The organism is Arthrobacter yangruifuii, from assembly GCF_009192775.1.
Lineage (GTDB): Bacteria > Actinomycetota > Actinomycetes > Actinomycetales > Micrococcaceae > Arthrobacter_B > Arthrobacter_B yangruifuii.
Map to the genome: position 1 here is coordinate 1 of NZ_VTFX01000003.1, position 112,669 is coordinate 112,669.

Annotated in this window: 111 protein-coding genes and 4 tRNA genes (1 of these 115 cut by a window edge); 71 read left to right on the forward strand and 44 right to left on the reverse strand. The window is 65.9% G+C overall.

All coding sequences use genetic code 11. The features are described from left to right. The first annotated feature begins 121 nt into the window (after window positions 1–121). Together GD627_RS16775 and ettA are read left to right on the forward strand one after the other, a co-directional pair. Window positions 122–604, forward strand: a complete 483-nt coding sequence (locus tag GD627_RS16775) for a DUF6993 domain-containing protein (RefSeq protein ID WP_246165372.1) — start codon at window positions 122–124, stop codon at window positions 602–604. A 150-nt stretch (window positions 605–754) separates the two neighbouring features. Beyond that, window positions 755–2,437, forward strand: a complete 1,683-nt coding sequence (gene ettA, locus GD627_RS06660) for an energy-dependent translational throttle protein EttA (RefSeq protein ID WP_146364318.1) — start codon at window positions 755–757, stop codon at window positions 2,435–2,437. 97 nt (window positions 2,438–2,534) lie between these two features. Here ettA and GD627_RS06665 read toward each other — a convergent pair whose 3' ends face one another. Beyond that, window positions 2,535–3,419 carry an acyl-CoA thioesterase gene (locus tag GD627_RS06665; RefSeq protein ID WP_152271884.1) on the reverse strand — a complete coding sequence of 295 codons (885 nt, stop codon included), beginning with the start codon at window positions 3,417–3,419 and terminating at the stop codon, window positions 2,535–2,537. 149 nt (window positions 3,420–3,568) lie between these two features. Between GD627_RS06665 and GD627_RS06670 the strand changes: the two genes are divergently transcribed. Together GD627_RS06670 and GD627_RS06675 are read left to right on the forward strand one after the other, a co-directional pair. Further along, entirely contained in the window at window positions 3,569–4,048 is a 480-nt protein-coding gene (locus tag GD627_RS06670; protein WP_194265989.1) for an acyl-CoA thioesterase, read from the forward strand. Then, complete coding sequence (locus tag GD627_RS06675) at window positions 4,049–4,711, forward strand: DUF8185 domain-containing protein (RefSeq protein WP_152271886.1); 663 nt, start codon at window positions 4,049–4,051, stop codon at window positions 4,709–4,711. A gap of 18 nt (window positions 4,712–4,729) precedes the next feature. On the opposite strand, the gene GD627_RS06680 is transcribed toward GD627_RS06675, so the two are convergent. The 5 genes from GD627_RS06680 to GD627_RS06700 all read right to left on the reverse strand — a co-directional run bounded on the left by GD627_RS06680 (window position 4,730) and on the right by GD627_RS06700 (window position 12,488). Then, window positions 4,730–5,218 carry a globin gene (locus GD627_RS06680; protein ID WP_152271887.1) on the reverse strand — a complete coding sequence of 163 codons (489 nt, stop codon included), beginning with the start codon at window positions 5,216–5,218 and terminating at the stop codon, window positions 4,730–4,732. Further along, on the reverse strand, window positions 5,211–5,879 hold the full coding sequence (locus GD627_RS06685) for a mechanosensitive ion channel family protein (RefSeq protein ID WP_246165373.1): 669 nt from the start codon (window positions 5,877–5,879) through the stop codon (window positions 5,211–5,213). Before GD627_RS06685 ends, GD627_RS06680 begins: the two co-directional genes overlap by 8 nt. An 87-nt stretch (window positions 5,880–5,966) precedes the next feature. Beyond that, entirely contained in the window at window positions 5,967–6,449 is a 483-nt protein-coding gene (locus GD627_RS06690) for an OsmC family protein (protein ID WP_152271888.1), read from the reverse strand. Between the two features lie 58 nt (window positions 6,450–6,507). Beyond that, window positions 6,508–9,060, reverse strand: a complete 2,553-nt coding sequence (gene pepN, locus GD627_RS06695; RefSeq protein WP_146364307.1) for an aminopeptidase N — start codon at window positions 9,058–9,060, stop codon at window positions 6,508–6,510. Between the two features lie 194 nt (window positions 9,061–9,254). Next, complete coding sequence (locus GD627_RS06700; protein WP_152271889.1) at window positions 9,255–12,488, reverse strand: zinc-dependent metalloprotease family protein; 3,234 nt, start codon at window positions 12,486–12,488, stop codon at window positions 9,255–9,257. A 272-nt stretch (window positions 12,489–12,760) separates the two neighbouring features. Between GD627_RS06700 and GD627_RS06705 the strand changes: the two genes are divergently transcribed. Continuing rightward, entirely contained in the window at window positions 12,761–13,231 is a 471-nt protein-coding gene (locus tag GD627_RS06705) for a ribose-5-phosphate isomerase (protein ID WP_152271890.1), read from the forward strand. Beyond that, a complete protein-coding gene (locus GD627_RS06710) occupies window positions 13,231–14,127 on the forward strand; it encodes an Fpg/Nei family DNA glycosylase (protein WP_152271891.1) in 897 nt (298 codons plus the stop codon). The genes GD627_RS06705 and GD627_RS06710 overlap by 1 nt, the downstream gene beginning before the upstream one ends. 67 nt (window positions 14,128–14,194) lie before the next feature. On the opposite strand, the gene GD627_RS06715 is transcribed toward GD627_RS06710, so the two are convergent. After that, window positions 14,195–14,268: transfer RNA gene (locus GD627_RS06715), tRNA-Gly, on the reverse strand. 149 nt (window positions 14,269–14,417) lie between these two features. On the opposite strand from GD627_RS06715, the gene GD627_RS06720 reads away from it, so the two are divergent. From GD627_RS06720 to GD627_RS06745, 6 genes are all read left to right on the forward strand, one after another. After that, window positions 14,418–14,491 (forward strand) — tRNA-Pro (locus tag GD627_RS06720). A 53-nt stretch (window positions 14,492–14,544) separates the two neighbouring features. Next, complete coding sequence (gene tig, locus GD627_RS06725) at window positions 14,545–15,909, forward strand: trigger factor (RefSeq protein ID WP_146361735.1); 1,365 nt, start codon at window positions 14,545–14,547, stop codon at window positions 15,907–15,909. 288 nt (window positions 15,910–16,197) lie between these two features. After that, window positions 16,198–16,818 carry an ATP-dependent Clp protease proteolytic subunit gene (locus GD627_RS06730; protein ID WP_146361736.1) on the forward strand — a complete coding sequence of 207 codons (621 nt, stop codon included), beginning with the start codon at window positions 16,198–16,200 and terminating at the stop codon, window positions 16,816–16,818. 47 nt (window positions 16,819–16,865) lie between these two features. Beyond that, entirely contained in the window at window positions 16,866–17,540 is a 675-nt protein-coding gene (locus GD627_RS06735; RefSeq protein ID WP_146361737.1) for an ATP-dependent Clp protease proteolytic subunit, read from the forward strand. A gap of 168 nt (window positions 17,541–17,708) precedes the next feature. Next, window positions 17,709–19,001, forward strand: a complete 1,293-nt coding sequence (clpX, locus tag GD627_RS06740) for an ATP-dependent Clp protease ATP-binding subunit ClpX (protein ID WP_152271892.1) — start codon at window positions 17,709–17,711, stop codon at window positions 18,999–19,001. A 68-nt stretch (window positions 19,002–19,069) separates the two neighbouring features. After that, window positions 19,070–19,705 carry a mycothiol-dependent nitroreductase Rv2466c family protein gene (locus tag GD627_RS06745; RefSeq protein ID WP_152271893.1) on the forward strand — a complete coding sequence of 212 codons (636 nt, stop codon included), beginning with the start codon at window positions 19,070–19,072 and terminating at the stop codon, window positions 19,703–19,705. 73 nt (window positions 19,706–19,778) lie between these two features. Here GD627_RS06745 and valS read toward each other — a convergent pair whose 3' ends face one another. Further along, window positions 19,779–22,406, reverse strand: coding sequence for a valine--tRNA ligase (gene valS, locus GD627_RS06750; protein WP_152271894.1), 2,628 nt, complete (start codon window positions 22,404–22,406; stop codon window positions 19,779–19,781). 75 nt (window positions 22,407–22,481) lie between these two features. Here valS and GD627_RS06755 point away from each other — a divergent pair, with 75 nt between their 5' ends. From GD627_RS06755 to ndk, 7 genes are all read left to right on the forward strand, one after another. Beyond that, a complete protein-coding gene (locus tag GD627_RS06755; RefSeq protein ID WP_152271895.1) occupies window positions 22,482–22,862 on the forward strand; it encodes a DUF488 domain-containing protein in 381 nt (126 codons plus the stop codon). A 582-nt stretch (window positions 22,863–23,444) separates the two neighbouring features. Then, window positions 23,445–24,302: a hypothetical protein gene (locus tag GD627_RS06760; protein WP_152271896.1), complete on the forward strand. Its 858-nt coding sequence runs from the start codon at window positions 23,445–23,447 to the stop codon at window positions 24,300–24,302. Between the two features lie 73 nt (window positions 24,303–24,375). Beyond that, window positions 24,376–25,134 (forward strand): SDR family oxidoreductase, encoded by a 759-nt coding sequence (locus GD627_RS06765; RefSeq protein ID WP_152271897.1) that lies wholly within the window; start codon window positions 24,376–24,378, stop codon window positions 25,132–25,134. A 332-nt stretch (window positions 25,135–25,466) separates the two neighbouring features. Beyond that, window positions 25,467–28,769, forward strand: coding sequence for an isoleucine--tRNA ligase (gene ileS / locus GD627_RS06770; protein WP_152271898.1), 3,303 nt, complete (start codon window positions 25,467–25,469; stop codon window positions 28,767–28,769). After that, window positions 28,766–30,145 carry a bifunctional folylpolyglutamate synthase/dihydrofolate synthase gene (locus tag GD627_RS06775; protein WP_146361745.1) on the forward strand — a complete coding sequence of 460 codons (1,380 nt, stop codon included), beginning with the start codon at window positions 28,766–28,768 and terminating at the stop codon, window positions 30,143–30,145. Before ileS ends, GD627_RS06775 begins: the two co-directional genes overlap by 4 nt. Before the next feature lie 11 nt (window positions 30,146–30,156). Further along, on the forward strand, window positions 30,157–30,633 hold the full coding sequence (locus tag GD627_RS06780) for a DUF4233 domain-containing protein (protein WP_146361746.1): 477 nt from the start codon (window positions 30,157–30,159) through the stop codon (window positions 30,631–30,633). Between the two features lie 39 nt (window positions 30,634–30,672). Beyond that, window positions 30,673–31,089 (forward strand): nucleoside-diphosphate kinase, encoded by a 417-nt coding sequence (gene ndk, locus GD627_RS06785; protein WP_146361747.1) that lies wholly within the window; start codon window positions 30,673–30,675, stop codon window positions 31,087–31,089. A gap of 72 nt (window positions 31,090–31,161) precedes the next feature. Here ndk and GD627_RS06790 read toward each other — a convergent pair whose 3' ends face one another. Beyond that, the gene (locus GD627_RS06790) at window positions 31,162–32,262 is read right to left on the reverse strand and encodes an SDR family oxidoreductase (protein ID WP_194265990.1); all 1,101 of its coding nucleotides are present in this window, start codon (window positions 32,260–32,262) and stop codon (window positions 31,162–31,164) included. Window positions 32,263–32,389: 127 nt separating this feature from the next. Here GD627_RS06790 and GD627_RS06795 point away from each other — a divergent pair, with 127 nt between their 5' ends. Next, window positions 32,390–33,031 carry a CG0192-related protein gene (locus GD627_RS06795; RefSeq protein ID WP_152271900.1) on the forward strand — a complete coding sequence of 214 codons (642 nt, stop codon included), beginning with the start codon at window positions 32,390–32,392 and terminating at the stop codon, window positions 33,029–33,031. 15 nt (window positions 33,032–33,046) lie between these two features. Here GD627_RS06795 and GD627_RS06800 read toward each other — a convergent pair whose 3' ends face one another. Continuing rightward, the gene (locus GD627_RS06800) at window positions 33,047–33,700 is read right to left on the reverse strand and encodes a vitamin K epoxide reductase family protein (protein WP_152271901.1); all 654 of its coding nucleotides are present in this window, start codon (window positions 33,698–33,700) and stop codon (window positions 33,047–33,049) included. A 439-nt stretch (window positions 33,701–34,139) separates the two neighbouring features. Between GD627_RS06800 and GD627_RS06805 the strand changes: the two genes are divergently transcribed. The 16 genes from GD627_RS06805 (at window position 34,140) to GD627_RS06880 (ending at window position 48,866) form a co-directional block, all read left to right on the forward strand. Then, window positions 34,140–37,529: an Rne/Rng family ribonuclease gene (locus GD627_RS06805; RefSeq protein WP_152271902.1), complete on the forward strand. Its 3,390-nt coding sequence runs from the start codon at window positions 34,140–34,142 to the stop codon at window positions 37,527–37,529. A 345-nt stretch (window positions 37,530–37,874) separates the two neighbouring features. Beyond that, on the forward strand, window positions 37,875–38,186 hold the full coding sequence (rplU, locus tag GD627_RS06810) for a 50S ribosomal protein L21 (protein WP_146361875.1): 312 nt from the start codon (window positions 37,875–37,877) through the stop codon (window positions 38,184–38,186). 82 nt (window positions 38,187–38,268) lie between these two features. Then, the gene (gene rpmA, locus GD627_RS06815) at window positions 38,269–38,532 is read left to right on the forward strand and encodes a 50S ribosomal protein L27 (RefSeq protein ID WP_104053918.1); all 264 of its coding nucleotides are present in this window, start codon (window positions 38,269–38,271) and stop codon (window positions 38,530–38,532) included. A gap of 107 nt (window positions 38,533–38,639) precedes the next feature. After that, window positions 38,640–40,229, forward strand: coding sequence for a GTPase ObgE (gene obgE / locus GD627_RS06820; RefSeq protein WP_152271903.1), 1,590 nt, complete (start codon window positions 38,640–38,642; stop codon window positions 40,227–40,229). A gap of 52 nt (window positions 40,230–40,281) precedes the next feature. Beyond that, window positions 40,282–41,493, forward strand: a complete 1,212-nt coding sequence (proB, locus tag GD627_RS06825) for a glutamate 5-kinase (RefSeq protein WP_152271904.1) — start codon at window positions 40,282–40,284, stop codon at window positions 41,491–41,493. Then, window positions 41,490–42,821: a glutamate-5-semialdehyde dehydrogenase gene (locus GD627_RS06830; RefSeq protein WP_152271905.1), complete on the forward strand. Its 1,332-nt coding sequence runs from the start codon at window positions 41,490–41,492 to the stop codon at window positions 42,819–42,821. Before proB ends, GD627_RS06830 begins: the two co-directional genes overlap by 4 nt. A gap of 120 nt (window positions 42,822–42,941) precedes the next feature. Next, the gene (locus GD627_RS06835; RefSeq protein ID WP_146361755.1) at window positions 42,942–43,184 is read left to right on the forward strand and encodes a hypothetical protein; all 243 of its coding nucleotides are present in this window, start codon (window positions 42,942–42,944) and stop codon (window positions 43,182–43,184) included. A gap of 35 nt (window positions 43,185–43,219) precedes the next feature. Beyond that, complete coding sequence (nadD, locus tag GD627_RS06840) at window positions 43,220–43,885, forward strand: nicotinate-nucleotide adenylyltransferase (RefSeq protein WP_146361756.1); 666 nt, start codon at window positions 43,220–43,222, stop codon at window positions 43,883–43,885. Between the two features lie 25 nt (window positions 43,886–43,910). Next, on the forward strand, window positions 43,911–44,759 hold the full coding sequence (locus GD627_RS06845; RefSeq protein ID WP_152271906.1) for a hypothetical protein: 849 nt from the start codon (window positions 43,911–43,913) through the stop codon (window positions 44,757–44,759). A gap of 24 nt (window positions 44,760–44,783) precedes the next feature. After that, the gene (rsfS, locus tag GD627_RS06850) at window positions 44,784–45,170 is read left to right on the forward strand and encodes a ribosome silencing factor (protein ID WP_146361758.1); all 387 of its coding nucleotides are present in this window, start codon (window positions 44,784–44,786) and stop codon (window positions 45,168–45,170) included. A gap of 10 nt (window positions 45,171–45,180) precedes the next feature. Then, window positions 45,181–45,864 (forward strand): histidine phosphatase family protein, encoded by a 684-nt coding sequence (locus GD627_RS06855; RefSeq protein WP_246165374.1) that lies wholly within the window; start codon window positions 45,181–45,183, stop codon window positions 45,862–45,864. Between the two features lie 126 nt (window positions 45,865–45,990). Beyond that, a tRNA-Ala gene (locus GD627_RS06860) sits at window positions 45,991–46,066 on the forward strand. Between the two features lie 49 nt (window positions 46,067–46,115). After that, a tRNA-Ala gene (locus tag GD627_RS06865) sits at window positions 46,116–46,191 on the forward strand. Window positions 46,192–46,357: 166 nt separating this feature from the next. Continuing rightward, window positions 46,358–47,020, forward strand: coding sequence for a nicotinamide riboside transporter PnuC (pnuC, locus tag GD627_RS06870; RefSeq protein WP_152271907.1), 663 nt, complete (start codon window positions 46,358–46,360; stop codon window positions 47,018–47,020). After that, entirely contained in the window at window positions 47,017–48,123 is a 1,107-nt protein-coding gene (locus tag GD627_RS06875; RefSeq protein ID WP_246165375.1) for an AAA family ATPase, read from the forward strand. The genes pnuC and GD627_RS06875 overlap by 4 nt, the downstream gene beginning before the upstream one ends. Further along, window positions 48,123–48,866, forward strand: coding sequence for an NUDIX hydrolase (locus tag GD627_RS06880; RefSeq protein WP_152271908.1), 744 nt, complete (start codon window positions 48,123–48,125; stop codon window positions 48,864–48,866). The genes GD627_RS06875 and GD627_RS06880 overlap by 1 nt, the downstream gene beginning before the upstream one ends. A gap of 51 nt (window positions 48,867–48,917) precedes the next feature. Here GD627_RS06880 and GD627_RS06885 read toward each other — a convergent pair whose 3' ends face one another. Next, a complete protein-coding gene (locus GD627_RS06885) occupies window positions 48,918–49,622 on the reverse strand; it encodes a lysoplasmalogenase (RefSeq protein WP_246165376.1) in 705 nt (234 codons plus the stop codon). A 239-nt stretch (window positions 49,623–49,861) separates the two neighbouring features. Here GD627_RS06885 and GD627_RS06890 point away from each other — a divergent pair, with 239 nt between their 5' ends. Together GD627_RS06890 and GD627_RS06895 are read left to right on the forward strand one after the other, a co-directional pair. Next, entirely contained in the window at window positions 49,862–50,932 is a 1,071-nt protein-coding gene (locus GD627_RS06890) for a fatty acid desaturase family protein (RefSeq protein ID WP_146361762.1), read from the forward strand. Window positions 50,933–50,993: 61 nt separating this feature from the next. Further along, the gene (locus tag GD627_RS06895; protein ID WP_152271909.1) at window positions 50,994–52,067 is read left to right on the forward strand and encodes an App1 family protein phosphatidate phosphatase; all 1,074 of its coding nucleotides are present in this window, start codon (window positions 50,994–50,996) and stop codon (window positions 52,065–52,067) included. Between the two features lie 60 nt (window positions 52,068–52,127). On the opposite strand, the gene GD627_RS06900 is transcribed toward GD627_RS06895, so the two are convergent. Continuing rightward, window positions 52,128–53,228 carry an FUSC family protein gene (locus tag GD627_RS06900; protein ID WP_152271910.1) on the reverse strand — a complete coding sequence of 367 codons (1,101 nt, stop codon included), beginning with the start codon at window positions 53,226–53,228 and terminating at the stop codon, window positions 52,128–52,130. A 40-nt stretch (window positions 53,229–53,268) separates the two neighbouring features. Further along, window positions 53,269–54,207 carry a LysR family transcriptional regulator gene (locus GD627_RS06905; RefSeq protein ID WP_146361765.1) on the reverse strand — a complete coding sequence of 313 codons (939 nt, stop codon included), beginning with the start codon at window positions 54,205–54,207 and terminating at the stop codon, window positions 53,269–53,271. 438 nt (window positions 54,208–54,645) lie between these two features. Here GD627_RS06905 and nrdH point away from each other — a divergent pair, with 438 nt between their 5' ends. From nrdH to nrdF, 4 genes are all read left to right on the forward strand, one after another. Further along, window positions 54,646–54,891 (forward strand): glutaredoxin-like protein NrdH, encoded by a 246-nt coding sequence (gene nrdH / locus GD627_RS06910; protein WP_146361766.1) that lies wholly within the window; start codon window positions 54,646–54,648, stop codon window positions 54,889–54,891. Between the two features lie 120 nt (window positions 54,892–55,011). Beyond that, a complete protein-coding gene (gene nrdI, locus GD627_RS06915; protein ID WP_152272059.1) occupies window positions 55,012–55,509 on the forward strand; it encodes a class Ib ribonucleoside-diphosphate reductase assembly flavoprotein NrdI in 498 nt (165 codons plus the stop codon). After that, entirely contained in the window at window positions 55,506–57,644 is a 2,139-nt protein-coding gene (nrdE, locus tag GD627_RS06920; RefSeq protein WP_152272058.1) for a class 1b ribonucleoside-diphosphate reductase subunit alpha, read from the forward strand. The genes nrdI and nrdE overlap by 4 nt, the downstream gene beginning before the upstream one ends. A gap of 55 nt (window positions 57,645–57,699) precedes the next feature. After that, window positions 57,700–58,674, forward strand: coding sequence for a class 1b ribonucleoside-diphosphate reductase subunit beta (gene nrdF, locus GD627_RS06925; protein ID WP_146361768.1), 975 nt, complete (start codon window positions 57,700–57,702; stop codon window positions 58,672–58,674). A gap of 108 nt (window positions 58,675–58,782) precedes the next feature. Here the strand turns inward: nrdF and GD627_RS06930 are convergent, their stop codons facing one another. The 6 genes from GD627_RS06930 to GD627_RS06955 all read right to left on the reverse strand — a co-directional run bounded on the left by GD627_RS06930 (window position 58,783) and on the right by GD627_RS06955 (window position 66,101). Then, entirely contained in the window at window positions 58,783–60,198 is a 1,416-nt protein-coding gene (locus GD627_RS06930; RefSeq protein WP_152271911.1) for an alpha/beta fold hydrolase, read from the reverse strand. Window positions 60,199–60,285: 87 nt separating this feature from the next. Beyond that, window positions 60,286–61,260, reverse strand: a complete 975-nt coding sequence (locus GD627_RS06935) for a PaaX family transcriptional regulator (protein WP_152271912.1) — start codon at window positions 61,258–61,260, stop codon at window positions 60,286–60,288. Between the two features lie 12 nt (window positions 61,261–61,272). Beyond that, window positions 61,273–62,466 carry a cytochrome P450 gene (locus tag GD627_RS06940; protein WP_194265991.1) on the reverse strand — a complete coding sequence of 398 codons (1,194 nt, stop codon included), beginning with the start codon at window positions 62,464–62,466 and terminating at the stop codon, window positions 61,273–61,275. A gap of 94 nt (window positions 62,467–62,560) precedes the next feature. After that, complete coding sequence (locus tag GD627_RS06945; RefSeq protein WP_152271914.1) at window positions 62,561–64,249, reverse strand: PhnE/PtxC family ABC transporter permease; 1,689 nt, start codon at window positions 64,247–64,249, stop codon at window positions 62,561–62,563. Further along, complete coding sequence (gene phnC, locus GD627_RS06950) at window positions 64,246–65,076, reverse strand: phosphonate ABC transporter ATP-binding protein (RefSeq protein WP_152271915.1); 831 nt, start codon at window positions 65,074–65,076, stop codon at window positions 64,246–64,248. The genes GD627_RS06945 and phnC overlap by 4 nt, the downstream gene beginning before the upstream one ends. Before the next feature lie 17 nt (window positions 65,077–65,093). Further along, window positions 65,094–66,101, reverse strand: a complete 1,008-nt coding sequence (locus tag GD627_RS06955; protein ID WP_152271916.1) for a phosphate/phosphite/phosphonate ABC transporter substrate-binding protein — start codon at window positions 66,099–66,101, stop codon at window positions 65,094–65,096. A gap of 251 nt (window positions 66,102–66,352) precedes the next feature. Here GD627_RS06955 and GD627_RS06960 point away from each other — a divergent pair, with 251 nt between their 5' ends. The 5 genes from GD627_RS06960 (at window position 66,353) to GD627_RS17025 (ending at window position 70,817) form a co-directional block, all read left to right on the forward strand. Then, a complete protein-coding gene (locus tag GD627_RS06960) occupies window positions 66,353–66,961 on the forward strand; it encodes a mycothiol transferase (protein ID WP_152271917.1) in 609 nt (202 codons plus the stop codon). Between the two features lie 185 nt (window positions 66,962–67,146). Then, window positions 67,147–67,962 carry a ribose-phosphate diphosphokinase gene (locus GD627_RS06965; RefSeq protein WP_152271918.1) on the forward strand — a complete coding sequence of 272 codons (816 nt, stop codon included), beginning with the start codon at window positions 67,147–67,149 and terminating at the stop codon, window positions 67,960–67,962. A 26-nt stretch (window positions 67,963–67,988) separates the two neighbouring features. Continuing rightward, window positions 67,989–69,536 carry a nicotinate phosphoribosyltransferase gene (locus GD627_RS06970; RefSeq protein ID WP_152271919.1) on the forward strand — a complete coding sequence of 516 codons (1,548 nt, stop codon included), beginning with the start codon at window positions 67,989–67,991 and terminating at the stop codon, window positions 69,534–69,536. Beyond that, window positions 69,533–70,210: an NUDIX domain-containing protein gene (locus tag GD627_RS06975; RefSeq protein WP_152271920.1), complete on the forward strand. Its 678-nt coding sequence runs from the start codon at window positions 69,533–69,535 to the stop codon at window positions 70,208–70,210. The genes GD627_RS06970 and GD627_RS06975 overlap by 4 nt, the downstream gene beginning before the upstream one ends. A 67-nt stretch (window positions 70,211–70,277) precedes the next feature. Then, complete coding sequence (locus GD627_RS17025) at window positions 70,278–70,817, forward strand: DivIVA domain-containing protein (protein WP_152271921.1); 540 nt, start codon at window positions 70,278–70,280, stop codon at window positions 70,815–70,817. 19 nt (window positions 70,818–70,836) lie between these two features. Here the strand turns inward: GD627_RS17025 and GD627_RS06985 are convergent, their stop codons facing one another. The 3 genes from GD627_RS06985 to GD627_RS06995 all read right to left on the reverse strand — a co-directional run bounded on the left by GD627_RS06985 (window position 70,837) and on the right by GD627_RS06995 (window position 73,103). Then, entirely contained in the window at window positions 70,837–71,409 is a 573-nt protein-coding gene (locus GD627_RS06985) for a DUF1697 domain-containing protein (RefSeq protein ID WP_152271922.1), read from the reverse strand. Then, complete coding sequence (locus tag GD627_RS06990) at window positions 71,406–72,188, reverse strand: alpha/beta fold hydrolase (RefSeq protein ID WP_152271923.1); 783 nt, start codon at window positions 72,186–72,188, stop codon at window positions 71,406–71,408. Before GD627_RS06990 ends, GD627_RS06985 begins: the two co-directional genes overlap by 4 nt. A gap of 84 nt (window positions 72,189–72,272) precedes the next feature. Further along, window positions 72,273–73,103: an SDR family oxidoreductase gene (locus GD627_RS06995; protein WP_152271924.1), complete on the reverse strand. Its 831-nt coding sequence runs from the start codon at window positions 73,101–73,103 to the stop codon at window positions 72,273–72,275. Window positions 73,104–73,262: 159 nt separating this feature from the next. On the opposite strand from GD627_RS06995, the gene GD627_RS07000 reads away from it, so the two are divergent. Next, window positions 73,263–74,711: a CoA transferase gene (locus tag GD627_RS07000; protein WP_152271925.1), complete on the forward strand. Its 1,449-nt coding sequence runs from the start codon at window positions 73,263–73,265 to the stop codon at window positions 74,709–74,711. A 59-nt stretch (window positions 74,712–74,770) separates the two neighbouring features. On the opposite strand, the gene GD627_RS07005 is transcribed toward GD627_RS07000, so the two are convergent. Then, the gene (locus GD627_RS07005) at window positions 74,771–75,337 is read right to left on the reverse strand and encodes an MOSC domain-containing protein (protein ID WP_152271926.1); all 567 of its coding nucleotides are present in this window, start codon (window positions 75,335–75,337) and stop codon (window positions 74,771–74,773) included. A 139-nt stretch (window positions 75,338–75,476) separates the two neighbouring features. Between GD627_RS07005 and GD627_RS07010 the strand changes: the two genes are divergently transcribed. Then, window positions 75,477–76,169, forward strand: a complete 693-nt coding sequence (locus GD627_RS07010; protein ID WP_246165377.1) for a M15 family metallopeptidase — start codon at window positions 75,477–75,479, stop codon at window positions 76,167–76,169. Window positions 76,170–76,192: 23 nt separating this feature from the next. Here the strand turns inward: GD627_RS07010 and arfB are convergent, their stop codons facing one another. From arfB to GD627_RS07035, 5 genes are all read right to left on the reverse strand, one after another. Further along, complete coding sequence (arfB, locus tag GD627_RS07015) at window positions 76,193–76,615, reverse strand: alternative ribosome rescue aminoacyl-tRNA hydrolase ArfB (RefSeq protein WP_146361781.1); 423 nt, start codon at window positions 76,613–76,615, stop codon at window positions 76,193–76,195. Window positions 76,616–76,685: 70 nt separating this feature from the next. Beyond that, a complete protein-coding gene (locus tag GD627_RS07020) occupies window positions 76,686–77,993 on the reverse strand; it encodes a Y-family DNA polymerase (RefSeq protein WP_152271927.1) in 1,308 nt (435 codons plus the stop codon). Next, a complete protein-coding gene (locus GD627_RS07025; RefSeq protein WP_152271928.1) occupies window positions 77,986–78,405 on the reverse strand; it encodes a LexA family protein in 420 nt (139 codons plus the stop codon). The genes GD627_RS07020 and GD627_RS07025 overlap by 8 nt, the downstream gene beginning before the upstream one ends. Window positions 78,406–78,503: 98 nt before the next feature. Beyond that, window positions 78,504–79,010 carry a TM2 domain-containing protein gene (locus GD627_RS07030; RefSeq protein WP_152271929.1) on the reverse strand — a complete coding sequence of 169 codons (507 nt, stop codon included), beginning with the start codon at window positions 79,008–79,010 and terminating at the stop codon, window positions 78,504–78,506. A 150-nt stretch (window positions 79,011–79,160) separates the two neighbouring features. Further along, window positions 79,161–80,162 carry an SDR family oxidoreductase gene (locus GD627_RS07035; protein WP_152271930.1) on the reverse strand — a complete coding sequence of 334 codons (1,002 nt, stop codon included), beginning with the start codon at window positions 80,160–80,162 and terminating at the stop codon, window positions 79,161–79,163. 111 nt (window positions 80,163–80,273) lie between these two features. Between GD627_RS07035 and GD627_RS07040 the strand changes: the two genes are divergently transcribed. Continuing rightward, window positions 80,274–81,119, forward strand: a complete 846-nt coding sequence (locus tag GD627_RS07040; RefSeq protein WP_152271931.1) for an aldo/keto reductase — start codon at window positions 80,274–80,276, stop codon at window positions 81,117–81,119. A 159-nt stretch (window positions 81,120–81,278) separates the two neighbouring features. Beyond that, a complete protein-coding gene (locus GD627_RS07045) occupies window positions 81,279–82,151 on the forward strand; it encodes an NmrA/HSCARG family protein (protein WP_152271932.1) in 873 nt (290 codons plus the stop codon). Between the two features lie 24 nt (window positions 82,152–82,175). On the opposite strand, the gene GD627_RS07050 is transcribed toward GD627_RS07045, so the two are convergent. Next, window positions 82,176–82,505: a hypothetical protein gene (locus GD627_RS07050; protein ID WP_152271933.1), complete on the reverse strand. Its 330-nt coding sequence runs from the start codon at window positions 82,503–82,505 to the stop codon at window positions 82,176–82,178. 91 nt (window positions 82,506–82,596) lie between these two features. On the opposite strand from GD627_RS07050, the gene GD627_RS07055 reads away from it, so the two are divergent. Next, a complete protein-coding gene (locus GD627_RS07055) occupies window positions 82,597–83,301 on the forward strand; it encodes an SOS response-associated peptidase (protein ID WP_152271934.1) in 705 nt (234 codons plus the stop codon). A gap of 31 nt (window positions 83,302–83,332) precedes the next feature. Here GD627_RS07055 and GD627_RS07060 read toward each other — a convergent pair whose 3' ends face one another. Next, entirely contained in the window at window positions 83,333–84,304 is a 972-nt protein-coding gene (locus tag GD627_RS07060) for an aldo/keto reductase (protein WP_152271935.1), read from the reverse strand. A 102-nt stretch (window positions 84,305–84,406) separates the two neighbouring features. Here GD627_RS07060 and GD627_RS07065 point away from each other — a divergent pair, with 102 nt between their 5' ends. From GD627_RS07065 to GD627_RS07075, 3 genes are all read left to right on the forward strand, one after another. Further along, window positions 84,407–85,192, forward strand: a complete 786-nt coding sequence (locus GD627_RS07065) for a thioesterase family protein (RefSeq protein WP_152271936.1) — start codon at window positions 84,407–84,409, stop codon at window positions 85,190–85,192. 3 nt (window positions 85,193–85,195) lie between these two features. After that, window positions 85,196–85,936: a lipoate--protein ligase family protein gene (locus GD627_RS07070; protein WP_152271937.1), complete on the forward strand. Its 741-nt coding sequence runs from the start codon at window positions 85,196–85,198 to the stop codon at window positions 85,934–85,936. A 99-nt stretch (window positions 85,937–86,035) separates the two neighbouring features. Next, a complete protein-coding gene (locus GD627_RS07075; protein WP_194265992.1) occupies window positions 86,036–86,809 on the forward strand; it encodes a pullulanase X25 domain-containing protein in 774 nt (257 codons plus the stop codon). Here GD627_RS07075 and GD627_RS07080 read toward each other — a convergent pair. The 5 genes from GD627_RS07080 to GD627_RS07100 all read right to left on the reverse strand — a co-directional run bounded on the left by GD627_RS07080 (window position 86,806) and on the right by GD627_RS07100 (window position 91,725). Further along, window positions 86,806–88,248: a lipase maturation factor family protein gene (locus GD627_RS07080; RefSeq protein WP_152271939.1), complete on the reverse strand. Its 1,443-nt coding sequence runs from the start codon at window positions 88,246–88,248 to the stop codon at window positions 86,806–86,808. The two genes, GD627_RS07075 and GD627_RS07080, sit on opposite strands and share 4 nt — an antisense overlap. Window positions 88,249–88,287: 39 nt before the next feature. After that, window positions 88,288–89,157, reverse strand: coding sequence for an SDR family NAD(P)-dependent oxidoreductase (locus GD627_RS07085; protein WP_194265993.1), 870 nt, complete (start codon window positions 89,155–89,157; stop codon window positions 88,288–88,290). Between the two features lie 28 nt (window positions 89,158–89,185). Beyond that, entirely contained in the window at window positions 89,186–89,554 is a 369-nt protein-coding gene (locus tag GD627_RS07090) for an FmdB family zinc ribbon protein (protein WP_152271941.1), read from the reverse strand. Between the two features lie 9 nt (window positions 89,555–89,563). After that, window positions 89,564–90,307 carry an N-acyl homoserine lactonase family protein gene (locus GD627_RS07095; protein WP_210250475.1) on the reverse strand — a complete coding sequence of 248 codons (744 nt, stop codon included), beginning with the start codon at window positions 90,305–90,307 and terminating at the stop codon, window positions 89,564–89,566. 182 nt (window positions 90,308–90,489) lie between these two features. After that, window positions 90,490–91,725 carry an NAD(P)/FAD-dependent oxidoreductase gene (locus GD627_RS07100; protein ID WP_152271942.1) on the reverse strand — a complete coding sequence of 412 codons (1,236 nt, stop codon included), beginning with the start codon at window positions 91,723–91,725 and terminating at the stop codon, window positions 90,490–90,492. A gap of 341 nt (window positions 91,726–92,066) precedes the next feature. On the opposite strand from GD627_RS07100, the gene GD627_RS07105 reads away from it, so the two are divergent. Then, complete coding sequence (locus tag GD627_RS07105) at window positions 92,067–92,780, forward strand: GntR family transcriptional regulator (protein WP_194265994.1); 714 nt, start codon at window positions 92,067–92,069, stop codon at window positions 92,778–92,780. Window positions 92,781–92,875: 95 nt separating this feature from the next. Here the strand turns inward: GD627_RS07105 and GD627_RS07110 are convergent, their stop codons facing one another. Continuing rightward, window positions 92,876–94,153 carry a CaiB/BaiF CoA transferase family protein gene (locus GD627_RS07110; protein WP_152271944.1) on the reverse strand — a complete coding sequence of 426 codons (1,278 nt, stop codon included), beginning with the start codon at window positions 94,151–94,153 and terminating at the stop codon, window positions 92,876–92,878. Between the two features lie 192 nt (window positions 94,154–94,345). Here GD627_RS07110 and GD627_RS07115 point away from each other — a divergent pair, with 192 nt between their 5' ends. The 12 genes from GD627_RS07115 to GD627_RS07165 all read left to right on the forward strand — a co-directional run bounded on the left by GD627_RS07115 (window position 94,346) and on the right by GD627_RS07165 (window position 104,043). Continuing rightward, entirely contained in the window at window positions 94,346–95,098 is a 753-nt protein-coding gene (locus tag GD627_RS07115; RefSeq protein ID WP_152271945.1) for an SDR family NAD(P)-dependent oxidoreductase, read from the forward strand. Continuing rightward, window positions 95,092–96,558: an aldehyde dehydrogenase family protein gene (locus GD627_RS07120; protein ID WP_210250476.1), complete on the forward strand. Its 1,467-nt coding sequence runs from the start codon at window positions 95,092–95,094 to the stop codon at window positions 96,556–96,558. Before GD627_RS07115 ends, GD627_RS07120 begins: the two co-directional genes overlap by 7 nt. Further along, on the forward strand, window positions 96,558–97,961 hold the full coding sequence (locus GD627_RS07125) for an MmgE/PrpD family protein (RefSeq protein WP_152271946.1): 1,404 nt from the start codon (window positions 96,558–96,560) through the stop codon (window positions 97,959–97,961). Before GD627_RS07120 ends, GD627_RS07125 begins: the two co-directional genes overlap by 1 nt. Before the next feature lies 1 nt (window position 97,962). Further along, window positions 97,963–98,850 carry an amidohydrolase family protein gene (locus GD627_RS07130; RefSeq protein WP_152271947.1) on the forward strand — a complete coding sequence of 296 codons (888 nt, stop codon included), beginning with the start codon at window positions 97,963–97,965 and terminating at the stop codon, window positions 98,848–98,850. A 30-nt stretch (window positions 98,851–98,880) separates the two neighbouring features. Beyond that, entirely contained in the window at window positions 98,881–99,174 is a 294-nt protein-coding gene (locus tag GD627_RS07135; RefSeq protein ID WP_152271948.1) for a 2Fe-2S iron-sulfur cluster-binding protein, read from the forward strand. 2 nt (window positions 99,175–99,176) lie between these two features. Continuing rightward, window positions 99,177–100,031 carry an SDR family NAD(P)-dependent oxidoreductase gene (locus GD627_RS07140; RefSeq protein WP_210250478.1) on the forward strand — a complete coding sequence of 285 codons (855 nt, stop codon included), beginning with the start codon at window positions 99,177–99,179 and terminating at the stop codon, window positions 100,029–100,031. Window positions 100,032–100,103: 72 nt separating this feature from the next. Continuing rightward, complete coding sequence (locus GD627_RS07145; protein WP_152271949.1) at window positions 100,104–101,318, forward strand: cytochrome P450; 1,215 nt, start codon at window positions 100,104–100,106, stop codon at window positions 101,316–101,318. Window positions 101,319–101,337: 19 nt separating this feature from the next. Beyond that, the gene (locus GD627_RS07150; RefSeq protein ID WP_152271950.1) at window positions 101,338–102,612 is read left to right on the forward strand and encodes an MFS transporter; all 1,275 of its coding nucleotides are present in this window, start codon (window positions 101,338–101,340) and stop codon (window positions 102,610–102,612) included. A 198-nt stretch (window positions 102,613–102,810) separates the two neighbouring features. Then, entirely contained in the window at window positions 102,811–102,981 is a 171-nt protein-coding gene (locus GD627_RS16455; RefSeq protein WP_153297120.1) for a hypothetical protein, read from the forward strand. 47 nt (window positions 102,982–103,028) lie between these two features. Further along, the gene (locus GD627_RS07155; protein ID WP_152271951.1) at window positions 103,029–103,307 is read left to right on the forward strand and encodes a hypothetical protein; all 279 of its coding nucleotides are present in this window, start codon (window positions 103,029–103,031) and stop codon (window positions 103,305–103,307) included. 38 nt (window positions 103,308–103,345) lie between these two features. Further along, window positions 103,346–103,546, forward strand: a complete 201-nt coding sequence (locus GD627_RS07160; protein WP_152271952.1) for a hypothetical protein — start codon at window positions 103,346–103,348, stop codon at window positions 103,544–103,546. A 14-nt stretch (window positions 103,547–103,560) separates the two neighbouring features. Next, the gene (locus GD627_RS07165) at window positions 103,561–104,043 is read left to right on the forward strand and encodes an MFS transporter (RefSeq protein WP_152271953.1); all 483 of its coding nucleotides are present in this window, start codon (window positions 103,561–103,563) and stop codon (window positions 104,041–104,043) included. 259 nt (window positions 104,044–104,302) lie between these two features. Here GD627_RS07165 and GD627_RS07170 read toward each other — a convergent pair whose 3' ends face one another. From GD627_RS07170 to GD627_RS07180, 3 genes are read right to left on the reverse strand one after another with little or no spacing between them, the layout of a single operon-like run. Then, entirely contained in the window at window positions 104,303–105,805 is a 1,503-nt protein-coding gene (locus GD627_RS07170) for a TRAP transporter large permease (protein ID WP_152271954.1), read from the reverse strand. Continuing rightward, window positions 105,786–106,346 carry a TRAP transporter small permease gene (locus GD627_RS07175; protein ID WP_152271955.1) on the reverse strand — a complete coding sequence of 187 codons (561 nt, stop codon included), beginning with the start codon at window positions 106,344–106,346 and terminating at the stop codon, window positions 105,786–105,788. Before GD627_RS07175 ends, GD627_RS07170 begins: the two co-directional genes overlap by 20 nt. A gap of 31 nt (window positions 106,347–106,377) precedes the next feature. Beyond that, a complete protein-coding gene (locus GD627_RS07180) occupies window positions 106,378–107,574 on the reverse strand; it encodes a type 2 periplasmic-binding domain-containing protein (RefSeq protein WP_194265995.1) in 1,197 nt (398 codons plus the stop codon). A gap of 425 nt (window positions 107,575–107,999) precedes the next feature. On the opposite strand from GD627_RS07180, the gene GD627_RS07185 reads away from it, so the two are divergent. Continuing rightward, a complete protein-coding gene (locus tag GD627_RS07185) occupies window positions 108,000–108,269 on the forward strand; it encodes a VOC family protein (protein ID WP_343032384.1) in 270 nt (89 codons plus the stop codon). Window positions 108,270–108,416: 147 nt separating this feature from the next. Here GD627_RS07185 and GD627_RS16460 read toward each other — a convergent pair whose 3' ends face one another. Next, on the reverse strand, window positions 108,417–108,581 hold the full coding sequence (locus GD627_RS16460; RefSeq protein ID WP_153297121.1) for a hypothetical protein: 165 nt from the start codon (window positions 108,579–108,581) through the stop codon (window positions 108,417–108,419). Between the two features lie 364 nt (window positions 108,582–108,945). On the opposite strand from GD627_RS16460, the gene GD627_RS07195 reads away from it, so the two are divergent. Then, window positions 108,946–109,752, forward strand: a complete 807-nt coding sequence (locus GD627_RS07195) for a PIG-L deacetylase family protein (protein ID WP_152271958.1) — start codon at window positions 108,946–108,948, stop codon at window positions 109,750–109,752. Window positions 109,753–109,830: 78 nt separating this feature from the next. Further along, window positions 109,831–110,220, forward strand: coding sequence for a VOC family protein (locus tag GD627_RS07200; protein ID WP_152271959.1), 390 nt, complete (start codon window positions 109,831–109,833; stop codon window positions 110,218–110,220). A 16-nt stretch (window positions 110,221–110,236) separates the two neighbouring features. On the opposite strand, the gene GD627_RS07205 is transcribed toward GD627_RS07200, so the two are convergent. The 4 genes from GD627_RS07205 to GD627_RS07220 all read right to left on the reverse strand — a co-directional run. After that, a complete protein-coding gene (locus GD627_RS07205; protein WP_152271960.1) occupies window positions 110,237–111,055 on the reverse strand; it encodes a DUF427 domain-containing protein in 819 nt (272 codons plus the stop codon). Window positions 111,056–111,176: 121 nt separating this feature from the next. Next, complete coding sequence (gene hxlA, locus GD627_RS07210; protein ID WP_146361798.1) at window positions 111,177–111,800, reverse strand: 3-hexulose-6-phosphate synthase; 624 nt, start codon at window positions 111,798–111,800, stop codon at window positions 111,177–111,179. Between the two features lie 47 nt (window positions 111,801–111,847). Beyond that, complete coding sequence (gene hxlB, locus GD627_RS07215; RefSeq protein WP_152271961.1) at window positions 111,848–112,444, reverse strand: 6-phospho-3-hexuloisomerase; 597 nt, start codon at window positions 112,442–112,444, stop codon at window positions 111,848–111,850. Next, window positions 112,444–112,669, reverse strand: partial view of an SDR family oxidoreductase gene (locus GD627_RS07220; protein WP_152271962.1) — the end only. It continues 602 nt past the right edge of the window; the window shows 226 of its 828 coding nt (coding positions 603–828); its start codon lies off the right edge, out of view; its stop codon occupies window positions 112,444–112,446. Before GD627_RS07220 ends, hxlB begins: the two co-directional genes overlap by 1 nt.

Here is a 112,669-nt window from a genome sequence, read left to right on the forward strand (position 1 = left end):
GCGCGCCCCCCCCCCCCCCCCCCCCCCCCCCCCCCCCCCCCCCCCCCCCCCCCCCCCCCCCCCCCCCCCCCCCCCCCCCCCCGCTTTGTCCCCGCCGCACGGCCCGTGGCACAATCGCCGGATGACGCCGCGCCGCAGAATCCGCCCAACCGCTCCCGCCGCTGCCGCTGCAGCAGGGCTCCTGGCGCTCGCCGTCGGGCTGTCCGGGTGCAGCTCCTCGGGAGATACGGGGGAGGACAATGCGGCTCCGGCGCCGGCACCGGCGTCGGCGTCCGCTGCACCGGAGTCCGCTCCGGCGGAGACCGCGGCCGGCGCACCCCATGCCGCGGTCACGGCAGCGCTGGAGTCCACGCTGGGGAAGCTGGCGGCCGCCAATCCCGCTCCGGGCCGGGATGCGGTGATGGAGGCCTTTACGTCCGCAGGCTTCCCCGCGGACGCGGTGGAGGTGTCCGCAGACCGCACGCCCACCGGCTTGGACGTTGACTCCATCCAGGCCGCGGCCGTGCATGACGGTGAGTGCATTTTCGGTGAAGTCCGGGACGGGGCCGCGACTGTGACCGTGCTTCCGCCGCTGTCCGACGGCTCGTGCTTCGTCGGCAACTGACGCCTGGACTCAACGCCGGGAACCCGTCCCGCCGGCCGGCCGCCGGGTCCTGACGCAAACCGTGCCGCGGCCCGCACCGGGCACCGTGCTGTCCGTGCGCGGAACCCGGAAAATGGGATATATCGCCGCTGACACATTAGCCTTGTAGATATGGCGGAATTTATCTACACGATGACCAAGGCCCGCAAGGCCGTTGGCGACAAAGTAATCCTCGACGACGTAAGCATGTCCTTCTACCCCGGCGCCAAGATCGGCGTGGTGGGCCCGAACGGTGCGGGTAAGTCCACCATCCTCAAGATCATGGCGGGACTGGACACCCCCTCCAACGGTGAGGCCCGGCTCAGTGCCGGCTACTCCGTGGGCATCCTGCTGCAGGAGCCCCCGCTGAATGAGGAGAAAACCGTCCTCGGCAACGTCCAGGAGGGCGTGGGCGAGATTTACGGCAAAATCCAGCGCTTCAATGAGATCTCCGAAGAAATGTCCCAGCCCGACGCGGACTTTGATTCCCTCCTTGACGAAATGGGCAAGCTGCAGGAAGCCATCGACGCCGCCGACGCATGGGACATCGACTCCCAGCTCGAACAGGCCATGGACGCCCTGCGCTGCCCGCCGCCGGACGCCGACGTGACGGTCCTCTCCGGTGGTGAGCGACGCCGCGTGGCCCTGTGCAAGCTCCTGCTGCAGAAGCCGGACCTGCTCCTCCTCGATGAGCCCACCAACCACCTCGACGCCGAGAGCGTGCTCTGGCTCGAACAGCACCTGTCCGCGTACCACGGCGCCGTCCTGGCCGTGACCCACGACCGGTATTTCCTGGACCACGTGGCCGAGTGGATCGCCGAAGTGGACCGCGGGCACCTGTACCCGTACGAAGGCAACTACTCCACCTACCTGGAGAAGAAGCGCGCACGCCTGGAAGTCCAGGGCAAGAAAGACCAGAAGCTGGCCAAGCGGCTCTCCGACGAACTGGACTGGGTCCGCTCCAACGCCAAGGGACGCCAGACCAAGTCCAAGGCCCGGCTGGCCCGCTATGAGGAAATGGCGGCGGAGGCCGAGCGCACCCGCAAGCTGGACTTCGAAGAGATCCAGATTCCGCCGGGACCGCGCCTGGGCTCCCTGGTGCTGGAAGCCAAGGACCTGCAGAAGGGCTACGGTGACCGCCAGCTGATCAACGGACTGTCCTTCTCCCTGCCGCGCAACGGCATTGTGGGCGTCATCGGCCCCAACGGCGTCGGTAAAACCACCCTCTTCAAGACCATTGTGGGCCTGGAACCGCTTGACGGCGGCGAGCTGAAGATCGGTGACTCGGTCCGCATCTCCTACGTCGACCAGTCCCGCGGCGGCATCGACCCGGAGAAGAGCCTCTGGGAAGTCGTCTCCGACGGTCTGGACTTCATCCAGGTGGGACAGGTGGAAATGCCCTCACGCGCCTACGTGTCGGCCTTCGGATTCAAGGGCCCGGACCAGCAGAAGAAAGCCGGGGTGCTTTCCGGCGGTGAGCGCAACCGCCTGAACCTGGCCATGACCCTGAAGCAGGGCGGCAATCTGCTGCTGCTCGATGAGCCCACCAACGACCTTGACGTGGAAACCCTCTCCAGCCTGGAGAACGCGCTGCTGGAATTCCCCGGCTGCGCCGTGGTGGTCTCGCACGACCGGTGGTTCCTTGACCGGGTGGCCACCCACATCCTCGCCTTCGAGGGAACCGAAGAGGACCCGGCGAACTGGTACTGGTTCGAGGGCAACTTCGAGTCCTACGAACAGAACAAGATCGAGCGCCTTGGCCCGGATGCTGCCAAGCCGCACCGGGTGACGCACCGCCGCCTGACGCGCGACTAGTCTCTGCACGCGGGCAGACAAAGGAGCTCCGCTTCCCTCGGGGGAAGCGGAGCTCCTTTGTGTTTTCCCGTGCCGGTGCCGCGGACACCGGGGCCGGTTACTGGGGGATGCGGACCATGCCCTCCTGGGCAACCGTGGCCACCAGCTCGCCGCGGCGGTTGAAGATCCGTCCCGTGGACAGTCCCCGGGCGGCGGATGCGCTGGGGGATTCCTGCACATAGAGCAGCCAGTCGTCGACCCGGACCGGCCGGTGCCACCACATGGCGTGGTCCAGGCTGGCGATGCTCATGCCCGGGGTGGTCCAGGAGAGCCCGTGACCGCGCAGCACCGGTTCCAGCAGGGTGTAATCGCTGGCATAGGCGAGGGCGGCGCGGTGCAGGTTCTCGCCGTCAGGCATCGGCTTGAAAGTCTTCATCCAGACGGCGTTGTGCGGTGTCTTTTCCCGTCCGGCACGGACGTAGACCGGATCCATGACGTGGCGGATATCCATTGGCCGGCGGTGTGACCAGGCCTCGGCCACGGGGTGGTCGAAGTCCTGAAGCAGTTCAGCCGTGGTCGGCAGGTCCTCCGGCTCCGGAATGCCTGCGGGCATCTCTTCCTGGTGGTCCAGCCCCGAATCGGGGATCTGGAAGGACGCGATCATGGACAGGATCGGCTTGCCGTTCTGGTAGGCGTGGCTGCGCCGTGCGGAGAAGGACCGGCCGTCCCGCAGCCGCTCCACGCCGAAGGTAATGGGCAGCTCGGTGTCACCGGGACGCAGGAAATACCCGTGCATGGAATGCATTACCCGGTCCTCGGGAACGGTCCGGGAAGCAGCTACAAGGGACTGGCCCAGCACCTGTCCGCCGAAGATCCTCTTCCGCGGTTCGGACTGGGACCCTCCGACGAAGATATCCTCGTACGTCTTCGCGCCGCCGGCGGAACTCAGGTCCAGCAGCTCCAGCAGGGACGCTGTCGGATCGAAGGATTCATCAATGGACATCAGGAACTATCTCCTAGCAGGAAGGGCGGTGCCGCCCGGTGGCAGGGACCGCGGAAGACTCTTGGGTTAAACGTACCGGTCAGTAACAACGCGGGCGTCCCGGCGGCGCCGTTTTAGGGCAAAGCTCACTCTCTGGGAGGATGGAGGGCATGTCTGTGCATCGTTTTCCCATCCAGCTGCGGTTCGGCGACCAAGATCCCAACGGCCACGTCAACAATGTCGCGTTTGTCCAGTTCCTCGAGGAAGCACGGGTCCAGCTGGGCCTGCTGCCGCTTCCGGAGGACGCCGGCGGGCCGGGCAGCTTCCGCGACCTGACCGGGGACCGCGCGGCAATCTATGTGGCCCGGCAGGAAATCGAGTACCGGGCGCCCCTGCTGCACCGGAGGGATCCGGTGTGGGTGGACGTCTGGGTCACCCGGCTCGGCTCCAGCAGCCTGTCCTATGGCTTCCGCCTGGCGGATGAAGATGCCTCCACCGTGTACGCCTACGCCGAAGCAGCAATGGTGCAGGTTGAAGCCGCCAGCGGCACGCCGACGCCGCTCACGAGCGAACAGCGGCAGGTGCTCCACGGATGGCTGGGGGACCCGGTGCCGTTCCGTGCTGCCGCGTCCGCCGGACAGGAGCGCTAGATGGACAGCGAACTCCGGCTGGCTGATCCACAGGTCACCGCGGATCTGCGCAGTTTTGTTGCCCGGGCCCGGACGGCGGACGACGGGGCGGTCCGCCTGCAGGCGGTGGGGCCCGTCCTCGCGGCCTACGTATGCATCCTGCGTCCGCGGATTCTCGGCGAGGACACCCCGACGGTGCTGGGCCTGCGGACCATGGCCCTGGCGGCTGAGGCCGACGTGGACACCACGGTCTCCCTGGCCGCGGTGGGGGACCGGCTCGCCCGGATGGGAACAGCAGACACGGTGCTTCCGGTGCCGCCGATGACCGTCCGCGAAACGTGGGCAGGCATCCTCGCCCCGCGGTCCGGCTGGCAGCCTGCCGGCCGGGTGCCGGTACAGCTGCTCGAGCAGACAGCGCACCGCGGGATCCGCGAGGTGGCAGCCATGCTCCCGCAGAGCCCGGGAGCCGCCGTCGTGCACAACGCCCGGGCCAGGGTCTGGGCACAGCCGATGGGCGGAACCGAGGTTCCGGTGCCGGCGGGAGCGGCCTTTGCCGCGCTGTCGCTCGGGTTCCTTCCGGTCAACGAACCGGAGGCCGACGCCGCACTGTTCAGCAACGGACGCTGGCTGCGGCTGAGCACCGCCCGCGGGCACGTCCTGATCCGGTTGCCGGCGGTCCTGTAACCGCTCCCGGCGCCCGGTTCAGGCCGAGTTGACCATGGAGTGGGCCGCGCGTTCCAGATAGTCCCAGAGGGTCCCCTCGTGCAGGGGGGAGAGGTTCAGTGAATCAACGGCGGCACGCATATGCCGCAGCCACGCATCACGGGCCGCGGGCGTGACGATGAAGGGCATATGCCGCATTCGGAGCCTCGGGTGCCCGCGCTGCTCGCCGTAGGTCTTCGGTCCGCCCCAGTACTGTTCGAGGAACAGCAGCAGGCGTTCCTTGGCCGGGCCGAGGTCTTCCTCCGGATACATCGGCCGCATCAGGGGATCATCCGCGACTCCTGCGTAAAACACGTCGACCAGCTGAACGAAGGTCGGATGCCCGCCCACGGCCTCGTAGAAGTTCTCCGTATACTGCGGCTGCGTGAAGGCCTGCGGCTGCGGCGTGGGCTGCCGGGCCGGGCTCAGCGGCAGGGACACTGCGCTGGGCGGTGCCTGGGGTGCCGGTTCCGGCGTCGGGTCAGTCATTGGCGGCCACACCGTCCTTGAGTGCGCTTTCCCCGGCCGGTTCCGGCGCGGTTTCTCCCACGTAGGTGCCCTGTGACCGGTTGCCGATCTTGGCGATCTCGCCGTTGCGGATGTACCAGATGACGCCGCGGTCATCGATGATCCGCGTGATCCGGATCCCGACGGACTGGACCGTGCCGGCGGTGTCTCCGACTTCAATGACGTCGCCGATGCCGTATTGGTCCTCAATGGTGATGAAGAAGCCGGCCAAGGCGTCGCGGATGAGCTCCCGGGCACCGAAACCGAGGGCGATGCCCACAATGCCTACGCTGGCCAGCAGCGGGGCAATGTTGATCCCCACGGCATCCAGGACCATGATGATCGCGACGGTCCAGATGGAGACGTTGACGGCACTGCGCAGCAGGGCACCGATGGTGTCGGCCCGCTGGGCGCGGCGCTTCTTATCCAGGTTGCGCATCACCGGCTGCGCCCACTTGAGCTTCGAGCCGTGGAAGAGGGAGTAGCCCTTCTGCGCGCGGGCCACCATCCGGCCGATCAGGAAACGTGCAGCAAACCAGACGCCGGTCGCGGCCAGGACAATCACGGCGGCCTCAATGAGGCCGGAAAAGTCAAAATCATTGACGGTCACTGAGGAGAGGTCAATTTCGGAAGCGGAAAGCACGGGGAGCTGTTCATCCTTTGGGTTGCGGGGCAGTGGTCTGCGGTTAAGGCTACCCGGGCGGGCAGCCTAAGGGACGGCATCCTGAGGTCAGGACACCGTCGCCGGCCGGTGCTCGACCGGAAAGTTCACGCTCCGCGCGATGAAGCACAGGCTGTTCGCTTCGGCGTGCATTGGTCCGGTGGCCAGCTCGACGGCGGCGGGCCCGCCGGCGCCGTCGATGGTGACCGAGGGGCGCAGCAGCACGGAGGTGAATTCCCCGCTGCCGTCCCGGTTGAGCCGCAGCGTGCCTTCGGGGGAATCCGTATAGCCCAGGACGCGGATGCCGTGCCGGACGGCCACATGCAGGTAGGAGAGCATGTGGCACTGTGACAGCGCGGCCAGCAGCAGCTGTTCGGGGTTCCAGCGGTCCCGGTCACCGTGGAACGTGGGGTCCGCGGTACCGGGCAGGTCCGGCAGTCCGGCCGCCCTGATGATGTGGTCGCGGCCGTAGCCGCGGTAGGACGCAGTGCCGCCGCCGCGGTTTCCCGTCCATTCCAGCTCGAGCGTGTAACGGTGTTCGGAGAGATTCACGCTCTCCAAGCTACCGTCTTTGCCCGCGGCGGAAGGGAAACCGCGGCGGCAGGGCCGTTTACCTGTCGGCGTCCTGGGCCTTCAGTGCGCGGACCACTCCGTCCCGGTTTTCCAGGATGAGCCGGCGCAGGGAGGGGGAGTCCGTGCCCAGCTCGGCCAGGAAGGCATCGGTGCGGTCCACCGTGTCCTGCCGGGTCAGCCGGGTGGGGTACAGTCCGACGGCGATCTGCTGGGCGATTTCGTGGGTACGGCTTCCCCAAACGTCCCGGATCGAGTCGAAGTACTTCTGTGCGTACGGTTCCAGCAGTGCGGTGTCATGGACCCGCATGAAGCCGGCGATGGCAGAACGCTGGGCGGCGTTGGGCATGTCCGAACGCTCCACAATGGCCTCCCAGGCGGCTGCCTTGGCTTCGGCCGTGGGCAGGGCGGCCCGTGCCATGGCGGCGGCCAGGGCACCCGTGGCGGTGGCATCGCGCTCGAGCTCGGCGTCGATGTCCTCGGCGCTCCTCCGGCCGCCGACGACCAGGCCCGTGAGCAGTTCCCAGCGCAGGTCCGAGTCGATGGACAACCCTTCAAGGGACCGGCTGCCGTCGAACAGCCCTGCCAGCGTGTCCAGCTGTTCCCCGGACACGGCGTGCGCGGCGAAGGCCTTGACGAACTGCAGCTGTGAATCCGAAGCCGGCTCCGCGGCGGATGCCAGGGCCCAGAGGCTGTCCGCAGCGGCCACGGTCATGGCTTCGCGGTCCGCGGGGCTGACGTAGAAGGCCAGCGTGGTGGCCAGCTGGCGCAGCAGCACCTGGACGACGGTGGAATCGGACTCCGAGGCGATGTTCTGGAGAACCAGTTCCACGTAGTTGCGTGCCGGGGTTTCCGCATCCCGGGCGGCATCCCAGGCAGCAGCCCAGACGAGCGTGCGGGGCAGGGAGTCGGCGATGCTGCGCAGGTTCCGGGTGGCGGTGTGCTGCGAGACCTCGTCGAGCCGGATCTTCGCGTAGGCCAGATCGTCGTCATTGAGCAGCAGCAGCTCCGGGCGCGGCTGGCCGACGAGCTCCGGTACCTCGGTGCGTGCGCCGTCGACGTCGAGCTCCACCCGGTGGGTGCGCTGCAGCCGGCCCTCACCGTCGGCGTTGTAGAAGCCGATGGCGAGGCGGTGCGGGCGCAGGGTGGGGTATTCCTCGATGGCGCTCTGCAGCACGGTGAAGGAGGTGATGGTGCCGTCCTGCGCGGTTTCGAGTTCGGGGCGCAGCGTGTTGACGCCGGCGGTTTCCAGCCACTGGGCGGACCATTCCTTGAGGTCCCGGCCGCTGGCTGTTTCCAGCTCGGAGAGCAGGTCATTGAGTTCCGTGTTGTGCCAGGCGTGCTTGCCGAAGTATTCACGCACCCCGGCCATGAACTTATCCTGGCCGACCCAGGCCACCAGTTGCTTCAGCACCGAAGCGCCCTTGGCGTAGGTGATGCCGTCGAAGTTGACCTGGACGTCTTCCAGATCACGGATTTCAGCGACGATGGGGTGCGTGGTGGGCAGCTGGTCCTGACGGTAGGCCCAGGCCTTTTCCAGCGACGCGAACGTGGTCCAGGCCTGCCGGAACTCGGTGGCCTCGGCCGCGGCCAGGGTGGACATGAACTCGGCAAAGGACTCGTTCAGCCACAGGTCGTTCCACCAGCGCATGGTGACCAGGTCCCCGAACCACATGTGGGCAAGTTCGTGCAGGATGGTCACGGCGCGGCGTTCAACTGTTGCGTCGGTGACCCGGGAACGGAAGACGTAGCTTTCCAGGAAGGTGACGGCACCGGCATTTTCCATGGCCCCGGCGTTGAACTCCGGAACAAAAAGCTGGTCGTATTTCTCGAACGGGTACGGGGTGCCGAACTGCTCTTCGTAGAAGGCAAAACCCTGGCGGGTCAGTTCGAAGATGTTTTCCGCGTCCATGTACTGCATCAGCGACCGGCGGGCGAAAACGCCCAGCGCAATGGTGCGCCCGTCCGAGCTGGTCAGTTCGCTGCGCACATTCTGGTACGGACCGGCGATCAGCGCGGTGATGTAGGAGGAAATCCGCGGCGTGGGTTCAAAGCTCCAGGTGGAGCTGGGGGTGGGATCGGCCAGGTCGCCGGCGGGGACGGGCTCCGGGGTGGGGGAGTTGGAAATGACGTCCCAGTATGACGGGGCGGTGACCGTGAAGCGGAACGTCGCCTTCAGGTCCGGCTGCTCGAACACTGCGAACATGCGGCGTGAATCCGGAACCTCGAACTGCGAGTAGAGGTACACCTCGTTGTCCACAGGGTCCACGAAGCGGTGCAGGCCCTCGCCGGTGTTCATGTAGCGGGCGTCGGCCTCCACCACCAGTTCGTTGGACGCAGCGAGGTTCGGCAGGGAGATACGTACGCCGTCGGACACTTCGGCGGGATCCAGCGGCACGCCGTTCAGCGTGATCCGGTGGACCGTGTCGGTCACCGCGTCGATGAAAGTTGAGGTTCCGGGGCGGGCCGAGAACCGAACGACGGTGGTGCTGCCGAACACCGTCTCTCCTCGGGTCAGGTCAAGATTGACGTCATAGGACTCGACGCTGAGCAATTCTGCGCGTTCACGGGCTTCGGAGCGCGTGAGATTCATACCGGGCAAGGCAGGGCCTTTCGAAGGGAAGGAAAAGGGGCCGGCGTTTTCGGGAAAATCCGTGAATTCACCGGACACTGTTGATCTTGTGCAACATTCTCTCACTGCTGGGGACCTGCCAAGCAAGAGAGGGGCGGATTGCCTTAGCAATCCGCCCCTCTCCTATGCCTGCCACCGGTGGATCCGGAATTCCCCTAGTTGAAGCGGGTGGTGGTCTTTCCGTTGGTTTCCAGCGTAATTTTGCCGCCCTGGAAATCCTGCACACGGGTTTTGCCCACGGCATATTCCCCGGACTTCGGGAAGCCGAGCCGGCCGGACTCGAAGCCTGACTTCTGGTACGCGGTGCGGATGGCGCCGTTGGGCGAGACCTGGGCTCCGGTGGCGGAGGACCAGAGGATCGCGCCCTTGGTGAAGTTCTGGTACTTGCCGCCCTTGATGGTCACTTCACCGCTGGTGGGAAAGCCAAGCGTTCCGCCCTGCTGTCCCGCCTTTTTGTAGGCATCCCGAATGGATCCGTTCGGGGAAACCTGGGCGCCGGTGGACGCCGTCCAGTAAATGGTGCCCTTGGCGAAGTTCTGGTATTTGCCGCCCGACGCGGAAACCTCGCCGCTGGTCGGGAAGCCCAGGGGGCCGCCTTCGAAGCCTGACTTCTGGTACGCGGTGCGGATGGCGCCGTTCAGCGAGACCTGGGCTCCGGTGGCGGAGGACCAGAGGATGGCGCCCTTGGTGAAGTTCTGGTACTTGCCGCCCTTGATGGTCACTTCACCGCTGGTGGGAAAGCCAAGCGTTCCGCCCTGCTGTCCCGCCTTTTTGTAGGCATCCCGAATGGATCCGTTCGGGGAAACCTGGGCGCCGGTGGACGCCGTCCAGTAAATGGTGCCCTTGGCGAAGTTCTGGTATTTGCCGCCCGACGCGGAAACCTCGCCGCTGGTCGGGAAGCCCAGGGGGCCGCCTTCGAAGCCTGACTTCTGGTACGCGGTGCGGATGGCGCCGTTCAGCGAGACCTGGGCTCCGGTGGCGGAGGACCAGAGGATGGCGCCCTTGGTGAAGTTCTGGTACACGCCGCCCTTGATGGTCACTTCACCGCTGGTGGGGAAGCCGAGCGGGCCGTTCTCGAAGCCGGATTTCTGGTAGGCGGTGCGGATGGCGCCGTTGGGTGAGACCTGGGCTCCGGTGGCGGAGGACCAGAGGATGGCTCCCTTGGCGAAGTTCTGGTACTTGCCGCCGGGAATGGTCACTTCACCGCTGGTGGGGAAGCCGAGCGGACCACCTTCGAAGCCTGATTTCTGGTACGCGGTGCGGATGGCGCCGTTCACCGAGATCTGCGCTCCGGTGGCGGAGGACCAGAGGATGGCGCCCTTGGTGAAGTTCTGGTATTTGCCGCCCTTGATGGTCACTTCACCGCTGGTGGGGAAGCCGAGCGCTCCGTTCTCGAAGCCGGATTTCTGGTAGGCGGTGCGGATGGCGCCGTTGGGTGAGACCTGGGCTCCGGCGGCGGAGGACCAGAGGATGGCTCCCTTGGCGAAGTTCTGGTACTTGCCGCCGGGAATGGTCACTTCACCGCTGGTGGGGAAGCCGAGCGGACCACCTTCGAAGCCTGACTTCTGGTACGCGGTGCGGATGGCGCCGTTCACTGAGATCTGCGCTCCGGTGGCGGAGGACCAGAGGATGGAGCCGTTGGTGAAGTCCTGGTATTTGCCGCCGGGAATCGTCATTTCGTCGCTTCGAGGGTAGCCGAGCGGGCCGTTCTCGAAGCCTGACTTCTGGTAGGCGGTGCGGATGGCGCCGTTCGGAGAAACCTTGGCTCCGGTGGCGGGGGACCAGAGGATGGCACCCTTGGCGAAGTTCTGGTACGCACCATCGTTAAGGCCGCCGTCGACTACGTCCGAAACCGCGGCACCAAGTTCCGGGTGGGCTGCGCGTGCTGCTGCGATGGGTCCTGCGGCACGCCCGGCGGCACCGTTCTTGATGGTGATTGACGCGGAGCCGGCAGTGACCGAGTTGATCCGCACGGTGGTTCCGGCATGGGTGGTGAAGGTCTGTCCGGCCTGCCAGGTGCTGTTGGCGTTTGTGTATCCGGCGAAGTCCCGGGTATTCGGCGCTACCACCAGGGAGTTGACCGCCCAGTTGTTGGCAAGGTCGGCCTTGACGATCTTGACGCCGCGGTTTCCGCCGACGGCGGTTCCGGCGTCATAGCCAACCGGTGTACGCAGCTCCAGGTAGTAGGTTTCCCCGGAGGTGTCCTTGAACTTCACCGCACGGTTGGCGGCGGTTCCGGCCCAGGGAAGCAACGTGTAGGTCGCTGAGGAACCGGGGGTGCCGACGTTGCGGATTTCGTTGCCGCGGCCGAACACTCCGGCATCCCAGAAGTAGGAGTTGATGACGGGAAGGCTGTACTGGGCGTAGCCCATGAGGTCGGACGTGTCCCCGTATTCACGGGACGTGCAGGAACCGTCGTTCCAGTTGCCGTTGCTGCCGACGCCGACGTCGGCCCGGCCGTTGTTGCACTTGAGGCTGTTGGCGTGCAGGAGCCCGAGGACGTGACCGAGCTCATGCGTCACCACGTTGTTGGTGAAACCGGACGGCTTGGGCATGAGCACGGAACCGCTCGTCGGTCCGCTGGTCCAGCCGCCGCCGAGAATGCCGCCGTAGCCGCCGCTGCGCAGATCCCCTGCCGGGACGAAAACCACCAGGGCTTCGTTGGGGTCTTCGTACCACTGGAGGTCCCGCCGAATGGTATTCATCATGGACGCGTAGTCCTGGCCGGAGTTCGCAGTGCTGTTGATGGACTTCGTGGCGACGATTTCCATGCCCAGCCGGCCGTTGGACATGGCGCGCCAGTAATCATTGGCCGCCGTGATGGATTTCTTCGCCGCCTGCTGGTCCACGCTATTCTTATTGTCTTTAAGCGTCGCGAACACCATGGTCACCTGGATGGTTCCGCTTCGGGACGCGGCACCCGCGGTGCTCGCACCGCCCGTCGTGCTGCTGAAGGACTGGACACCCTCGTCATGCATCGCGGAGATGTCAGTTTCGACGGCGGACCGGACTGTTCCGTCGGGGTCGGTCACCAGGGGGGTCGCGGGTCCCGGGACGGGAAAGCCGCCGCCGACCACCGGTTCGTAGCCCTTGTCTTTGTCGTCTTCCGACTCTTCAGCCTCAGCGCTGGGAGTCGCCGTGGTAGCGGCGGCCGGAGCCGGGGCGGGTGTGGCTGCAGGAGCCGTGGACCCGGGAAGCGTCAGCTTGAGATCGGGAGTGCCGGAAGGTGCCGGGGCGGGTACGGCGGTCTCCGTCGGATCGGACTGCCGGGCGGGAGCCTTTTCCAGATCCGTCGGTGCCGGCGCCTGGGACTGCACGGGCGCACCGGGGGAAACCAGTCCCTGTGCGGGAAGCCCCCCGGCCGTCAGAGAGGCAGCGAGCAGAGCCAAAACTGCGATTTTTGCACTTTTCAATGGATTAGTCCTTGTAGAGCGAGTCCTGGCGGGCACTCAGCGTCTAGTGACCGCAACGCCCGCGTCCGAGGTGGAGAACCAAGCCGCGCAAGAATAATCGGCGGGCGTGTCCACAGTGGTCTATCGGCACACGTCCGGGACATGTAAGCGGAAATGATCGTCGGCGCCGTGGAAAGTGGAGGCAGCCGCGGCGCGGAAGCTAGGCTGGAAGGGTCTTTTCCCTCCCCGAAGAAACGGACTTATCTCAAATGCGCGTCCACATTGCGACCGACCATGCAGGCATGGACCTGAGCTCCCACCTGATCACCCACCTCACGGGCAAGGGGTATGACGTGGTTGACCACGGTCCCCGCGAATACGATGCCGAAGACGATTACCCGGCCTTCTGCATTGACGCAGCCGAGGCCGTGGTCCGGGATCTGGAAGCCGGAACCGAAGCCCTGGGGATCGTGCTGGGCGGGTCCGGGAACGGCGAGCAGATAGCGGCCAATAAAGTGCGCGGCGTCCGGGCTGCGCTGGCCTGGAACCTGGACACCGCCAGGCTCGCCCGGCAGCACAATGACGCCAATGTCGTGGCCGTCGGCGGCCGCCAGCACAGCGTCGAGGAGGCCACGGAGATCATCGAGGCCTTCCTCGCCGAACCCTTCAGCAACGCGGAACGGCACGTACGCCGCATTGCGCAGATCGCACGGTACGAAACCACGGGCTCAACCCTCTAATGCCCGAGGGCCATTCGATCCACCGTCTGGCCCGGCAGTTCACCTCGGTCTTCGGAGGCGCGCGGCTGGCCGTGAGCAGCCCGCAGGGCCGCTTTGCCGCCGGCGCCGCCCTGCTGGATGGACACGTCCTGGAGGCGGCGGAAGCCCACGGCAAACAGCTGTTCCTGCACTTCAGCAACGACCTTTACCTGCGCATCCATCTGGGCCTGTACGGCGCCTTCGACTTCGGCGGGGATGAAACCTTCGCCGGTGCCTCCACCATCGGTGCCCCGCGGCGGGTGGGGGAGCGGGAGGTGGCCGGCGACGGCGGAGCGGGCTACGCCGGGCCGCCCGAGCCGAAGGGAGCGGTGCGGGTCCGGCTGGTCTCCGACCACGGCTGGGCGGATCTGCGCGGCCCCACCGCCTGCGAGGTGGTCACCGAAGCCGAGCGGGCCAAGGTGCTCGCCAGGCTCGGGCCGGACCCGCTCGCGGACGGGGCGGACGGCTCCGAGGGCGCCGCTGAATTCACGCGGCGCCTTCGCAGTAAGGGCTCGCCCATCGGCCTGCTCCTGATGAACCAGGAGGTGCTGGCCGGCGTGGGCAACGTCTACCGGGCGGAGGTGCTCTTCCGCGCCCGGATCTCACCCTGGCGGCTCGGCCGCAGCGTGGACGAGGCCGATGCCGCGGCGCTGTGGGATGACATTGTGCACCTGATGAACGACGGCGTGCGGCAGGGCAGGATTATCACCACCGAACCGCAGGACCGCGCGGACGCGGGCGAACCGGTCCCGCCGTCGGAAGCGCATTACGTCTACAAACGCACCGGGCTCCCGTGCCGGCGCTGTGGAACCGCGGTGGCGGGAACGGAGATGGGTGCCCGCAACCTGTTCTGGTGCCCGGCCTGCCAGGCTGACTAAGACGGGGCAGTGCCGGACCGTTAAAACCGGAAAGGGCCTTCCGCTGCAGCGGAAGGCCCTTCTAAAGTGGAGGGGATGACGGGAATCGAACCCGCGTAATCAGTTTGGAAGACTGAGGCTCTACCATTGAGCTACATCCCCGGCGCCGTAAGGCAGGTTTTACCTTAGCACGCGTTTACGGGCCATGAGTAATCGGCCTCCAACCGGTCCCCGGCCGGGGCGGATTTTCTCCTGAAGAAGGGAAATTCGTCATACCAGCTTCAAGGCAGGTAGGCTGTCAGGTGCACTGACGGGGTGTAGCTCAGCTTGGAAGAGCGCCTGCTTTGGGAGCAGGAAGTCGCAGGTTCAAATCCTGTCACCCCGACTCTGTATAACCATGGTGCAGACCAATCCCAGAACCTCAGGAGTACTTACGCTGTGAAGAGCGCCGTAGAAAACCTCACACCCACGCGGGTAAAGCTCAACGTCGAAGTTCCGTTCGAGGAACTGAAGCCGAGCATCGACGAGGCCTACAAGACCATCGCCACCCAGGTGCAGGTCCCGGGCTTCCGCAAGGGCAAGGTTCCCAACCGCCTCATCGATCAGCGCGTAGGCCGCGGCTACGTCCTCGAGACGGCTATCAACGACGGACTGAACGGCTTCTACGCAGAAGCCGTCCAGGAGACCGGCATCAGCCCGCTGAGCCGTCCCGAGGTTGAGATCACCGAAGTACCGGACCCCGCCACCGACGAAGGCCAGCTGGTCTTCACCGTTGAGCTGGACATCCGCCCCCAGATCGAGCTGCCGGACTACGCCGGCCTCGAGGTCACCGTCGAGCCCGCCGAGGCTTCCGACGCCGACGTCGACAAGGCCCTGGACGAACTGCGCAGCCGCTTCGGCACGCTGAAGTCCGTGGACCGCCCCGCGGCTGCCGACGACTTCCTGACCATGGACCTGGTTGCCAAGGTTGACGGTGAAGAGGTGGATTCCGCCGCTGACCTGTCCTACCAGGTGGGCGCCGGCACCATGCTCGAAGGTATGGACGAGGCCGTCACCGGCCTGAGCAGCGGCGAATCCGCCACGTTCAACACCAAGCTGGCCGGCGGTGAGCACGCCGGAGCCGACGCCGAGGTGACCGTCACGATCAAGGCCGTCAAGGAGCGCGAGCTCCCCGAAGCCAATGACGACTTTGCCCAGCTGGCCAGCGAATTCGACACCATCGGCGAACTGCGCGAGGACCTGGTCAAGCGCGCCGCTGAGTCCAAGCTCATGGAGCAGGGCGTTGAAGCCCGCGACAAGGTCCTGGAGAAGCTGCTCGAGCTCGTTGAGGTTCCGGTTCCGGAATCCGTCATCGAAGAGCAGATCGAACAGCACTTCAACTCCGAGAGCGCCCAGACCTCCGGTCCGGACCACGACACCGAGGAGCACCGCGCCGAGGTTCGTGCCAACACGGAAGCCGCCTTCAAGAACGAGATCATCCTCGACGCTGTAGCGGAGAAGGAAGAAGTAGGCGTCAACCAGAACGAGCTGATCGACTACATCGTTTCCTCCGCTTCCCAGTACGGCATGGATCCGAACCAGTTCGCCCAGCTGATCGACCAGAGCGGCCAGGTGCCGATGATGGTCGGCGAGGTCCGCCGCCGCAAGGCACTGGCCAAGGTCCTCGAGCTGGCCAAGGTCACCGACACCACGGGTGCCGAGATCGACCTGACCGACTTCGTCCGCCCCGCAGGCGACGAGGCCGAAATGGTGGAAGCTGAAGCAGTGGAAGCCGAAGAGCAGCAGAACGACGACAAGGCCTAGCCTGTCCCGGGTCTCCCTGGAGGAGGCCCGCCCGCAGTGCCGCCGGTTCGAAAGAACCGGCGGCACTGCCGTTTAAGCGGACCTTTGCCTGCCCGGGCTGCGCCACAGGCAGCTGTGACGCGCATCGTGCGCCGTCAGCGAACAGCCGGGCAAACCGAAGCGGTTCGCCGCCGCAACAGGCTAGTGTCCTAGAAGAGACAAACGGCAGGAGACGCTGGCACGGCCAGCATCCGTTCCTGCCAGAGCGAGAGGTCACTCAGTATGGCAACTGCACCGAACACACCCACTATGGCTACGGTGGACCCGGCCGGCCGGGACGACTACATCTACAACCGCCTGCTCAAAGAGCGGATCATCTGGTTGGGCTCGGAAGTCCGGGACGATAATGCCAACGCGATCTGCTCCCAGCTTCTGCTGCTTTCCGCGGAAGATCCTGAGAAGGACATCTTCCTCTACATCAACTCTCCCGGCGGTTCCGTGACCGCAGGCATGGCAATCTACGACACCATGCAGTTCATCCCGAACGACGTCGTCACGGTCGCCACCGGCCTGGCCGCCTCCATGGGGCAGTTCCTGCTCTCCTCCGGCACCAAGGGCAAGCGTTACGCAACGCCGCACGCCCGCATCCTGATGCACCAGCCCTCCGGCGGAATCGGCGGCACGGCCTCGGACATCAAGATCCAGGCCGAACTGATCCTGAACATGAAGCGCGTGATGGCGGAACTGACCGCCGAGCAGACGGGCCAGACCGTCGAAACCATCCTCAAGGACAATGACCGCGACAAGTGGTTCACCGCGCAGGAAGCCCTCGAATACGGCTTCTTCGACAAGATCTCCGCGCACGCAGGCGGAGTGACCGGCGGCGGCGGAACCAATCAGGACCAGGCAGAGGGCAAGGACGAGGACTAGGGTCCCCGGTCAGCCACCCCTCCATTTGCAGACTTCAGGAGTAATTCATGAACCATAATTTCGGCACCGCCGGCTCCGCCGCAGCACCGCAGATGCCCACCAGCCGCTACGTCCTGCCGCAGTTCGAAGAGCGTACGCCCTACGGCTTCAAGCGCCAGGACCCGTACACCAAGCTGTTCGAGGACCGCATCATCTTCCTCGGCGTCCAGGTTGACGACGCGTCCGCTGATGACATCATGGCCCAGCTGCTGGTCCTTGAGTCCACCGACCCGGACCGCGACATCACCCTGTACATCAACTCCCCGGGCGGTTCGTTCACGGCCATGACGGCCATCTACGACACCATGCAGTACATCCGCCCGGAGATCCAGACGGTCTGCCTCGGCCAGGCTGCCAGCGCCGCCGCTGTGCTGCTGGCCGCCGGCACCCCGGGCAAGCGCCTGGCACTGCCCAACGCCCGCGTACTGATTCACCAGCCCTCCCTCTCGGGCGGGCAGGGCGGCCAGGCTTCCGACCTGGAGATCCAGGCGGCGGAAGTCATGCGCATGCGCACCTGGCTCGAGGACACCCTCGCGCTGCACTCCAACCGCACCTCCGAGCAGGTGAACACGGACATCGAGCGGGACAAGATCCTGACCGCCGATTCCGCCCTGGAGTACGGCCTGATCGACCAGGTTCTTGATTCCCGCAAGATCAAGACCCCGGCCATCAACAAGATGTAACCTGCGCCGCTGCCAAGCGGCATGTTCCTGCGGCCCGTGGCGCGTAATATCGCACCACGGGCCGTTTGGTTGCTGAATAGCTCCTCCAAGTGTCCTAGAGTGGATCATGGTTGGCTCAGCCCATGCTGCGAAACCGATTTTGAATGGACCATCTAAGGGGACTGAACTATGGCTCGCATTGGTGAGAGCACGGATCTGCTCAAGTGCTCTTTCTGCGGAAAGAGCCAGAAGCAGGTACGCAAACTCATTGCCGGCCCCGGCGTGTACATCTGTGATGAGTGCATCGATCTCTGCAACGAAATCATCGAGGAAGAGCTCTCCGAGGTCGCTGACCTTGGTACCTTCGAGCTCCCCAAGCCCCGGGAAATCTTCGATTCGCTGCAGGAATACGTCATTGGCCAGGAACCCGCCAAGCGGTCGCTGGCCGTGGCGGTCTACAACCACTACAAGCGCATCCAGGCCGGGCACGCTCCGCGCGGCGCCGGCAACCTTTCCGATGCAGTGGCCGCCGACGACGTCGAAATCGGCAAGTCCAACATCCTCCTGATCGGCCCCACCGGCTGCGGCAAGACCTATCTGGCGCAGACCCTGGCCCGCCGGCTCAATGTCCCCTTCGCCGTAGCCGACGCCACCGCCCTCACCGAAGCCGGCTACGTGGGTGAAGACGTGGAGAACATCCTGCTCAAGCTGATCCAGGCCGCGGACTATGACGTCAAGAAGGCCGAGCAGGGCATCATCTACATTGACGAGATCGATAAGATCTCCCGCAAGAGCGAAAACCCGTCAATCACCCGGGACGTCTCCGGCGAGGGCGTGCAGCAGGCCCTGCTGAAGATTCTTGAGGGAACGGTGGCCTCCGTGCCGCCGCAGGGCGGACGCAAGCACCCGCATCAGGAATTCATCCAGATCGACACCACCAACGTCCTCTTCATCGTGGCCGGTGCCTTCGCCGGACTGGAGGAGATCATCGGATCGCGGTCCGGCCGCAAGGGCATCGGGTTCGGTGCCCCGCTGATTGAAACCACCAAGGGCACCGACTCCTACGCCGAGGTCATGCCGGAGGACCTGCTGAAATTTGGGCTGATTCCCGAGTTCATCGGCCGGCTTCCCGTCATCACCACCGTCTCCAACCTGGACCGCACCGCACTGATCCGCATCCTGACCGAACCCAAGAACGCGCTGGTCAAGCAGTACCAGAAGATGTTCCAGCTCGACGGCGTCGAACTCACCTTCGAGCAGGGCGCCCTGGACGCGATCGCGGACCAGGCACTGGACCGCGGCACCGGGGCCCGCGGCCTGCGGGCCATCCTGGAGGAAGTCCTGCTGCCGGTCATGTTCGACCTGCCCAGCCAGGAGGACGTAGCCACCGTGGTCATTACGGCGGATACGGTGCAGAAGAAGGCCGAGCCGACCCTCATCTCCCACGCCGTGGCTACGAAGCGCAGGAACAAATCCGCCTGAGCCGGGGTTGGCAGGAGTAAGTACGCAGGGGCGACCCTGCGCCGTTCACCGCTTCCAAAGGAGTTTCCATGACAGCCAACGGTTCAGCCACGCCTGCCGCTTCTGCATCAACCGCCGATTTCTGGTTTGATCCGATGTGCCCGTTTGCGTGGGTCACCTCCCGCTGGATGGGTGAAGTGGAACAGGTCCGCGACGTCAGCACCAACTGGCACGTCATGAGCCTGGCCGTCCTGAACGAGGGCCGTGACCTGCCCGAGGACTACCGCCGGCGGATGAACGCGGCCTGGGGCCCGGTGCGCGTCATCATTGCGGCCCAGGAACTGCACGGCGCCGAGTACGTGAAGAAGCTGTACGACGCCATGGGAACCCGCATCCACATCGGCGGAAGCGATGACTTCCCCGCGGTCATCCGGGAATCGCTGGCCGAGGTCGGCCTGCCGGCCGAGCTGGCCGGGTACGCGGAAACCGACGAGTATGACGCCCAGCTGCGGGCCTCGCACAAGGAAGGCATCGAAAAGGTGGGCGACGACGTCGGAACCCCCATCGTGGCCTTCAACGGGACCGCTTTCTTCGGTCCGGTGCTGACCCGTATCCCGCGCGGCGAAGAAGCCGGGGCCATGTTTGACGGCGCGGTCATGCTGGCCTCGAACCCCGCGTTCTTCGAACTCAAGCGCAGCCGTAGCGAGAGCCCTCGGTTCGACTAACCGCTTCCCTGCGTTAAACAGAACGCCCGGCCGGAAATATCCGGCCGGGCGTTCTGTTTGTGCGCTGCGGTGTTTACTCCGCCGGGGGTGCCAGCTCGACGTCGGAAACGGCCAGCTCGCCGTCGCCCACCGCCAGGTTCAGTTCCCGGACGTTGCCGGCGGCCTTGAGGTCGGCGGAGCCGGCACGAAGCCGCGCCACCGCACCCTCGGGAGCGGTGACCGTGGCTTTGAGGACCTCGGTGCGCTGCTTGACCTTGGCTTCGGACTTGGCTTTGCGGATGCCGCCCAGGGCAGCGGCCACCGTGCCGAGGATGCCGGCGTCGGCATCGGCCACGGCGGTGGAGAGCCCGTCCACGTTCGGCCACGGAGCCCGGTGCACCGAGCCGGCGCGCCACCAGCCCCAGACCTCTTCGGTGGCGAAGGGCAGGAACGGGGCGAACAGGCGCAGCAGGGAATCCAGCGTGGTGGCCAGGGTGGCCAGCACCGAAGCCTGCTCGGCCTCGCCGGCGGCGCCGTAGGCACGGTCCTTGATCAGCTCCACGTAGTCATCCGTGAAGGACCAGAAGAAGGACTCGGTCAGCTGCAGCGCCTTGGCATAGTCGTAGCGCTCGAAGGCGCTGCTGGACGCCTTGACGACGTCGGTCAGCTGCGCCAGCAGGGCCAGGTCCAGTGCGTTGCTGATCACCGAGGTGTCATCCAGTGCCACGTTCTTCTCCGTGGCGCCCAGGTTCAGGACGAACTTGGACGCGTTGAGCAGCTTGATGGCCAGGCGGCGGCCGATCTTCATCTGCGCAATCTCATACGCGGTGTCCGCGCCGAGCTTGGCGGAGGCAGCCCAGTAACGCACGGCGTCGGAACCGTATTCGTTGAGCACATCGGTGGGGACCACCACGTTGCCCTTGGACTTGGACATCTTCTTGCGGTCCGGGTCCAGGATCCAGCCGGAAATGGCCGCGTGCTTCCACGGCGCTGCGGCGTTCAGGGCGTCGGCACGCACCACGGAGGAGAACAGCCAGGTCCGGATGATGTCGTGGCCCTGCGGACGCAGGTCAAACGGGAAGACCTTCGCGAACAGGTCCTCGTCCACGCTCCAGCCTCCCACGATCTGCGGCGTCAGGGAGGAGGTGGCCCACGTGTCGAGCACGTCGGCGTCGCCGATGAAGCCGCCCGGTGCGTTGCGCTGGGACTCCTCGTAGCCCGGAGCCGGTTCAGCGGCCGGGTCCACGGGCAGGGACGCGGACTCGGGCAGGACGGGATTGTCATAGTCCGGGTTGCCCGAGGCATCCAGCGGGTACCAGACGGGCACGGGAACGCCGAAGAAGCGCTGGCGGGAAACCAGCCAGTCACCGTTCAGGCCTTCGATCCAGTTCTCGTAGCGGGAGCGCATGAACGCGGGGTGGAAGTCGATTTCCTTGCCGCGGTTAATCAGGCGTTCGCGGCGTTCCTCGTCGCGGCCGCCGTTGCGGATGTACCACTGGCGGCTGGTGACCACTTCGAGGGGCTTGTCGCCCTTTTCGAAGAAGTTTACGGGGTGGGTGATCTTCTTGGGTTCGCCGTCGAGGTCGCCGCTTTCGCGCAGCATCTCCACGACGGTTTCCTTGGCGCTGAAGACCGTCTTGGTGGCGAGGGCGGCGTAGTTTTCCTTCGCCGTGTCGGTGGCGATCCACTCCGGGGTGTCGGCGAGGATGCGGCCGTCGCGGCCGATGACGGCGCGGGTGGGCAGGTTCAGCTCACGCCACCAGGTGACGTCGGTGAGATCGCCGAAGGTGCAGATCATGGCGATGCCGGAACCCTTGTCGGGCTTGGCCAGCGGATGCGCCTTCACCTCCACCTCGACGTCGAACAGCGGGGACTTCACGGTGGTGCCGAACAGGCGCTGGTAGCGCTCGTCGTCGGGGTGCGCCACGAGGGCCACGCAGGCCGGAAGCAGTTCCGGGCGGGTGGTCTCGATGAAGATCTTCTCGCCGTCGGGGGCATGGAAGCTGATCCGGTGGTAGGCGCCGGGCTGCTCGCGGTCTTCAAGTTCGGCCTGGGCCACGGCGGTGCGGAAGGTGACGTCCCAGAGGGTCGGGGCCTCGGCCATGTAGGCGTCGCCGGCGCGCAGGTTGTCCAGGAACGCGCGCTGGCTGACGGCGCGGGAGTGGTCATCGATGGTGCGGTAGGTCCGGGTCCAGTCCACGGACAGTCCCAGGGTGGAGAAGAGGTCCTCGAAGACCTTCTCGTCCTCCACCGCCAGTTCCTCGCAGAGCTCGATGAAGTTGCGGCGGGAAATGACGTCGAAGTCGCGCTGGTTCTTGGCGGCCTTCGCCGGCGGGCGGTAGTCGGCGTCGTACGGCTTGGTCGGGTCGCAGCGTACGCCGTAGTAGTTCTGGACACGGCGCTCGGTGGGCAGGCCGTTGTCATCCCAGCCCATCGGGTAGAACACGTTCTTGCCGGTCATCCGCTGGTAGCGGGCCATCACGTCGGTCTGCGTGTAGGAGAACATGTGTCCCACGTGCAGCGAACCGGAGGCCGTGGGCGGGGGAGTGTCGATCGAGTAGACCTCGTCCCGGACGGTGTCCTCGTTAAAGGAGTATGTCCCTTCCTCGCGCCAGCGGCGGCTCAGTTTCTCCTCCAGGCCCTCAAGTGCGGGCTTGTCGGGGACGGTTACGGTGGTGGGTTCGTTGTCGGGCGTGTCTGTGCCCGGGATATGTTCAGCCATGGACTCCATTCTTCCATGCAGGCCTATGGTCTGAGGCACTGTGCCTGCGGCATTGCCCGGCAGTAGCATCCCGGTATGGCTGCCGAGAGGGAATCCCCGTCATGGAACGTGCGGGTGAAGCGGATCTATGAACCGCCCGACGGCGGCTTCCGGGTGCTGGTGGACCGGCTCTGGCCGCGCGGCGTGTCCAAGTCAAGGGCAGGGCTGGACGAATGGCGTAAGGACCTCGCCCCCAGCACCGAACTGCGCACATGGTTCGGGCACCGCGGAGACCGGTGGGAGGAATTTGTGCAGCGGTACCGGGCGGAGTTGGAGGGCAATCCCGGTGTTGCCGGCTTCGGGCGGGAATGCCGGTTCCGCCCGGACACCGTGCTGCTGTTCGGGGCGCGGAATGAGACGGAGAACGAGGCCGTGGTCCTGCGGGATTATCTGCTCTCGACGCCCGGTCCGGCCTGACCCCGGCTGCGGTGATTGCTCCGGAAGGGCGCCGGGCTCCGTCGTTCCCACGCTTTGGTGCTGGAGTGGTTTCTGTGACCCCAGGAGTAACAGGGGTATCAGAGTGTGGGAACTGCGGGGCCTCTGCCGGTGACCCTTCCTCGCGGGGAAGTGCCGGCCTGACAGCCCGGTCTGTGGTGAATGCTTCGGAAGGGGCGGGGTTCCGTCGTTCCCACGCTGTGGTGCTGGAGTGGTTTCTGTGACTCCAGGAGTAACAGGGGTATCAGAGTGTGGGACCTGCGGGGCAGGGGAAGGGTCGGCCTGGCATGCCGGTGACCCTTCCTCACGGGGAAGAGTCGGCCTGGCAGTCCGGTCTGTGGTGAATGCTCCGGAAGGGGGCGGTGTTCCGTCGTTCCCAAGCTTTGGTGCTGGAGTGGTTTCTGTGACCCCAGGAGTAACAGGGGTGTCAGAGTGTGGGAACTGCGGGTCCTCTACCTGTGACCCTTCCTCCCGGGGAAGCGATTCGGATCGGCGGGAGCCAGTCCGTCCACCGGAACAGAGGCAGGGGATGAGGTATGCCGGCAAAATTCCGAAGATAAGGAAATGCAGCAGCTAGAGGTTTTCCTTCAATCCCGGTACGGCGTGGCCTGGCGCAGCACCCTGACCGTCAACGGGTTTTCCGGAGCGCAGGTAGATGCCGCCCTTCGTTCCGGGCTGCTGCAGAGGGTTGGCCGAGGGGTCCTCGCGCTGGCCTCCGCGGATCCCGGACTGGTTAAGGCAGCCCGCAGCGGTGCCTCACTTTCCTGCACGTCAGCTGCCAGCCTGCTTGGCTGGTGGACCCTGGTGCCGGCGCCGTCTGCACACCTGCGCTGCGACAGGGTGCTTACCCTCCCCGACGCGGTGGTCCACCGGGGCAGACGGTCCGTCCATCGGCTGATAGCACCACCCCGGGACATCCTTCGGGATGCCTTTCGCTGCCGTCCCCGTGTGGACGCACTGGTCATGGCTGAATCTGCAGTAGTTTCCAACGCCGTGGGGCTGGCAGCACTCAGGGAAGAATTCTCGGGACCCAGGGACTGGCCTATCCGTAAACTGCTGGATACCGTCCGCCGCACCACCGCTTCCCCGCTGGAGGTCTGTGCACGGTTTCACCTCCTTGCCGCCGGGATCCAATTCAAGGAGGAAGTGCTGCTGCCGGGTGTGGGCAGGGTGGACTTCCTCATCGACGGATGGCTGATCGTGGAGATTGACGGGTACGCGTTCCACAGCGGGCGGGTGGAATACCGAAAGGACAGACAGCGCTGGAACGGATCATCCTCCGGTGGGTGGATCACCCTGCGTATCACCGCTGAGATGATCCTGCACGAGCCGGACGAATTTGTCGGTTTGGTGATGCGGACACGGGACACCTGGGTTCGGCAGCGGGGCACGACAGCAAGCCACAGCCGGCGGTACCGCTGAACGGGCCGTAACAGGGCCGCCGCTACGTCCCGGAGACACGGGGAAGGAGTAAACACTGGCTAAAGTAGCTTCCATGACTGAGATCACACCGAAGCGGGCCGTAGTTACCGGAGCAAGTTCAGGAATCGGAGCCGCCGCCGTGCGTGCGCTGCGCGCCTCGGGCTGGGACGTCGTCGCCGTCGCCCGCCGGGAGGAAAAGCTGCAGGCGCTCGCCGAAGAGACCGGAGCCGTGGCCATCGCCGCGGATGTCACGGACGACGCGTCCGTGACGAGGCTTGCCGAGCAGGTCCTGGCCGGCGGGGGAGTAGACGCCCTGATCAACAACGCCGGCGGCGCCTTCGGTCTCGATCCCGTGGCGAACGGAAGCATCGGCGACTGGCAGCGCATGTATGACGTCAACGTCCTGGGCGCACTGCGGATGACCCAGGCCTTCCTTCCCGCCCTGCGCTCCAGCGGTCGGGGCTCTGTACTGCTGGTGACGTCGACGGCGGCGTTCACCGCCTACGAGGGCGGAGCCGGCTACAGTGCGGCGAAGTCCGGAGAGGAACTGCTTGCCCGGACCCTGCGCCTGGAGGAAGCCGAACACAATGTCCGTGTCATCGAAATTGCACCGGGCATGGTCAAGACGGAGGAATTCTCCCTGAACCGGGTGGGGGACAAGGAGGCTGCAGCGAAGGTGTACGCCGGGGTCGACAAGCCGCTGACGGCGGAAGACGTGGCCGAGGTCATGGCGTTCGCCTTGAACGTTCCGCACCACGTCAACCTGGACCAGGTGGTCCTGCGGCCGGTGGCGCAGGCGGCCCAGCACAAGGTCATCCGCACCGGGCAGTGACCCGGTTCCGGAGGTGCGGGCGCGCCCGGCCGGGACAGGTGCTTCGACAACCGGCGCGGGCGTGGCCTAAACTTGACCGGAGCAGCACTGACCCGGCCATCACCGGTGAGCTTCCGGAAGAACGGCCACCTCTTTAATGAGGTGCAGCCCAGTAGACCCGGACGGGTAAGCCCGTCACAGCAGTCAATGAGCGGCAGCCGCGCGCACTCCAGCACCACCGGAGGGCATGCGGCGGCAAGCGAGGTGGTACCGCGGTTACCGCCGGCCTTCCGGGCCGGCAGACGCCGCCCTCGCATCCTGTTCCACAGCCAGATTCACTTGCCGCTATCAGGATGACGAATATGCCCTCTGTATACCCCAAAGCCAGCACCGGCGACGCCGCATCTGCTGCCGTTCCCTCCTCTCCCCGGTTTCCGGAACTCGAAGAACGCGTTCTGAAGTACTGGGACCAGGACGGCACCTTCCAGGCTTCCATCGACGCCCGCCCTGCCGGAAAAGACGGCGAAAACGAGTTTGTCTTCTATGACGGCCCGCCCTTCGCCAACGGCCTGCCGCACTACGGCCACCTGCTGACCGGCTACGTCAAGGACCTGGTGGCCCGCTACCAGACCCAGCGCGGGCGCCGCGTGGAACGCCGGTTCGGCTGGGACACCCACGGCCTGCCCGCCGAACTGGAAGCCATGAAGCAGCTCGGCATGAGCGACAAGGTCCAGATCGAGAAGATGGGCATCGACAAGTTCAACGATGCCTGCCGCGCCTCGGTCATGAAGTACGCCGGCGAGTGGCAGGACTACGTCACCCGCCAGGCCCGCTGGGTGGACTTCGAGAACGACTACAAGACGCTCAACGTCGAGTACATGGAATCGGTCATCTGGGCGTTCAAGACCCTGCACGAAAAGGGCCTGACCTACAGCGGCTTCCGGGTGCTCCCGTACTGCTGGAAGGACGAGACGCCGCTGTCCAACCATGAACTGCGCATGGATGACGACGTTTACAAGATGCGCCAGGACCAGACGGTCACGGTCACCTTCCCGCTGATCGCCGGCGACAACCCGCTCTCCTCCGAGCTCGAGGGCGTCAAGGCCATCGCCTGGACCACCACGCCGTGGACCCTGCCCACCAACATGGCCCTCGCCGTCGGACCCGGAGTCCGCTACGCCGTCGTGCCCGCCGGACCGAACGGCACCCAGGCCGGAGAAGGACGCTTCCTCCTGGCGGAGGACCTCGTCGGTTCCTACGCCAAGGACCTGGGGTACGACGACGCCGACGCCGCCCGCGCCGCCGTCGCCTCCGTCCACCTCGGCAGCGACCTGGCCGGGCTGCGCTACGCACCCCTGTGGAACTACTACACCGACACGGAAAAGTGGGGCACCGCCAACGCCTGGCAGATTGTCACCGCCGACTACGTCACCACCACCGACGGCACCGGCATTGTCCACCAGGCACCCGCCTACGGTGAAGACGACCAGAAGGTCTGCGAGCAGTACGGCATCCCCGTGATCCTCTCCGTGGACGAGGGCGGGAAGTTCCTGCCCATGTTCGGCACCGGGGAACTCTCCGACATCGCCGGCCTGCAGGTCTTCGACGCGAACAAGCTGATCACCCGTGTCCTGAAGGCGGACGGCCGCCTGCTGCGCCAGGCCAGCTACGAGCACAGCTACCCGCACTGCTGGCGCTGCCGGAACCCGCTGATCTACAAGGCGGTCTCCTCTTGGTTTGTGGAGGTCACCAAGATCAAGGACCGGATGGTCGAGCTGAACCAGCAGATCAACTGGATCCCGGAGAACGTCAAGGACGGCCAGTTCGGCAAGTGGCTGGAAAATGCCCGCGACTGGTCCATCAGCCGCAACCGCTACTGGGGCAGCCCCATCCCGGTCTGGGTTTCGGATGATCCCAACTACCCGCGCACCGACGTCTATGGTTCGCTGGCGGAATTGGAAGCCGACTTCGGCCGGCTGCCGCTGAACAAGGAGGGCCAGCCGGATCTGCACCGCCCGTTCATCGACGAGCTGACCCGGCCCAACCCGGACGACCCCACGGGCCAGTCCACCATGCGCCGCGTCGAAGACGTGCTGGATGTGTGGTTCGACTCCGGGTCCATGCCGTACGCCCAGGTGCACTACCCGCACGAGAACGCCGACTGGTTCGAGAGCCACAACCCGGGCGACTTCATCGTGGAGTACATCGGCCAGACCCGCGGCTGGTTCTACACCCTGCACGTGCTCGCCACCGCACTGTTTGACCGGCCCGCGTTCCGCAACGTCATCAGCCACGGCATTGTCCTGGGCTCGGACGGGCAGAAAATGTCCAAGTCGCTGCGCAACTACCCGGACGTCTCCGAGGTCCTGGACCGTGACGGCTCCGACGCCATGCGCTGGTTCCTGATGGCCTCCCCGATCCTGCGCGGCGGCAACCTGATTGTCACCGAACAGGGGATCCGCGACGGCGTCCGCCAGGCCATCCTGCCGCTGTGGAACGTTTGGCACTTCTTCAGCCTCTACACCAACGCCGCGAACAACGGCAACGGCTACGAGGCCAAGGCCTGCTACGACTCCGCCGAACCCCTGGACCGCTACCTGCTCGCCGCCACCGGCGACCTGGTCCGTGACATGGGCACCGCACTGGACAGTTACGACGTGTCCGTCGCCTGCGAGATCCTGCGCGCCTACATGGACACGCTGACCAACTGGTACATCCGCCGCAGCCGCACGCGCTTCTTCGAAGAAGACACGCAGGCGTTCGACGTGCTCTACACCTGCCTGGAGACCGTGTGCCGGGTGGCAGCCCCGCTGCTGCCGCTCATCGGCGAGGAAATCTGGCGCGGACTGACCGGCGGGCGCTCCGTGCACCTGACCGACTGGCCGGACGCGGACCTCTTCCCGAGCGACCCCGCCCTGGTGGAACGCATGGAAGCCACCCGCAGGATCGCTTCCGTCGGCTCCTCGCTGCGCAAGGGTGCGAACCTCCGGGTCCGCCTGCCGCTGTCCGAGCTGACCGTCGTCGCCCCGGAGGCGCAGACCCTGGCCGGACAGTTCGCCGCGATCATCGCCGACGAGCTGAACCTGAAGAACGTCCGCCTCGTGGACGCCTCCGACGCCGACCCGGCCGAATTCGGCATCAGCCGGAAACTCGTGGTCAACGCCCGTGCCGCCGGTCCCCGCCTGGGCAAAAACGTCCAGACGGCCATCAAGGCCGCCAAGTCCGGGGACTGGTCCGTGGACGAGGCCGGCACGGTCACCGCCGCCGGCCTGGCCCTGGAACCGCAGGAATACACGCTGGAAACCGTCGTCGAATCGGGCGAAGGGGAATCGGCCAAGGCCGTTGCCGTGCTGCCCGGCGGCGGCTTCCTGGTCCTGAACACGGAGGTCACCCCCGAGCTGGCCGCCGAAGGCACCGCCCGCGACGCCATCCGCGCCATCCAGCAGGCCCGCCGCGATGCGGACCTGCACATCAGCGACCGGATCCGCACCCGCATCAGCACGGGTGAGGCCGAAGCAGCCGCCCTTGAAGCCAACGTCAGCCTGGTACAGGCCGAGACGCTCACCGACGATCTGGTGGTCGTGGGCGACCTGGTCACCGACGACGCTGCAGCCGACGCCGACAAGTTCATCGTTACAGTGGAGAAGATTTCATGAGTTCAGCAGACCGTCCGTCCGGATCCATTGACGGCTTCTCCGTGGAAAGCGTGTACGCCGAACTGCTCAGCCGTGCCCCGGAAAACAAGATGGAGCCGCGGATGGCTCCGATGTTCCGGGCCATGGAGGTGCTGGGGGAGCCGAACAAGGCCTTCCCGATCATCCACATCACCGGCACCAACGGCAAGACGTCCACGGCCCGCATGATCGAAGCGGGGCTGCGGGCCTACGGGCTGCGCACCGGACGGTACACCAGCCCGCACCTGACCAGCGTCACCGAGCGGATCAGCATTGACGGCGAGCCCGTCAGCGATGAAACATTCGTCCGGATCTGGGACGAGATCCACCCTTACCTGCAGATTGTCGACGCCGAGCTCGAGGCGGCGGGGGAGCCCCGGCTGACGTACTTCGAAGCCGTGACAGTCCTGGCGTTCGCGGTCTTCGCAGACGAGCCCGTGGATGTGGCGGTCATCGAAGTGGGCCTGGGCGGCATCACCGATGCCACCAACGTCGGAGACGGCACCGTCTCCGTGGTGACCCCGATTTCCCTGGACCACACCGAGCTGCTGGGCGACGACGTGGCCGATATTGCCCGGGAAAAGTCCGGCATCATCAAGGAGGACGGGTTCCTCATCAGCGCCGCCCAGCCCATGGAAGCCGCGCAGGTTCTCCTGGAAAAGGCGCATGAAGCAGGCGTTCCGTTCCGGTTCGAGGGCGTTGAATTCGGCGTGGAGTCCCGCGTCATGGCGGTAGGCGGTCAGGTAGTCACCGTCAACGGCCTCGCCGGCCGCTACGAGGACCTGCAGGTTCCCCTGCACGGTGCCCACCAGGCCGAAAACGCGGCCGTGGCCGTGGCGGCGCTGGAAGCCTTCATCGGCGGCGGCACCAAGGAACTCGACGTCGAACTGCTGCGGACCGGGTTCCTCAGCGTCACCTCCCCGGGCCGCCTCGAGGTGGTACGGACCGCTCCCACCATCGTCGTCGACGCCGCCCACAACCCCGCCGGCGCCAAGGCGACCGCCGAGGCACTGCGGGAAGCCTTCAACTTCACCACGCTGGTGCTGGTGGTCGGCATCCTGGCGGAGAAGGACGCCGTCGGCATCCTCAGCGAACTCCGCGAGCAGCTGGGTGACCTGGTCAGCGGAATCGTCCTGACCCAGTCCGGTTCGCCCCGGGCCATCCCGGCCGAGGAACTGGTGCAGGACGCCGTGGATGCCGGCTTCGCGGATGAGGACATCCAGGTTGAACCCGGCCTGGACAACGCCCTCGAGTGGGCCGTGGCCAAAGCCGAGGAGAACAATGATCTCTCCGGCGGCGTGCTTGTGGTCGGTTCCATCACCCTGGTCGCCGAAGCGCGCACCCTCCTCGGAAAGTAGGCACCGCAGCTATGGCAAGACTGACCAAGGCGCAGCGCGAATGGCGTCCGGGCATGCCCAAGAAACGCCGCTCCATCAAGGTAATGTTCGCCTCCACGGTGCTGACGCTGGAGGCGTTCGTGGTGCTGTTCGGGACGCTGGCCGTTTTCGGACTGCACCGTGACACCGTCTCCCCGCCGCTGCTGCTGGGCGGGGGCGTGCTGCTCGCCGCGGCCATGATCGGCACGTGTGCGCTGCTCTCCAAACCGGCGGGGCCGCTGATCGGATGGATCCTGCAGCTGGTGCTCATCGCCACCGGATTCCTGGACTGGATGATGTTCCTCGTCGGCGGACTCTTCGCCGTGACCTGGTGGTACGGCCTGCGGGCCGGGATGCGGCTGGACCGGGAGAACCGCGAACGGGACCGGATGCAGGCCGAATGGGAAAAGGCCCATCCGGAAGACGGGACCACGCCCGCCGGACCCGGAACCGCAGCCGGCACCGACTAGGCTTAGAACCGATATCCGATCGTTCCAAGGAGATACACCGTGAGCACCGAGCGCACACTTGTCCTGATTAAGCCCGACGGCGTCGAGCGCCGGCTCACCGGCGCCATCCTGGCGCGGATCGAAGCCAAGGGTTACACCGTGGCGGAGCTGAAGAAGACCGAGGCCACCCGTGCCATCCTCGAAGAGCACTACGAGGAACACCAGGGCAAGCCGTTCTACGAGCCGCTGGTCGAGTTCATGCTCAGCGGCCCGGTTGTCGCCGCGGTCCTCGAAGGGAACCGCGTCATCGAAGGCTTCCGCTCCCTGGCCGGCACCACTGACCCGACGACGGCGGCTCCGGGCACCATCCGCGGCGACTTCGGCCGCGACTGGGGCACTGCGGTACAGCAGAACCTCGTCCACGGCTCCGATTCGCCTGAATCGGCAGCACGGGAAATCGGTATCTGGTTCAGCTAGTACCGCTTCGCGTACGGAACCACGAAGGGCCGGCACCAGTGATGGTGCCGGCCCTTCGTCTGTAACGGGAGGTTACGGAATCAGCTTTTCGTCCCGCAGGCGTGCAAAGAGTGCCTTGAAGGCGTCCTCCGTGCGGCGGTACCCGGTAAAGCCGGCCAGCCGGCTCTTGCTCATGTCCGTGAGCACTTCCACCTTCCGGCCCAGGTCCGCGTCAGTGTGCCACCAGGACGCCAGCCGTTCCAGCTGCGGTTCGGCCAGGCCGTGACGGTCCGCGATCTTGGTCCAGGCGTCGGCCATCCCGGCCATCTGCTCTTCCAGCGGACGCGGAACGGAATCGAAGCCTTCCGGCTCCACACCGAACTCTGCGGCGAGCCGCGGCCAGAGCGAACGCCAGCGGAACACGTCGCCGTTGACCACGTTGAAGGCCTCGTTGGCAGTGTTCGCATCCGTGGCCGCCCACAGCATGTGCTCGGCGAGCAGTCCGGCGTCGGTCATGTCGGTGACTGAATTCCACTGGGTTTCGGAACCGGGGAAGACAAACGGCATCCCGAGCTCACGGCAGAGCGTGGCCTGGACGGCCAGGGTCTGGCCCATGTTCATCGCATTGCCCACGGCGAAGCCGATCACCGTGTGCGCGCGGTGGACGGACCAGGCGAAGCCCTGCCGCTCGGCGGCTTCCATCAGTTCGTCTTCCTGCGCGTAGTAGAAGTTCTCCACCGGCAGCCGCGGCTCGTCTTCGGAGAACGGGGTGTCCGGCATGGGGCCTTCACCGTAGGCCTCGAACGGTCCCATGTAGTGCTTGAGCCCGGTCATCAGGGCCACGTGTTCCAGGGGAGCGTGTTCGAGCGCTGCCAGCAGGTTGCGGACCATCGCGGAGTTGACGGCAATGTTCTCCTTCTCCGTTTCCTGCCGGGACCAGGAGGTGAAGAACACGTGTGTGGGGCGGGTTCCTTCCAGCGCCTGCGCCAGGCTAACGGGTGAGCCCAGGTCCGCTGCCACGGGAACGACGGCGGGACGTGCCGGATCAGGGGCGCCCGCCTTCCGGGACAGGGCCAGGACGGTCCAGCCCCGGCTCTCCAGCAGGTCCACCAGGGCCGCCCCGGCAATGCCGGTGGCTCCCGCGACGAGGGCCGTCCGCGGAGCTTCGGGGTGGCTGGGGGTGGTTCTGAGCATGGTTCTCCTCATGGATCGAAAGGTGGCGCTTTCCGGCGGGATCCGCCGGGCGCCTTCCTTTGCGGCAACGGGGAATCGCCTGCGGAAATTCCTGACCGGGGCGCCAAAAGACGCCTAGGCTGTGCGCATGGCACTTATTTACGACGCCGAGCTGCGTCCGGACAAAATGGAACTGATCGCCGGCTGGCTGCCGGGAACCTGGTGGTTTCCTTCCACGGACCCGGTGGCGGTCCGGAAGGTGGCTTCCTTCCGGTTCGATGATCCGGAGGGTGAGGTGGGAATCGAAACCCTTATCGTCGAAGCCGGCCCGGCACTGGTGCAGGTGCCCCTGACTTACCGGGGCGCGCCGCTGGCAGGTGCCGAGGAGTTCCTGATCAACGAAATGGAACACTCGGTCCTCGGACGCCGCTGGGTCTACGATGCCCTGGGTGATCCGGTCTACGCCCGGGCGCTGGAAGCGGCCCTCCTGTCCCGGCAGCCCCAGGCCACCCAGTACCTGGACAACGACGGCGGCGCCCGCGAACTGCTGCCCGAATCCATGCAGGTCAGCAGTACGGGAATGCCCAGCGGCGCCGAGCTGGTGGATGCTCCCGCTGCCGAGCCGGAGGGCTGGGCCGCATCCGTGGTAGCGGGGGGCGGCTGGGAGTTCTCCGTAGTGCGGCTGCTGGACCTGGACGGCCGCACGGCGCCGGATCCTTCCCTGACGGCCACCTGGGAGGGTCAGGATATCCCCGTGGTGCTGGCCTGGGGAATGCCGCAGCCCGACTAGCTGAGGGGGCCGCCGCTAGCTGCCGAGGAAGGAATTCATGAAGCGGAAGAAGATGGACGCGGCGGTGGCCACCCAGAGCAGGACAACAATGGCCCAGGCCCATTCCGTGAGGAACCGCACCATCCCGGCCGGCGCCGGAATCACCCCGGCGGCCAGGTTGCGGATGGTGGTGAACACAAACAGGGGGATCATCGCCGCCCACACCGCGATGCAGTAGATGCACAGCACGTAGATATCGAACAGGGCCTGGCTCCACAGCCAGACGACGAACACCATACCCAGGGTGACGCCGGCCTGGAGTCCCAGCCAGTACCAGCGGGCAAACCGGGCCCGGGCCAACAGGCCCATGGCGGTGGTTATCACTACTGCGAAGGCCACAATGCCGATCAGCGGGTTGGGGAAGCCGAAGATCGCGGCCTGCCAGGTCTTGAAGACGGTGCCGCAGGACACCCAGGGGCTGATATCGCAGCTGGTGATGTACCCGGCATCGGCATACACATGCAGCCGCTCAATCACCAGGATGCCCGAGGCAATCCAGCCGACGACCGAGCTGATGAGCAGTGTCCAAATGAATGACGTTCGTTCCCGCGGCGCCTCCGTGGAACCCGGCCGGACGGCGGAGTCGGCCGGCTGGACGCCGGAAGATGGACGGGCTGCGCTGGAAGGCACGGAAAGCTCCTGACGGAGTAGGCGGCAGAGGTAACTATCTGCGTCGAGTCTATGCGCAGTGACGGGCCAAAAAGGCGGCCGTATGCGATAATGAAGCTTGGCTGATGGCGGAACCACATTCCGCCGCCGGTCCAGCGACAGGCTTCCGGTTCTGCCGGTGACGCTTCCCGTGTAGTTGACCCATCAATCCGGATGGGAACCAGGGAATCCGCCGGCCAGACCTACCCGCAGCCGTAGAGAACATTTTCCGTTCCGCGGGGGTAGCAGGAAAAGCGCCGTTGGTCTTCGAGTGATACCGCGCCCCACAGCTGGCACGACCTCGCAAGACATCCAGACGACTTCCGGCTGGCGGGTTGGCTGCGATGCCACCGTACAGCCGACACATTGCCTTGGGGCATTGGAATGTGGCCAGTGCCGCAGGGCCGGAGCATAGGCCTAGATGACTAATCAGAATGATGGAACCAATGAACTGCCTGTAGAAAACGGTACGGCGGGGGATCTGCAGCCGGACACGCAGCCGGCGCCGGCCAAAAAGGCCACCCGCAGCCGCCGCAAGTCCGTTCCGGTGTCCTCACCGGCGGAGTCTTCACCCGCGGCGTCTTCACCCGCGGAGCAGCCGACGGCGGAAGCCCCGGCAGCGGCAGCCGAGACCCAAGCGGAAGCCCCCGCTGAGAAGCCCAAGCGGACACGCGCACCCCGCAAGAAGGCCGTACCGGCACGCGAAGAAGCCGCCGCGGCCCAGGAGGCACCGGAAGCCGCGGAGGCTCCTGCCGCCGTCGAGGCTTCGGCTGATGCAGCGGCTGTCGACGCCGCTCCGGCGAAGACGGTCCGCCGCCGCCGCAGCCCGGCCAGGAAACCCGCCGCCGAGGCCGCGCCGGAGAGTGCCGCCGTCGAGAGCCCTGCCGATGAGGTGACGCTGGCAGCCGGCCCCGAGTCCACCAACACTGCCGGCCCCGCAGCTGAGGCACCTGCGGTAGCCGCACCGGCCCCGAAGACGCGTGCCCGCCGCCGCGCCAGCACCCCCACCGGTCCGGCGCGTTCGGCTGAGTCGGCAGCCGTGCCCGCCGCTGCAGACCCTGCCGCAGCCCCCGCGGAACCGGTGCTTCCCGCTGCCGCCGAAGCGGCCGCAGCAACGGAAACGCCGGCCAAGGCCCCCGCGCCGGCCGAGTCCCGGGACTCCGCACCGGCCAAGACCGAAGCCGCCGGGCCCATCTCCGCACTGGACCCGTTCTCTGTGCCGGAATCGCCCACGTCGGTGCTGTTCCACGCCCCCGATCTGGCAGCCGTCCGGTCCCTGCCGGTGGCCAGGCCCGCTGAGGTCGAAGAAATGGAACAGGAAGAGGCGGATTCGGGCCGTTCCCGCCGCCGCTCCCGCCGCGGCCGCAGCCGCCAGGGCTCGGACACCGCAGCCGGCCAGGATGCCCCTGCCGCAGAGGAATCCTCGACGGGCCCCGACAGTGAGTCCGACGGCGTGACCTCCCGCCGCCGCCGTCGCCGCCGCCGCGGGGACGCCGATCTGGAACTGACCGGGGGAGCGGACGACGATCCGCCCAACACGGTCACCCGGGTCCGTGCCCCCCGTGCGCACGCCGACGCCCCGGTTTCGGACCGCGTCACCAGTGTGAAGGGTTCCACCCGCCTGGAAGCCAAGAAGCAGCGCCGCCGCGAGTCCCGCGAATCGGGACGCCGCCGCCACGTCATCACCGAGGCCGAGTTCCTCGCCCGCCGCGAGTCCGTGGACCGGCAGATGATTGTCCGGCAGCGTGACGAGCGGATCCAGATCGGCGTGCTGGAGGACGGCATCCTCGCTGAGCACTTTGTCTCCAACACCCAGCAGGACTCGCTGATCGGCAACGTCTACGTCGGCAAGGTCCAGAATGTGCTGCCCAGCATGGAAGCGGCGTTCGTGGACATCGGACGCGGCCGCAACGCCGTGCTGTACGCCGGTGAGGTGAACTGGGACGCCGCCGGCCTGGACGGCCAGCCGCGCCGCATTGAACTGGCCCTGAAGTCCGGCGACTCCGTCCTGGTGCAGGTCACCAAGGATCCGGTGGGCCACAAGGGTGCACGCCTGACCAGCCAGATCTCCCTGCCTGGCCGCTACCTTGTGTACGTTCCGGGCGGGTCGATGACCGGCATCTCACGGAAGCTGCCCGACGTCGAGCGCAACCGGCTGAAGAAGATCCTCAAGGACCACCTGCCGGAAAACGCGGGCGTCATTGTGCGCACCGCCGCGGAAGGCGCCAGCGAGGAAGAGTTGATGAATGACATCAACCGTCTCCGCGCCCAGTGGGAGACCATCGAGGCGAAGTCCAAGTCCACCAAGACGCTGCCGCCGGAGCTTTTGTACGGCGAGCCGGACCTGACCATCAAGGTGGTCCGTGATGTCTTCAACGAGGACTTCTCCAAGCTCGTGGTCTCCGGCGAGGAAGCCTGGGACACCATCGAGGCCTATGTCACGTACGTGGCACCGGACCTGGTTGGACGGCTCGAGAAGTGGACGAAGGACGAGGACATCTTCGCCGCGCACCGCATCGACGAGCAGATTGCCAAGGCACTGGACCGCAAGGTCTTCCTGCCCTCCGGCGGATCCCTGGTGATTGACCGGACCGAAGCCATGACCGTGGTGGACGTAAACACCGGCAAGTTCACCGGCAGCGGCGGCAACCTGGAAGAGACCGTCACCAAGAACAACCTGGAAGCGGCCGAGGAAGTGGTCCGCCAGCTGCGGCTGCGGGACATCGGCGGCATCATCGTCATCGACTTCATCGACATGGTCCTTGAAGCCAACCGCGATCTGGTGCTGCGCCGCCTCGTGGAGTGCCTGGGCCGGGACCGGACCAAGCACCAGGTGGCCGAGGTGACCTCGCTGGGGCTGGTCCAGATGACGCGCAAGCGGATGGGCACCGGCCTGCTGGAAGTCTTCGGCGAAGAGTGCGAGGCATGCGCCGGCCGCGGCGTCATCACCCACGACATTCCCGTGGAGCACCGCCGCAGCACCAGCCACACCCCGTCCGGCAACGGAAACAACAACGGCCACGGAAGCGGACACGCGGTCGCCGACGACAACCACCAGCAGCACCTCAAGCAGGAGAAGCAGTCCCGCGGGGACCGTAAGCGCAACCGCAGCCGCGGACAGAACGGCGCCGTCCAGGCGGAAGAGCAGCCCCGGGTGGATGAGCCGGTGCAGGAGGACGCAGAGCGGCAGGCGAAAGCCGAAGCCGCCCGCGCCGCGCTGGCCAGCATCGCGGCTGCCACTGCTGCCGCCCACGAGGTGGTGGACGCCGCTGCCAATGGCAACGGCACCCCTTCGACGCCGGCGGCGGAGGACACAGCGGCCGTTGAGTCCGATACCGAACCCGGAGCAGTGCTGAACCTCCAGGGCGAGACCGTGGTGGTTCCGCGCCGCCAGCGGCGGCGTGCGGTAAAGCAGGAACCTGCATTGACCCTGGAAAGCCTGACGGAGGCCTTCAACGAGGTCGCCTCGGCCGTGTCGCGGCCGGTGGAGCAGGAGCAGGCACCGGAGCAGGCACCGGAGCAGGCACCCGCCGTCCGGGAACAGGACTCCGGGCAGCACACCGCCCGTAAGGCTGAGGTGCCGGCCGCTGCTGCGGAGGTGCCCGCCCGCCCCGTGCGCCGGCGCAGGGCAGCAAGCAGCCCACAGGGCGCAGCGGAGGTCACGGCACCGGCCGCAGGGAAAGCGGCTCCCGCCTCCCCGGCGCGGCATACGGTGACGGCTTCGGCGAAGCCTTCGGTTGCCCCGGAGAAGAAGGCCGGTGCTGCGGCACCGGTGATCCTGGGCGTGGGCGTGCCGGCCTCGGAACTGTAACCGGTTCACCCCCCTGCTGCGGGCGGGCCTTCCCCTCGGGGAGGGCCCGCCCGCAGCCTTTAACGGGTACGCCGCTCCGGGACGGCCCCGATGTCCGCAACAGCGCCCACATGGGATAAAGTAGAACCCGAGCAGTGGCACCGGTTCGGTGGCGCGTGGGTCCACCCGGCGAATGCGCACAGCATTTGCGGGTTATGGGCCCGTTAGCGTAGCCTTGAACTTCGGTGCGAACGCCTTCCAACCGTTTATCGGTTCAGGCGGAACTGCATGGCGCAAGGCAGGCCCAATCTGGGCCCGGCTAAATGCGCATCCAAGTATTAAACGTCGAGAGAAGTGAGTTCCCAAGTGGTGTACGCGATTGTCCGCGCTGGCGGCCGCCAAGAAAAGGTTTCCGTCGGAGACCTCGTAACCCTGGACCGCGTCCCCGGTGGAGCCGGTAGCACCTTTGAGCTGCCTGCCCTGCTTTTGGTTGATGGCGACAAGGTCACCTCTGCTGCACAGGACCTGGCCAAGGTTACCGTGACTGCAGAAATCGTCGAGAACTTCCGGGGTCCGAAGATTGTTATCCAGAAGTTCAAGAACAAGACCGGCTACAAGAAGCGTCAGGGCTACCGCTCCTCGCTGACCAAGGTCAAGGTTACGTCCATCAACTCCTGATTCTCCTGCCGGCCCCAGGGCCGGGAACGCGGGTGATCCCGCCTGAGGGTTTCAATATCAGTTAGCAAAGGCAGGCAAAGAAATGGCACATAAGAAAGGTGCGAGTTCCACTCGCAACGGTCGCGACTCCAACGCCCAGTACCTCGGCGTAAAGCGTTTCGGCGGCCAGGTTGTCAAGGCAGGCGAAATCATCGTTCGCCAGCGTGGCACCCACTTCCACCCGGGTGAGGGCGTTGGCCGCGGAGGCGACGACACCCTGTTCGCCCTGGAAGCAGGCGCAGTTGAATTCGGCAGCCGTCGAGGCCGCCGCGTCGTGAACATCGTGGCTGCTGCAGCCGCCGAGTAATCACCGGCATTTAGCTTTTCCGACGGGGCGGGCCTTGATGGCCCGCCCCGTCGTTTTTTAAGCCAAGTAGAATTGGCATGATCAAGAAGTTCCTCTGAAGGAGAACCATGGCCAGCTTTGTAGACCGCGTAGTGCTGCATGTTTCGGGCGGTACAGGCGGCCATGGTTGCGTGTCCGTCAAGCGTGAAAAGTTCAAGCCCCTGGGCGGGCCCGACGGCGGCAACGGCGGCGACGGCGGCGACGTCATCCTGCGCGTCGACTCGAATACCACCACCCTGCTGGACTACCACCACGCCCCGCACCGCCACGCCACCAACGGCGGCAACGGCATGGGTGACTGGCGCGCGGGCAAGACCGGCGAGACGCTGATCCTTCCCGTGCCGGACGGCACCGTCGTCAAGAACAAGGCCGGCGACGTCCTCGCGGACCTGGTCGGGGAAGGCTCCGAGTACATCGCTGCCGCCGGCGGCCAGGGTGGCCTCGGCAACTCCTCGCTTTCCTCGCAGAAACGCAAGGCTCCCGGATTCGCGCTGCTGGGCATCCCCGGCGAAGAATCCGACATTGTCCTGGAGCTCAAGTCCATTGCCGATATTGCACTGGTTGGCTTCCCGTCCGCCGGCAAGTCCTCGCTGATCGCCGCGATCTCCGCTGCCCGGCCGAAGATTGCCGACTACCCCTTCACCACGCTGATCCCGAACCTCGGTGTGGTGCAGTCCGGTGACGTGCGCTTTACCGTCGCCGATGTTCCCGGCCTGATCGAAGGCGCCTCCGAAGGCAAGGGCCTGGGCCACAACTTCCTGCGCCATGTGGAACGCTGCGCCGCCCTGGTGCACGTGCTGGACTGCGCCGCGCTGGAAACGGACCGCGACCCCATCGGGGACCTGGAAGTCATCGAGCGCGAGCTCGAGAAGTACGAAGTGGACATGAGCTACGCCGGCACAGACGGCGACGTCGTGCCGCTGAACCGCCGTCCCCGCCTGATCGCACTGAACAAGGTGGACGTTCCCGACGGCCGCGACATGGCCGAGTTCGTCCGGCCGGAACTGGAGAAGCGCGGCTACCGCGTGTTCGAGGTTTCCGCGTCCAGCCATGAAGGCCTGCGTGAACTCGGGTTCGCCATGGCTGCCATTGTCAAGGAGGCCCGCGACACCGTGGAGAAGGCTCCGCCGCGCATCCAGCCGCCGGTCCTGAAGCCGCGCGGAGTCAACTACAAGGGTGGATTCATGATCCGCCGCGAGGAGCGCAACCTCGAGCCGCTCTTCCGTGTCCTGGGCGAAAAGCCGGTGCGCTGGGTCCAGCAGACCGACTTCACCAATGACGAAGCCGTGGGCTACCTTGCCGACCGCCTCGCCAAGCTGGGCGTGGAGGAGAAGCTGTTCAAGGAAGGCGCAAAGCCCGGCGACGCCGTAGTCATCGGCGAGGGCGACGGCGTCGTCTTCGACTGGGAGCCGACCATGATTGGCGGTGCCGAGCTGCTGGCTGCGTCGCCGCGCGGCAGCGACATCCGGATCGAGGAATTCTCCCGGCCCACCCGCGAAGAAAAGCGCGAGGATCACCAGAAGCGCCGGGACGCCCGTGCCGCCGCCCGTGAGGAACTCGAGACCGAGCGCCGCGCCGGTATCTGGACCGAGTCGGTGAACTACAAGCACTCCTCCCGCCCCGCAGAGGAGCCGTCAGCGGGTAACGAAGGGGAGTAACTCCTTCACACACCGGCGGCGGACAGGGAACAGCGCATAGGCTGGGCAGGTTATGAGTGAACAGAGCGAATTCGCCCCACCTGCCCGCCGTGCGCTGACCTCCCGCTCCGGATTGGCCCGTGCCCGCCGCGTGGTGGTCAAAGTGGGCTCCTCGTCCCTGACCTCCGTGGCAGGCGGCATCTCCGATGCGGCGCTGCACTCCCTGGCGGACGTCCTGTCCGCCCGGCACGCGCAGGGCACGGAGATCATCCTGGTGTCCTCCGGCGCCATCAGCGCCGGGCTGGCACCGCTGGGCCTCACCAAGCGTCCGGCCCAGCTTTCCTCCCAGCAGGCTGCCGCCAGTGTGGGCCAGGGCCTGCTGATGGCCCGCTATACCGCCGCCTTCGGCGCCCACGGCGTCACCGTGAGCCAGGTGCTGCTCACCATCGAGGACCTGATGCGCCGTGCCCATCACGCGAACGCACACCGGGCCATGGAACGGCTGCTTAACTTCGGCGTCCTGCCGATCGTCAATGAGAACGACGCCGTTGCCAGCCACGAAATCCGCTTCGGGGACAATGACCGCCTGGCCGCCCTCGTGGCGCACCTGGTCAAAGCCGACGCCCTGATTCTGCTCTCCGACGTCGACGCCCTCTACGACGGCCCGCCGTCCGAGGGTGCCCGCCGCATTCCCGAAGTCACCGGCCCCAAGGACCTGGCGGACGTACGGATCGGAAAGGTCGGCAGAGCCGGCGTGGGCACGGGCGGCATGGCCACGAAGGTCGAGGCCGCCACCATTGCCGCCGAGTCCGGCATCCCGGCCCTCGTGACCTCCACCGCCAACGCTGCCGCCGCACTGGCGGGAGAAGACGTGGGCACCTGGTTCACCACCCGCGGCCGGCGCCAGTCCATCCGCCTGCTCTGGCTCGCCCACCTGGCCCGCATCCAGGGCACCCTGGTGCTCGACGACGGCGCCGCGGGTGCGGTGGGCAACCGGCACCGTTCCCTGCTGCCGGCAGGGATCACCGCCGTGAAGGGACAGTTTGAACCCGGGGACGCCGTCGCGCTGTCCGACACGGCCGGCCGGGTCATTGCCCACGGCCTGACCAACTACGGTTCAGACGAGCTGCCCTCCATGCTTGGACGGTCCACCCGGGAACTGTCCCGCGAACTCGGCCGGGGCTACGAACGTGCGGTGGTGCACGTCAATGACCTTGTTCTGCTGCATCCCGACTCCGGCCCGGCGCCCGCACCCGAGGCCGCCGGACCTACACTGGGGACATGACTTCCGTGAACACCTCCGAGGCACTGCCCGCCGCGCCGGAATCCGCCGGCACCGATCCCCAGGCGGACGCCGGCGTCGAAGCCCGGGTCCATGCCCTCGCCGACCGTTCCCGTACCGCCGCCCGGCGGCTGGCCCGCGCCAACCGTGCGTGGAAGGACCGCGCCCTGCTGCGCATTGCAGAGAATGTCAACGCGAAACAGGAAGCCATCCTGGCGGCCAATGCCAGGGATGTGGCCGCCGGACGGGAGAACGGCACCTCGGCGTCCATGCTGGACCGGCTGTCCCTGACGCCCGCGCGGATCACTGCCCTGGCAGCGGCGTTGGAGAACCTGGCTGGGCTTCCGGATCCCGTGGGATCCGTTGCCCGCGGCCAGACGCTGCCCAACGGCCTGCGGCTGCGCCAGGTGCACGTGCCGATGGGCGTGGTGGCCGCGATCTACGAGGCCCGCCCCAACGTCACGCTGGATATTGCAGGCCTGGCGCTGAAAAGCGGAAACGCGGTGCTCCTGCGCGGCGGCAGCGCCGCAGCGGCCACGAACGAGGTCCTGGTGGAGATCATCCGCGACTCCCTCGAGGACGTGGGCCTGCCCGCCGACGCGGTGCAGAGCGTGGACCAGTACGGGCGCGAGGGCGCCAACGTGCTCATGAAGGCACGCGGCCGGGTGGATGTCCTGATTCCCCGCGGCGGCCGGTCCCTGATCCAGTCCGTGGTTACCAACGCCACCGTCCCCGTGATTGAAACGGGGGAGGGCAACGTGCATATCTTCCTGGACCACAGCGCTCCGGTGGAAATGGCCGTCGATATTCTCCTTAATGCCAAAACGCAGCGTCCCAGCGTCTGCAATACCGTGGAAACCCTGCTCATCCATGACGGCGCCGCGGCGGCTCCGGATGTCCTGGCGGCCCTGGCGGCGGCCGGGGTCCGCCTGCATGCGGACCCCCGGGCCATGGAGCTGCTGCCGGCGGGCGTGGCCGCCGAACCGGCCGACGACGGCGACTGGGGGCGTGAGTACATGGACCTGGACCTGGCCGTGGCGGTGGTGGACAGCCTCGATGACGCGCTCGAACACATCCGGCGCTGGACCACCGGGCACACTGAGGCGATTATCACCAATGACCTGGCCAATGCCGAGCGGTTCACTGCCGAAATTGATTCGGCCGCAGTGATCGTGAATGCCTCCACCAGGTTCACGGACGGGGGAGAGCTGGGGCTTGGCGCCGAAGTGGGGATTTCCACGCAGAAGATGCATGCCCGCGGCCCCATGGGTCTGAAGGAACTCACCACTACCAAGTGGATCATCCAGGGCGACGGACAAATCCGCGACTAGCTTCGCCCGGGGGACTGCCGCCGGCACCGGCTGCGATGTGCACTCCGTTACGCGTACCATTGACACAGAAACCATTCCGCCGGCTGCCCGGCGGAAGTTACCACTCTCTAGGGGAGATACATGCTGATTCAGCTTACGGGCGCCGTGCTTACTGCTGCGGAAATGGCCGAAGAACACCACGTTGAACTGCCGGCGTCGCCGTACGTCTACGGCGGGGCCATCATGGCGGCGCTGCTGTTGCTGATGCTCATCACCGTGTCCTTCAGCAACGTGGGCAACCGGCACACGGCCGAGCCGGAGCACATTGATCCCCAGCGCCAGTTCCCCGACAAGCATGATCACGGCCAGGCGATCCGGGACTGACCTGATACGTGAATCCGGCGGAAGCGTTCCTGCCCATGAGTGAACCGCAGCGGACAGACGGCAACGGGAAGCGCAGGTTCCGGCTGGGAGTCATGGGCGGAACGTTCGACCCGATTCACCATGGCCACCTGGTGGCCGCCAGCGAAGTGGCGTCCACGTTTGACCTGGACGAGGTGGTCTTTGTGCCCACCGGAGACCCCTGGCACAAACCGGCCGCCCAGCAGGTGAGCCCGGCCGAACACCGGTACCTCATGACGGTCATCGCCACTGCATCCAATCCGCGCTTTACCGTGAGCCGGGTGGATATCGACCGGCCCGGGCCCACCTACACCATTGATACGCTGCGGGATCTGAAGGCGGCGCGCCCCGATGCTGAGCTGTTCTTCATCACCGGCGCGGACGCGATGGCGCAGATCCTGTCCTGGAAGGACATCCAGGAACTGTGGTCCCTGGCCCATTTTGTGGGCGTGACCCGGCCCGGGCATGTGCTGGAAAACGTGGGCCGCGACGATGTCTCGCTGATGGAGGTGCCGGCCATGGCCATCTCCTCCACGGACTGCCGGCGGCGGGTGGCCGGAGGGAAACCCGTGTGGTACCTGGTCCCGGACGGCGTGGTGCAGTACATCGCGAAACACCGGCTGTATGCCGCCGGGCAGCAGGCCCGGAGCTCCACGGAAACCGAAACAGAACCAGTAGCGTAAAAAACAGATACCGGATGGGTGGGAAATGACGAACGGTCCAGAGTCCGCGCCGCGGCGCAGCCGCAGGGCGGCCGATGTACCCGTGGATTCCCCGGCCGGTCCGAGGGAACGCGAATCCCTGCAGCGTGCCCGTGACAGGGAGGCGCTGCGTGCCGCCAGGGCCCTGGCCGAGGCGCGGGAAGGCCGGGACCCCGAGCCTGCCTTTCCCACCCGCCGGCAGCTGAGGCAACAGCAGCAGCGCGCCGCAGCAGGTGCCGGGGAGACCCCCGCCGCCGCCGGCACGGGTCCCAACGCCGACGTCGAGGGCATGAGCGTGGAGCAGGCCCTTTCCGCCCGCCAGGCACTTGAGGGGCAGGCCCGCAACCAGGTTGCCTCCATGGAGGCGCTGCAGGCAGCGGATCCATACGCAGTGGACCTCGACCTCCTGGCGCAGCAGAAGGCCCTGGCGGAACGCGCCCAGATCCTGAACCGCCGCACCGAGGCCATCCGGAAGCTGGCGGAAGAGAACGGGCACCGCCCGCCGGTGTCCGCCGAGCCCAGCGCGGCGGACAATCTGGCCATGGTGACTCCGCTCGAGTTTGTTTCAGTTCCCGGGATGGAACATCCCGTCATGAAGGCACCGCCCACTTCCCACATACCCATCGTTACTGCGGCAACGCAGCAGACGCCGGCACCTTCCGGTGTGCCGGATACAGCCGAAGACGCTGCCCCCATCGGGGCCCGCAGCGCCTTCGGGCTTAACCCCCTAGATGTCATGACGGCCGGACTCGGCCGTACCCGGAGGCTGCGTTTTGCGGTCGCCGGTGTTGCAGGTCTGGGCGTACTCGCCCTGATCGTCGGAATACTAATGATCGTCGGCGGCCTTGGCGGCTGACCGATTACCCCAAGGAGACACACTTTGAGCGCCACCGAATCTTCCATCGACATTGCACGGGCGGCGGCCAAAGCGGCGTCGGCCAAGATTGCGGACGATATTGTCGCAATTGACGTAAGCGAGCGGCTCGCCATCACGGACGTCTTCCTCATCGCCTCGGCGTCGAACGAACGCCAGGTCAACGCCATTGTTGACGGCATCGAAGAGGAACTGTCCAAGATGAACCTCAAGCCTGTCCGTCGCGAAGGACGGAGCGAAGGCCGCTGGGTGCTGCTCGACTACGCCAACGTTGTGGTGCATGTCCAGCATGAGGAGGACCGGGTGTTCTACGCACTGGAACGGCTCTGGAAGGACTGCCCCGAGGTTGACCTCCAGCTCGAGGACGCCCCCGCCGCCGCCGAGTCCGAATAAAGCAGGAGCTGTGAGCGCCCCCGCCCCCTGGGATCCTGATACGGCGTCGCGCCGGGTTGTTTTCTGGCGCCACGGGCGCACTGAATGGAACCGGGTGGGGCGCTTCCAGGGGCAGCAGGACATTGCCCTTGACGACGGCGGCCTCCGCCAGGCTGCCGAGGCGGCCGCGGTCCTGCGCTTCCTGGAGCCGGACGTTATTGTCTCCTCTGACCTCAGCCGTGCCCTGGACACGGGCAGGGCCCTCGCGGCGGAGACCGGTCTGGAGGTGTCCCGGGACCAGCGTCTGCGGGAGACTTTCGCCGGCACGTGGGAGGGACGTTCCTTCGCGCAGATCGCCGAACAGGACGCCCCCTTGCTGGCCGCCTGGTCCGCCGGCGTCGGCAGCGCCCGTGCGGGCGGCGGGGAGACGCGTGTTGACGTCGGACGGCGGGTGGCCGATGCCGTGACGGAGGCGGTGCGGGAGGTGCCTGCCGGGGGCACCCTGGTGGCGGTAAGCCACGGGGGAGCCATCCGTGCCGGGATCTGCGCCCTGCTGGGGCTCCCCACGGAGTCCTGGGCAGTCATCTCGGGAGTGTCCAACTGCCACTGGTCCGTCCTGCAGGAAATCCCGGACCGGCATGGCCGGTCCGCCTGGCACCTCACCCAGCACAACGTTGGACTGGACTCGCTGCCAAGCGGTCCGGTGGAGGGCTGACGGGCCGTCCTGTCTGCCCGCCGGGGGCGGCCGGAACGGATTTTGCGCTCTTCTCGATTTGTACTAAGGTAGAGGAGTTGCTTCGCCCCGGTGAACGGAAAAGTGAGGCAGACAACCTAGAGTTTTGGGGCTGTGGCGCAGCTGGTAGCGCACCTGCATGGCATGCAGGGGGTCAGGGGTTCGAGTCCCCTCAGCTCCACCAAAACCTTCGGGAAACCGGAGGATTTGCGGTGGATGACCACTGAAAGTTTGGGGCTGTGGCGCAGCTGGTAGCGCACCTGCATGGCATGCAGGGGGTCAGGGGTTCGAGTCCCCTCAGCTCCACCAAACAACCGCTGGATCACGGAAACGTGGCCGGCGGTTTTTTGTTGCCCGTAACCGCCGCCCGGAGTGTGACCTACATCTCAGTACCCGGTATCCAGGTCCCTTCCGTAATCTCCGCCACAGCCCTAGGCTGCTAATTGTCAGATTGACAATAAATCAGGAGAGCGACATGGACGCAATACTGGACTGGATGAACTCCCCGGCGGCAACCCTGCTCGGAGCACCGGTCAGCTGGATCGAAGTCATCGGTTTCATCACCGGCGCTGCCTGCGTTTACGGCGTGGCACGGCAGCAGGCCTGGAACTGGCCCGTCGGCATCATCAACAACGTCGCGTTCATGGTCCTCTTCTTCGGCGCCGGACTGTACGGGGAGACCGTCCTGCAGGCGGTGTTCGCCGCCGTCTCGGTCTACGGCTGGTACAACTGGGTCCGCGGCGCCAGGGCCACCACCGAGAAAGGCGATCTGCCCATCCGCGATGCCTCCCGCAAGGAGGCAGCCGCCGGGATCGGCGCAGTGGTCCTGGCCACCGCCGGGATTGCCATGATCCTCACGCACGGAACCGACTCGCAGGTTCCCTGGCCCGACGCCTTTGTCCTGGCCGCGTCGCTCCTGGCCACGTACGCACAGGCACGGAAGATTTTCCAGCACTGGTACGTCTGGATCGTCATTGATCTTGTCAGTATTCCCCTTTATTTCTCCCGCGGCCTCAACCTCACCGCCATCCTGTACATCGGCTTCACCGCACTCTGCGTCTACGGCCTGGTCGGCTGGAAGCGCACGCGCTCCGCAGCCGCCCGGCCCGAAGCCGCCGCCGGAAAGGTTCCGGTGTGAGCCGCTTCGGACTGGGCGTGGTTATTGGCAAGTTCTATCCTCCGCATGCCGGCCACCGGCACCTCATCACCGCGGCGTCGGAACAGTCCGCCAGAGTCGCCGTCGTGGTTTTCGGCAGCCGGTTTGAGAACATCGCCCTGGCTGACCGCGTGAAGTGGCTGGCCGCAGAATTTGAGGACACCAACGTCACAGTCATCGGAATGCCCGATGACTGCCCGGTGGACTATGACTCCCGGCCCATCTGGAAGGCGCACAACGAGGTACTGCGGCTCGCACTGCGGAACAGGGGCATCACGGAGGTCGACGCCGTCTTCAGCTCCGAGGAATACGGTGCAACCCTGGCCGCGGATTTCGGCGCTGAACACGTCATGGTGGACCGGGCCAGGAGCGCCTACCGGGTCAGCGGCACTCTGTGCCGCGATGACCTGGGCGCGGCATGGCGGAACATCCTCAAGCCCGCCCGGCAGGACATGGCCGTGCGGATCATCGTCGTCGGCGCCGAGTCCACCGGCACCACCACCCTCGCCGAGGCATTGATCCGGCATTACCGGCACCGCTATCCCGAGCTGGTGGACGTTCCCGAATTCGGCCGGCAGTTCACCTACGACAAGTTCGCGGCACTGCAGGCGGAGAAACCCGGCGCCGTGATCACCGACATGGTCTGGACGGCCGAGGATTTCGCGCTGATCGGGGAACGCCAGAACCAGATGGAAAACGAGGCAGCGGCGCGGTGCCCCCTGGTGATCGCCGATACCGACGCGATCACCACCAAACTGTTCGAACGCGTTTACCTGGGGGAGCGAAGCCACGGTTCCCGCCGGGCCGTTGAGCGGCTGCCGCGCCGTGACCTCTATCTTGTGACGGACCACGCCGGTGTAGCCTTCGAGGACGACGGATGGCGTGAGGCCGAGCACCCCCGGGCGGAGATGACCGAATGGTTTAAAGAGGAGCTTACGGCTGCCGGCTCCTCCTGGATCCTCGTATCCGGCAGCCCGGAGGAGCGCCTGTCCACGGCAACCGGAATAATTGATCCCCTCATCGCCCAGCGCAACCGCTTCACGTCCCCGCCCTGGGCAACACGGACGGTACTGGCAGGAGCCTGATGGCCACAGACGAAGAACAGTTCCTTCAGGACTACACGCCCGGGGAATACCCCCCGGTTGCGCTGGCAGTGGACCTGGTGGTCTTCGCCGTCACCGAAAGTACCCTGTATGCAGCCTTCGTCCGGCGCGGCGGGCACCCGTTCAAGGGTGCACTGGCACTGCCGGGCGGCTTCGTCGGAGCGGATGAGGATGCCCTGGCGGCGGCACGGCGCGAGTTGGAGGAGGAGACCGGGCTGGAGCTCGGAGGGCACCGCGCCCACATCGAGCAGCTCGCTACGTACAGCTCGCCCCAACGCGACCCGCGCATGCGCGTGGTTTCGGTTGCCCACCTGGCGCTGCTCCCCACCGACGGCCGGGCCCTGCCGGTTCTCAATCCCGGCACCGACAGTGCAGCAGCCCACTGGCTTCCCGTCTACGAGGTCCTTGCCGGTGAGACACTGGCTTTCGACCACGGGGAAATCCTCACCGCCGCACTGGAGCGCCTTGCGGGCAAGATCGAATACACCCTCACGGCGGCCAGGCTGCTGCCCGGGGAATTCACCCTTTACCAATTACGCCGGGTTTATCAGGCCGTGTGGAATACCGGCAGGCTTGACGCCGGCAATTTCACCCGGAAAATGACCGGTGCGCTTCAGGACACCGGGCGGAAAGCCATCGGAGATAAGGGTGCTCCCGCGGCATTATTTACCGTGCGGGAGGAATACCTGAGTCCGCCAATGATCCGCCCGGCAGCGAATAGCTGACCAACGCCCCGCGGACGCAGCCACGCGGACCGGGGTCTGGACCCGGGCCGGTCAGGAAGCGCTCCGCCAGGTCCGCAGGACCCCGGCAACAATGAGGCCCTGCCCGGCGCAGTACGTGAGCATGACGAGGGCACTGGTCCAGCCAGGCATGTGCTCGGGCAGGAAGATCCGGCAGGCCAGAATGGTGTCAGAGGCCAGGAACAGCAGACCGCCGGCCGCCACCATGGGCCGGCACCGGGCCGCCGTCGCCGCCGTGCCGGCCAGGACAATCCCGTAGGCGGCCACCGCGAAGGCGAGGCCGCCCAGGGAAGGCCAGAGGACCACGAGCATGAGTACCCACCACAGCGGGAAAACCAGCGCCCACCGGGGGAACCGGCCGGCAGCGCCGTCGCGCGACAGCAGCCAGATGTAACAGACATGGGCGAGCCCGAAGAAACCCAGCATGACGGGCAGTTCGGGGACCGACGGGAAGAACGCGCCCGCGCCGTCGCCGATCCAGGAGAAGAGCAGTGCTGCCAACAGCAGCACAGCCGGCCGCTTCCGGCCCGCCGGCCCGCCGGGGAGACCCCGCATGCCCCAGAGGGCAGCGGCCGCAAGCAGTGGCATCAACGTGAGCTTGGTCGGCTCCGCGACGGCCGTGGCATCCACGGCCCGGGCCGCGATGTGAACCGCCGAGGCGGCCGCAAAAGGCAGGAATCCCCACCACCACGAGCGGGGCAGGACAGCGGTTTCGTTTCGGACGGGCGCGGCAGTCACGGCACTCCTTTGGGGTCGGCTGCAGCCAATCGTACTGTGCCTTCGAAAAAGGGAGCTGCACCGTAATGCCTGTGCAGGATGCAGACAAGCATAGACGCACGTTAACCCCGCCCGTCACAGACAAACACCAGACTTTCGGGTTAGGCTAAATATATCTGGAGCGAAAACGCTCGCACCGCCGGCTGGGAAGTCGACCACCACCAGAAGGCAGAATGAGCGTACCTGCATCCTCCACTGCAATGACTGAAGAAAACGCGAGTGTAAAGAAACCGCGCCGGAATAACGTGACCAGCACCTACTCCGGACTGCTTAAAGCGGTCCGCGACGAAGGCCTGCTGAAGCGCCGGCGCTCTTTTTACATCACCACGTTCGTGTTCCTTTGTCTTGGCCTTGTTGCCGCTGCCACCGGGTTTTTCCTCATCGGGGAAAGCTGGTTCCAGCTGCTCATAGCGGCCGCGCTGGGTATCCTCCTGACGCAGCTTGCCTTTATTGCCCACGAGGCGTCGCACCGCCAGGTGTTCGAATCCGGTCCGGCGAATGACCGCGCCGGTAAGTTCGTGGCGAACGCCGTCGTCGGCATCAGTTACCAGTGGTGGATGAACAAGCACAGCAGGCACCATGCCAACCCGAACACGGTGGGCAAGGATCCGGACATTGACATGGACACCATCTCCTTCCTGCCGGAGCAGGCAGCCCGGCAGAAGGGGTTCATGGCGTGGTTTGCGCGCCGCCAGGGCTGGCTGTTCTTCCCGCTGCTGATGCTTGAGGGCATCAACCTGCACGCGACCTCCATTAAGCACCTCTTTGCCAACAAGCAGGTCAAGGGACGCGTATCCGAACTGGTCATGGTGTTCACCCGTCTGGGCCTGTACGTGGCTGCCGTGTTCTTCTTCCTGCCGGTGGGGATGGCCTTCGCCTTCCTTGGCGTCCAGCTTGCAGTGTTCGGCGTTTACATGGGCGCATCCTTTGCGCCGAACCATAAGGGCATGCCGATCCTCCCGAGGGACTCCAAGGTGGACTTCCTCGGCCGCCAGGTGCTGACGTCCCGCAATATCGTGGGACGCGGCATGAGCACGCTGATGGGTGGACTGAACTACCAGGTGGAGCACCACCTGTTCCCGAGCATGCCCCGGCCGCACCTGGCCCGGGCCAGCGAACTGGTGAAGGAACACTGCGCCAAGCACTCGATTCCCTACACCGAGACCACCCTGGTCCAGTCCTACGCGATTGTGGTCCGCTACCTCAATGAAGTGGGCCTGTCCGCCCGCGACCCGTTCGACTGCCCTGTCCGGTCCAAGTACCGCATCTAAGGCCAGCGCCTGACTGACGGCGAAGGTCCATAGCCTTCGACGCATCTGACAGAGTAGGAACATGACTAAAGACCCCGCAGCCCGCCCGACGGACAAGACGCCCGTGGCCCACCTCGGTATGCGGCTGGAGGACTCCCTCCACGCGTGGCGGGATGAACGTGCCCGCAACCGGGGCGATGTGCAGACCGTCCTCCCGTTCACCGGATACGGCTCCACCGAATGGGTGCGGGTACTCGGCCGGGTCATCCTGGCCAAGCCCGGCTACTTCGACGGTGCCGAGAAATCGATGGCGTCCAAAGCGATCGCCGACGGTATCCGCGGCTGGCGCAACTTCATGAGCCCGCCGGTGAACAAGGCCACGGTCACTGTCATTGTCGGCGATCAGAAGCATGTGGTGACCGCGGACCGCGGGGGAGTGGTGGACGCTGTGCTTCCCGCCGATCTCCAGCCTGGTTGGACCACCATCCTCTTCCGCTCCGAGGATGGTGAAGAAACCACGGCACCGATTTACGTGGTGGACCCGGCCGCTGAGGTGGGGGTCGTGTCCGACATTGATGACACCATCATGGTTACCGCCCTGCCGCGTCCGATGCTGGCAGCGTGGAACACTTTCGTCCTGGATGAGCATGCCCGGACGCCCACGCCCGGCATGGCGGTGATGATGGACCGCCTGGCCCGGGAAAACCCGGTGGGCCCCGTGCTCTATCTGTCAACCGGCGCCTGGAACGTGGCCGCCACCCTGACCCGGTTCATTACCCGCAACCTGTATCCGGCCGGTCCGCTGCTGCTGACCGACTGGGGTCCCACCACGGACCGCTGGTTCCGCAGCGGGCAGGCGCACAAGCGCACCCAGCTGGAACGGCTCGCCCAGGAATTCCCGGATATCAAATGGCTGCTGATCGGCGACGACGGCCAGCATGACGAAGAGATCTATGCCGACTTCGCCCAGCGGCACCCGGAGAATGTCCGGGCGATCGCCATCCGCCAGCTCTCGGCCGGTGAAGCGGTGCTGGCCGGCGGCCGGACGGGGAGGCCCGGACAGACCCCCGTGCAGGTGCCGTGGATCTACGCGCCCGACGGAGCCGGGATGGCCCGTCAGCTGGCCGAACTCGGACTGCTCACCGACGAAGGCTAGTTTTCCCCGGGCAGGGTGGGAACGGCAACGGAAACGGCGGCCGCTCCTGCCGTGCCGGCCCTACGCTGCGTCGCCGCTCTCCGCAGTAATGGTCCGCAGGATGCGGCGCATGTCCATGGCCAGGGCGGCCGTCGCATCCACCGGGCTTTCGGCCGAGGCCGAAGTGTTGATCAGGCCCACCAGCTTCACCAGTGCCTCCGTTGCTGCCGAGTGCTCCTCGCTCTCCGGATCCCACTTCTCGACCGCCTCGCCGCAGGCATTCACGGCGTCGGCCACCGGATTGATCAGGGCCGCCGGGACGGCGACGTGCTCCGGATTGCGCCAGATGGCGTCGGCGAGGACTTCGGTCATGTCCTTGACATGCCGGGTGGCACGTTCCATGGACCGCAGCGCGCGGTAGTCGGCGCTGATATCCCGGCGGTACTTGCGGCGGCGGATGTTCCCGTGCCGGCTGTTGTCGGCCAGCTCCACGGCTTCGCGGACCTCCTTGGTCAAGGCGTCCAGCTCGCTTTCCCGCTGGGACCAGTCCTCATGTTCGGGCGGCCAGGTTTCCCCCAGCGCCGTGCCCATGTCCCGCAGCTGCCGCGCCAGCGACCTCCGCAGGGTCACCAGCCCGTTGACTGCGCCGTTCAGGTGCAGCGGCGGGAAAACGAGGGCGTTGACGGATAAGCCGACGGCCACGCCCACCAGCATCTGCACGCCGTACCCGAAGGAGTACCCGTCCGGATCGTCACCGCCCAGGACCAGGACAAACAGCGCAGCCATGGGCACGTATTCCCGCCCGGACGCGCCCAGGAAGGACAATCCGCCGAGCAGTACGCCGATGCCCACAATCACGGAGATGGTCCAGACATTCGGGGCGCCGATCAGCAGCGCCCCCAGTGCCAGGAGCATTCCGGTCACGAGGCCCGCCAGGGTTTCCATACCGGTACGGAATGAACCGGACACCGTGGGGTACATGCTGACGATGGCGCCCAGCGGCGCATAGTACGGGTACTGCGAGGCGACCCCCGGTACGTGGGGGGCAAGGGTCCAGGCAATACCGACGGCAAGGGCCGCCTTGAAGGCGAGCTGGAAGCGGGTGTAGCGCAGGACTCCGGTCACCCGGTTGGTAACGGCACTCAGTGACCGTTTGGAGACGGTTCTTTCACCAATGGTCATGCTTCGAGTATTACCCGTGCCCTGGACGGGGCACGACTTTTCAGCCCTGCCCGGGGCCGGATGTGGGCAGCGGCACAATGCTCCGCCGGCCCAGGACTTCAGCCAGGCGGTCCAGGAAAAGCCGGACCTGGACGTTCTGTTCATGGATCAGCAGGGCGAAGATACTGCGTGCCAGCCGGATCTCCGGGACATCCAGCACCACCGTGCCGGCCGGGCGGTTCAGCATCGCCAGCTCCGGCACCAGCGCCGCCCCCAGACCCGCGGAAGCCATGGCCAGACTGGCGTTGAAGTCATCGCAGTACGCTGCCACCTGCGGGTGCAGGCTGCAGCTGGCGAAAAGCCGCTCAATCACCAGCGCATCCGGCGTACCCGGGTGGTGCATGATCCAGGGCATTCCCGCCAGCTGTTCAGCCGTCACTTCGGCACCGCTGCGGATGCCCCAGGATTCGGGCAGCACCACCCGGAAGTTGTCGTCTCCCAGCCACCGGCGGCTGATCGAGGAGGGCCAGGCCAGCCCGCCCTGGCCCACCTGGTACACCAGGGCGACGTCGAGGTTTCCGCCGGTGCGCAGGCCCTGGATGGTCTGCGCGGGTTCAGCCACGGAAAGATGCAGATCAATTCCCAGGTCCCGCCACTGGGGCGAGGCCAGCAGTTCCGGCAGGGCAAAGGTTGCGAGGCTGGGAAAGATGCCAAGCCGCAGTTCGTGTCCGGTGCCCGGTCCGGGCCGCGCCGCAGCGGCCAGAAGGGCATCCATGTCAGTGAGTACCTTGACGGCATGCCTGGCCATAACGACGGCGGCGTCCGTGGGGGAGGCAGTGCGGGCGGAACGCTCGAACAGGCGCGCTCCCGTGTCCTTCTCCAGAGCGGTCATCTGCTGGGATACGGCCGAGGCCGTGTAGCCCAGCCGCAGGGCCGCGGCCGCAAACGATCCCGTGCGGATAACCTCCAGCAGCGTCTTCAAGTGCACGGGGTTGACCATTCTGTGCCTCCTTTCCCGCCCGGCGGCGTCGACCACAATATCTAGTGTTGGCCGGTACTAGTCCCGACACGCCCACGGTACGCGACACGCAGGAATCTTGCCTGTCTCATCACATGTGCATCAAGTTCTGCACAGCCTGTGGAGAACCCCCGCCTGCCCTGCGGAAATCCGCCGAAAAACAGGCCCCCGCCTGTGCACAAACTGTGGACGGGCACCCTGTCTAATGACATACTTGTAATACATCATGTAGGGGTTCCACCTTGGGGGGCGCACTAGATGTAGTGTCTGGGCAGGGAACTGGATGTAGTATCTAGGGACAGACTTCGAGAGCTTCACGAAGCTCCACAAGCAGTTTTTCAGCACTCCGAACGTCCAGCATCACCAGCTCTTTGCAGCACCACAGAACAGACTTCACGCTTCACTAGGGGAGACCACGCCATGACCGTTACGGTTTACACCAAGCCCGCCTGCGTACAGTGCAACGCCACTTACCGCGCCCTCGACAAGAAGGGCATTGTGTACCAGAGCGTGGATATGTCGCAGGACCCCGAGGCCCTCGAGCGCGTCCGTGCCATGGGGTACATGCAGGCACCCGTTGTCGTCACCGAGCAGGACTCCTGGTCCGGCTTCCGTCCCGACAAGATCGAAGAGCTGGCCCAGGCGCAGGTTTCCTCCGTAGCCTAGGGCTCCGCCCCGCGGCGGTCCGGGACATCCCGGTTCCGCAGCACCTCGCATCATCCGCATTCCACAGCGGCTCGCACCATTGCACCACCCGTCAGGAGCGCAGCAACCATGACACTGGGGATGGCAGACCAGGCCGGCCTCGGGCCGGCATCGGCATCCGCAGGGGAGAGGCAGCCGGCAACGGATGCGTCCCTGATCTACTTCTCTTCAGCCTCCGGGTACACCCGCCGCTTCGTGGAGAAGCTCGGGATTCCCGCGGCCCAGCTTCCGCTCCACACCTCCCAGCCCACCCTGCTTGCCCGCCGTCCGTATGTGCTGCTGCTTCCCACCTACGGCGGGACGGCGGCCCAGCCCGGAGCGGCGGCCCGGGGGGCCGTTCCCAAACAGGTCATCAAGTTCCTGAACACCGAGCACAACCGTTCCTTGATCCGGGGAGTGATAGGCGCGGGCAACACAAACTTCGGGGATTCCTATTGCCTCGCGGCAGACATCATTGCCGTGAAATGCCAGGTCCCCGTGCTGTATCGATTTGAACTCATGGGCACGTCCGAGGACGTTGCCAAGGTTAACGAAGGATTGGAAAAGTTTTGGACACATCAGTCGCAGAAGCCGGCATGACAGGCTCCAAGGAGCTCCCCGAGGCTTACAAGGGCCTGGGCTATCACGAGCTCAACGCCATGCTGAACCTGTACGGCAAGAACGGCGAGATCCAGTTCGACGCCGACCGCGCTGCTGCGCGCCAGTACTTCCTCCAGCACGTCAACAACAACACCGTCTTCTTCCATGACCTGGAAGAGAAGCTGGAATACCTGGTCAAGAACGAGTACTACGAGCCGGAAACGCTCGAGCAGTACTCCATGACCTTCATCAAGGACCTGTACAACCGCGCCTACAAGAAGAAGTTCCGCTTTGAGACCTTCCTCGGCGCCTTCAAGTTCTACACCTCCTACACGCTGAAGACCTTCGACGGCAAGCGTTACCTGGAACGCTACGAAGACCGCGTCTGCATGGTTGCCCTGCACCTGGCCCGCGGCGACGAGCAGCTCGCCAAGCAGATGGTGGATGAAATCATCGAGGGCCGTTTCCAGCCCGCCACCCCCACGTTCCTGAATGCCGGAAAGGCCCAGCGCGGCGAGCTGGTCTCCTGCTTCCTGCTGCGCATCGAGGACAACATGGAGTCCATCGGCCGCTCCATCAACTCCGCACTGCAGCTGTCCAAGCGCGGCGGCGGCGTGGCCTTCGCCCTGACCAACATCCGCGAGGTGGGCGCCCCGATCAAGCAGATCGAGAACCAGTCCTCCGGCGTCATCCCCGTAATGAAGCTCCTCGAAGACAGCTTCTCCTACGCCAACCAGCTCGGTGCCCGCCAGGGTGCCGGCGCCGTGTACCTGCACGCCCACCACCCGGACATCAACCGGTTCCTGGACACCAAGCGCGAGAACGCGGACGAGAAGATCCGCATCAAGACCCTCTCGCTCGGCGTCGTCGTCCCGGACATCACCTTCGAGCTGGCCAAGCGCGACGAGGACATGTACCTGTTCTCGCCGTACGACGTCGAGAAGGTCTACGGCATGCCGTTCTCCGACATCTCGGTCACCGAGAAGTACTACGAGATGGTGGACGACGCCCGGATCAAGAAGACCAAGATCCGTGCCCGCGACTTCTTCCAGACCCTCGCGGAGATCCAGTTCGAGTCCGGCTACCCGTACATCATGTTCGAGGACACGGTGAACCGGGAGAACCCGATCGAGGGCAAGATCATCATGTCCAACCTGTGCTCGGAAATCCTCCAGGTTTCCCAGCCCACCACGTACAACGATGACCTGTCCTACAACGAGACCGGCAAGGACATCTCCTGCAACCTCGGCTCGCTGAACATTGCCAAGACCATGGACTCCCCGGACTTCGGCCGGACCATTGAGACGGCCATCCGCGCGCTGACCGCCGTGTCGGACATGAGCCACATCGGCTCGGTGCCCTCCATTGCCAAGGGCAACGACATGTCCCACGCCATCGGCCTGGGCCAGATGAACCTGCACGGCTACCTGGCGCGCGAGCGGGTCTACTACGGCTCCGAAGAGGGCATCGACTTCACCAACATGTACTTCTACACGGTGGTCTACCACGCCGTGCGGGCGTCCAACCTGCTTGCCATCGAAACCGGCCGGAAGTTCGCCGGCTTCGAGCGTTCCAAGTACGCCACCGGCGAGTACTTCGACAAGTACACCAACCGGGAATGGGCTCCGCAGACCCAGCGCGTGCGTGAACTGTTCGACGGCGTGCACATCCCCACCCAGGCGGACTGGGAGGCACTGAAGGCTTCGGTCATGGAGCACGGCATCTACAACCAGAACCTGCAGGCCGTGCCGCCCACCGGCTCGATTTCCTACATCAACAACTCCACCTCTTCCATTCACCCGGTGGCGTCGAAGATCGAGATCCGCAAGGAAGGCAAGCTGGGACGCGTGTACTACCCGGCTCCGTACCTGACCAACGACAACCTGGAGTACTACCAGGATGCCTACGAAATCGGCTACGAGAAGATCATCGACACCTACGCCGCTGCCACGCAGCACGTGGACCAGGGCCTGTCCCTGACGCTGTTCTTCAAGGACACCGCAACCACCCGCGACATCAACAAGGCGCAGATCTACGCCTGGCGCAAGGGCATCAAGACCATTTACTACATCCGCCTGCGCCAGCTCGCGCTGGAAGGCACCGAGGTTGAGGGCTGCGTTTCCTGCATGCTGTAAGGCTGCACCCGATCCGCACCCCTTTTCCCGAACCTTTGAAGACAAGGAATTACTCATGACCGAGAAGCTGAAGCTGATCGACGGCGTCGAGGCGATCAACTGGAACCGCATCCAGGATGAGAAGGACGTTGAGGTCTGGAACCGTCTGGTCAACAACTTCTGGCTGCCGGAGAAGGTGCCGCTGTCCAATGACGTCCAGTCCTGGGCCACACTGACCCCGGAGGAGCAGCAGCTCACCATGCGCGTGTTCACCGGCCTGACGTTGCTGGACACGATGCAGGCGACCGTCGGTGCCGTCTCGCTGATCCCCGATGCGCTGACCCCGCACGAGGAAGCGGTCTACACGAACATTGCGTTCATGGAGTCCGTGCACGCCAAGAGCTACTCCTCCATTTTCTCCACCCTGGCTTCCACCAAGGAGATTGACGAGGCGTTCCGCTGGTCCACGGAGAACCCGAATCTGCAGAAGAAGGCGCAGATCATCACCGATTACTACCGCGGCGATGACCCCCTGAAGCGCAAGGTGGCCTCCACCCTGCTGGAGTCCTTCCTCTTCTACTCGGGCTTCTACCTGCCGATGTACTGGTCCTCGCGGGCCAAGCTGACAAACACGGCCGACCTGATCCGCCTCATCATCCGTGACGAGGCCGTGCACGGCTACTACATCGGCTACAAGTACCAGCGCGGTCTGGAAACGGTTCCCGAGGAACGCCGTCAGGAACTGAAGGACTACACGTACGAGCTGCTGTTCGAGCTGTACGAAAACGAAGTCCAGTACACGCATGACCTGTACGACGGCGTCGGCCTGGCCGAGGACGTCAAGAAGTTCCTGCATTACAACGCCAACAAGGCGCTGATGAACCTGGGCTACGAAGCCATGTTCCCGTCCACCCTCACGGACGTGAACCCGGCCATCCTCTCCGCCCTGTCCCCGAACGCGGACGAGAACCACGACTTCTTCTCCGGGTCCGGTTCCTCCTACGTGATCGGCAAGGCCGTGAACACGGAAGACGACGACTGGGACTTCTAATTCCTTAGCCGGCTCTCTCTGAGCCACCGAACAATGCCCGCCCTCTGTCTGAGCAATGCCCGGACAGAGGGCGGGCATTCGGCATCCTGGGCGCTGGTCCTCCCGGTCTTAGTTTCCCCTCTCGCCCCGGAGCATCTCTGACGGCTTGTAGGAGACGAAACTCCCGCCGCGCCCAAGCCCGGACTCTTCCGCTATGGTGTCTGCCAGCCGGTTGAGTGCCGCCGGATGTGCCAGGTTCGCCCACCTTCCGGTCTCGAGCCGGCGCTGGAGACTAGTGACGGCGGCGGCAACCTCCGAGTCAGCGTAAACGCAGTGCCCCGGCCGGTCGACGAAAGCCTGTCGGAGCAGCCGATTATCGCCATTGGCCCTGACGCGGGACGCATATGTTCCTGCCTGCGTCACGGTGGGTGCCGTATCTCCGATCTCATGGAGGGTAAGCACCGGTCCGGAAAGCTCCCCCCTGGGCGTGGCGTTGGCCTGCATGTAGGCCAATGCGCCGGGATCGGCGGTGATCCTGTCACTGGCCGCCAAGGTCTTGAGGTCCTCTTTCAGTGAGATGCCGGCCTGGGAATAGAGGTCGCGGACCAACTTCGAGTTCCCCGAACGGCTCAGTGACCCGGCATAATCGACCCCGGTGTTCCAGGAGAAGTTTCCGCCCGCCCGTTCTTCAAGCGGCTGCCGGGGAGAGACGACGCCGAACATAAAGGCTGAGTACATCTGCTGCTGTTGAGCGGCATAGTCCTTTGGTGACGGCCGCGGATCCTGCGGCTGGGTCCACCCTGGAATCTGTGCGACGGCAGCCGCCAACGCGATTCTGGCCCGGCCGGCCGGTGTTGCCTGCGCTTCGTCCAGCACTTGGCGGAAGGCTGCCTGCCGTGCTTGTTCATTAGTGACATTCACGAGTTCCAGGCGTGGATCGTCGGGGGCGAGGAGCATCTTCAGGATGAAGGCGCCGTCGAGGCTGCCGTTGAGCATCGGCACTGCGCCGGCAACGGATCCGCACAGCGGCAGTGCTGCATCAACCTCTGCGGGATAGGCCTCCATGCTGGCCACGGAGGTCAGTCCGCCCATGGAGGCGCCCCAGGCGATGACGGATTCGGGTTCGCCCAGATTCTCCTCTATTACGGCAGCGACTGCGGGTTGGTTGGCGATCAACTCCTCTACTGCCCATCCGCCCGTCGCCGCGGTGGTCCCGGCGACGGCATACCCCTGATCCAGCAGCCAACGCCGAAGCCCGTCAGATGGAGCGGCTGCGGGTTCAGTGCCGGCACCGCCACCGTAGCCGGGGTTCCAAATTAGGGCCGTGCCGTTCCAGCGGGATGGTGCATACAGGACGTAGCGGCCACCCTGGGGCAGGTCGCCGCGGAATTCGGCGGTCGCTACGGCGGCCCCCGGAGATATCGGTGGGTTCGGCGCGGCGGTGGCCGTCGACGCCGGGATAAGGCAGAGGGCGCAAGCGATGCCGGCAGCTATGACAGCGCCGGGGCGTCGGGTGGAACGGGAGGTTGGGGTGCGGTATGACATGTTCGTCCTTCCGGCAGCACGTCTGTTCAGCGCACTGCAGTGGAGATGCATGACGGGAGGACGGCACCGTAGGGCATACGCCGGGAATCAGTCCTCCGAGAGAAGGGAAGCCGAGGCAGCGAACGTGTGGTGCGTGATGCGCTCAGCCAACTGCTCGTCGTGTACACGTAGTATCCGGCGAACACCTGCCTCGGCCGCTGGACCAAGGCTGTCATAGAGGGCGGCGCAGGCAGCAACGGCCCGGTACAGGGGAAAACCGGCCCCCAGCAGTTCATGAGGCAGGCGGGGATCCTGCCGGCGGAGGGTGCGCCAATCCGCCATCAAGGAGGTCCGCAACCGGAGGGCCTCGTCCCCTGACCGTTCCGATGAACCCGGCGACAACCCCAGCACTGCTTCCGGTCCCTGCTCGAGCTTCCGGGCGAAAGGCTCCCACCGATTGATGAAAGCGGCGTAGTCCGCGGCCAACTCCGGGAGGCCGAAGGCAGCATGTATCGCGTCCAGTCCCGTGCCCTCGGGTAGCCTCGCATCGGTAAAGACAGTCAGGTGGTCCTGGTTCAGCTGCGCTCCCAGGTTCGCCTGCAGTTCGACGACGGATTCGAGCTGGTTGCCGGGCCGGATCCAAAGTGCGTCGTAGAGATTTCCAAAGTGAAGTTGGCGTAACTGGTCGCGCAGCAACCGCCGCGTACCCCTGGCATCCTCCGGAAGCGAGTAGCCCACCAGCGTCCAGGTGCCGTCCCACGGCTGGGAGATGTGGCCCATGAAGAGGGCACGGACATGATAGTTGATGCGTTCGCGGCTCATGGGTGACACCGCATATGCCGTCAGGCGCCCTGCCTTGGTGCCGATCAGGAACCCTCTTTGGGCCAGGCGTTGAATCGCCGCACGTCCGCCTGTTGCCGTAATCCCGAAGACCTGGAGCAACTCGACAAGCGCAGCCGAGGGGATGGGCTCTTTGCGTGCGTGCCAGTAATCTCCCAACAGGACCGTCAGGAGCTGCTGCGAACGGGCGCCGTTCTGGAAGCGCGGAAGAATCGGCACGGATGCGGTTGCGGACGTGGACATGGGACGATTCTGTCATTCGCCCGGTCCGCTGGAAGCGGCGGCGCTGCCCGTGTCCGGTGTGACCCGCAGCCGGAGCGGGGCGGCTCGGGGTCCGTACTCCAGCCAGTTCATCATCACGACCTCACCCGCCAGCTCAAAGGCCTCCGTGTGTTCAAGAAGCACCTCCAATGCGATGAGAAGTTCCAGCCGCCCCATGGTTGCCGCGGGACACTTGTGCGCACCGCGACCGAAGGCCAAATGGGAGTTGTTCGGTCTGCGCAGCACAAAATCGTCCGGGTCCGGAAAGACCTCTTCATCCCTGTTCCCGGACGGGAATATGAGGGCGATGGGTTCGCCTTCGCGAACCCGCCGCCCGTGGACTTCCGTATCCCTGCTGGCTGTCCTGGCGAAGACCCGGTACGGGGCGTGGAGCCGGAGGAACTCTTCGATAGCGGCAGGAAGGTCTTCGGGGTGCTCCCGCAGATGCTGCTGGAGAATCTGGTCCTGTGCAAGATGCACCAGACAGCTGCCCAGAACGGCCTGTGGTGCGCCCATGCCTGCTACGATCATTTGCCGGATCGTGGCTATCGCCGTCCGCTCGCTGATATGGTTCTCCGGATTCAGGGCAGCCTGGTGAAGACTGGAAACGAGGTCCCGTTCTGCTTCGGCGCCGGCCTCCACCCTGTCGCGGTACACCTGCTCCGCTATTGCGTAGAGTTCGGTGCTGCACTGCCCGATGACGTCGTCATCCATGTCCTGGATGGCGAAGGAGTACCGGACCCCGATGTCCCGGATGCGTCGGGCGAGGGAGGCCGGAACAGCCAGAAAGGCTGCGAAGCAGTCCATGACATAGGGGGCTGCGAAATCGCGGACGCCGTCGGCGTCGTCCCTGAGGAAGAGCGACTGCACCAGCTCCCGTGCACTTGCTCGAAAGGCTTCTTCGTGTGCCCGGACCACTGAGCGGCGCAGGACGGGATCAATTGCTTCACGGTAAGCGGTGTGTTCCGGCGGATCGAAATGCAGGGGAGGCCTGCGTGAGGATCTGGGGACATGAGGCACTACGTTCTGCACCGAGGTGATGAAAAGTTCATCGTCCTGCGTAATGCGGAGAATATCCTCGTAGGTTGTTGCTGACCAGAAGCCGCCGAAGTCATCGCTCCACGGGAAGGGGTTGCTTCGGCGCAGTTCTGCGTAATCCTGATGCGCACTGCCGAACGTCTCGTCCATAGCGGGAGACCACTCCGCGCCGCGTCCTCCGGCTGCGGGGGCGCCGGCCGAGGCCGGCGAATCTGAAGCGTTGCCATAAGGGCACGGGGACATATTAGATAACCTTTCTGCGGGCCCAGCGGGCCACCGATTCAAGCGCGACGACCACAACAATGAGGCCGATGAGGATGCCTGCCGTCTGCTGGTAGTGCAGGGTGGCCACGGATTCGTCCAACAGGAAACCCACGCCGCCGGCACCAACAATTCCCAGCACAGCTGACTCGCGCAGGGCCAGGTCCGAGGTAAAGAGGCTGTTGCCAATGAAGCTCGGTACAAACTGCGGCCAGACCCCGCTGACGAATATCTGGACCCGGTTCGCTCCCGTCGCTTCAAGGGCCCTTATCGGTGCAGGGTCAACGTTTTGCAGGGAATCCGTGAAGAACTTGGATGCCAAAGCCGTGCAGGAGATTGTCAGAGCCAGGAAACCGGCGAACGGTCCAAGCCCCAAAGCGGCAACGAAAATCAGGGCGTAGACAATGTCGGGGATGCCCCGGACGAAAACCACCAGGCCACGCAACGTAAATGCCAGCGGGGCGAAGGTCACCAAATGCCGGGTGGACAGCACAGCGATGACCAGGCCGATCAGCACTCCGAAGAACGTGGCAGTGAACGCCATGATGACGCTTTCGAAGATCCCGAGGAGGATGTCCTGGGTGAATACCGGCGGGACAAAGCCGGCGAGCAGGGCGGTGGCGTTACCCCAGGCCTGTCCCAACCGGGCGGAATTTACGGAAAGCTGGCCCAGCGAGAATAGGAAGAGGCACGCGGCCGCCGCGCCTGCTCCCGTGCGCATCAGCCGTGACCGGTTCCATCCCGGCGTGGACGCCTCTTTGCCGGGGGCAAAGAGCCGGGATTCGGTGTGTTCATCCGCGTGCTCGGCCACCGCACGCTGAACGAGGTAGGCAATCAGTTCAAGGATCAGGAGGAGGACGACGATCGCCAGGATGATGCCCGCTGCTCTGCGGTAATTCAGGGATCCGATGGCAGTCTGCAGTGCAACACCAATACCTCCGGCCCCGACCAGCCCGAGTACGGCAGAGGCACGGACATTGATGTCCAGGCGGTAGATCACCAGCGACGCAGCGGCCGGCAGGGCCCGCGTCAGCGTAGTGGAAACAAAGTTCTGCATACGGTTCGCGCCGACGGCGGCAATTGCTTCATGCGGAGCCGGGACTTGTTCTTCAAAGACATCCGACATCATCTTTCCGATCATGCCGACGGAATGGAACGCAATGGCCAGTGCGCCGGCGAGCGGACCCAGACCGAAAATACGAACGAAGAGGATGGCAAAGATCAGTGACGGGACGGCTCTGGTGACGATAATGATGCCTTGGGCAAGCCAGCGGACTGCCCGAGGACCGGTGAAGTGCCGCGATGCCGCCGCTGCCAGGAAAACCGACGCGATTGCCGCCAGTCCCGTTCCTGCCAGAGCGATCCAGAGTGTTTCAAGTGTCAGGGTCAGGAGGGCCGGTACAGGGCCGGTGGTGGGAGGAACCATCCGTTGAAGCAGCCGGCCGATGTCGCCGAGTCCGGCGGCCACCGCAGCAGGGCGGATGTCGATCCACCAGATGCCGAAGACCGTCACAGCGAGGTAAGCCAGCGGAATGCCGAGCGTCGCAGCGCTTACGCGCGGCGGCCCGCCGGCGGCTGGCTTCGGTTCGCCGTTCCTCCCGCCGTCGAACTGCCGTTCCACCCCCGGCACTGCCCGACCGGCTTCATCGATACTGTCCGTGGAGGCACTCATGCAGTGCGGCCTTTCGCCTTTTCGTAAATGGCGCGGACAGCAGCCTCCGAGGTATCCGGGGTGGGGGTGTCGAGGATGAGCGAGCCGTCACGCACCGCCACCACCCGGTCTGAAACCTGCAGGGCGAGGTCAACCTGATGCAGGGAACAAATAACCGTAAACCCGTCCTCTGCACTGACTTTCTTCAGGGTGTTCAGGACCGAGAGACTGGCACTGGGGTCCAGCGACGCCACCGGCTCGTCGGCGAGGACAATGCGTGCATCCTGCATCAGTGTCCGCGCTATGGCTACCCGCTGCTGCTGTCCGCCCGAAAGCGTGTCACAGCGTTGGAACCTCTGATCGGCCAAGCCCACCCGTTCCAGGTTCGCTACTGCTTTCTCCCGCAGCGGCCGGGGATAGGTGGAAATCCCGTAGCGAGGCATCTTGAGTGATCCCAAAGTGCCCATCAGCACGTTCTCCATTGCGCTGAGGCGGCCCACCAGGCCAAATTGTTGAAAGACAAAGCCGACGCGGGTCCGCAGCTTCCGCAGGTTCTTCCGTCCGCACGTAGCGGGGTTCACCCCCAGAACGGTCACACTGCCGCCGGTTGGGCTGTGGCTGCCGTTGATCAGCCGGAGAAGCGTGGACTTGCCGGCGCCGGAGGGTCCGACGAGGGCAACGAACTGCCCCGGGCGCACATCCAGGTTTACTTCCCGGAGGACGGTCTTGGCCCCGAAGCTCATGCTTAGGTTCTCGAGAAGCAGACTGGGAGCGGTGTTGGTGTGGTTCGGGGACTGGGGAGCCACGGTGTGACGTCCTGACTCAGGCGTGGGCAGGGGCGCGGTCATTGTTTCTTCCTTACCGGCTATTCGTTTCGGCAGACTTCTGCCTGGGTGGTGTCGCAGATTTCACGGATGGTCGCGAAGTCATCATCCGTGGCAGGTTCAAAGGCGAAGGCGCCGGTTCCGCCCCACTCACACGCCATCTTGCCTGCATACTCCTCACCCCACGACGGCTGAGCCTCGCGTTGATCGTCCGGGCACAGACCCGCTTCGGCAGCGGTCACGGCATTGTATTTAAGTACCGCACTGGTGATCTTGGTGCGCAGGTCTTCGGGCAGCCAGTCGCCGATCACCATGGGAGTTCCCGGAATATCCGGAGAGGTCCACAGGGTCTCTACTTCACCGTCTTTAATGATTCCCCGGGCCGGAAGAATGTCAGTGATAAAGGTGCCGGCAACAAAGGCGACATCGCAGTCTCCGGCAAGCATCTGCGTCACGGCAACGTCATGAGAGCCAGCAAAAATCGGATTTATGTCGCTTTTCGGATCCAAGCCGATGCCGATCAATCCGGCCGCTGCCGCCAGGTAGCCGGTACTGGACGCGGGATCGGTAAAGCAGACGTTCCTGCCTTTGACGTCCTCGAGCGTCTTGATGTCAGAGCCGGCAGCAACGACGCCGAGCGATTGGACCGCGCCGGATCCGGCTGCCGGAGTCCGCTGGTCCATGGCCACCGGCGTGACGTCCGCGACATTCTGGGCAAGGTAGTAGGAGAAGGCTCCATAGGTGGCCACGTCCACGCGTTTGGCTGCCTGCGCTTCGATAACCCCGGCATTGCTGCTCACTGCCTCGATGCTGGTGGGGAGTCCGGTTTCCTTTTCGATCGCTGCAACGATGGGTTTGAAGCTGTTCTCAAGTTCCTTGCTGTCATCCGTAGGTACAACCGCGAAAACGAGGGACTGCGGTGCGTCGCCTGATGCACCATCGGAGTTGTTGCTGTTGTCGGCGGGCCTGGCATTCGGGCTGGTTCCGCAGGCACTGAGTAGGAGGCTGGCGGCGGCTAGGGCTGCGAAGGCCTTGGTTTTCTGGTTCATAGTCGGCTCTGACTCCTCTGATTGCGTGTGGATGTTCCGCCCGTGCCTGGCCGACGTTGCCCAAAGACAGGGGGAGTAAGCAACACTTAATTGATCGAACGCTTACAAATGTGTGGCCTATGGATCTGCGACTCTTCGAAACAGGGAATAGTGGTGTGCGTCACAGTCGACCAAGCATTGTTGACTTTGTCAATGGATGGGCGCCGGATTACCGTGGACGGCCAGGCCCGTCAGGCCTAGCCTTCCCGGCTATGACTGAACATGAGATGACCCGGAAGATCGAGCCTCCGCTGGCGGGCAGCGAAATAGAAACCCTGCTGGGATCCCTGGACCGGCAGCGCGCCACCTTTGCCTGGAAAACGGGCGGCCTTGACGCCGAAGCCCTCACCGCCACCGTCGGCGCCTCAGCCATTACCCTCGGCGGCCTGCTCAAACATCTGGCGGGTGTGGAAGATACCTACTTCGCCTGGCGGCTGAGGAGCCAGGACCCGGGCGAGCCGTGGAACGCCGTGGACTGGGCCAATGATCCGGACTGGGACTGGCGCACCGCGGCAGATGACCATCCGGAGGACCTCTATGCCCTGTGGGGTGACGCCGTCGGACGCTCCCGGAAACGTCTTGCCGCTGCGCTTGACGACGGCGGACTCGACCAGCTGCTGCCGGCCGTCGACGGCCAGGTGGGCAGCCTGCGCCGCATGCTGGCTGACCTGATCGAGGAATACGCCCGGCATACCGGACATGCCGATCTGATCCGTGAATCCGTGGACGGGCTGGTGGGGGAGGATCCTCCGGCGGACGTCTCCTGGCCCGCTCCGGCGGCCGGCGCCGCCGCCTATCCGGCACCCGCGGCAGGCGCGTAGCCTGGCCCGACGGGTTCCGGCTCAGCCTCCACCATCTCAACGCGCTGGCTATCGCTCACTGCCGACAGCTGGGCGGCCGTTACATCAGCGTGTCGGACTGGCCTGCCACTGCGACATTATTCGTAAAATGAAGTTTATTCGGTAAATAAACTTCCAATGACGAAAAACATGTGTAGGCTGGCAGCATGTTCACCGCATACGCCACCGTCCCGCAGGGATACACCGTCCATTCGGCCGCTACGCCGATGTCCTTCCCTGCCGGGGAGGCCCACCTCCAGGTCGCAGGCAGTCCGCAGGAAATCCCGCTCTACCTCTACCTCACCGGTGCTGATGCCAACGAGTACATGAGCGCCGCCATGTGGATCGACTACGCCCACCAGGGCGGCCACAAGGTCCGGGCCCTCATCCCGTACCTGCCCGGAGCCCGCCAGGACCGCGGCGTCCCCTTCGGTGCCAAGGTCTACGCCAACCTCATCAACGCCATGAACGCCGACGAGGTGGTCTGCTTCGACCCGCACTCGCCCGTCATGCCGGCCCTGGTGCGCAACCTGCGCATCGTGGATTCCTCCGCCGTGATCGCCCAGGTCCTGCGGAACAAGGCGGGGGCGTATGCAGGTGTCATCTGCCCGGATGCCGGGGCGAAGGAACGCACCGCCCGAACCGCCGCAGCCCTGGGACTGCCGCTCTACTCCGCCGAGAAGCACCGCGACTTCGCCACCGGCAGGCTCTCCGGTTTCACCTGCGAGGAGCTGCCCGCCGAAGGCCGCTTCCTGGTGGTTGACGACATCTGCGACGGCGGCGGAACCTTCATGGGCCTGGCCGCCGCCACCGGACTCGGGCCGGACCGCCTGGACCTGTGGGTCAGCCACGGCGTCTTCTCCGGCAAGGCATCCCAGCTGAGGCAGGCGTACGGCTCCATCTACACCACCGATTCACATCCCGGCGCCGCCAACCCGGACGTCGCCGCTTCCATCACGCCCCTGATTTCCCACCTCATCTGATTCCGTCTCAAGCCAAGGACGCCGCCATGACCACCACAGCACCCGCCGCCGCACTGACCACTGCCAGCATCACCGCCGCCCTCTTCCAGACGGACGCGTACAAGCTTGGCCACATCCACATGTACCCGCAGGGCACCACGAAGGTCCTCTCCAACTTCACCAACCGCGGCTCCCGCATCGAGGGCGTGGACCACGTGGTGCACTTCGGGCTGCAGGCCTTCCTGCAGAAATTCTGCATCGAGGCGTTCGCTCCGTTCTTCGCCGCCGACGAAGACGACGCCGTCGCCGAATACCAGGCCGGCCTCAATGACATCCTCGGTCCGAATACCGTGGGCACCGGCCACATCCGGGCCCTGCACCGCCGCGGCTACCTGCCGCTGATCTTCCGCGCCGTTCCCGAAGGAACCCGGGTACCCCTGCAGGTCCCGTCCGTCACCGTCGAGTCCACCGAACCGGAGTTCTTCTGGCTGGTCAACTACATCGAGACGGCGTTGAGTGCATCCATCTGGCAGCCCTCCACCGCAGCGACGATTGCCGACAAGTACCGGGGCATTCTCGATGCTGCAGCCGAAAAGACCGGCACGGACGCCGCGTTCGTGGACTGGCAGCTCCACGACTTCTCCTTCCGCGGCATGCCCGGCGTCGAGGCTGCTGCCGCCTCCGGCGCCGGCCACCTGCTCTCCTTCAAGGGGTCGGACTCCCTCGCCTCGGCAGACTTCATCCGCCGCTACTACAACTCCTCCTTCGGCGTCGACAACGGCCAGATCCTCGGCTCCATCCCCGCCAGCGAGCATGCGGTCATGTGTGCCGGCGGCCAGGACGGAGAAGCCGGGACCTTCCGCCACATTCTGGAGGTCAATCCCAGCGGCAACATCTCGCTGGTTTCCGACGGCTACGATCTGTGGCACGTGCTGCAGAACATCCTGCCCGGCCTCAAGGACATCATCACGTGCCGTGACGGCAACGTCGTCATCCGTCCCGACTCCGGGGATCCGGCCGACATTGTCTGCGGAACCTCCACCCGGCCCGGCGCCGCCGTCCCTGACGCGGTGCCGGCCATGACCAGCGACCCTGCCTTCTTCGGCGTGGTCGCCATCCTCGACGCAGAGTTCGGTTCCGCCCGCAACCAGGCCGGCTATAAGGTCCTGAACAACGTGCGCGTGATGTACGGGGACTCAATCACTCCGGAACGCGCCGCCGACATCACCGCCCGGTTGGAGACGGCGGGCTATGCAGCCGAGAACGTAGTGCTGGGTGCCGGGTCATTCACCTACCAGTACGTCACCAGGGACACGTTCTCCTCCGCCGTCAAGGTCACCTACATCGAGGTCAACGGCGAAGGACGCAACGTCTTCAAGGATCCGATCACGGCCAAGGGCTTCGGTTCCAAGCGTTCAGCCACCGGCCGGCTGGCGGTCACACGGAACGACGACGGCGGGCTGGCACTCATCGAGAAGGCCACCCCCGAGCAGGAAGAAGCATCCCTGCTGCAGCCGGTCTGGGCCAACGGCGGCTTCCTCCGCAGGCAGTCCTTCGCTGACGTCCGTGCGGTGCTCGGTAACATCGCTTCATGAGCACAGAACACCAACAGCCCCTCGTCTCCATTGATACCGTCCCCTTCATGGTGAGGGACGGGCGGCTGTACCTGGTCACCGCGGAACGGGCCAACGAGCCCTTTGCCGGCGCGCAGGCGCTCCCCGGTGTCCTGCTGCTGCCCTCCGAACGGCTGGCCGAGGCTGCATTGCGGGCATTGACGGTCAAAACCGGGGTGGGGCGGGAGCAGGTGGAACACATCGGCACGGCGGGCGTCTACGACAATCCGGACCGGGATCCGCGCGGGCCCACCATCTCGATTGTCCACACCGCCGTTCTGCATCCGGACGCCGGGCTGGATGAGGCAACGGTCCAAGTTGTTCCGGCGGAGCAGGTCTCCGGACTGCCGTTTGACCATGACACCATTCTCCGCCGCACCGCCGGCACCGCGCTGGACGCCCTCTGGGTGGACCAGCCATTGACCCGGGCGCTGCTGGGACAGCGCTTCACCACCGCCCAGGCTGCCCGCCTCATCCGGAGCCTGGCGGCCGCGGCAGGCCGCAGCGAACCGGACTCGTCCAATCTGGGACGGATGCTGGCGCGCAGCCCGGCTCTGACAAAGTCAGGCGAGGCAGTGGCTGCGGGGCGAGGCCGTCCCGCAGCGGGATGGTCCTGGAATCAGCAGTCCCGGCGTGATCTTTATTCCTTGCCGTAATTGCGGTTAGGATGCTTTCGCAATCATTTTCCGCAGCGGGCAACTCCAATGAAGGCCGGGTCTGAGCATGTTTTTGGGACAAATTCCAACGAGATATCTGGGCTTCGACGGAGGCGAGGTCAACTGGATAATCCTCTTGGTGATGATTGTGGTGATCGTGTTTATTTCCGTCGTGGCAAAGAGACCGAAGACAAAGGCGGTATCCGCCAAGCAAAGCGGATTACCGCTCACCGCCGAGGACGTCACCGCTAAACTGTTTCAGCCCACCAGCTTCCGGGAGGGTTATGACCAGAGGCAGGTGGATGAACTCCTTGAGCAGACGGTCCGGGAATTCCAGCGGCTCGACAGTGAACGCCTGGAGCTTCAGCAGGCCATTCCCCTGGGCAGGCTCGTTTCCCATACCGCTCCGGTTCTCACACCGGAGCAGGTGCTGAATTCGAGTTTCAGCCCAACGAAATTCCGCAACGGCTATTCGCAGGACGAGGTGGACGACTTCCTGACCGAGGTTGCCGCAGGTCTCCGTCAGCGGATGGACGAAAACGAGCGGCTTCGGCTGCAGGCGTCCGGAGGGACAACGCAGTACGGCACCGGGGCAACATCGAATTAGCGCAGATGCAGCCGGTAGCCTAAGGCGCCGACAGCATTTCCCACAGCTTCAGGGTGGTCTTCCAGCTGCGGATCGTCATGGACTTGTACAGCGGCGAGGCGGTAATGGCACTCAGCCGGCTCCTGGTGCGTTCGGCGCTGAGCCGCTGCGAGTAGATCACGCCGTCTCCCGCCCAGATCCGGTCCACCCCTTCCCTCGGCCGGAAGACCTGCAGGGCAGTTTCAGCCTCAATGCCCATGAGGAAGATGGCGTCACAGTGGTACAGCTCCGGCTGCTCACCGAAATCTGCGGGCCGGTGCGCGACGACGGATTCCAGCTGCGCCCGGCCGAGCACCAGGACTTTGACGAGTTCGTCATCAAGGTCGAAATGCCGGCTCAGGGCAGCTTCGATGGAACTGCCGATCGTGGCGGCATCAGCATCGGATGCCAGGAAGACATTGCCGCTGGCGATATAGGTGGAGACCTGCTGATATCCCAGGTCCTCCAGATGTCCCCTCAACGCCTGCATGGGGACCTTGTTCCGCCCGCCGACGTTGATGCCGCGGAGGAGGGCGAGGCGAAGCCCGGCATCCCCGTCCGGACTGCCCGTCACTGCACCGTCATGCGGCGGCAGATTTCCCGGACGGTGCCTGCCGGATCAACGTTGTGGTCATGGGACTCCGGCACCGTCACCAGGACCGCGTGCGGCATAAGCCGGGCCAGCTTCTCGGTGGCGTTCATAATCACCGGGTAGGTGGTGGCCCCCCGCAGGATGGTGACGGGCACCGGAACCTCCGCCATAGCCGGCGTCGGAGTCGACACGGCCTGTGACAGCAGGGCGTCGTAGACGGTGGACTGGGCCAGCGGGAGGAGGGACGCGAAAGAGGCACTGGTTCGGATCTGGTCGATCATCGGTTCGGGCAGGCCGACGGCTTCGCGCTGGAAGGTGGTGACGGCCTCGTCCGGGTGTTCGGCGTCGACGAGGGACTGGAGCCGGTCCGGAAGATCCGCTGACGGTTCCCCCTCCCCGAACAGGAAAGGAGGTTCGGAAAGGAACAGGTGGTTGATCGGTGCCCCTTCTGCTGCGGCCAGCAGGGCGAGCATGGCACCGGAAGAGTGCCCGATGACCGCCGCGTCGCCGCCCACGGCATGGATAACCGCCGTGAGGTCCTCCACCTCCCGCTGCGGGGAGTAGGGCGAGGTGTCCATGCTTTCCCCGCGGGCACGGCGGTCCACGGTCACCGCCTGGAAGCCGGCGGCCCCCAGTGCCTCCGCCAGGGGCGCGCCGTCGTCGGCGGTTGAAAAAGCGCCGCCGACGACGATCACCGGAATGCCGTGGCCCGTCTGGTCGAACGCGATACGGGTGCCGTCTGCCGAGGATGCGTACAACATGTCCCAGATTCGATCACACCGCCGGCGCCCCGACAATCGGTTGATCCGCCTCAGCTCCTTCGGCGCGGAACTTTTCCCCGCCCGCTACGCCGTGCGGCTGCGCTGGCCGGTATCGACGGCGGCCACGGCACCACCGTCAACCAGCAGGTCCGCGCCGGTGACGAAGCTGGCATCCTGGCTAAGCAGGAAGGCCGTGGCATTGGCGATATCGAAGGCGGTGCCGAGGCGCTTGGTGCCGGACGCCTCGATCATGGCCCGCATTTGCGAGCCGGATTCGCCGGCGAGTTCCTGCTGGCCCATCGGGGTGGAAATGACGCCGGGGCTGATGCTGTTCACGCGTGCCCCGCGGGCACCCCAACGCAGGCTGGCGGTCTGGACGCGGACCTGGTTGGCGCGCTTGGCCACGCTGTAGGCGTGTCCGGGGTGGTCGATGCCGGCAACAAACGGGATCAGCAGCAGATCGTCCGCGGGAACGGTGGCCAGGCTCGCCAGCACGTCGGCGGGCATCTGGCCGCCGGCCATGTAGGCGGACATGCTGGAAATGACGACGCCGGCACCGCCCGGGGCGATGACCTTCTCGAACTCCTCCAGCACCACGGCCACGCCGAAGAGGTCCACCTTCCAGATGGCCTCCACCGGTGCCTGGACAGGGGAGAGCCCCGCGGTATGTACGACGCCGGTGACGGCCCCCAGCTCACGGGCGGTTGCGGCCAGAGCGGCCACCGACTGCCGCGAGGAGACGTCCACCTGCTGGGAGACGACGTCGAATCCCTCGCCCAGTGCGGCGGCGACCGTACTCTCCAGGAGGGCTTCGTTGAAATCGGCCACCAGGACCTTGCGTCCCGCGCCGGACCGGCGCAGAACGGCCTGCCCCATGCCGCCCATGCCGATGATTACCAGAACTTCAGAGGACATAACGCTCCCATGTCAGAAGTGTCCGGCGGGGTATCCGCCGGACGTATGTTCCCGAGACTAGCGGGTTCGAAGGCCCTGGGGCGGCAGGCGCCGAACCGATTTCAGGGCCCGGAGCATTACGGCTATGCGCGGGATGCGTTCACGGTGTATTGAATACCCATGGAGAGAAACCGCCGTTCACACCGGCATCATCCCGCCGTCGACGCCGCCGTCGGTTCCGCCGTCGACGCCGTCGACGCCGCCGGCCGGATACCCCCACTGTGGGCGGACCTTGCCCCGTTGCTGGCGCCGGGCACCGCGCCGGTGCCGCGGACCGGACCCCGCTGGTGGTGGGCGGGTGCCCTGGACGTGGAGGCGTTGGCCCTCGGCTCCCTGCAGGCCCTCGCCGGCGCGCTCGCGGCCGCTACCGCCGGTGCGGGCAAACGCCGGGACATCACCCTGGCGTCGCCCGGCGCGGCAGCGTCCTTTGCCTCCTATGCGCATCTGCGGGTGAACGGGAAGGCCGTCGGTGGATTCGCCCCGCTCTCGGGGTTCCGCCGGACCGGCGACGGGTGGGTCAGGCTGCACGCCAACTACCCGCACCACGAACGTGCGCTGCTTTCGGCGCTGGAGGTTGCGTCACCGGACGGGGTTGAGGCCGCGCTGCAGCGGCTGTCCTCGCGGGAAGCGGAGGGACGGATCACGGCGGCCGGGGGAGTGGCCGCCGCCGTCCGGACTCCGGAGGAATGGGCTGAGTCCCCGGCGGGACGGGCGCTGCAGGGGGAACCGTGGATCCGGGTGGACAGCGCAGCGGCAGCGGATCCGCAGCGAACGGTTGCGGCGTCCCTGTACGGCGGAAACGGCGCGGTGCTGGACGGCCTGCGTGTCCTGGACCTGACCCGGGTGATCGCCGGTCCGTCCGGCAGCCGGATCCTGGGTGCGCTGGGGGCCGATGTGCTGCGGATTGACCCGCCGGGCATGCCGGAGCTGGAGGAACAGTATCTGGACACCGGCTTCTCCAAGCGCAGCGCCGAGGCCGACTTCACCGATCCCGCCACCTACCGGCGGGTCCGCGGGCTCCTTGCCGCGGCCGACGTCGTGCTGCTGGGGTACCGGGGCGGCTCCCTGGCCCGGTGGGGATTGGATCCGGACGCACTGCGGGCGGATTACCCGGACGTGGGCGTCGTCAGCTTCGATGCCTGGGGTGATGCCGGGCCGTGGGCCGGACGGCGGGGTTTCGACAGCATTGTCCAGGCAGCCAGCGGCATCGCATACACGTACGGCAGCGGAGACTCAGAGTCGTGGCGCCCCGGTGCCCTGCCGGTCCAGGCACTGGACTATGCCACGGGCATCGGTGTGGCGGCCGCAGCTATGGCGCTTCTGGCTGCCCGGAACCGGGGAATCAGCGGATGGGCGCACCTGTCCCTGGCCCGCACCGCGCTGGAGCTGATGCGGTGTCCGGTGCCGCCTCCCTACGCGGAGCGGACCGAGCTGGTCCCGGAACTGCGGGCCTGCTCCAGTGCCTACGGGGAGCTGACGTACGTGCCGCCGCCGCTGCTCGTGGACGGTGAGCAGCTGGATTACGGCTGGCCGCCGCCGCGCTACTGCAGCTCGCTGCTCGAATGGTGACGTTGGTGCCGGCGTTGCCCTGAGGATCAGGCGGCAGGAAAACAGAGCCCGGGCCTCCGTCAGGGAAGCCTGCCGGGCCGCAGCAGTGAGGGGACGGCCGCCCGGGACGGATCCAGCGGCACGGGGCTGATGAGCACCGCCGGTCCGCGGTGAAGCGTCCCGCTGCTCAACGGCCGGCAGCGCAGCCCGCCGCGGCCCCGCATCGCCTGGTGCGCCCCGGGTGCCAGGACCGTATCCATCCAGGCGCAGGGATGGGCCTGCCTGCCGCCGTGGAACTCCACCCGGGCGTCCGCGGATTCGAGCACGAAATCCCGGCCCAGCAGCGGTGGGAGTTCCGCCCCGCGCAGGATCACGTTGCGGCGGGTCAGCAGCGGATCAAACCTGCCCGTCCCGAGCTCCGCGGCGATGGCCTCCAGGGACTCGACGGCGAACAGTGTGACGGCAGCGTCCATGTGGGCCGCCTTGCCGAAAAACCGGTCCCCGGAAATGCCCTTGCCGGCCACTACCTGCGCCTGATCGGCATCGGTGGTGGCGACGTCGGCCGGCCCGTCCTTGGCGCGGCCGAAGTAAGCGTGCGCCGGTGACACGAGCAGGTGGAGGATCTCGACGTCGTACGCATAAGCCATGCCTCCACGCTATCGGCTTCCTTTCCGGCTCGGGCGCGTGGCCGGGCGTGCCGGTGCCGGCCGCAGCGTGCCGCACATGCGAGGATGGCGCCAACCACGGCGCGGACCGGTGCCGCGGAACGGGCTGGCAGGGGGAACCATGCGGTACCTGTACCTGAAAACGTGTGCGGGCATGGCCGCCCTGCTCTGCGCCTGCCTGGTGGTGTCGCTGGCCGTTTTGGCGCACCTGTCCGCTGAGCCGCAGGCAGCCGACGCGGCAGTTGCCGCAGTCTCTGAGCCGCCGGACAGTCTTACCCACGTGGTCAATAAGACCCGTCCCCTCGCCGCGGACTATGTGCCGCAGGACCTGGTGGATGCGGGCGGGCTGCTGCTGCGGTCCGAGGCGGCTGAGGCCTATGTCCGGATGGTGGCTGACGCCGCGGCCGAGGACGTTCGCATAGCCCCGGTCAGCGGCTACCGGTCACGGGAGGAACAGGCCCGGCTGCACGCCTCCTACACCGAGCAGTACGGGCAGGAGGGAGCCGATTCGCTCTCCGCGCGGCCCGGGTACAGCGAGCATGAAACCGGGCTGGCCGTGGACATTGGAAATCCGGACGGAGCGTGTGCGTTGGAAACCTGCTTTGACGGAACCGCCGCCGGTATCTGGGCGGCGGCAAACGCCCACCGCTACGGTTACCTCATCCGCTATCCGGCCGGAGCCGAACACCTCACCGGGTACGCCTACGAGCCCTGGCACCTGCGTTATGTGGGGCCCGGGACCGCCGCTGAAATCGTCACTTCCGGAGTAACGCTGGAGGAGTTTCTCGGTCTTCCCGCAGCTCCCGGTTATTGAGCCGGAGGGGGGCGGCTGCGGTGCTAGTCCCGCGGCGGCTTCTGCCGCTGCTGTTTTGTTGCCGAGCGCTGTTTCTTGGCATCAAGGCGCCGGTAGGTTGAGCCCCGCGTGGGTTTGGTCCTGCGGCGCCGGGCCGGGCCGGGGGCGAGTCCCTCGGACACGAGGGCGGCGAGTTTGGCCAGGGCAATCTCGCGGTTGCGCAGCTGGGAGCGCTGCTCGGACGCGGTCACGGTGAGGACTCCGGCGATCAGCCGGTGTTTGAGGCGATGCAGCAGCATCAGGCGCTGCTGTTCCGAAAGCACCGACGACCCGGCGACATTCCAGGACACGGCCGCACGGCTGTCCGAGGTGTTGACATGCTGGCCGCCCGGACCGGAGGACCGGGAGAACCGCCACTCAAGCTCCGCGGCGGGAATCGTCAGTGCAGGTGATACCACTAGATCCATAGGTCCAGCCTCCCATGAACGCGGCAGGACGGGCCCGCCCCGGGATTGCCCTGGAAGAGTTCCGGCGGGGTCAGCGCGCCTTCACCACCGGCAGCTCGCTCCACTCGGTGGTGTACCGCGGCGAGGCATACTTCCGTGACATGGTCCATTCCGGCGTGGCCGTCGACATGCCGGCCAGCCCCAGACCGATGCTGGCCGCCCCGTATTTGTCCGTGACCTTCCCCAGCAGCTCGCCCAGGTTCCGCCGCTCCTGCGCGGAGACGAATTCCTCGAACAACGGCTGGGCATCGGCGGACTCCAGCCCGCTAAGCATCACCCCGGCCTTGGTGTACGGCACGCCCTCGATCACCTGGGACTCCATGGCGCCGACGGCGGCCCGGCTCAGGACCACGGGATCCGACGTCGGGGCGGCCAGCCGGACGGTGGCCGAGGGGAACGACGTCGCGCGCCCGCTGAAGTGCGACGTTCCCGCATAGGCGGTGAGGATGCTGGCCTGCTGTCCCTCGCGCTCCAGCCGGGCCGCGGCCTGCTGGGCGTAGATGCTCATCACCTGGCGCATCTCGGCACCGGTGGTGACCGGCGTCGAGAAACTCCGGGAGAAGATCAGCTGCTTGCGGTCCGCCCGCTCGTCCTCGTGCGGGATGCAGGCGGTGCCGTTCAATTCCAGGACGGTGCGCTGCAGCGTGACCGAGAATTTCCGCCGGATCACGGCCGGATCAGCGGCACGCAGGTCCGCGACAGTGGAGATTCCCATCGCCTCCAGCCTGGTTCCCAGCCGGGACCCCACGCCCCACAGCCCGGTGACCGGGACCCGGGACATAATCGCCTCCACGGCGGCCGGGCCCATGGTCTCCAGGTTGCAGACGCCCTGCAGGTGCCGGTTCTGCTTGGCGATCCGGTTGGCGAACTTTGCCAGGGTTTTGGTGGTGCCGATGCCCACGCAGACCGGAAGGCCGGTGTGCCGGGCGACGGCGGTGCGGATGGTGGAGCCTTGCGCCTCCAGTTCCCGCGGCGTGCCGGCGAGGCCCAGGAAGGACTCGTCGATGGAGTAGACCTCCTGCCACAGCGCATAGCGGCCCAGCAGTTCCATCACGCGGGAGCTGAGATCCCCGTAGAGCTCGTAGTTGCTCGAGCGCTGGATCAGGCCCACGCGCGGCGCGGATTCGGCGAGCTTGAACCAGGGCGTACCGGTCTTGATGCCCAGCGCCTTCGCCTCGTCCGAGCGGGCCACCACGCAGCCGTCGTTGTTGGACAACACCACCACCGGAACGCCGGCCAGTTTCGGATCGAAGGCGCGCTCGCAGGACACATAGAAGCTGTTCACGTCCACCAGCGCAATCCGCTGGGCGGCGTTCGGTGACGCAGCCGGCTCAGACATGGTGCAGGCAGCGGGTCACAACGCCCCACACGGACAGCTCCGACGGTTCCGCCACGCGGATGTCCGGATAGCCCGGGCTTTCCGCCCGCAGCACAACCCGCTGTCCGTCCAGCAGCAGCCGGCGGACTGTGAGTTCCCCGTCCACCACGGCGACGACGACGCCGCCGTCCTGAGGGGTGAGCGACCGGTCCACAATCAGCTCGTCACCGTTGCAGATGCCGGTGCCGGCCATGGAATCGCCCTCCACCCGCACCACGTAGGTGGAGGTGGGGTCCCGGATCAGGTGCCGGTTGAGGTCGATCCGGCCGTCAAAATAGTCCCGGGCCGGGCTGGGGAAGCCGGCGGCAGTTGCGGCATCGGTCTCCGCCGGCGGCGCGGGGCGGCGCGAACGGTCCGCTGAGAACACCGCCATCCAAGGCCTCCCTGGGGGATATGACTAGAACATACTTTCGAATCATAGCCTAGCACCGGGAAGCGGCCCAGGAGGGCGGCGCGGCAGGAAACGTGCGGCTACTTGAGCGGAACCCCGTAGGCGTCCGTACGGAAGGTCCGGGCGTTGGCGAGGATCATCACGCCTTCCACGAACCCCCAGACGGCACCCATGCCGGTGAAGCAGGTGAGGACAACCTGGGCAATCCCGATGCCGGTGTGGCCCAGATAGAACCGGTGGACGCCAAAGCCGCCGAGGAAGATCCCCAGCAGTCCGGCGACAACGCGCGACTTCTGCTCCGGCCGCCGCTGGCCGTAGGCCCCGAACTGCTGGTGTGCATAGCCGGGCGCCTGCGGCGCGCCTGTCGGATACCCCTGGACCGGCTGGTTCGGGTACCCCTGGCCGGGATCCGGGTAGCCCTGTCCCGGGGAGGGGCGGCCCTGGTATCCGGGCGTAGGAGCCTGCTGGGCTGCCGGCGGGGCTGGTTCCGGTTTCTTCGGATAGGCGTATTGCCCGTCCCAGTCCTCGTGCTTCTCTGGCCGCCTGTTATCGCGGCTGTCTCCGGGGAAAGGCCCGTTTCCTGACATGGTTCCTCCAATGTGTCTCTCCGGTGCTCAACCGGTGCCGCGGTGCGGCGCGCCCGCCCGGCGGTGCCGGACGGCAAGCGAATCCGGAGAGACCTGCTGCCTGCACTCTAACAGCGGCGTGCCGCCCGGAAGCGCAGGTCCCCCCGAGAGTCAGGCCCCCGCCCGGACCCACGCGGCCAGCCGGTCACTGAGATCCATCCAGGCAGTGTCCAGATCCTGCGGATGTCCGTCATGCCAGCGGACAATTTCCCGGGCGCCTTGGGAAAACGGGATCACCGCCTGGTACTCCGGCACGAGGGATTTGATCTTGCTGTTGTCGAAGATGACCGAATGGCTCTTGTCGCCCAGCAGTCCCGGCCCGCGGCCCGGATCGTGGGCGGCAATGGTTTCGGACGCCACATGCACCAGCTGCGGTTCCGGAACGCCTGCCGCAGCCGCGAGGGAACGGTAGATGGCATCCCACGGGAGGAACTCATCCGACGTGATGGTGTAACTCTCTCCAAGAGCTGCGGGCCGGCCCAGCAGGCCCACGAAGGCCTTGGCGAAATCCCGGCTGTGCGTGAGTGTCCACAGGGACGTGCCGTCGCCGGGCACCACCACCGGCAGTCCCGCGCGCATCCGGTGGATGTCCGTCCAGTGTCCGGACAGCGGCACCATGGTCGCGTCGTAGGTGTGGGAGGGCCGCACGATGGTGCCCGGGAAGCCCTCCCGGCGGTAGGCCTGCACCAGGATGTCCTCCCCGGCGATCTTGTCCCGGGAGTACTGCCAGAACGGGTTGCGCAGCGGGGTGGACTCCAGCACGGGAAGCCGTGCCGGCGGCTTCTGATAGGCCGAGGCCGAACTGATGAAGACATACTGCCCGGTCCGGCCGCGGTACAGCTCCACCGCCGCTGCCACATGCTCGGCTGTGAAGGAGAGAAAATCCGCCACGGCGTCGAAGGTCCGGCCGCCCAGGGCCGCCCGCACGGCACCGGTATCCCGGACATCCGCGGAGAGGACTTCGACGCCGGCCGGCACCGGACGCAGGGCGGACACCCCGCGGTTCAGCACCGTCACCCGGTGCCCGAGGCTGCAGGCGCGGGCGACGGCGGCGGCACTGATCACGCCGGTGCCGCCGATGAAAAGCAGATCAAGTGCCGCGGGAGGCGTCATGGCGGGTTTCCTTCGGGGTTTCCTTGACTGGAACAAGTGCGGGGGCTTAGGTGGAGGTGCCCGGCTCGCTGCACCCAGCCTAGATGACGTCACCGCAGGAAAGGCACCGCCATGACAGGAAGTCCCCGCACCGTTGTTCCGGACCTGACGCTTGGCAACTCCGTGCGGATTCCGCAGCTGGGATTCGGCGTCTTCCAGGTTCCGGCCGGCCGGACGCAGGAAGTGGTGGAGGATGCCCTGGCCGCCGGATACCGGCACATCGATACCGCCGCCGCGTACGGCAACGAGGCCGGAGTGGGAGCGGCCATCGCGGCATCGGGCATCCCCCGGTCGGAGATCTTCGTGACCACCAAGCTGCGCAACGGCGACCAGGGGAGGGCGCGGGCCGCGTTCCTGGACAGTCGGCGAGCGCTGAACCTCGACGTCGTCGACCTGTACCTGATCCACTGGCCCGTGCCCTCCCAGGGAATGTTCGTGCAGGCCTGGAAGGAACTCGAGGCCCTGTACCGGGACGGCTACATGCGCGCCATCGGGGTCTCCAACTTCCTCCCCGATCATCTGGATGCCCTCTACGAGCAGAGCCAGGTGCTGCCTGCCGTGAACCAGATCGAGCTGCATCCCGGCTTCCAGCAGGCGGACCTAGCAGCCGACACCGTGTCCCGCGGCATTGCCGTGGAGGCATACAGCCCGCTGGGGCAGGGCAGGGAGCTGGCCGGGTCGCAGGTGGCCGCGCTCGCAGAGAAGTACGGGGCGACGGCCGCGCAGATTGTCCTGGCCTGGCACCTGGCGTCGGGACGGATCGTCATTCCCAAATCGGCCGACTCGGCACGGATGCGGGAGAACCTGGCGTCGGCCGGCCTCGACCTCGCGCAGGAGGAACTGGATCTGCTGGACGGGTTGGAGGGCGGCCGCCGGATCGGTGCCGATCCGGCCACTGCGGACTTCAGCCAGCTCTGACCGGGCAGAGAGTGCAGGGAGGAAAATGCGGCCGTCTCCGCAGGCTTCGGATCTCCTGCGCACCGTCGCTGCCGAGCCGCAGGACTCCCGTCCGCTGACCGTGGGCAGTTGGCACCCCAATCAGTTGTCACCCAGGTACACCTTCGACAGGAGAACGCCGTGACTGAGTCATCCCCCCTGATTGCCGTTGTGGGCGCCACCGGGCAGCAGGGCGGCGCCGTGTCTGCCGCCCTGCTTGACCGCGGCGCACGGGTCCGTGCCCTGGTCCGGGACCCCCGCTCCGGCCGGGCCTCAGCGCTCGCGGACCGCGGCGTCGAGCTGGTTCCCGGGGACCTGACGGATGCCGCCAGCCTGGACCGGTTCCTCAAGGGTGCCGACGCCGCCTATGCGATGACGACCATGACCGGGCCGGACGGCACGGAAGGGGAGACCGCCGCCGGTATCGCCGTAGCGGACGCCGCCCGGCGGGCGGACCTCCGGCATCTGGTCTACAGCTCCGTCGGCGGCGCGGAGCGGCATACGGGAATACCGCACTTTGAGAGCAAGCGGCGGGTGGAGGAACATATCCGGGACCTGGGTATCCACGCAACCTTCCTGCGGCCGGTGTTCCTGATGGAGAACTTTCTGCATTACGGCGTGGGCGTCGGGGAAGACGGCCTGGTGGTGCGGCTGCCGCTCCCGGATGCTGTCCCCTTGGAAATGATCGCGGTGCGCGACGTCGGCGGGGCCGCTGCCTCCATCCTGCTCGGCGGCACCGGGGTGGAAGGGTCCGCCATCGAGATTGCGGGCGACCGCCGCACCGGCTCACAGATCGCTGCGGCCTTCGGCGAAACAGCGAACCTTCCCGCCCGCTATGACGCCCTGCCGCTGGATACCGTTATTCCCGACATGGCCGCCATGTTCCGCTGGTTCGCCGAAACCCCCGCGTACCAGGGCGACTTCGACGCCACCCGCGCCCTGGTGGACGGCATCGGCGGCCCGCTTGACCTCCCGGCGTGGATCCGGGCGTCGGGCTGGAAGGCGGGCCGGTAGCGGCCGGGCCGGGCCCGCCCCGGGTCACCCGCTGCCGCGGGCCGTCCGGTCACCCAGCGCCTCCCTGCGGCTGTTGTTGGTCCGGCGGGTCACCGCCGACGCCCACACCCAGGTGGCGCGCCGGATCCCGGCATCCTCCCACAGCACCTGCACCGCCCGGGATGACCAGCTGCAGGCCTCGCCCTTCACCCGTTCCGCCGCACCGGGGAACCGGATCCACGCCCAGACCGGCACCCCGGGCACAGAGGTGGTGACCGGATGGTTCTCGAAGTCCAGCTCTTCCGGCGTCAGGCTGATGGGCTCGGCACGCCGCGCATAACGGGCCGCCAGCCGCTCAACGGCGTCCTGGTTCATACTCTTAAAAATAGAACATATGTTCGAGTATCGGTAACCGGTTCCCGCCGGAAACCGGACGGCGGCCGGTCCATGGTGCACAATGGGTGCCATGTGCGGACGCTATGTCATGGCAAGGGCGACGTCGGATCTGGTTTCGGCGTTCGCGGTCGAACAGACGGTGGGGCCGGACGTGCTGCCGTCCTGGAACGTCGCGCCCACCGATGACGTGCGGATTGTCACCGAGCGCTACCACGACGACGCGCCGGTCCGGCGGCTGGCGACGGCGAAATGGGGCCTGGTGCCGGTCTGGGCCAAGGACCCGAAGATCGGCGCTCGGATGATCAACGCCCGCCGCGAGACTCTCCTGGAGAAACCCGCGTTCCGCAAGGCGGCCGTGAAACGCCGGGCCCTGGTGCCGGCGGACGGCTACTACGAATGGGAAAAGTCCCCGGACGGAAAAATCCCCACCTATCTGTACTCCGGGACGCAGGATCCGCTGGCCTTCGCCGGCCTGTACGAATTCTGGCCGGACCCGGCCCTGCCGGAGGACCACGAACACAAATGGCTGCTGAGCGTCACCATCATCACCACGAAGGCCACTGACGCACTCGGGCACATCCATGACCGCACCCCGCTGATCATTCCGCCGGATCTCTACGCGGACTGGCTGGACCCGCAGCTGACCGACGGAAGCGACGTCGCCCAACTGCTGGACGCCGTCCCCGAACCCACGCTCACCCCGCGGGTGGTTTCCCCCGAGGTGAATTCGGTACGCAATGACGGGCCGCAGCTGATCGAGCCTGCGAGCGCCTGATCTGCGCAACCTCTGCCCGCGGGTGCAGCCGTTACCAGGCGTAGTCCTCCGGCGCGGTGCGGTGGCCCGGGAAGATTTCGTCCAGCCGGTCCAGGGTCTTTTGATCCAGGGTGACGTCCAGGGCCAGGAGTGCTTCATCCAGCTGTTCCTGCGTGCGCGGACCCACCAGCGGCGCGGTGACGGCCGGCTGATGCAGCAGCCAGGCCAGGGCGAGGACCCCCGGCAGGACGTCGAGTTCGGCCGCCAGGTCCTCGTACTGCCGGATCCGGTCCCGATGCTTCTCCAGCAGATCCCGTACCCTGCCGTCGGCACGCCGCCCGCCGGCGTCTGCTTCCTTCTGCAGGATTCCGCCCAGCAGTCCGCCCTGCAGCGGTGACCACGGGAGCAGGCCCAGCCCGTACTGCTGTGCGGCGGGGATCACTTCCAGTTCCACTGACCGGTTGATCAGGTTATAGATGGACTGCTCGCTGACCAGACCGGTGAAGTGGCGGCGGCCGGCATTTTCCTGGGCCCGGGCAATGTGCCAGCCGGCGAAGTTGCTGCTGCCGTTGTAAATGATCTTTCCCTGCGCCACGGCCACTTCCATGGCCTGCCAGATCTCGTCCCAGGGCGTGTTCCGGTCAATGTGGTGGAACTGGTAGAGGTCCACGTAATCGGTCTGCAGCCGTTTCAGGCTCGCATCCAGGGCGCGGCGGATGTTCAGGGCGGAGAGGAAGGTGTCATTGGGCCGCTCGCTCATGGAACCGTAGAGCTTGGTGGCAAGCACCGTGTCCTCGCGCCGTCCGCCGCCCTTGGCGAACCAGCGTCCGATGATCTCCTCCGTCCAGCCCTTGCGGTCCCAGCCGTAGACATTCGCGGTGTCGAAGAAGTTGATGCCGGAATCGCGGGCGGAGTCCATGATGGCGTGCGCGTCCGCTTCCTCCGTTTTCGGGCCGAAGTTCATGGTGCCCAGGCACAGCCGGGACACGGACAGGCCGGAACGGCCGAGATGGGTATATTCCATTCGACCAGTGTGCCCTGCGTTACGTTTCGGGACCAGCGGTCCGGTGTCGCTGGGGTAGCCTGAGAGCTTCAATTTCCGGCAAGGCAGGGAGAAGCTAAGCACGTGGCTGAATCGTATTACCGCTCACTGGGCAACGGCGCCTATGAGGCAACTATTCACACCCAGGGGGCCTGGAATCCGCAGGAACAGCACATGGCACCCATCTCCGGCCTGCTGGCCCACTGCCTCGAGGAGTTCCAGCCGCGCCCCGAACTGCGCATGGCCCGGATCAGCTACGACATCTTCGGGCTGATCCCCCGCACCGCCTTTGAAGTGAAGACCTCCGTCCTGCGTCCCGGGCGCACCATCGAACTGGTGCAGGCCGAGATGGTGGCAGGAGGCCGCACCGCCGTGCGGGCCACCGCCTGGCGCCTTGCCCGCGGCTCCACGGCGGAGGTCTCGGCGGTGGAAGAGGACCCGATGCCCGGCCCGGCAGAGGCAGGCACCCACGAGGGCATGACGGCCTGGCCCGGAGCCTTTATCGAATCCCTGGAGAAGCGGGCACTGCCCGGGCTGCGTCCGGGCCGCGGCCGGGCCTGGCTGCGCACCCCGCACGAAATGGTGGAAGGGATGCCGACGTCGGACCTGGTCCGCCTGGTGGGTATGGTCGACACTGCCAACGGCATTTCCACCCGCGTTCCGCCGGGCGGGGACAGCTACATCTTCCCCAACGTGGACCTGCAGCTGCATCTGCACCGGGATCCCCGCGGGGAGTGGCTGGGACTGGATACCCGGGTCACATTCGGAACGGACGGCATCGGCCTGACCTCCGCCGTCCTGCATGACATCCACGGACCGTTCGGGCGCAGCGAGCAGATCCTCACCGTCCGCCCGATCGGCGGAGCGTAGCCGGTGCCCGCTGCCCTGGAGGTGTTCCGGCAGGACGAGTCCCTCGGAGCCGCCGCGGACCTGGACTTCGCGCTCGCCATGCTCGACGCCGTCCGCCGCGGCGAACTCGGCCCCTCCCTGCGGATTTACCGGCCCCGCCCCACGGTGGCGCTGGGACAGCGCGACGCGAAGCTGCCCGGGTTCGCCGCAGCGCAGCAGGCCTGCCGGCGTCACGGATTTGAGCCCCTGGTCCGCAGGGCCGGCGGGCGGGCCGCCGCCTACCACGACGGCTGCCTGATCCTTGACCATGTGGAGCCCGACGCCGGCGCCCTGGCCGGCTCCCGCCGCCGGTTCGCCGAGTTCGGCGAGGTGCTGGCCGCGGCCTTCCGCAAAACCGGCCTGACCGCCGGCGTCGGCGAGATCCCGGGGGAGTACTGCCCCGGGGAGTTCACCGTTTACGGTGAGGCGCCCGGCGGGGACCGGATCAAACTGGTGGGCACCGCCCAGCGGGTGGTGGCCGGCGGATGGCTGTTTTCCTCCGTGCTGGTGGTGGACAACGCCGTACCGCTGCGCGGGGTCCTCACCGACTGCTATGCCGAACTCGGGCTGGACTGGAATCCGGGCACGGCCGGCGCTGCCCGGGACCTCGTTCCGGGGCTGGACCTGGCGCAGGTGCAGGACGCCGTCCTGGCGGCCTATTCCGGGTATGCGCCGCTTGTCGCCGGGTCTTTTTCCCGCCTGCGGGCGAGAGTTTTGCAACACTAGGGCCGCGGTGCTTCGTCCCGGGGATTCCCGAGGATAGTCTGGAGGACGGTCAGCGGGCTTATTCGAAGCCGCTTTTTCATTCGTAACAAAGGAATTCCATTGGGCTCAGACACCGTTGAAAACACTGCACTGCGGCTGCGTTCGGTCCTTGAGATCCTCGCTGCAGAGGACCCATCGGCTACCGGCAAGGTCAGCCGGGCGAAGGTACTCGGCACCGTCCTGGAGCGTGTACCGCTTGCGGGACGCGAGGCGGAAACCCTGGCCAGCGGCACCACCCGCGGCGAGCGCGCCCTGGTAAATGCCACCACCAAGCTCGTCAAGGCCGGCTGGATCCTCAAGGAAGCCCGCTCCGGCTGGAGCATCACCCCCGCCGGCCGCCAGGCACTGAAGGACTTCCCGGAGCCGGCACATCTGTCCGCTGCCCTGAACGGCAAGCCGGTCCCTGAAGCGGAATCCCCGGCGGAGGAAGTAGTGGAAGAGGCGCTGCGCGACGCCGTCGCCGTCCCTGCAGCGCCCGCCGAGCAGCACGGTGCACACCCGGAGACCGATATCCCCGAACCCTCCTTCCCGCAGCCGGCCTCCGTGGCCCTTGCCGGTGATTTCGGCGCAGCGCTCGGCACCGAGGACTGGGACCCGGCCGGGGCGCAGTTCGCCTTCGACCGCCATGACGAGCTGTGGAAGCTCACCGTGGACCTGTCCGAGGGAACGTACCGCTACAAGGTGGCGCTGAACGGTTCCTGGGATGAGAACTACGGGTTCGATGCGCACCGCGACGGCGGCAACATCGAGATCCGGCATGCCGGCGGTCCGCTGACCTTCCTGTATGACCACGCCACGCATCATGTGGTCACCAAGCCCGAGGTAAACGCCTAGGACGGGATCCGCCCGGGACCCGGTCCCTCGACCGGGTCCACCAGGATTCCCCGCGGTTCGCGCACCCACCAGACGCGTTCGCGGCGCAGTTCAGCGGGTGTGGAATAGCGGTACCGGTACACCCGGGCGCGGATCCAACGGGGCGGCCTCCCGCCGAACGGATCCCTGCGCAGCAGGCGCAGGGTCCGGCGGTCGGCGGCGAGCAGCTTCTGCAGCAGCACCGGAAACCAGGCACCGTAGGAGCCCAGGGCCAGGAACCACATCATCCAGTCCAGCCGCAGGTGATAGGGCGCGAACTGGCGCGGCATCCGGTGCGGGTTGCCGGGCTTGCCCCGGAATTCGTACTCCTGCCAGCGGGCCTGCGGGCCCGGCGGGTCATTGGTGCCCTCAATCACCACCTCGTCCCGGTGCCGGGTAATGCTCCCGAACGCACCGTAGGCGTTGGACAGGTGCCAGCGGTTGAAACTCGCATTCATCAGCTGGTCGCGGCGGACCAGATTCTTCAGCGGCGCCCAGGCCCAGTACAGCAGCGCCAGGGTAACCCCACCGACAACGACGGCGAACGCGGCCGGCGTGCCTCCCGCGTCCGGTGCGGCGAACTGTATCTCCGGCAGCACGGCCTGCACGGCCGCATCGCTCACCGCCGCGCACGCCAGCAGGATGGTCAGCACGTTCAGCCAGGCGAAGTTCCCGGACAGCACCAGCCAGAGCTGGGTCACAATCACCACCGCCGCGGCAATCGAGGCCACCGGCTGCGGGAAGAACAGGAAGAACGGCACCACCAGCTGGGCAAAGTGGTTGCCCAGCACCTCCACCCGGTGCAGCGGTTTCGGCAGGTGGTGGAAGAACCAGCTGGCCGGGTTCGGCATCGGCTGCGTTTCGTGGTGGTAGTACAGGGCCGTGAGGTTCCGCCACACCTTGTCGCCGCGCAGCTTGATCAAACCGGCCCCGAATTCCAGCCGGAACACCAGCCAGCGGAAGGCCCAGAGGATGGTCACCGGTGCCGCGACGTCGTCGGAGCCCAGGAAGGCAGCCAGGAACCCGGCCTCCAGCAGCAGCGACTCCCACCCGAATCCGTAGAACGTCTGCCCGATGTTCACCACGGACAGGTACAGCCCCCAGAGAAGCAGGAACGCGGCCATCGGCAGCCACCACGGCCCGGCCTGCGGCACCCCGGCCATCAGGAGGGCGGCAACGACGGCGCCTACCCAGGTAACGGCGAGCAGGAACCGGTCCGAGTAATGCCAGTGGAAGAGGGTGGGGATGCCCCGGCCCCTGATCCGGGCCAGGAACCGCGGTGCCGGGAGCAGTCCGTCCTCACCCAGCAGCGCCGGGAACTGGGCGGCCGCGTTGAGGAACACGACCAGGTATACGGCGGCGATGCCGCGCTGCAGGACCTGCCGGGCGAATTCATAGCCCTCGGCGCTGAACCACTCCATGGCATGTCAGCGTAGTGCCGGAAGCCGGGATTGGGGGAGCTAGACTTCAACCTGGTTGGGGCCAACGTGTTGACCGCCACCGTCCAGGTTGAGCACAGCCCCGGTCATATAGCTGGAAGCCTTCGACGCGAGGTAGACGACCAGCCCCTCGAGCTCCGACAGGTCCCCGCCTCGGCCCAGGGCAGAGATTTTCCGGAAGTCACCCGTCATCGCCTCGGCCACGGGATTGGCCTTGCGGATGTTGGTCTCGAACAGTCCCGGCGCCAGCGCATTGACATTGATGCCGCGGTGAGCCAGTTCCAAGGCCGCGTTGCGGACCAGGGCCACCACTCCCGCCTTGGTGGCCGCGTAGGCATAGCCCACCATCGGATCGGCCCTGACCCCGCCCAGAGATGAGGTCACAATGATGCGGCCGGCCCCGTCGCGGATGTGCCGGGCTGCGGCAGACATGGTGAAGGCGGCACCGGTGAGATTGACGTCGAGCACTTCTCGCCATCGCTGCTGGTCGAGATCGGTGATACGCCCGCTCTTCAACCGGGGGCCGATGCCTGCGCTGATACCGGCGTTGGCGAATACGACGTCGAGCCCCGATTCCGCAGCGATCTGTTGGAACGCAGCATCGACCTGATCGAAGTCAGTGATGTCAACGATGCGCACGGATACAGCCAGGCCGTCCGCGGCCAACGCTGTCTGCGCTGCAGCCAGACTGGCCTGATCGCGGTCGATCAGGGTTACCTCGGCGCCGGCCCGCGCCAGTACGGTCCCCATCCGCAGGCCCAAGCCGCTGCCGCCTCCGGTCACTGCCACCCCGCGGCCTCGCAGGTCGAAGAGGTCGCCGAGCGTGGCCAGTCTGCGTTCATCGCTGTGCTGCAGGGCCGGGGCGTCCTGCGCGGTGGTCCTTGCCTCCACGGGCAACTCCAATTCTAGTTCGGGTGGTTCAGTGGGTCTGGATGACGTCGTTGAGGGGCACGGGGCCCTTCTCTTCGAAGCGCCGTTGCTGTTTGGCACGCTCCTGGGACAGGGTATGGTCATCGCCGCGATGCTGGGCTATCAGCGTGCGGCGGGCAGCTGGGGCCACATGGCACAGGCCGGGCACATCGGGGTTGTCCTTGCACTCGGTGCTTCCGCCCGCGGGCGCGATGGCGCTCAGCGAGGCCCCGGAGCGCAGGAGCCCCGCAACTGAGTACACCCGGTCCGCCTGGGCGGTGCAGGACCCGCAGTCGAGGGTGGGCGCGGCAGGGACGGTGACAAAGGCCTCGCCCTGCCATCCGCATGTCCGGCAGCGGTAGTCGAACAGTCTTCTCATCGGAGGTCCCTACTTCAGTTCCGTGCGGGGACCGCCGAAATCGGCCCAGTCCCGTTCATCGTGTGAAATCCACAGCCGTGCCTGCTCCTGTTCGGTGACGGCGAGCATCCGGTCGATGCTTTCCCGGCCAACCTCGTGGTTCCAATCGCTCGGATCGGCCTCCCGCCAGTCGACGGCTTCACGCAGGTGCACGGTGTCGGCGGTCAGCATGATGTTTTGGCTCGGCAGACGCACCAGGGTGGAGAGCTCTCCCGGCGTGTGGCCGGGGAAATGGTGGAGCTGGATCGCCCCGTCGCCGAACAGGTCGTACACGGGGGAATCGATGGTGGTCCAGTCGAAGTTCTGGATCTCGGCCCGCAGGATGTCCTGATGCATGACGAGGTGGGCGGAGCTGGCCGGCGGGTTCCTTGCGTAGTCGTACTCGCCGGGACCGATGAAGAACTTCGCGTGGGGGAACATGAACAGCCCCCCGGCGTGGTCGGTGTGGGTGTGCGAGAGCACAACATGGGTAACGTCGGTGGTGTCATACCCCAGCATGCGGAGCTGGTTGTCCAGGCGCTGCTCGGCGGTGCCGGTAATCATGGTGGATTCGGGGCGGTCGCCGAACACGATGCGGGGATCCTCGCATACGTCAGGGTGCATGCCCGTGTCGAAGAGGACCAGGCCCTGCTCGTGCTCGATTAGGTAGGCGGGCAGTGGAATATCCACGGTGCCTTCGGCGCCGATGACGAGGTGGGCGGCATCGATTCTCATGGTGGGGGAGTCCAGCCCCCACAGTCGGATTGCGGAGAATGTCTGAGCCGCCGAAGCGGACCGGGTCGAGGGGGAGGTCATGGTGAGGAGGATCCCATCTTGGCTAGGTGCATGCAGGTTGGGTGGTGCCGGCGGATCTATTGGTGGGCTTCAGAAGGTTCGGCGGGTCGCGGCGTTCAGGCTCAGGCGGGAGCGGTGGCCTTCAGCGCCTGCCGAAGGTCGAATCGAGGCTCGCGGGCCTGGTCGAGGGTGACGCTTGGGCCGGTTGTCAGGAGGCGCCGACCGATGTTCTGGTGGCCGGGCATATTGACGGATTCGACCGCAGCGAGGACTCCATCCCTGAACCCGAGGACAGAGAACCGGCGGGTGCCCGGATCACCGAGCACTACATAATCCTCGTCCGTTCCCGGGAGGCCGGTCATTTGGAGGCGCAGCGGGCCTTGGTGAGTGTAGAACCACGGCAGTTCAGCGTACGGACGCTCACCGGCGGTGAGCACCTTAGCTACGTGTTTGGCCTGGTCGGTGGCATTCTGCACCGATTCCAGACGGATCATGCCGCCGGAATGGATGCTGGGGAAGGAAGCGCAGTCGCCGATCGCGAAAATATCTGGGTCCGAACTCCGCAGGGTTTCGTCCACCACAATGCCGTTCCCGGTTGCGAGCCCGGAGGCTTCGGCCAGTTCGACGTTGGGAATGACACCGATACCCACCACTACAAGATCCGCTGCATACGTGTCACCTGTGGTGGAGACCGCCGCGGCCACTCGTCCGTCCGGTCCCGAAGTGAATTCCCGGATTCCCTCATTGAGCCGAAGGTCGATGCCCATGGACCGGAGTTCGGCGGCGAACCATTCACTCATCACAGGGGTCAGTGCCCGGCCCATCGGCCGCGGGGCGAATTCGAGCACGGTGACTGAAACACCGAATGCGAGGGCCGCGGTTGCGAACTCGAGGCCGATGAACCCCGCGCCGATGACCACGACGTTCCGGGCGGTCCTAAGTTCCTCCTGCAGCGTCATAGCGTCCCTGAGTTCGCGGAGGCCGTGAATTCCCGGGAGTTCGGATCCGGCGCAGCTGAGTTGACGGTTCCTGGTGCCGGTGGCGAGCACCAGGCGGTCGTAGGACACTCTGTCGGCATTATCGAGCACCACCGAATGGGCGGCCCGGTCGATGATTTCGGCGCGTACCCCGGTCAACAGGTCTATGCCGTGGTCAGCGTAGAACTCGGGTTCCCGCAGGGACAGGACGTTTCCCTCCTGCTCCGGTTTCATGAATTCCTTGGACAATGGGGGACGCTGATACGGGATGCCACTCTCCGCGGCGATCACCGTAAGTGCGCCGGCATAGCCCTCCTGACGCAATGAGGCAGCCGCTTGGATGCCGGCCTGCCCCCCACCGATGATCGCTACTGCGTTCATGCTCTAACCCACTCTCGATGTGTCTGGCAGGTAGAGGAGTCGCCCTCGACCGCCGATTGACGACTCATAAACTGTCGCCTCTATTCTATGAACTGGATCACATCTTGCCTAACTGGAGAGTCATGGTCAACCTTAGTGTCGACACAGTGGCGTGAAACGTGCTCGCTGGGTGGGCACGGGCCGCCGTTGTGGGGAGGGTTCCGCGGCGTGGCACCCCCAAGGTGACGTGCCGGGCGTTTAGCGTGGGTGCAGGCGTACAGACAGACTTCCCTTGCGGCAGGGCCGCTGCAGAAACGACGTGCCGGCTTTGCCCGCAACGGTGTGAGACAGGAATGAAATTCATGGAGGACGAAAACGGGAAAGACTTTTCCGTTCAGCTGATGACCCGGATGCTTCGGTTGGAGGATCGGGCCGACTCTCTCGTCGCGAAGATCGCCCTGGATGTCGGAACCCGCATCATCGAGGGCGCCCTGGCTCCGGGCAGCGACGTCAATTCAGTGGAGCTCTCGGAGCGGTTCGGCACCAGCCGCACGCCGGTCCGGGAGGCCCTGCTGCTCCTTGAGAAACAGGGCCTGGTGGAGATTCCTGCCAGGCGCAGGCCGACGGTGGTGGACCTGTCCCGCACGCCGGTGAAGGACATCTATGATGTCCGGTCCCTGCTCAGCGGCAACATCGCGGAGCTGGTGTGCGAGCGGCGGACGGCAAAGGATCTGGCCAAGATGAAGGAGGGACTCGAACGCATGCGGCAGGCGTGCGAATCCGGCGATGTCCAGGCCTACTTCTGGGCCAATGTCAGCTACAACGACACCGTCACCTCGGTGGCGCGTAATCCGGTGCTGTCTGAGCTGATCGATTCCCTGGGCCTGCGGGTCCTGCAGCTGCGCCGCCGATCAATGTCCCCGCCGTTGCGCATGGAGCGCTCCCTGGCTGATCACGACCGGCTTTTCCAGGCCTACAAGGTCAGGGACGGGGACCTCGCAAGGGCCCTGTCCGGAGCCATTATCCGCGACGCCTACCGCGCGCTTTCCGGCGGCATGGGTGCCCACGGGGAATAGCTGCACGACCGGCGGGATAAGCGTGGAATGAACTGCGCCCGGCGTTCGGAGGGGATGCCTCTCCGAACGCCGGGCATTGGTCCGCTGCTACGGGATCAATGCGCCGATGCGGGCACCTTGTGCTTAGCGTCCGCCGGAACCGGGGCCGGGGGGCGTACCACCCCGCTGGCCACCAGCGCGGCGATGTCTGTCTCGGCCAGCCCCAGAACGGACTGCAGGATGGCCGGTCCGTCCTGTCCCAGGGCAGGCGGGAAACTGTTGCGGCCCTCCGGGAGTGTGGCCATTTTGATGGGATTGCCCACCGTCCGCACGGTGGTTCCCTCGCCGTCGGACAGCTCGATGACCATGTTGCGGGCGGCTACCTGGGGGCTGTTAAGGGCGGAGGCCACGTCGTTGACGGTACCCACCGGGATGGCTGCCTCGTTGAACAACTCGACCCATTCGTCGGCCGTATGCTGCAGGAACGCCGGCTCAATGATGGACCACAGTGCCTCCTTGTTGCGCAGCCGGTCTGCGTTGCGGGCGAAACGCGGATCCTCGATGAGCTCAGGGCACCCGAGGGCCCGGGCCATCGCCTGCCACATGCGCTCGGTGTTCGCGGTGGTGACGATGGCGCGGCCGTCCCCTGCCTGGAACATGCGGTAGGTCGGGATTGAATCGTGGCCGCTGCCCTGGGGGCCGGGGACCTGGCCGGACTCCAGGTAGTACGTCGCCTGGTAGTCGACCATCGACACCAGGCAGTCAAGCATGGAGATGTCGATGTAGTCCCCGACCCCTTCCCGGGTCCGCCGGTTCAATGCTGCGAGGATGCCGATCACTGCATGGAGGCCTGCGGCGAGGTCGCCGATCGGCAGGCCTGTCCGGACAGGATCGCCTCCACGCTCGCCGGTAAGGCTCATGGTGCCGGAGAGGGCCTGGACAATCATGTCGTAGGCGGTCAGGTCCCGCAGGGGGCCGGTCTGGCCGAAGCCGCTGATCGAGGCCCAGATCAGCTCCGGCCGGCGCTCCATCTCAACTTCGCGGTCAACCCCGAGCCGCGCGAGGACTCCGGGACGGAAGTTCTCCACCACGATGTCGCACTGATCCATGAGCGAACGGATCAGTTCCGGTGCGCTTTCGTGTTTGAGGTCCACGACGATGGACTTCTTATTCCGGTTGATGGTGTGGAAATATGCGCTGTCTCCGCGGATGAAGTGCGGCGGGACGGTACGGCTCAGGTCCCCGGCCGGTGATTCGACCTTAATGATCTCTGCACCCATATCGCCCAACATCTGCACTCCGTAGGGCCCGGAGAGGAACTGGGTGAAATCCAGAACCCGGATACCGGCCAGGGGGCCAGGCGGTCGTGCTGCGGACTGTTGTGCTGATGCCATGGAAGGCTCCTGCTCTTTATATGTGACGCCGGTGCAGTTGCCTGCACGGGGATCTTCAGTGATTTCTTGACCCTCAAAGTACCCGGAAGTCGCCGTTATGTCGACACTTGACGTGATCCACGTCTCATAGTTAGGGTTCAAACCGAACATGTGCCGAAAACGTCGACACTTTTCGAGTGAGAGGACAGGACTATGCGCCTGAAGGATGAAGTGGCAGTGATCACTGGTGCGGGCTCGGGAATGGGCCAGGCAGGTGCGATCCGATTCGCCCAGGAAGGTGCCGCCGTCGTGGTGGTTGACCTGAACGGCGAAGCCGCCGAGAAGACTGCCCAGGACATTCGGAACAACGGCGGCCGGGCCATTGCCGTTGCCGCCGACATCTCCGGACTCGAGGGCAATGAGAAGGCCGTCAACGCCGCCCTCGAAGAGTTCGGCAAGCTGTCCATCGTATGGGCCAACGCCGGCCTGGCGACCAAGGTCCAGCCCCTTGCCGACGCCGATGAGGCAGTATTCCGCCGCATGCAGGACGTCAATGTCTACGGTCCGTGGAACATGGCCCGCGCTGCCATGCCGCATCTGGCCAAGGAGAAGGGATCCATGCTGATCACCGCCTCCCTGTCCGGCCTGACTGCACGCCCGGGCAACTCCGCGTACTCCGCCACCAAGGGCGCCGCCGTGCAGCTCACCCGCGCACTGGCCATCGAGTTCGCCCCGGATGTGCGCGTCAACTCCATCTGCCCGGTCGCCACGCAGACGCCCATGCAGGACGTGTTCACCCCCGGCGGCCTGAAGGATGAGATCCAGCCGAAGATCATCGCCGGTATCCCCATGCAGCGCCTGGCCGTCCCCGAAGACATGGCCAATGCTGCGCTCTTCCTCGTGTCCCGCGAAGCCGGCATGATCACTGGCCACAACCTCCCCGTTGACGGAGGCTCCCTTTGCTGACCGCTGCCACCACTGATTCCGCTGTCCGGGAGTTCTACGGCTCCTTCATTAACGGCGAGGAGGTCGGCGAATCAGCCGCCTCGACCTTCGAGACCCGCAATCCGGCCAACGGCCAGGTCCTGACCGTCATCCAGGAAGGCGGCCAAGCCCTCGTCGACCAGGCCGTGGCCAACTCGCGTGCTGCCTTCCCGGCCTGGCGCGACCTCCCCGGTGTCGAGAAGGGCAGGATCCTCCTGGCGATCAGCCGCAAGATCCTGGAGAACAAAGACCTGCTGGTCACCCTGGAGAGCCTGGACAACGGCAAGTCACAGATGGACGCCACCTTCGACGTCATCACCGCGGCACGGTACTTCGAGTACTACGCCGGAATGGCGGACAAGCTGGGCGGGGAAACCATTCCCCTGCCGGGCACCCACATCTCCTACACGCGTCCCGAGCCGTTCGGCGTCACCGCGCATATCGTTCCCTGGAACGCGGCCTTCCAGCAGGCGGCGCGCGGCGTGGCCCCGGCCCTGGCCGCCGGCAACACCGCCGTGGTCAAGCCCGCAGAGGACACCTCCATCTCCACCCTCGTCATGGCCCGGCTGGCCCTCGAGGCCGGACTGCCGGCCGGCGTGTTCAACGTCGTCACCGGCCTGGGCTCCACCACCGGTGCCGCACTGGTGAGCCACCCGCAGGTTTCCCGCATCACCTTCACCGGATCCGTGCCCACGGGCCAGGCCATCATGCGGGCAGCAGCGGAACACCTCAATCCGCTGACCCTGGAACTCGGCGGCAAGGCGCCGAACATCATCTTCGAGGATGCCGACCTCAAGGCCGCCATTCCTGGTTCCCTGATGGCCATCAATATCAACGCAGGCCAGGTCTGCGCCGCAGGTTCGCGCCTGCTGGTGCACCGCTCCCTGCACGATGAAGTGGTTGAAGGCCTCGTTGCCCTGAACCGCCAGGTCAAACTTGGTCCGGCTGCCTCCGGCTCGTCCATGGGCGCCATCACCACGGCCGCTCAGTACGCCAAGATCCAGGAATACCTGGAGATCGGAAAGGCGGAGGGCGCCCGCGCCGTCATCGGCGGCAGTGCAGCCACCGACGGGGAGCTGGCACAGGGCCAGTTCATCCAGCCGACCATCTTCACCGGCGTCGACAACTCGATGCGCATTGCACAGGAGGAGATTTTCGGGCCTGTGCTGAGCGTTATCCCCTTCGATTCCGAAGAGGACGCCGTCCGGATCGCCAACGACACCAAGTACGGACTGACAGCAGGTCTCTGGACCCGCGACCTGGGCCGTGCCCACCGTGTGGCGGCGCAGATCGAGGCAGGCCAGGTCACCGTCAACGACTTCTTTGCCGGGGGAGTCCAGGCACCGTTCGGCGGGTACAAGAACAGCGGCTTCGGCCGCGAGAAGGGAACCCACGCCCTGTCCGAGTACCTGCAGACCAAGACCGTCAGCATCAAGCTCTGATGGTCAACGAGCCCACGGCATCCAGTCCCGAAGAGGCCTTCATCAAGGCTGTGGAACGGTCCCGCGGCGTCACCGCCGCGGGACTGTCCCGGCGTGCCCGCAGTGTCGGGACGTTGAGCCTTCTCGACTGGCTAGGCTGTGCTGTCGCCGGAGGCAACACTCCGGAGGCACGGCAGACGTTCCAGGCCCTGGCGCCCGGCGTCGGTGACGCGGCTGTTGCCGGCACCGGGCTGTCGGTCGGATGGCGGGATGCCGTGGTGCTCAACGGTGTACAAGGGCATGCCCTTGATTTTGACGACATGCTGCCGGCCATGTCCGGCCATCCGAGTGCCGCGGTCCTGCCGGCGCTGGTCACCCTCGGAGCGGATCTCGGGGCCACCGTGGAAGACGTCGTTCTGGCGCTGGCTGCCGGCGTCGAATTCGGCGCCTGGGTTGCGCGGTACGTCATGCCGGGTCATTACGACGACGGCTGGCACGGTACCGGCACTGTCGGCACGCTGGCCGCCGCGGCCGGCGTGGCCCGCCTGCTGGGCCTCAGCCGGGACCAGTGGGTTACCGCCCTGGACCTGGCAGCCACGCAGGCCAGCGGACTGCGCGAGTTGTTCGGCACCGCCGGGAAGCCCCTGCACGCGGCCAACGCCGCCCAGGCGGGAGCCCTGGCGGGACGGATGGCGGCCGCAGGGGCTCACTCGGGGGGGCGGGGAATTCTCGGGCCGAAGGGGTTCATTGCCATTCACGGCGGCGATCCGGCCTCCGTGCAGGCTCCGGACACCGCGTGGGCTATTGAAGGCATGCTCTACAAGACCTATGCGTCCTGCTTTATGACCCAGGCCTCCGTGGACGCAGCCCTGCGGCTGCGGGCTGCGGGCATCACGCCGGAGCAGGTCAAGGCGATCACGCTGACGGTGAGCCCGAAACTCCGGGATGTGTGCGCCATCGCGGTTCCGCGGACCGGGCTGGACGCCAAGTTCAGCCTGCAAGCCACGACCGCGCTGGCCCTCGGCGGCCATGATATGGCTGCCGAGTCCACGTATCACCCGGACAAGCTGACCGGGGGCGCGTACCGGTCCCTGCTCTCCCGCATCACCCTGCAGTACGCGCAGGAGCTGGCGGGCAAGGAGGCAAGCATCGTCCTGGAAGCACGGCTGTCCTCCGGACACACGGTGGTTCACCGGGTGGACCGGGGGCGGCCCGTTGAGGACCAGGACGTACTTCGCGGGACCCTCACGGACAAGTTCACGGCCCTGGTGGGCCCCGTGCTGGGCGAAGGCCGCACCGCCGCACTGGCACAGCTGGCGGGCGACGGCGGCACACCCGCAGCAGTTCTCCTGGCTGCATCGGCCCCCGCACAAGAAACAGACGACCGGCCTGCAACGGCAGGCATGGCACAAAGGATTGACTGACATGACGACGACTGAACGACTCGCGCTGGATGACGTGGTGGCCATCGATGTCCACGCCCACGCGCTGAACAGCAGCCACGACCACGGTGATGACGAGACCGGCAACGCCACCAAGGCTGACCAGGCCAAGCGGTGGAAGACGGATTTGATCAACATCGATATTGCCGGCACGGCAGAGTACTACCGCAGCCGCCGGATCATGGCGGTCCTGTTCGGCGTGGACTCCGAGCGCCACATGGGGGACAAGCGCGTCCCGAACTACGAAGTCGCCGAAGCGGCCCGGGAGCACGACGACGTCTTCATCCCCTTCGCCAGCATCGATCCGTACCGCGGCAAGGCCGGAATTGCCGAAGCCATCGACCTCATGGACAACCACGGGATCCATGGCTTCAAGTTCCATCCGAGCGTGCAGGGCTTCGCGCCGGACGATCCGGTGGCGTACCGGCTCTACGAGGTCATTGCCGAGCGCGGCAAGGTGGCCCTGTTCCACACCGGCCAGACCGGCATCGGGCGTACCTCGCCCGGTGGCGGCGGAGTCCGGCTGAAGTACTCCAATCCCATGTATTACGACGACATCGCCGTGGACCTTCCCGATCTGAAGATCATCCTGGCGCACCCATCCTTTCCCTGGCAGGACGAGGCACTGGCGGTCGCCCGCCACAAGCAGAACGTGTACATCGATCTGTCCGGCTGGTCCCCGAAGTACTTCGACCCCAAGCTCGTCCAGCACGCCAACTCGCTGATTAAGGACAAGGTGCTTTTCGGCAGCGACTTCCCGCTGCTGACCCCCGACCGGTGGCTGACGGATTTCGCCGAGGCGCCCTTCAAGGACGCGGTGCGCCCGCTCATCCTCAAGGACAACGCCATCCGTCTCTTCAACCTGTCCTGAACCGCCGCAATTATTGGAAAGGCCACGACCATGAATGACACCGTCACCCACGCCGATGCCCCGTTCACGGTGCATCTCTCGCTGTCGGAAAAAACCTATGAGGTGCCTGCGGACAAGGGCATCCTGCAGGTCCTTGAGGAGGCCGGCGAGCCGGTCATCTCCTCCTGCCGGGAGGGTACCTGCGGGACGTGCGAAACCCCGGTGCTCTCCGGCGAGGTCGACCACCGCGACTCGGTCCTCTCGGACGAGGAGCGGCAGGCGAACGAAACCATGATGATCTGTGTCTCCCGCTGCCGGGGACCCCGCCTGGAACTGGACATCTAGGCATGCCCGGCATCAAGGACTTCAGCGGCAAGGTCACTGTGGTCACCGGCGGCGCCAGCGGGATGGGCCTGGCCATGGCCCGGCGCTTCCTGGCCGACGGCGCAAAGGTGGTCATCGCCGACATTGAACAGTCCGCGCTGGACACGGCGGTGCGGGACCTGGACCCCACCGGCGAAAGGGTCCTGGGGGTACGGACGGACGTCAGTTCCTCCGAGAGCCTGCAGCAGCTGGCGGACAAAACCGTCGACGCCTTCGGCGGGGTCGACATCCTGTGCAACAACGCGGGGGTCGAGACGGGCGGTCCGATCGCAGACGTCACCGAACAGGCCTGGCGGTGGGTCATGGACGTCAACTTCTTCGGAGTGCTCAACGGATGCCGGATCTTCCTGCCGTTGCTGGAACAACGTCCCGAAGCGCACATCGTCAACACCGCGTCCGTGGCCGCGTTCGCCACCGGCACCCCGACCATGGCCCCCTACTGCGCCTCCAAGTTTGCCGTCCTGGGCTTCTCCGAATCATTGGAGATCGAGCTGCGTTCCCACGGCTCCACCGTGGGGGTCTCCGTCCTGGCGCCGGGGCCGGTGAAAACCAGGATGACCGAGGCGGAGCGGAACAAGCCGGACTCGGTGAAGGTGTCCACCGACCCCGAGCGCCAAAAGGTCATCGAGAACCTGGCCCGGAAGACCGCCGAGGTCGGAATGGAACCGGCGGACGTTGCCGACATGGTGGCCGAGTCCATCCGCGACAACCGGTTCTTCATCCTCACCCACCCGGAGATCGCCGTCCAGGGGGTCAGGACCCGGCTTGCCTGGATGGAAACCGGAACCCCTCCGGCCCCGCGGACGGCCGGGGCCTGAAGCTATACCCGAACGGCATGCCTCTCCCATACCCCGGCCGGGCCCGACCCGGCATTACCAAAGGACAGCACCATGACTGCACACGTAAGCGATGAGGTCCGGGACGCGCCCGTCTTCGACGGCGATCCCTTCTCCATGGAGGCCCTCAACGACCCGCACCACTACGACGGCCTGGCCCGCGAACTCGCGCCGGTTGTCTACGTGGAGAAGTACGACTACTACGCCATCACCCGTTTCGCGGAACTGCAGAAGGCCTTGCGGGACTGGCGCAGGATCGGCTCCGCGGACCGCCCCTTCTACACGCCCAACCCGTTCCGGCCCACCGTCCTGGTGCTTGAGGACCCGCCCACCCATACGATCTCCAAGAACGCCGCCATGGCCGTGCTGTCCGGCGACAACCTGAAGAAGTTCGAACCGTACTTCAAGGAGCAGGCCGAAAAGATCATCGACGAGATCCTCGCCGACGGCCCGGCGGAGATCGACGGCTTCCGCGACCTCTCCGTACGCTACGTCCTGAAGGTCTTCCCCGATGTCCTGGGACTGCCGGAGGAGGGCCGGGAGGCCCTGCTCGCCTTCGGCGACGGCGTCTTCAACGTCTTCGGACCCGCGAACGACTTCCAGAAGGCCAAGCTGGCCCGTGCGGCTGAGGCACAGGACTGGATCGAGACCAACACCGACCGCGAGCTGCAGAAGGAAGGCAGCATCGGCGCCGACCTCTACAAGATGGCGGACGAGGAAAAGCTCTCCGGCGAGGTCGCCCAGCAGATCCTGAAATCCATCTTCTCTGCCGGTTTCGACACCACCACCGCGTCCATGGCCTCGATGCTTCGCGCATTCGCCGACAACCCCGGGGAATGGGAGAAGCTGAAGGCCAACCCGGACCTCGTGGAGAACGCATGGGAAGAAGCCATCCGCTTCTACCCGGCTTCCCGCTACGGTGGCCGGATCGCGAAGAAGGAGGTTGTGCTGGGCGGCATCCGCATCCCCGAGGGCGGCAAGATCCTCACCATGTGGCTGGGAGCCGGCCGGGACGGACGCCAGTACCAGGACCCGGACGAGTTCAGGATCGACCGGGACATGTCCAACGGCGGCCATCTGTCCTTCGGCTTCGGTATCCACACCTGCGCCGGCAACCTCATTGCCCGCCTCGAGGCGAGGACGCTGCTGCGCGCAATGCTGGAGCGGATTGAGACGATCGAGCTGGTGGGCGAACCCCGCCGGGCCTTGAACTACCAGGCCTTCGGACACGAGTACGTGCCGATCCGGCTGACCCCGAAGAAAAACTGACCCCGCTAAAGGTCATCGGGTGAACACATCCGGGCGTGTCCGCCCCGGACGGGGCGCGGCGGGCGGCCCGGGACAGGGATCCCGGGCGCCCGCAGGCCCGCCGCTGTGGACGGTGACCTTCACGGCCGCCGTCGTCGTCAACTTCCTGTTGAACCTCGTGTTCTACATGCTGATGACCACGACGGCGGTCTATGCCATCGGCAGGTTCGGGGCCGACGGCACCACGGCCGGGCTGGCCGCGTCCATTTTCGTGATGGGCGCCCTGGCGTGCCGCCTGCTCTCCACAGTCATGCTCGTACGAGTTGGGGCCATGCCGCTGTTCGTCCTCGGGGCCGCGCTCTCATTCCTTTTCTCGCTGCTGTACCTAGCCGCCGAGCCTCTCTGGGTACTGATGCTGGTTCGGTTCCTTCATGGTGCCGGGTTCGGCCTGGCCCATTCGGCCGTTGGCTCCATCGCCCAGTCTGTCCTGCCGCACGCGCGGCGCGGGGAAGGCGTGGGCTACTTCGGCACTGCGGCCACCATGGGCACGGCACTGGGACCGTTCGCCGGCCTGTATGCCATTGCCAACGCCGGCTATTCGGCCCTCTTCCTCGCTGTTGCCACTGTCCTCGCGGCAGCCCTGGCGGGAGGGCTTCTCCTGCGCGTGAAAGCGCATCACCCGGAGGGCACAGCGGCCGACGGGCGGCAGCCACGGGAGGAGCCGGATCCGACGCCGGCGGCACCGCCGTTGCGCGAGACACTGCGCCGGATTCTGCCGATCGGCCTGATCGCCTTCTTCCAGTCGATAGCCTATGCCGGCGTCGCAGCTTTCATGGATGTCCATACTGCTGCCCTGGGGCTCGGCGCCCTGGCCGGTTCCTTTTTCCTGGTCTACGCCTCGGCCGTTATCCTGGTGCGCCTGATGACCGGACGGATCGTCGACCGGCATGGTCCGGCGACAGTCTTCTACCCCTCGGCGGCCTTATACGCCGCGGGCCTTGTCCTGGTGGCGACCGCGCCGTCGGCGCCTGTCCTCTATCTGGGCGCCGTCCTGCTGGGCATCGGCTACGGCAGCCTCCTTCCCACCGGGCAGACAATCGCCATGGGGCTGCTGCCGCGCCGGCAATCCGGCACGGCCTTCGTCTGGTACTTCCTCTTTGTGGACCTCGGGTTTGGCTTCGGTCCGTTTCTCCTCGGTGCCCTGGTCGAGGGCATCGGAACCACCTCGATGATCCTCATCAGCTGCAGCTTTGTCGCCGTAGCCGGCGTCCTGTTCCGGACCCTCCTGCCGCCATCGGTCCGCTCCGGTTCCTGAAAAAGAGATTACATAAACCCTCCCTACATCGACACTAAGTGTCGACTCTAATTTCCGGTTCCAGCAGGAATCGGCTGACATTGGAGCCCACTTGGTTCTGAGGTTCTCGCCCCGGGATGTGCAGTTCTTCAACTGCTGTGCTTCTTCGCCTGGGCGGGAGCCGTCTATGACTTCATCCTGTTCGGCAATCTGTTGCCCATGATCGCAGGGGACTTCGGGCTCGACGAATCCGGGGCCACGGGCATCAATACCTGGATCACCGCGGGAACAGCCCTGGTGGCTCACTTCCTGGGCCGCGTTGTTGACCGGGTGGGGCGCCGCAAGGGCCTGATCATCGCGGTGGGGGAGCTGCCGTTGCATCCCTGTTAACGGCCACCACGGGGCTCCTCTTCGGTCTGTTCGCCGGGCTCGGACTCGTGGCCCTCGTGCTCATGCGGACCGTCGCCGGACTGGACTACGCGGAGATGGCCGTCAACGCCACCTATCTCTTCGAGGTCTACGCCACTACGGCGGCCACGCCCGCACAATTGCGGCGCCGAGGTCTGACGTACTTGCTGGTGCAGTCCGGCTGGCCCGTAGGTGCGGCGGTTGCTGCAGGATCGGTGGCCCTGCTGCTCCCGATCGGCGGCTGGGAGCTGTGCTTCGTGGTCGCTGCGTGCCGGCGGTCTTCATCTCCTGGGCTGCGCGGAAGCTGAAGGAGAGCCCCCAGTTTGCGGCCCGCCAGCAGATTCAAATGCTTCGAAACGCCGGGCGTACCGAGGAGGCCAAGGCCCTGGCCGCCGAGTTCGGCATCGAGGTCGCAGAAGTTGAGCGGACCTCCGTGATGGAGGTCTTCCGCGGAGAGTCCCTGCGCCCCATGCTGACGATCTGCCCCGCCTACCTTCTGAACGGCATGGTGCGCTGGTTTTCCAGATCCTGGCCACGTCGCTGCTGACCTCTGAATCCGGCATGAATATCAACTTCACCAACGCCCTGCTCATCCTGCTGATCTCCAACGGCATGGCTTTCCTGGGCTACCTCTTCCACGGGTGGCTGGGTGACCGGATCGGCCGCCGCAACACCATCGCCATGGGCTGGATCATGGCGTCGGTGTCCTACGGAGCCATGCTGATGCTGCCGCAGGGCAACTTTGGTCCGGTTGTGGCCCTCTACAGCGTGGGCCTGTTCTTCCTCATCGGCCCGTTCTCCGCCCTGATGTTCTTCACGGGGGAGAGCTTCCCCTCGACAATCCGTGCCACTGCAACCAGCATCATCACGGCCAGCGGAATGGTCGGGAATATCCTTGCCGGCGTCATCGTCACCACGCTGCTGTCCAGCGGTGAGGCCTGGACCCGCACGGCATTTATTGCCGGGATCGTCCCCACCCTGCTGGGCGGCATGCTGATCTTCTTCGCACCCCACCGCGATCCCCAGGTGGCCTGCCTGGACTGACGCGGGGTGCTTCCGGACACAAGCACTGTACGTTCAGCGCCGCTGGCAGAAACCGCCCCGGCAGCCCTCGGTGCATCCCCTCCAAACCGTTGGGATGTGCCAGGGGCTGCCGGGCTTTTCTGCAGGGGCCTTTTCTATGGAGCAACGCTGCCCGGGAATCCTGCGGGGGGGGAGAGGCCAGGTCGCCCGGACACGCCTTGGGCGGGCAGGACACTGTCCTGCCCGCCCAAGGCGTGCAACCGCTCTGAAAGCCGGGTGGTCAGCCCTTCATGCTGGCAGAGTCGACCAGCCATGTCACAAGCTCCGGGAACAGGAACAACATCAGGACTACAAAACCGACGACAGGCAACGCAAAGGCGCCGGCGATAAAGATATCCGACAGCTTGATCTTCTGACCCTGGTTCACCTCCGGGTCCTGGACCAGCTTGTAGAGGACAAAGCTGAGTACGCCCACGGGAGGGGTGATGCCGCCCAGTTCCGCCATCAGCACCGTCAGGACGCCGAACCAGAGAAGGTTGATCTCAAGATCCAGCAACGTGGGCATGAGGATGGGGATACTCAGCAGCATCATGCTCATGGGCTCGATGAACATGCCCAGGATCAGGAAGACCAGGAGGCACAGCAGGGTGAAGGTGACCGGCCCCAGTTCGGCGTCCTGCACAACACCGGCGAACCAGTTGGCGATGCCGCTCATGGACATCAACCGGTTGAGCAGCCCGGCTCCGATCAGGACCAGGAAGATCGCGCCTGTGGCCGCGATAGTGGCGACAACGGACTCCTTGACCGAGGTGATGAAACGCTTCCAGCCCAGGGACAGCAGCGCGATGAGCAACGCACCCAGCACCCCAAAGGCAGCTCCTTCGGTAGCGGTGAAGAATCCCGCGTACATGCCGCCCATGACGATGAAGATCAGCAGTGGCAGGGGTGCTACGTGCGTGAGCGTCCGCCACCGTTCATCCCAGCTCGTCTTGGGGGAGGCATTCGCTCCGCGGGGAACCATGCCCTTAGCAAATACGGCTAGGAGCACGATCATGATGATGCTGACGGCAGCGACCATGAGTCCCGGCACGATACCGGCCAGCAACGCCTGGCCCACCGGCGCGTTGACGATTCCCGCGTATACGACCATCAGCAGGCTCGGAGGAATGAGCTGTCCGGGAAGGCCTGCGGTGATGACGGAGCCGACGGCGAGCCGGCGGTCGTAGCCGGAACGGAGCATCTCCGGAATGCCGATTCGACCCAGCGCATAGGTGATGCCGATGGTGGATCCGCTGGCGGCGGCCAGCCCTGCTCCCGCGAGGTTGGTGGTAATCGCCTGGCCGCCGGGCAGCCAGCCAAGCCACGCCCGTGCCGCGTTGAACACCTTGGCCGTCGCGCCGGAGCGCCACAGGATCATGCCAAGGAGAATGAACATCGGCAGCACGCTCATGGACCAACTGGCCGCGGTACCGTACGGAACATCCATCAAGGTGCGGATCACCGCACGCTCTCCGCTGATGGCCCACACCCCGAGTATGCCCGAGGCTCCCATGGCTACGGCGATGGGAAACTTCAGGATGAGCAGGTCCAGCATCAGGATGATGGCCAGGCTGGCCTTCAGCTCCCGGCCGTCCAGGGTAAAGATCCCGATGACAAGCAGGACCGCCAAGCCCAGGAGGGCCAGATAAGCACCGCTGGAGATACTCCTGGCCGATCGCTTCGTTTCCCGGCGGCTGCCTGCGGGCCGGGAAACGGAGACGTCGTTAGAAAGCTGGGAGGTCACCGTTGTTCACCTCTTCCTGGGTGGTCAGGGTTTCTTTTCCGCGTGCTGCCTGCACCGCGTGCTTGATTTCGGCGATGAGCTGCAACACCAGGACCGCGATGCCGACCGGCACGATCCAGCGGGTTGGCCAGACCAGGGTGTTTGTGGCGGAGGTGAATTCTCCGACGGCCGTCTGAGCCAGGGCGTTTTCCACCCCGTACCATCCGATGAGCCCGACAAACACCAGAGTGGCGGTGTTGATGAGCGCGGTCGCGACCGCCCGCATCCTGTGCGGAAGCCGCTCGTGCAGCATCGGCAGGTCGATATGCTCGCCTCGACGCTGTGTGATTGCCATTGCGCAGAAGACCATTACCGGCATCCACCAGTACGTGACGTACTCGATGGTGCCTTCAATGGGTGCGTTGGCAAAGAACCGCAGGCAGACGTCCAACACCATGTGGGCCGCCAGCCCGAGCGCCGCAATGCCCGCGAGGACCGTCAGGGCCTGGGTCAACCGAAGAGTCGTCGTTTCCAACGCTCCCGTTCCCGTACCTTTAGCCATTACCTTGACCTACCTATTCCTCAGGAGAATGTCAGGACGTGGGCCGGTACTCGGCCAGAACCTCTTCGTTCAATGCCTCGATCCACGGCGCGAGGTCGATTTCGGGCAGTTCGGGGTACTTTTGAACCCATTCAGCCTTGGTCTTTACCCCCTGGTCATACCCTAGGTCTTCGACGATCTTGACCCACTTGGCCTGCAGCGCCGTGAAACGCTCGACCGTTGCCGCCGGGTCCTCGATGCCTTCCGGTGCGTTGGCCTTCAGATCGGCCAGCACGCTTTCGTGGTGCGTGTCGATCTTCTTCTGCATGGCGGTGTCGGCCTCGTGGAACACGATGCCATCCTTTGCACCTTCACTGAAGAACTGGTGCTGCTGCTTGATGTAGCCGCTGAACATTTCCTCCATGAAGGCCGGGATGCCCGCGTTCATGGCGGTCTTCTGGCTTTCGGAGAGGTCCTCGTAGAACACTCCTCCGGCGTCGACGGAGACGCTGTTCCATCCGGGGAGGTTGACCGAGGTGTAGTTCTTTCCTATGTCGGAGAGACCCAGGCCGAGCATGTCCACCTCGCCTCCCATGAAGCAGTCCACGATGCCGCGTTCAAAACCCTCGTAGATTTCGGCGCCGCTCAGTGAAACCGGGACCATGCCGAGATTCTCCGCTTCAGCAGAGTAGGCGGCTCCGCCGACCCTTACCCGTTTGCCGGCAGCTGCTTCCAAACTGTCCACTGGCTTATTGCAAAGCAGCTGATAATTATCGAAGTGCTGAAAGCGCGGTATGACCGGATGCAGGCCGAATTCTTCCTGCTCGGCGGCAAGGCCGGGTTCCGTAAGGCCGAATTCGATCATGGCGCCGGCGGACGCCAGGACACCCACCACCGGACGGGTGTCGCCTCCAATGCCGAGCCGGGAGGCCCAGCCGTCAACGGGGAAGTCTGCGGGAGTAAACGCCGGACCGACAAACCCAACATCCATGATTCCGTCGGAAAGTGCAGCTGCGAGTTCGGGCTGTTTGACTACGGAGTCGCCGTAGTTCCACTCGAACTCCATGCTCCCGTTGGACGCCTCGGTGGTGGCATCACCGAAGGCGACCATGGCTTTGGTGAAGATATGGTCCGGGCCGTAGGGGGCGGAGGCCGCGACGGTGAGCTCCTGCTCGGGACCACCTGCTGAAGAAGCGGATCCGGAGCCGCCGCAGGCGGCGAGTAAGCCAACGGCGCTGACGCCCGCCACGATAGATAGTGTTCGGTGCCCCTGCTTACTTGCCGGGCGGATTGCTGTGAAAATTCCCAATGTCTTCCTCCCTGGGAGTTGGCCGCTGGGGCGGCCCATGGTTTTGGTGTTGTGGCACTGCGGCCGGCAACCACTTCGTTGTGGAATGCAACGTTTAGGTCCGTAGATGTGATATTTGTCACGAACCTACCATAGTGTCGACAGAATGTATCCTAGTTTTCCCAGATATGCCGATTTGACGGTTTTCGGCGAGCCAAACCTATAACTAAGTCGACACTCTTGCTGCGTGTGTCGCCAACTGACCGGGCAAACCGGGCATCAAACTGGTGGGGGAAGGGCTCCAAGGCCTCCCTGTAAAGCAACCGGCGTCTCTTTTTGGGCGTCCGGCGGCTTGCCTACGGTGTCCCTAAGGACAAGGAGGGGCCATGCGAATAGTCGTGGGCAGCATCTTCGGCGAGGACCAGGACAAGGCATTGGATTTTTACACCCGGGTGCTGGGCTTCCAGGTGCGGGCCAACGTTCCGATGGGCGGTTACCGCTGGCTGACGGTCGGCAATCCGGGGGAGGACGGCGGCATTGAATTGTCCTTGGAGCCCAATGCGCATCCTGCCGTGGTGCCGTTCCAAGAGGGCCTGGTTGCGGACGGAAGTCCCTTCACCAATTTTCGAGGTGGAGGACGTCCAGGGGGAATATGAACGGTTGCTGGCCCTGGTGTGCAGTTCACGCAGCCGCCGGAGCAGCGGGCCCATGACTACCGCCGTGTTCGCCGATACCTGCGGCTATGTGCTACAGATGGCCGCGAACAGCGGATAGGGGATACCACCACGTAGACCCGGACGGTCTTAGAACCGGAACAGCGAATTGATGTCCTGTTTGGCATCATCCACATACACGCTGGTGCGTTCGTCGAAAACGCTGACCAGATCCTTTAACTGGGCCGAATCGGGCAGGACGGATCCGTAGGACCAGGCCAGATCGGTGCCTTCCTGACAGGCGGCAACGGACATTAGGAGGCCGTGCCTGGTAGGGACAGACGGAATGTCTGAGGGACGGATGCAGGGCGTCCCAGTAGCCAGTTGGCGCGGATGTGCCGCTGCGTAGGTTCAAAGCGCAGCTCGGCCAGGTTTCTTCAGAAGGAGGGGTGGCCGCGTTAAGAAAAGCGACCAGGTACACGGCGGCGATGCCGCGCTGCAGGACCTGCCGGGCGAATTCATAGCCCTCGGCGCTGAACCACTCCATGGCCAACCAGCCTAGCTCCCGCTGCGGTCCTCCGCGTCCAGTCTTCGAATGCGCGGCCGGTTCCTTCCGGAAGCTGCCCGTCCTAGGCTGGGACGGTGGCAGGACTCCAGAGAGCCGCAGGAGGTACCGGACATGACGGGCCCGCACGTGCTTGCCTTGGTTGTCGCGCATCCTGATGATGATGCGTACGGGCTGGCCGGAACGGTGGCGCTGCACGAAGACGAACCGGAATTCCGCTTTGTCCTGGTCCATGCGACCGACGGCGGCGCCGGGCAGATCGATCCGGCCTACCCTCCGGTCAGTGAACCGCTCGGTCGGATCCGCCGCCGGGAGACCGACGCGGCGTGGACCGCGCACGGCAGGCCTCCGGACCGCCACGAGTGGCTGGACTTCGAGGACGGTGCGGTGGCGCAGGTCCCCTTCGAAGATTTGATGCAACGGATCGGCACCATCCTGTCCGAGGAACGCCCCGACGTCGTTGTCACCTTCGGCCCCGACGGACTCACCGGGCATCCGGACCACATTGCCGTCGGTGCCGCCACGGACACGGCGTTCGCGCAGCTGTGCAGCGACGGCGGCCGCGGGTTCCGGCGGCTGCTGCATGGAGGGGTGCGCCGTTCCACCTGGGACCTGTGGAACCGGGCCCGGATCCGGCGCGGACTTCCGCCGTGGGACGAGCACCGGGTATATGACCTCCGCCCGATCCCGGATGAGCAGATCGGCGTCGAGGTGGACGTGAGCGGCGTGGCGCACCGGGTGGTGGCGGGCCTGTTGGAACACCGGACCCAGCGCCATGTGCTGTCGCCCGGGGTGCCTCCGGACGTGGACGGTGATGCCCGCTGGAGCCGCACCGTCGGATCCGAGATGCTGGCCATTGCCTGGCCGCCGCGGCCGCCGGGGGCTGCAGTCCTCGGTGATGTTTTCGAGGATCTGGAGTGAAGTACCCAGCCGCATCCCGCCGCCCATGCCGGGGCAGGCGGGAGAGCGGCTGGACAGCAATGAAGAACAGGAGCGGACATGAAGATCGTGGTGACGAGCGTTTTCGTGGAGGATCAGGACCGGGCACTGGACTTCTATACCCGGGTGCTGGGTTTCGAGAAGCGTGTGGATGTTCCGGCCGGCGGCGCGCGGTGGCTCACCGTGGGCACAGCCGGGGAAGAAGGCGGCGTGGAACTGCTGCTTGAACCCGCCGGCCATCCCGCCGTGGCGCCGTTCACGCAGGCACTGGTGGCGGATGGAATTCCGTTCACGTCCTTCGAGGTGGACAACGTCCAGGAGGAATACGACCGGCTCCGGGACCTGGGGGTCGATTTCACCCAGCCGCCGGTCCGGATGGGACCCATGACGACGGCGGTGTTTTCGGACACGGTGGGCAACCTCATCCAGATTGCCGGCAATAACGGTTAGACGGCGGCAGGATTCGTCAGAACCGGAACAGCGAAGTGATGTCCTGCCGGACGTCGTCCACATACACGCTGGTGCGTTCGTCGAAAAAGCTGACCAGGTCCTTCAGCGGGGCGGAATCGGGCAGGACGGTCTCGTAGGACCAGGCCAGGTCGGTGCCCTCCGCCCGGTCCGTGACGGACCAGTAGGACGCGGTGCCCTTGTACGGGCAGACCGAATGCTTCAGAGAGGAGCTCAGGACGTCCCAGTCGACGTCGTTCCGCGGAAAATAGGTGCGGGGCGGGAGCATGGTCTCGTAGACGAACAGCGGCTCGCGGGTCTCCGCCAGCAGTGTCCCGCCCAGGTGGACCCGCACACTGCGCGAAGACGGCACGGCGTCCACGCGGTGGAACGGGTCCCGGGGATGGCCCCGGACCTCCTGGTCCTCTTCCAGCCAGCGGTCAAAAGCAGCAAAATCCAGCAGCACGTGGCCGGCGAGGTCCGGATCCTCCGCCCGGAAACCAGCCCCGGGCAGGTCATGGGATCCGGCGCGCAGGTCCAGTACCTGCCCCGGGGCAGTGTGCGCGGCGAACGGGTAGCGCGGGTCCATCAGGGCATCCGGCGGCACGGCGGCCAGCGGGTCCTGCTCCGGCGCATCCGCGGCCGCCAGCTCCGCGGCAATGTCCCGGTCCGGAACGGCGTAGAGGGGGGTGACCCGCCGGGGTTCATAGGCCAGCAGCGCGTGGGTGGAGTCAACCACCGTGGTGTTGCCGAGCTGGGCCCGTATGCGCCGCGGTGTTGGTTCGTACCGCAGCTCGGGCAGGGTTTTCCAGAAGGTGGGGCTGATCTGCAGTGCCATACGCCCAGTGTCTTGCGGCACGGAAACCGATTCAAGGGGTTGCAGAAACTGCGGAAGGCCGGCCCCGAGGGCCGGCCTTCCGCAGCACGTCCGGCAGGGCACCGGCCGGGGCTCCGCTCATCTAGCTGATGGCGGCGCGCAGTTCCTTTGCCGCCAGGGCGGGATCGTCGGCGCTGTAGATGCCGCCGCCGACGACGGCGACGTCGGCTCCGGAGGCCTGCACATCGGCAACGGTCGCCAGCTTCACGCCGCCGGCGACGGAGAACGCCACACCGGCTGCCTTGCCTGCGGTGAGCAGGGTGTTGAGGTCGTAGCCGTCCTGGGCCTGCTCGTCGAGGCCGGCGTGGAACTCCACGAACTCGGCGCCCAGGTCGGTGACTTCCTTGGCGCGGGCCGCCTTGTCATCAACGCCGATGAGGTCCACGACGACGCCCTTGCCGTGGGCCTTGCCGGCCTTGATGGCTCCGGCGATGGTGGAATCATCGGCAACGCCGAGCACCGTCACGAGGTCGGCGCCTGCCTTGAAGGCGATGTCGGCTTCAAGCTCGCCGGCGTCCATGGTCTTGAGGTCGGCGAAGACAATCTTGTCCGGGTGGGCTTCCTTGATGGCCGTCACGGCGGAAAGTCCGGCGTTCTTGACCAGCGGGGTGCCCAGTTCAATGATGTCGACGTACTCGGCAACCTTCCCGGAGAGTTCGAGGGCATCTTCGACGGTCAGTACGTCCATGGCGAGTTGCAGTTTCATGGTGTTTCCTTTGATAGCTGGGAAGGGAAGTTGGTGTGGGGCACGCGCTATTCGAGGTTGGCGTGCCGGGGCCAGAGGTCCTCGGCGGGGGTGCCGTCGGACTTCCAGAGGGTGTTGAAGACGGCGTCGAGCACCAGGAGCAGTGCCTGCTCGAAGAGGCTGCCGGAGTACTGCCGGGACGCCGTGCCGCTGTGATCGGTTTTCTGCGCGGCAGGGATGACCACCACGCGGTGTGCGGTTTCCGCCAGCGTGGAATCGCCGTCGGTGGTCAGGGCAGCCACCCGGGCGCCGGCCGAGAGGGAGGTCTGTGCCGCCGCGACGGCACCGGCCGTGCTGCCGGACCCGGAGGCCACCACCAGCAGGTCGCCGGAACCGATGGCCGGCGTGGTGGTTTCGCCCACCACGTGCACGGTCAGTCCGAGGTGCATCAGGCGCATGGCGTGCATGCGCAGGGCGAGGCCGCTGCGGCCGCCGCCGGCCACGAAGATCCGTTTGGCCTGCCGGATTTCGGCCGCCAGTGCTGCCAGCTGGTCCTCCTGCAGGCCGTCTGCCGCTGTGGCGAGTTCGTCCAGGATGAGACGCAGGCTGTCCCGGACCGCAGGGTCCGTCACGGTTTCAGCCGCGGCGGCGGTGTGTTCCGGCATCAGTTGCTGCCTCCCTGGGCTTCCACGGCCAGCGGCTGCCACTGCTCCCAGGACGCGAGCCGGGACTCGTAGTCCGCTTTGGCGATAGCGAGCGGGGCTTCGCCGAAGAAGGCCCGCAGCGGGGGATTCTCGGCGTCGACGATGGTGAGGATCGGCCCGCGGGTGGCATGCGGGTCCCCGGGCGCAGCCGCGCGGCTCGGACGGTTGGCGGCCTGCTCCCGGACG

Excerpts from the sequence above, each read along its gene's own strand:
- GD627_RS07035 (WP_152271930.1), bottom strand. The coding sequence starts at position 80,162 with ATGACGCCTCCCGCGGCACTTGATCTGCTTTTCATCGGCGGCACCGGC.
- GD627_RS16455 (WP_153297120.1), top strand. The coding sequence starts at position 102,811 with ATGATCGCAGGGGACTTCGGGCTCGACGAATCCGGGGCCACGGGCATC.
- GD627_RS07060 (WP_152271935.1), bottom strand. The coding sequence starts at position 84,304 with ATGGAATATACCCATCTCGGCCGTTCCGGCCTGTCCGTGTCCCGGCTG.
- ileS (WP_152271898.1), top strand. The coding sequence starts at position 25,467 with ATGACGAATATGCCCTCTGTATACCCCAAAGCCAGCACCGGCGACGCC.
- GD627_RS06745 (WP_152271893.1), top strand. The coding sequence starts at position 19,070 with ATGACAGCCAACGGTTCAGCCACGCCTGCCGCTTCTGCATCAACCGCC.
- GD627_RS07080 (WP_152271939.1), bottom strand. The coding sequence starts at position 88,248 with ATGGAGTGGTTCAGCGCCGAGGGCTATGAATTCGCCCGGCAGGTCCTG.
- nrdF (WP_146361768.1), top strand. The coding sequence starts at position 57,700 with ATGACCGAGAAGCTGAAGCTGATCGACGGCGTCGAGGCGATCAACTGG.
- GD627_RS07175 (WP_152271955.1), bottom strand. The coding sequence starts at position 106,346 with ATGGCTAAAGGTACGGGAACGGGAGCGTTGGAAACGACGACTCTTCGG.
- GD627_RS06665 (WP_152271884.1), bottom strand. The coding sequence starts at position 3,419 with ATGTCCATTGATGAATCCTTCGATCCGACAGCGTCCCTGCTGGAGCTG.
- GD627_RS07025 (WP_152271928.1), bottom strand. The coding sequence starts at position 78,405 with ATGGCGGTGTTCTCAGCGGACCGTTCGCGCCGCCCCGCGCCGCCGGCG.
- clpX (WP_152271892.1), top strand. The coding sequence starts at position 17,709 with ATGGCTCGCATTGGTGAGAGCACGGATCTGCTCAAGTGCTCTTTCTGC.
- GD627_RS06755 (WP_152271895.1), top strand. The coding sequence starts at position 22,482 with ATGGCTGCCGAGAGGGAATCCCCGTCATGGAACGTGCGGGTGAAGCGG.
- GD627_RS06975 (WP_152271920.1), top strand. The coding sequence starts at position 69,533 with ATGAGCACAGAACACCAACAGCCCCTCGTCTCCATTGATACCGTCCCC.
- GD627_RS07000 (WP_152271925.1), top strand. The coding sequence starts at position 73,263 with ATGGAGAGAAACCGCCGTTCACACCGGCATCATCCCGCCGTCGACGCC.
- hxlB (WP_152271961.1), bottom strand. The coding sequence starts at position 112,444 with ATGCCGGAACACACCGCCGCCGCGGCTGAAACCGTGACGGACCCTGCG.
- nrdI (WP_152272059.1), top strand. The coding sequence starts at position 55,012 with ATGGCAGACCAGGCCGGCCTCGGGCCGGCATCGGCATCCGCAGGGGAG.
- GD627_RS06795 (WP_152271900.1), top strand. The coding sequence starts at position 32,390 with ATGGCACTTATTTACGACGCCGAGCTGCGTCCGGACAAAATGGAACTG.
- GD627_RS06710 (WP_152271891.1), top strand. The coding sequence starts at position 13,231 with ATGCCCGAGGGCCATTCGATCCACCGTCTGGCCCGGCAGTTCACCTCG.
- GD627_RS16460 (WP_153297121.1), bottom strand. The coding sequence starts at position 108,581 with ATGTCCGTTGCCGCCTGTCAGGAAGGCACCGATCTGGCCTGGTCCTAC.
- GD627_RS06845 (WP_152271906.1), top strand. The coding sequence starts at position 43,911 with ATGACGAACGGTCCAGAGTCCGCGCCGCGGCGCAGCCGCAGGGCGGCC.
- GD627_RS06965 (WP_152271918.1), top strand. The coding sequence starts at position 67,147 with ATGTTCACCGCATACGCCACCGTCCCGCAGGGATACACCGTCCATTCG.
- GD627_RS07040 (WP_152271931.1), top strand. The coding sequence starts at position 80,274 with ATGACAGGAAGTCCCCGCACCGTTGTTCCGGACCTGACGCTTGGCAAC.
- GD627_RS07125 (WP_152271946.1), top strand. The coding sequence starts at position 96,558 with ATGGTCAACGAGCCCACGGCATCCAGTCCCGAAGAGGCCTTCATCAAG.
- GD627_RS07050 (WP_152271933.1), bottom strand. The coding sequence starts at position 82,505 with ATGAACCAGGACGCCGTTGAGCGGCTGGCGGCCCGTTATGCGCGGCGT.
- nadD (WP_146361756.1), top strand. The coding sequence starts at position 43,220 with ATGAGTGAACCGCAGCGGACAGACGGCAACGGGAAGCGCAGGTTCCGG.
- GD627_RS06790 (WP_194265990.1), bottom strand. The coding sequence starts at position 32,262 with ATGCTCAGAACCACCCCCAGCCACCCCGAAGCTCCGCGGACGGCCCTC.
- GD627_RS07115 (WP_152271945.1), top strand. The coding sequence starts at position 94,346 with ATGCGCCTGAAGGATGAAGTGGCAGTGATCACTGGTGCGGGCTCGGGA.
- GD627_RS07005 (WP_152271926.1), bottom strand. The coding sequence starts at position 75,337 with ATGGCTTATGCGTACGACGTCGAGATCCTCCACCTGCTCGTGTCACCG.
- GD627_RS07140 (WP_210250478.1), top strand. The coding sequence starts at position 99,177 with ATGCCCGGCATCAAGGACTTCAGCGGCAAGGTCACTGTGGTCACCGGC.
- GD627_RS07135 (WP_152271948.1), top strand. The coding sequence starts at position 98,881 with ATGAATGACACCGTCACCCACGCCGATGCCCCGTTCACGGTGCATCTC.
- GD627_RS06895 (WP_152271909.1), top strand. The coding sequence starts at position 50,994 with ATGACTAAAGACCCCGCAGCCCGCCCGACGGACAAGACGCCCGTGGCC.
- GD627_RS07160 (WP_152271952.1), top strand. The coding sequence starts at position 103,346 with ATGCTTCGAAACGCCGGGCGTACCGAGGAGGCCAAGGCCCTGGCCGCC.
- GD627_RS07205 (WP_152271960.1), bottom strand. The coding sequence starts at position 111,055 with ATGGCACTGCAGATCAGCCCCACCTTCTGGAAAACCCTGCCCGAGCTG.
- GD627_RS06955 (WP_152271916.1), bottom strand. The coding sequence starts at position 66,101 with ATGAACCAGAAAACCAAGGCCTTCGCAGCCCTAGCCGCCGCCAGCCTC.
- GD627_RS06940 (WP_194265991.1), bottom strand. The coding sequence starts at position 62,466 with ATGGACGAGACGTTCGGCAGTGCGCATCAGGATTACGCAGAACTGCGC.
- GD627_RS07165 (WP_152271953.1), top strand. The coding sequence starts at position 103,561 with ATGAATATCAACTTCACCAACGCCCTGCTCATCCTGCTGATCTCCAAC.
- pepN (WP_146364307.1), bottom strand. The coding sequence starts at position 9,060 with ATGAATCTCACGCGCTCCGAAGCCCGTGAACGCGCAGAATTGCTCAGC.
- GD627_RS06680 (WP_152271887.1), bottom strand. The coding sequence starts at position 5,218 with ATGACTGACCCGACGCCGGAACCGGCACCCCAGGCACCGCCCAGCGCA.
- GD627_RS07105 (WP_194265994.1), top strand. The coding sequence starts at position 92,067 with ATGGAGGACGAAAACGGGAAAGACTTTTCCGTTCAGCTGATGACCCGG.
- hxlA (WP_146361798.1), bottom strand. The coding sequence starts at position 111,800 with ATGAAACTGCAACTCGCCATGGACGTACTGACCGTCGAAGATGCCCTC.
- GD627_RS06760 (WP_152271896.1), top strand. The coding sequence starts at position 23,445 with ATGCAGCAGCTAGAGGTTTTCCTTCAATCCCGGTACGGCGTGGCCTGG.
- GD627_RS07110 (WP_152271944.1), bottom strand. The coding sequence starts at position 94,153 with ATGGCATCAGCACAACAGTCCGCAGCACGACCGCCTGGCCCCCTGGCC.
- GD627_RS06730 (WP_146361736.1), top strand. The coding sequence starts at position 16,198 with ATGGCTACGGTGGACCCGGCCGGCCGGGACGACTACATCTACAACCGC.
- GD627_RS07195 (WP_152271958.1), top strand. The coding sequence starts at position 108,946 with ATGACGGGCCCGCACGTGCTTGCCTTGGTTGTCGCGCATCCTGATGAT.
- GD627_RS06900 (WP_152271910.1), bottom strand. The coding sequence starts at position 53,228 with ATGACCATTGGTGAAAGAACCGTCTCCAAACGGTCACTGAGTGCCGTT.
- phnC (WP_152271915.1), bottom strand. The coding sequence starts at position 65,076 with ATGACCGCGCCCCTGCCCACGCCTGAGTCAGGACGTCACACCGTGGCT.
- GD627_RS06880 (WP_152271908.1), top strand. The coding sequence starts at position 48,123 with ATGGCCACAGACGAAGAACAGTTCCTTCAGGACTACACGCCCGGGGAA.
- GD627_RS06675 (WP_152271886.1), top strand. The coding sequence starts at position 4,049 with ATGGACAGCGAACTCCGGCTGGCTGATCCACAGGTCACCGCGGATCTG.
- GD627_RS06775 (WP_146361745.1), top strand. The coding sequence starts at position 28,766 with ATGAGTTCAGCAGACCGTCCGTCCGGATCCATTGACGGCTTCTCCGTG.
- GD627_RS06670 (WP_194265989.1), top strand. The coding sequence starts at position 3,569 with ATGTCTGTGCATCGTTTTCCCATCCAGCTGCGGTTCGGCGACCAAGAT.
- GD627_RS06960 (WP_152271917.1), top strand. The coding sequence starts at position 66,353 with ATGACTGAACATGAGATGACCCGGAAGATCGAGCCTCCGCTGGCGGGC.
- GD627_RS06990 (WP_152271923.1), bottom strand. The coding sequence starts at position 72,188 with ATGTTGTACGCATCCTCGGCAGACGGCACCCGTATCGCGTTCGACCAG.
- GD627_RS07010 (WP_246165377.1), top strand. The coding sequence starts at position 75,477 with ATGCGGTACCTGTACCTGAAAACGTGTGCGGGCATGGCCGCCCTGCTC.
- proB (WP_152271904.1), top strand. The coding sequence starts at position 40,282 with ATGAGTGAACAGAGCGAATTCGCCCCACCTGCCCGCCGTGCGCTGACC.
- GD627_RS16775 (WP_246165372.1), top strand. The coding sequence starts at position 122 with ATGACGCCGCGCCGCAGAATCCGCCCAACCGCTCCCGCCGCTGCCGCT.
- valS (WP_152271894.1), bottom strand. The coding sequence starts at position 22,406 with ATGGCTGAACATATCCCGGGCACAGACACGCCCGACAACGAACCCACC.
- GD627_RS07145 (WP_152271949.1), top strand. The coding sequence starts at position 100,104 with ATGACTGCACACGTAAGCGATGAGGTCCGGGACGCGCCCGTCTTCGAC.
- GD627_RS06830 (WP_152271905.1), top strand. The coding sequence starts at position 41,490 with ATGACTTCCGTGAACACCTCCGAGGCACTGCCCGCCGCGCCGGAATCC.
- GD627_RS07095 (WP_210250475.1), bottom strand. The coding sequence starts at position 90,307 with ATGAGAATCGATGCCGCCCACCTCGTCATCGGCGCCGAAGGCACCGTG.
- obgE (WP_152271903.1), top strand. The coding sequence starts at position 38,640 with ATGGCCAGCTTTGTAGACCGCGTAGTGCTGCATGTTTCGGGCGGTACA.
- GD627_RS06805 (WP_152271902.1), top strand. The coding sequence starts at position 34,140 with ATGACTAATCAGAATGATGGAACCAATGAACTGCCTGTAGAAAACGGT.
- ettA (WP_146364318.1), top strand. The coding sequence starts at position 755 with ATGGCGGAATTTATCTACACGATGACCAAGGCCCGCAAGGCCGTTGGC.
- GD627_RS07090 (WP_152271941.1), bottom strand. The coding sequence starts at position 89,554 with ATGAGAAGACTGTTCGACTACCGCTGCCGGACATGCGGATGGCAGGGC.
- GD627_RS06935 (WP_152271912.1), bottom strand. The coding sequence starts at position 61,260 with ATGTCCACGTCCGCAACCGCATCCGTGCCGATTCTTCCGCGCTTCCAG.
- GD627_RS06835 (WP_146361755.1), top strand. The coding sequence starts at position 42,942 with ATGCTGATTCAGCTTACGGGCGCCGTGCTTACTGCTGCGGAAATGGCC.
- GD627_RS17025 (WP_152271921.1), top strand. The coding sequence starts at position 70,278 with ATGTTTTTGGGACAAATTCCAACGAGATATCTGGGCTTCGACGGAGGC.
- rpmA (WP_104053918.1), top strand. The coding sequence starts at position 38,269 with ATGGCACATAAGAAAGGTGCGAGTTCCACTCGCAACGGTCGCGACTCC.
- nrdE (WP_152272058.1), top strand. The coding sequence starts at position 55,506 with ATGACAGGCTCCAAGGAGCTCCCCGAGGCTTACAAGGGCCTGGGCTAT.
- GD627_RS06780 (WP_146361746.1), top strand. The coding sequence starts at position 30,157 with ATGGCAAGACTGACCAAGGCGCAGCGCGAATGGCGTCCGGGCATGCCC.
- GD627_RS06995 (WP_152271924.1), bottom strand. The coding sequence starts at position 73,103 with ATGTCCTCTGAAGTTCTGGTAATCATCGGCATGGGCGGCATGGGGCAG.
- GD627_RS06905 (WP_146361765.1), bottom strand. The coding sequence starts at position 54,207 with ATGGTCAACCCCGTGCACTTGAAGACGCTGCTGGAGGTTATCCGCACG.
- GD627_RS07020 (WP_152271927.1), bottom strand. The coding sequence starts at position 77,993 with ATGTCTGAGCCGGCTGCGTCACCGAACGCCGCCCAGCGGATTGCGCTG.
- GD627_RS06705 (WP_152271890.1), top strand. The coding sequence starts at position 12,761 with ATGCGCGTCCACATTGCGACCGACCATGCAGGCATGGACCTGAGCTCC.
- pnuC (WP_152271907.1), top strand. The coding sequence starts at position 46,358 with ATGGACGCAATACTGGACTGGATGAACTCCCCGGCGGCAACCCTGCTC.
- arfB (WP_146361781.1), bottom strand. The coding sequence starts at position 76,615 with ATGGATCTAGTGGTATCACCTGCACTGACGATTCCCGCCGCGGAGCTT.
- GD627_RS06890 (WP_146361762.1), top strand. The coding sequence starts at position 49,862 with ATGACTGAAGAAAACGCGAGTGTAAAGAAACCGCGCCGGAATAACGTG.
- GD627_RS06930 (WP_152271911.1), bottom strand. The coding sequence starts at position 60,198 with ATGTCATACCGCACCCCAACCTCCCGTTCCACCCGACGCCCCGGCGCT.
- GD627_RS06945 (WP_152271914.1), bottom strand. The coding sequence starts at position 64,249 with ATGAGTGCCTCCACGGACAGTATCGATGAAGCCGGTCGGGCAGTGCCG.
- GD627_RS06970 (WP_152271919.1), top strand. The coding sequence starts at position 67,989 with ATGACCACCACAGCACCCGCCGCCGCACTGACCACTGCCAGCATCACC.
- GD627_RS06765 (WP_152271897.1), top strand. The coding sequence starts at position 24,376 with ATGACTGAGATCACACCGAAGCGGGCCGTAGTTACCGGAGCAAGTTCA.
- GD627_RS06735 (WP_146361737.1), top strand. The coding sequence starts at position 16,866 with ATGAACCATAATTTCGGCACCGCCGGCTCCGCCGCAGCACCGCAGATG.
- GD627_RS07055 (WP_152271934.1), top strand. The coding sequence starts at position 82,597 with ATGTGCGGACGCTATGTCATGGCAAGGGCGACGTCGGATCTGGTTTCG.
- GD627_RS07100 (WP_152271942.1), bottom strand. The coding sequence starts at position 91,725 with ATGAACGCAGTAGCGATCATCGGTGGGGGGCAGGCCGGCATCCAAGCG.
- nrdH (WP_146361766.1), top strand. The coding sequence starts at position 54,646 with ATGACCGTTACGGTTTACACCAAGCCCGCCTGCGTACAGTGCAACGCC.
- GD627_RS07200 (WP_152271959.1), top strand. The coding sequence starts at position 109,831 with ATGAAGATCGTGGTGACGAGCGTTTTCGTGGAGGATCAGGACCGGGCA.
- GD627_RS07130 (WP_152271947.1), top strand. The coding sequence starts at position 97,963 with ATGACGACGACTGAACGACTCGCGCTGGATGACGTGGTGGCCATCGAT.
- GD627_RS07185 (WP_343032384.1), top strand. The coding sequence starts at position 108,000 with ATGCGAATAGTCGTGGGCAGCATCTTCGGCGAGGACCAGGACAAGGCA.
- GD627_RS07030 (WP_152271929.1), bottom strand. The coding sequence starts at position 79,010 with ATGTCAGGAAACGGGCCTTTCCCCGGAGACAGCCGCGATAACAGGCGG.